We start from the raw sequence: 88,362 nt of genomic DNA on the forward strand, positions 1-88,362 counted from the left end.
GCACCAGATGCAGACCCTCATCGTCGGCAAGTCCATCACCGGCCACAGCGCCTTCGTGGGGTGATGACGATGACCACCGAATCCGTCTTCACGGGACTGAAGGTCCTCGACGCGTCGACCTACATCGCGGGACCGGCCGCGGCCACCATGCTCTCCGACTTCGGCGCGGACGTCATCAAGGTCGAGCCGCCGGGGATGGGCGACCCCCAGCGGCGGCTGAGCTTCGTGCCGCCGAGCCCCCGGGCAGAGGCCAACTACGGCTGGCACCTCGCCAATCGCAACAAGCGCGGCATGGTGATCGACCTGAAGTCCCCGGCTACCACCGAGATCCTCAAGCGCCTCGTAGAGTGGGCCGATGTGGTGATCACCAACTTCCCGCACGGCACCCGTGAGAAGCTGCACCTGGACTACGAGCAGGTCTCGAGCTGGAACCCGCGGGTCGTCTACGCCGACATCACGGGCTTCGGGGACGCCGGTCCCGACGCCGGGCAGCCGGGCTTCGACCTGACCGCCTACTGGTCGCGCAGCGGACTGCTGGCCTCCACCCGCGACGCGGGAGCTCCGCCGACGGTGCCGGTCTGGGGCAGCGGCGACTACACGTCGGCGATCGCGATCTACGCCGCGATCGTGACGGCCCTGTGCCGCCGTGCTCGGACGGGACAAGGGGCCAGTGTCGGGACGTCGTTGCTCGCCACGGGCGTCTGGGCCACGGGCACTCTCGTGGCCGGTGCGCTCGCCGACGGCACGCCGTTCGAGCTGCACGACCGCAGCGCGCCCGTGAACGCGCTGACGAACCCCTACCGGACCTCGGACGGCCGGTGGTTCATGCTGGCAACCTCATCGGTGCACTGGCCCAGACTGACACGGGCCATCGGACACCCCGAGCTGCTCGAGGATCCCCGCTTCGCGGACATCGAGGCCCTGGTCAAGAACGCCGCCGCGGTGAGCGAGCTGCTCGACACCGAGTTCCGCTCACGGCCCTTCGCCCACTGGAAGGACGTCCTGGACCGGGAACGCATCACCTACAGCCTCATTCAGACACCGGAGGAGTCCGCCCAGGACCCGCAGCTCCGCGCGAACGACATCGTCGTACCCCTGGAAGGGGTCCCCGGGCTGACGGAGACCGTCAACAGCCCCGTCAATCTGAGAGGCGTACCGAAGGTGCCCGCGAAGCGAGCGCCCGAACTGGGCGAGCACACCGACGAGATCCTCGCCGAGATGGGATTCGGCCCCGCCCAGATCGCCCATCTGCGCGCCCAGGGAGCGATCCCGGGCGCGCCGGAAGAGGAGGCGGCGTAATGCGCACGGCGTCCAGAGCGCCGGGCCCGCTGAGATCCACAGCCTGCCGACCTATGTCCTGAACGGCCTACCCGCCCCGGGGGCGCACGCTTCGGGTCTGGCCCCCGCACCAGTCCACTGCCCCAACCAGCCATACCCGCACACCACACACCCCTTCCAGGAGCTCACATGCCTACCCTTGACCGCGAGAACAACGTCTTCGTGCTCGATCTCGGAGACGGCGAGAACCGCTTCCACCCTGACTGGATCGCGTCCGTCAACGCCGCCTTGGACGAGGTGGAGAACGCGGAAGGGCCGCGGGCCCTGGTAACCGCCGCGACGGGCAAGTTCTACTCCAACGGCCTGGATCTGGAGTGGCTGTCCGCCCATGCCGACCAGCACCAGGACTACACCCTCTCGGTCCAGGAGCTCTTCGCCCGCGTACTGTCCCTACCGATGATCACCGTGGCCGCCCTCCAGGGACACACCTTCGCCGCCGGCGCGATGTTCTCCCTGGCGCACGACTTCCGCGTCATGCGCGCCGACCGTGGCTTCTGGTGCCTGCCCGAGGCCGATATCAACATCCCCTTCACACCCGGCATGTCCGCCCTGATCCAGTCCCGGCTGGCGCCGCAGACCGCGCACGAGGCCATGGTCACCGCCCGCCGCTACGGCGGGACGGATGCCGCGGCCGTCGGCATCGTCGACCGGGCGGTCGACGAGAGCGCCGTGCGCTCCACGGCCGTGGAGATCGCCCAGGCACTGCTGAGCAAGGCCGGCGACACCCTCGGCACCATCAAGGCGCGCATGTACGGCTCGGTCCTGGCGACCCTGCGCGACACGGCCCACCCCCGAGGCTGACGCGGCCGACGAACACCGGAGGGCGCCGGGCCCCCTCCTACGGGTGCCCGGCCCACCGGCCGGGCCGTCTGGGCGCGCAGAGCGTCGCCTCGCACGCGGCCGCGGGTGGATTACCGCTGGAGTTGCACTGGGCGCGGACCGGTAGGGTAGCGCTCTTCGGGCGGCTCGGCTCCCGGAGTCCCAGAGGACATGTGCTGTCGGCGCGCGGCTGCCGGGGCGTTCCAACGCAGACACGCCGACGAGATCGACTGGCTGCCGAGCACCGGCTGGAACATGCTCGTGGCCGAGACCGGCGGCGCCGACGGGGACGTCGCCGACCGCATGGGCGCGTTCATCGCGTCCACCATGGAGCTGCACCAGCTGTACCTGGACCGGCTCTCCAGCGTGAAGGACGAGGGCCTCGTCCTGGACGCGATCACGGGTGTGTTCGACACCCCGCTCATGGACTTCCGCGACGCCGTCGCCCCGGTCGCCGCGCTGCTGCCCGGGCTGGACCGACCCGTCGACCGGTCGCACGAGTTCGGCAAACGGCGGGCGGACGCAGCTTCGCCGGCCTGCCCCTCGACGCGATCGCCGCCCTCTACCTCTACACCTGCGAGTCCGCGTTCTACCGGGAGATCAACGCCACCCTGCGCTCCCCGGACCGGACCAGGCTCCTCCCCTACCTGCCGTATCTGCGACTGCTTTTCTCAGCGGTGTCGCAACTGCCGGCCCGGACCCAGCCGTTGTGGCGCGGTGTGGCACTGGACCTGCGTGCGCAGTACCCGCTCGGACGGACCGTGACCTGGTGGGGCGTGTCCTCGTGCACGTCCGAGCGCGGTGTGGCCAAGGCGTTCCTCGGCAGCCGCGGCAAACGCACACTGTTCGAGGTCGTCCCCGCCCGGGCCGTCAGCATCCGCGACTTCTCCGCGTTCACCTGGGAGGAGGAGTTCATCCTCCCGCCGGGCACCCAACTGAAGGTCACAGACGTCAAGGCCCAACGCAGCGGCCTTCACACCGTGAAACTGACGGAACTGCGGGAACAGCCCCTGGCCGCCTGACCGGGCACCGGCACCGGCCGTCGCCCCTGCGGGGTGGTGGCTCTGCCCCGCCTCCGCACGGGCCGGCACCTTGGGCTGAGACATGGGCGGCGCGATGCCGAATCGACAGGGCACAGTCGCGCGCGGGGGGTCCGAAACCCGCTGCGGTCCGTCGGCGTCAGCCGGTCGGTACCGCGCCGTTGCGTTCTCGCTCGTTCCCCGGAGAGGATGGCGGAGATCATCCCGGGCAACGGAGGAGCTTGCTGTGGCGAGCGCTGGGGCGGCCGAGCTACTGCTGGGCGGCATAGTCGCGTTAGGCGCATCGGTGCAGTGGCTGACCGGAATGGGCTTCGCGCTGATCGCGGTGCCCGCGCTCGTTCTGGTACTCGGGCCCGCCCAAGGTGTGGTTCTGGCGAATTGCGCAGCCGGAGTCATCAGCATCGCCGGGCTCGCGACGGGTTGGAGACGGGTGCGGATCGGCGCCATGATCCCCTTGGTCATGGCCTCCGCGTGCACGGTGCCCGCGGGCTCATGGGTAGCCGCCCGAGTTCCCGAGCCCGTACTGCTGGCCGGCGTCGGGATTCTGGTGACGGTGGCCGTGGCTTTCGTGATGGGCGGCCTGCGCATATCCGCTCTGACCGGGACCAGGGGCGCCGTGACCGCGGGTGCCGTGGGTGGATTCATGAATTCCGCCGCAGGTGTCGGCGGGCCACCGTATTCGCTGTACGCGGTGAATGCGGGATGGCAGGTCAGCGAATTCGTACCAAATGCGCAATTTTACGGAATCATTGTGAACGTTTTCTCGGTGGCCTCCAACGGTGCGCCGCAGCTGAGTGGGACAGCCTGGTCGGTGGCTGGGGCCGCGATGGTGGCGGGCGCCCTCGTCGGTAGGGTGCTCGCACCGAGGGTTCCGGAGCAGTGGGTGCGGCGGCTCATCTTCGCGCTGGCCCTGACCGGTGGCGTCTCCGTCCTGGTCAAGGGACTGCAGGGGATGCGATGACGTCCGCTCGATGTCCTGCGTGCCGACAAGCCCTCCATGTCACACATTGAGCCGGACCGTCAGGTCCGGTGGGGCCGGTTGCGCAAGCGGTAGCGCCAGTGGTCGGCCACGCGATGATCACCGTCGAACCCGGGGCCGAGCGGGCCGACACGTTCGTAGGCCCAATCGGTGCGCGGGTTGTCGCGGCGGGCGAGGGCGCTGGCGGCCTCCGGACGCAGAAGCTGGTCCTCCTCGTCCAGCAGGGCGACGAAAGCCTCCGTGACGGCGGCCGTCCGGTCGTGGGAGGATGGCGCTGTGGCCTGCCCGGACGGTGAGCCCGTCGAGGGAAACCTCCTCGACCTCCGTGTACGAGTCGTCCTTGATCAGACGCCGGGTGGCCGGGCCGGAGGCCCCCGTGCGGCGGCGCAGTTCCTCGTCCGCTCCCGTTTCGTACCAGTGCCGGGCGAGGTCGAGCAGCCGCTTCTGATCGGTCTCGGCGAGCCGTAGCCGCGGGTCCTTGCCGAGCAGGGCCTCGACCAGCGCCGGGGAGCCGAGATCGACAGCCCGCAAGAGCGGTGTCGTGCCATCCGGCAGCTCGAAGACGGAGTCGGCGCCGCCCTCGGTCAGGGCCTCGGCGGTCTCGTGGTCGAATCCGGCCACGGCGGCGCAGAGCAGCGGGAGGCCTTCGAGGCCCGGAGTGTCCGGATCGGCGCCGTCCCCCACAGACTCCCGTACCGCGTCGAGGTCCTTGGCGGTTACGGCTACCACGAGCTGGTCGTTCAGGTCGTGCTGCGGTTCTGCCATCTCTCTCCCCCCGAGTGTGCCGACATGCCGGCACCGGCTTCGGCGCACTGTCTACCAGGGAAACGCAACCGGCCGCCGGGATGGCAGACCACTGGTCCCTGACCTGGTCGTGACCAGTGTGCAGGGCCGGCTGCATCGAGCAGCTGTGCAGCAACTCGAGGACGCCGATCTCGTCAGCGTCTCTCGCGTCCTCCCTGACCCTGTTCACGGAAGGGCTATGAGGGGGCGAACATACGGGTCCGAGCCCTGCGGGCCTGTACGGGGTTTCCACGGCGCGCGTCCTGCTGGGCGCGAAGGGAATGCCCGAACGCATGGAATGACCGGGCGCATGGAATGACCGGGCGCATGGAATGACCGCAGCTCGCCCCCTCATCCGTAGGGCCTCGTCCTAGTCGATGAAGAGGCTCCACGCGGTGGCGTTGAGGTTGTCGGCGAGGAAGATGTCGGTGCCCCCCAGCCGCTTCTCCCAGGAGGGCATGAGCTCCGCCGCGCGGGCGACGACCGCGTCCATCCAGACCTTGAGTTCCGCCTGCTTGTTGTTCTCCGGCACCTTGGCGGCGGCCGCGGCTTCCTTCAGGTCGACCGTCCGCAGCGCCTCGCCGGCAGCGGTGCGCAGGTCGCTGATGAATTCGCGGTTCGTCGCGACGTCCTCGGGCGTGCCGGGCAGAGCCATGTGGCCGGTCACGACGGTGTCGAAGTCGTACTCCAGCATCTGGTCCATGGCGTGGAAGTACGCGGGCACGTGCGCGGAGAAGTACAGGCGGAAGAACGGCGCGTTCTTCGGCGAGAAGCTGTCCATCGCTCCCATGAGCTTCTGCTCCGGCAGGTGGATGAACAGGTTGCCGGCCTGGTGCCAGTCTCCTGCGTAGTCGAGGACGAACCTGACGCCGTCGATGTCCATCTCCGTGCGCCGGCCGCTGAAGGTCTCGGTGGGCAGGGGACGCCGGTTGTCGTTCTTGGCCTCCTTGATGAACTCGCCGGTGATCTCGTGAGAGATGATCTTCAGGCCGTCCCGGTTCAGCAGGTGAGCCGCTCCGATGTGGTCCGCGTGCGCGTGGCTGTAGATGAGGTGGGTGAGCGGCTTCGGGGTTACCTCCTCGATCGCCGCCAGCAGCTTGTCCCCCAGGAACGGCGAGGCGTCCACCAGCACGACACCCTTCTTCGTCTCCACGAACATCGTGTTGATCATTCCCTGAGTGACGAAGTAGGCACCACCGCCCAGCTCCTTGACGACAAACCCGGACTCCGGAATGTCCGGCCCCAGAGCGAAGTCAGGCATAGGGGCGAACTCAGTCATGGTGATCTCCTTTGTGCGGCCCGTCCGGCGGACGGGCGAGCGGTGTGGCTGTGAGTGGAAGGTGGCCAAGGGACGGCCGGCACGAGCCTGACCTGTGGCTGCCGTAGCCTTCGCGACATTGCAGGCCGGCGCGGGTCGGCCGCTCTTGTCTCCGGCCCCGGCAGGGGAAGGTCTTCCGATCTCGTCGCCGGCGAGGCAGCTGCCCTACCACGCAGCATTGCGCCGTTTGCGGGGGTGCGGAGCCCGTACGTACGCCTTGCTGAACCTAGGTCTGGCTGGTCCACCTTCACCGGCCCGTCACGGCCCTGCGGGCGACACACTGGCGACATGAAGCAGAACGGCGAACTGGGTGACTTCCTGCGCTCGCGGCGGGCCCGCCTGCGCCCCGAGGACGCGGGGGGCGCCTTCAGCGGCGGCGCGCGCCGGGTGCCGGGGCTGCGCCGCGAGGAGGTCGCACGCCTGGCCGGGGTGAGCACGGACTACTACGCCCGCCTCGAACAGGGCCGCCACCCCCACGTCTCGGAAGCGGTGCTGGAGGCCGTCGCCCACGCTCTGCGTCTGGACGACACCGAACGCGGCTACCTCTTCGAACTCGCCCGGCCCAGAACACCCGGCCCACACCGACGCCGCCCGGCCCGCGCACCGCGCCTGCGGCCGGCGGTCCACCGCATGCTGGACGTCCTCAACGACGTCTCACCCGCCCTCGTCATCAACCACCGCACTGACGTCCTGGCCGCCAACCACCTCGCCAAGGCACTGATCACCGACTTCGACGCACTACCGCACCGCGACCGCAACCTCGCCCGCTTCGTCCTGCTCCAGCCGGCCGCCCGGGACTTGTACCGGGACTGGGAGCAGGTCGCCGCCACCTTCGTCGCCGGCCTGCGCCTGGCAGCCGGACGCCACCCCGACGACCCCCAGCTGAACGAACTGGTCGGCGAACTGTCCATCAAGGTGCCCGAGTTCCACACCTGGTGGGCCAGCCACCGCGTGGACCAGTGCGCCCACAACACCCAACATCTTGACCACCCCGTGGCCGGCGAACTCACCCTCTCCTACGAAACGCTGGCCCTCCCCGCCGACCCCGACCAGAGCATCTGCCTCTACACCACCGAACCCGGCTCCCCGTCCACAGAGGCACTCCGACTGCTCGCCAGCTGGACCACGCCGACGGGCACACATACATCCACCGCGACCGAGCGTGCCACACACCAGAACTGACGACGGGCCGGGCGTGTCAGTGCCCTTGTGCAAGTCCTTGGGATTCACTTGAGGTCGAGCCTGTCCTCGAAGAACCCCGTACCGCGGGCGCCACTCTCGGAGTGGGCGCTCTGCCCCGAGGCCATGGGCTGACCGTCCCACTCGGGGTTCGGTGGCAACTGACGAATTGAGGTGTTCGGTCATGGAGATCAAGGGATCGGTCGCGTTGGTGACGGGTGCGAACAGGGGCATCGGGCTGGCCTTCACCCGCGCCCTGCTCGCCCGGGGCGCGGCCAAGGTGTACGCGGGCGTACGCGACCCCGAAAGCCTCCGGGAGCCGGGGGTCGAGACACTGCGTCTCGATGTCACCGACCAGGACCAGATCGCGGACGCCGCTGCCGCGGCGTCCGACGCGACCATCGTCATCAACAATGCCGGCATCCAGGCCGGGCCGGCCCTGCTGGAGGGGTCCCTGGAAGGCGCGCGGCGCGAGATGGAGGTGAACTATCTGGGTACCTGGGCGGTCTCGCGTGCCTTCGCGCCGGTGCTCGCGGCCAACGGCGGCGGAGCGCTGGTGAACATGCTGTCGGTCGCGTCGTGGCGGGTGAACAAGATCTGGCCCAGTTACGCGGCGTCGAAGGCAGCGGAATGGTCACTGACCAACGCCCTGCGTTTCGGTCTGCGTCAGCAGGGGACCCTCGTCGTCGGGGTGCACGTAGGCCCCGTGGACACCGATGGCGCCGCCGCGCTCGATGTTCCGAAGTTGCCGGCCACGGAGGTGGCGACACAGACCCTGGACGCGATCAGCCGCGACGAGTCCGAGGTGCTGGTCGATGAGCTGTCCCGCCGGGTGCGTGCGGCGTTGTCCGGCCCGGTGGAGCTCCTGGAGCCGACCCAGTGACGGCCGATTCGAGGGCCATGGTGCGCACCTGACCGACACCGAGCAGTGCTGCCGCGCCGCCTTGACGACGCCGACGTGATCGCTTCTTTCATGGTGTTCTCACTCCGCCCGCGTCAGCACACGGACGCGGGCGGACTGCCCCTGATCGCCGATGTCTCGCCGTCCGCACTCACACAAGCGAAGCGCCCACCCCACCGCACAGGGACGTATCCGCTGTGCCGTCGCACACCGCTCGGCGTGCGGTTCACCGGCGCTCAGGATTCCTCCGGGAGGGCGGAGGAGGCGGCGTTGTAGCGGGCGAGCAGGCTGCGCAGGGTCCGGACCTCGTCCGGGGACCAGCCTTCGGTGCGCGTGTCGACCTCGCGGTGCATGAGGGCGTCGGCACGGGCGAGGAGTTCCCGACCGCGGTCGCTGGGGTGCAGCAGTTGGACGCGACGGTTGTCCGGGGCGGCGGCGCGTACCACCAGGCCGGCGCGGTGCAGAGCGGCGACCTGGCGACTGATCGTGGACTTGTTGATGCCGTAGAGGCCGACCAGGTCCGCCGCGCGGGCTCCGTTGCGTTCGGCCATCTCGGAGAGCAGAGAGTAGTCGACGAAGCTCAGGTCCGGGTGGAGCCGCTCGGCGTTGGCGCGGAAGCGCCGGGAGAGGGTCACCATCTCGCGGACGAGTCCCAGGATCTCCGGGTCGCCATCGGCCACGTGCATGTCCTTCCCCTTGATCCATGCGCCTGCGGCCGCCGCAGCGCCGCCCGGCGACGTCAGGCCCGGGCCCGGCGGGTCCACGCTCCCGTTGGTGATCATACGCGCCGCACACCATGGTGAGTTGCATTTTGCATCGACGGTGAGCGAGGACTGCATTCGACATGTTGCAGAACGCAACTCCATATCTCCATGGACACCGGTCCTAGGTGATCCGCCGAGAGGTGTGTCCACCTGGGTGGCGGTGAGGGCGGCCTGGCCCACTTCATGAGCCACCTCGGCGTCGGCATGGAGAGCCGCTGGGCCGCCATGGAGTGCGAGAAGGTCACCTTCGACGAACCGACCAAGCGGCTGCTGACCGAACAGGCCAAGGACTTCGGCGGCATCGTCGACGAACTCGCCGCCGAACGCGACCGCAAGCAGATCACCGTCACGCGCTCCCTGGCTGAGACCTTCGACGCCTGAGCAGCCGTCCCGGGGACGCCCCCATGACGACTGCCCCTCACCTCGGCGCGAAGCCGCACCCCCCTTCGCCCCACACCTCGACGCAAAGGCTGCCGTACCCATGAGTGCCGACGAACTCACCGAGCGCATCGAAAGGGCCATCGCCAATCCGCTGACCCGCGACGACGGCTTAGACATCCGTCAGGCTCTGGGTGAAGTCCTCGCCCCGGCCGGCCTGCGCCCCGAGGACAGCGGCGGAAAGATCACCTTCATAGGCAGCGACCCCATCGTCCCGAGCGTCATGCTCCTGGGTGCCGTCCCCGCGCTCGGCCTGACCGCCAAGTCCGTGCCCTGGCCGCACTCTGGCGCCACCGCGGCGGCGAAGGCCAGGACATCACGATGGACCTGCGCAAGGCCCCGCACCGGCTCTGCCCCTTCTACGACAAGAAGTGGGAGCTACTCAACGGCTACCGGGCGGCAACCCCTCGGATCCGACCAGCCCTCTGGGCTTCGGCTTCTACCGGACCCGCGACGGTCGCTGGGTCATGCCGCTCAACCCCTACCCGAAGATCAAGAACGCCGTCTACAAGCAGTTGCAGGGATGACCCGCGCCGGACGTCGATGTGCGCCGGCAGGCGTTCCTCGGTCGATCGATCCACCGCCGCAGCGCGTGTCGGTGAGTCGGAGAAGCGCTCAGGCCTCCCGCGGGATCAAGAGACGGCCGGCAGCGGCCGAACCGACCGCCAGCAGCGCCGCGGTGGCGAGCGCCACGGTCACCGAGTGGGTGGTTAGCACACCGCCCAGCGCGGTCCCGATCGGAAAGCCGATCAGGTTGACGCTGATGGAGACGGTCATGATGCGTCCGAGCCAGTCTGGCTCGGTCCGGCGCTGCCGCAGCGACAGCAGGCTGACGTTCACCGCGCCCTCGGCCAGGCCCACCAGCATGAGACCGATGCCCAGCGTCACCAGCGAACCGAGCGCGCTCACCGGGAACATCGCCACAGCGCACGCCAGCGTCGCAGCGACCATGCAGCGGCGTTCTACACCCGCCCGCAGCACCTTGCCCGCGACCAGGCCGCCGACCGCGCCGGCCAGACCGGTGATCGCCCACATCAGGCCGACGTAGCGGTCGGCCGACCTGCCCCTGTCGAGCCAATCGGTCACGGCGACGGGCACGATCACGAGCAGCATGCCGGCGGCGGCCTGGTACAGCGCGTACGAGACCGCGAGCCCGCGCAGAGTGGGGTTTCGGAAGAGGTAGGTGATGCCCTCCCAGGCCGAGCGCAGCAGGTACCGGCGGGGAGCGGACGGCGCCCCGGCACCGCCCCCACGCAGGAGCGTCAGGCTGAGTCCGGCCAGCACGTACATGCCCGCGATGGTGAGCAGTGTGGGATTCGGACCGATCGCTGCGAACATCGCACCGGCCAGCAGCGGACCGACCACGTCGATCGCGGAGAAGGTGCTCAGATCCAGGGCGTTGGCCTTGTCGTAGGCGTCCGCCGGCACGAGTCTCGGAAGCAGGGCCCGAATCCCGCCCGCGGTGAGTGGGCTGGTCAGCGAGTACAGGGCGAGCAGGACGAAGAGCACGGGCTCGGTCAACGCCCCGCAAGAGGCGAGCAGTGCGATGCCACCGATGAAGGCGGCGCTGGACATGGTGTCCAGCGCCACGGCCCGAACCGCACCGAGCCGGTCCAGGACGGCGCCCGCGATCGGGCTCACCAGAAAGCCCGGCAACGTCAGAAAGAACCCGCTCAAGCCTGCCATCGATACGGAACGGAACTCCGCGATGACGTAGAGAACGACGACGAAGAGCAACATGCTGCCCGCGAGTCGTGATAGGCAGGCGGCCAGCAGGAGTTGGGGGACGTTACGACTACGGAGAACCTGTCGGTAGGTCAGCGGAGCCGTCCCGGCGGAATCCTCAACGGTCTCGGGTGCCTTCATACCGGGATTACACCCTGCCCGACTAATGACCTCACGCTGATACGGCTCCTGTCGGTCATGAGGGTTCTAGGGCCGGTGCGATGCCGATGCTGCCACACGCCGACGATCTGTTGAAGGGGCCTCTGTCAGGTCTACGTCGTCACGCCAGGGCTCCGGCCAGAACACCGGCCCTGCGCACCACGCCCCTGCTCTCACCAGCTGCATCTCCGGGAGAGGTTGACCGTAGACCTTCGGAAGCACCGCCCAGGCGTGGCCGGTCCAGGTAGTCACCGGCTCAGCGATCGTGCCGTGTTCGTAGCACCGCTCGGGACGCCACATGTTCGCTGTTCCGGCGCGCGGCACATCGACCCGCCTACGCTCACGCGCCCGGCCGAAGCCCTGTGACGGTGCGGCCTGCCCGCACTACGGCGACCCGTCTCAGCAGTGGCCCACGCCGGATGCGGCAGGTCCGTCGAAGTCGCCGCTGCGAGCCGCCGCCGGTAAGGCCTGGACCACCTCTCGCTGCTCCAGTCCGACGAACGTCGGCCGCACCTTCCTGCGGGCACGGCCGGCGAGCATCTTGGTGGCGGCGGACGATGATGACGTTGGTGGTGAGGACGTGCCGTTGTCGTCAGTCCGTTGGTCGTGTCCTCAGCGCCCCGCGTGGTCGAGGGCCGCGACCTCGCGCACGGCCTCGGCGATGGCCGGGGAGTCTTTCTTCAGAATCGCACTGTGGTTGCTGGCGACCTTCGCGCTGATGTGGATGTTCGCGTTGCGGGCGGTCACCGTATCCAGGCTGGTGCGTATCCGCTCCTGCTCATCACCGCGGCTTCCCAGGGACGACCCCGAAGCGACCACATACCGCGCCGGGACGGTGATGTCGTCCAGTACGGGGCCGAGTTCGCGCTCGCGGGAGAGCCTGCCGAGCTCGATGTTGCTGTTCGCCTGCTGTTCGGCGGTCATCCGCGGGGTCAGGCCCGTCGGGCGCAGCAGCGGCGTGACCCAGCCCATCCGCCGAAACAGCTTCCGGATGCGCTGCTCCATGGCCTCGTCGAGCCAGTCGTACGGGTACGCGCCGTCGACCAGGACCGCGCCCACGGTACGCTCCGGATTCCTGCTGGCCCAGTGCGCCGCGACGAACGCTCCGTAGGACCAGCCCACCAGCAACGCTCGGTCGACACCCCTGGCCGCGAGAACGGCGTCGACATCCCGGACGGCGGCCTCGAAGGAATAGTCCGCCGACCGCTTCGATTTCCTGCCGCGAGCCCGCTCGTCGTAGGTGATGTGCCGCCACTCCGCCCCCAGTTCGGCGACGACCCGCCGCCAGTACCCCTGGGTGGCGAACTGGCCATTGAGGTAGACCACGGGGATACCGGGACCGCCGGTGTCGGTGACAGCCAGGGCCGTGTCGTCGACCGGCACCATGCCGGTCCACTTCGAAGCGGTCGAGGAAGTGCTGTTCTTCGTCATGTGTTCCACCTGGTCGTGTGAGAGCGTCTTGTACGGCTCCCCCAGGCCCCCTGTATGTGGATCGCAGGGGCCTGGGGAGGGACGGCCGCGTCGTCGGCGGCGCCCGGCGGGATCTCGATCGCGGTGGGCCCGGCCGGACAGTGCTGTTCCGCCTTTACAGGCTGCGGGCGGTGATGTCGCCGTTCGAGGTGGTGGCGCGGATGTCGAGCTCGGCGGCGCCATCGCTCTTGAGGGCGTTGCTGATACGGCCGTAGCTGGTGCCGGCGTCCAGGGCGGCCGAGACGCCTGCGGCGGCGGTGACCGAGATGTCGCCGGACTGGGTGCGGAGCACGACCGTGCCGCGCATGGCCTCGGCGATCCGGATGTCGCCCCTTGCGGTGCTGATCTCCGCGGGGCCACCCAGCCGGCCGACCTCGACGTCGCCATCGGTCGCAGTGAGGCGGACGCTCGCGGCCTCGTCGATCTTGATCTGGCGGTACGCACCATCGAAGACGACGTCGCCGAGGCGGCCGACGCCGCGGAGCTCGGAGCCGGCGGTCTTGGCCTCGATGCGGGAGCCGGCGGGCAGTTGGACGGTGACCTCCAGGGATCCGGAGGGGCCGAAGAGCTGGTTCTTGGGCTCGGACGTGTGGATCCGCAGGACGCCGTCGGCGTAGGTGACGGTGGTCTGCTCGGCGGTCTGGACGTCGCGCCTCTTGGAGGGATTGGCGGGCAGGACCTCGACGGTGGTGTCGGCGCGGTCGGCGGCGATGAACTGGATGCGTCCGGCGGGGATGTCCAGGACGGCGGAGATCGGGGCGGAGGTCTCGAACTTCTGCATCGTGCTCTCCCAAGCTCGATCGTGTTTCTGATATCGGAAACGCTACGTAGCTTTCCAGGTTCCCGCAACAGGCTCGTTGCATAAATATGGGACCTTCCCACGTCAGAGTGCCGAAACTGTTGCAACGGGCTCGTTAGCAACGCAACGGCGAGCATTGCGATCATTGCAATGGATGAGAAGTGAACGCCAGAGCGGCGCAGCGGTAAACCCCTGGTCAAGGCGTCACCCCAGGGTCCCGCGTCGTCCCAGGAGAGGATGCCCTGTAGTCCTCCGGGTGCACTTCAGGTCCGCCGCTGAGAGGACGTCAGCTGCAGTGCCCGCGTTCCAGCGTCGCCGCCATGACCAGACTCCGTCGCACTGCCGCTGCTGGCGTCCTCACACTCGTCCTGCCGCTGCCCGCGGTCGCAGCGGATACGGCATTAGCCGCACCCGCATCCGAACACCCCGCCGCCGCGGCCTCCGCCCGGCGGTCGGTGCAGATCACCCGCACCTACGTCGGGGCGTTCTTCGACCTGCATCTGCGCGGCGTCCCGGGGCCGGTCCTCGACGGGCCCTCCGCGGCAAACCCTGAGGTCGGCTTCCACCCCTGACGGACCCGCAGACAACGACGCGGCTGACGCTCCGTGGGGGTCAGAGCCGGCGCACATTCCCGGTCGGCGGGGGCGTCCGATCACCGCGGTTGAGGCGCCAGACCACGTCGATGCCAGTGCCTGAGGGAGCCGCGGGTGGTGGTGCCTGCTCACGCCGGACTTGGGTGAACCCCAACCGGCGGGGAACCGCGCCGCTGGGGGCATTGGCCAGGTCGTGCGTGATTTCCAGGTACTCCACGTCCGGCAGGGCGAACATCTCGGCAACCATGGCTGCCGTCGCTCTCGTGGCGATGCCCTGACCGGTGGCGGCAGGATGCAGCCAGTACCCCATCCTCCACCCTTGGGGTTCGACCCAGCGGTAGGTCTGACACATGCCGATGACCGTGCCGTCTTTGGTGACGGCATAGTTGTAGGCGTCGCCGTTTGCCCACTTCGCCTCGGACTTCGCGAGAAAGTCCCGGGTGCTCTTCTCGCTGTGAAAGGCGACCCATGGCATCCACGGGCGCAGGTGGTCCAGGGACTCCTCGATCAACTTGAACGCCGGAACGAAATCGCTCTGTCCCCGCCAGCGCCGCAGTACGAAGTCTCCGCATTCGATGAACTGACTCGGCCGCTCCATGACAGCCATGATTGTTTTGCAGTACGGGTCACTGCAACGGGGTGGCTCGAATTGACGGTCCGTCAATATCTGCTGGGCTGCAGGCGGATGAGGCGCTTCAGCCGGACAGGCCGGCGCACCCGACACGGGCCCGGGCCCAGTACCTGTGACGGACTGGGCCCGTACCTGTCCTGCCCGTGGCCGCCCAGGTCACCCGCCGCTGACCGGCCCCAGGCTGAACGTCGACAACCGCAGCCCCTTGCTCAGCACCAGGTACACGTTCCGTACCCCCTTCGCCGCGCCCGTCAGCGGAGCCGTCACCATGTCGTACGTGTACGGCGACGACGTCCCGTCGAAGTGCGCCGTGCCGAGCAGCCCGCCCTTCGGTGAGCCGAGTCGTACCTGCAGCGTTCCCGCCGCGCCCGCCAACCGGGCCGTCACCGTCGACGCGCCCGCACCCAGCCGCGCGTCCGTGAACTTCAGCCACGCCCCGTCCGCCGTGGCCGACACCGCCGTCCCGCTCGCCTTCGACTCGTCCACCAGGCTGATCGCGCTGTAGTCGTCGAAGTTCTCGGCGCGGGTCACGGCAGACAGATCGCGAGGCGGGATCGTCTCGCCCCGTACCTTCAGTGACGTCCGCGCGCGGATGTCCGACGACGACGCGCCGACCATCACGTCGTACGTCCCCGTCTCCACCACCCACTTCGCCCGCGTGACGTCCCAGTGCGCCAGGTCCGCATCCGTGAGGTGAAGCCGCACCGTCCTCGTCTCGCCCGGCTTCAGCGACACCCGCGCGTACGCCTTCAGCTGCTTCAACGGCTGCTTGTCGCGGGACGCCCGCTGATGGACGTACAACTGGACAACCTCGTCACCGGCCCGTCGGCCCGTGTTGGTCACCGCCACCTGGTAGCCGTCAGCCGTCCGCCGCAGGCCGCCGTAGCGGAACGTCGTGTACGACAGGCCATAGCCGAAGGGGTACAGCGGCCGGCCCTGGTAGTACAGGTACGTCCGGTCCGACTTGATGATGTCGTAGTCCAGGATCGACGACAGGTCGGACTCCGAGCGGTACCACGTCTGCGTCAGGCGGCCCGCCGGGTTCGCGTCGCCGTACAGCACATCCGCGAGCGCGTCGCCCGTCTCCTGGCCCGCGTGTGTCGTCCACAACAGGGCAGGGACGTCCTTCTGCAGGGCGCCGAGCGTGGTGGGGTAGCTGTTCTCGACCACGACCACCGTCCTCGGGTTGGCCTTGCGCACCGCACTGACCAGCGCCGCCTGCGACGGGGCCAGCCCCATGTCCGTGCGGTCGTGGGCCTCGCGTCCGTTGATCGCCGGCATCGAACCGACGACCACCACGGCCGAGTCCCTGCCCTGCACCGCCGCCACCGCCTCGTCGACTCCGCTGCGGACCACATCCCTCGTGTAGTGCGCGGCCTTGTCCTCGGTCACCAGGCCGAGCGTGCCGTCGGCGTCCACCGGGCCCAGGTACACCGGGTTCGACCACCAGGACTCCCCGGTCTCGTAACCCGCGTAGCGAAGCAGGTACGTACCGTCTTCCTGACGCTCCAGCTTGAACTGCTGCTGCACGTACCAGCCGTTGGGCTGCGTCTGGTCGTTGACGAAGTTCGACCAGTTGTAGCCGACGTATCTACGGTTCGCGGCCGAGCGCAGGGTCACAATGCCAGAGCCCCAGTCGAACACGTCGAACTGCGAGCCGGCACCGCCTTCCGTCGTCTCCTTCAGCGGCGCGCCCGCCTCCCCCGCTCCCGCTGTCACATACTTCCCGGTCGCCGTGTCCTTCAGCGCGATCCGGTCCACGCCCTCGCTGCTCGCCACCGAGGTGCCGATCTTCGCCTCGATGCCGGCCTTCGGCGTGACCGCGTACGGCAGACTTCCCGAGTACCAGTCCGTGTAGAGGGTGTCCGCGAGCGGGCCGACCACCGCGGCGTTCCCGGACTTCCTCAGCGGCAGCGCACCGTCGTTCTTCAGCAGCACCGCCGCCTCGGTGGCCGCCTTCCGCGCCAGCTTCCGGTGCGCGGGGCTGTCGATGACGGACGCGTCGATCGAGCCGTACTTCCCGCCACCGGGGTCGAACTCGCCGAGACGGACCCGGATGCTCAGTACGTTCCTTGCCGCCGTGTCGATGTCGGACGGCTTCAACAGGCCTGTCGACAGCGCCGACTTGACGGCCGCGGTCGTCGGCCCGGAGTCCGTGTCGTTGTCGGTGAAGCTGTCGATGCCCGCCTTGAGCGCCGCCGCGTCCGCCTCGGCCTGGCTGCCGTAGTACTTCTGGCTGCCGACCAGGTTGCCGGGCGCGAAGGCGTCCGTGACGTTCAGCAGGTTCTGGGAGGTCCAGGTGCGCACGGTGTCGTTCAGGGCAGGGTTCACCGTGTTGGGGCGGCCGTTGACGAGGTTGTACGACGACATCACACCTGTCGCCGCGTCCGCCTCGATCGCGGGCCTGAACGCCTGCTCGTCGTACTCCTTGAGCACGCGCGGGCGCAGTTCGGAGGATGTGGTGTCGCGCCGGACCTCGTTGTTGTTGGCGAGGAAGTGCTTGATCGTGGGCGCCGTCTTAAGGTGGTTCGGGTCGCCGCCGGTCAGGCCGGTGCCGTAGGCGGTGGAGATCGAACCGGTCAGGTACGGGTCCTCGGAGTAACCCTCCTCGTTGCGGCCCCAGCGTGGGTCGCGCAGCAGATTGGCCACGGGCGCCCACAGATCGAGGCCCCAGCCGGGCGGGCGCTGCTGCTGAAAGCCGCGCGCCTCGTCGCCGACCGCCGAGCCGACCTGCTGGATCAGCGCGGGGTCCCAGGTGGACGCGAGCCCGATCGCCTGGGGGAACACCGTCGCCTTGCCGAGCCAGGCCACGCCGTGCAGGGCCTCGGTGCCGGTGCGGAAGGACTGGATGCCGAGGCGGGGGATGGCGGGCTCGTACTGGTGGAGGAGCGAGATCTCCTCGTCCAGGGTCAGACGGGAGAGGAGGTCGTCGACGCGCTTCTCGACGGGGAGGTTCGGGTTGCGGAATGGGTAGGCGGGGTCGTCGGCGTGGACGGGGACGGTGGCGCCGAAGCTCGCTGTCAGGGCGAGCGCCAGGGCCAGGGTGGTTCTGCGTCTTCCTTGCGTGCCTTTCATGCCACGGCTCCTTCGGTCAGGACCTTGCAAGGGGACGATCTTCAGGACTACGGAGGTTCAGGGCTTGGGGCCACGGGACTTGAGGGCTGCGGGAGTTCATGGCTTCGGGGGTGCGGGACTTCGCGGCGTCAGGACGCAGTGCGCGGTGCGGTGCTCGCCCGGGGTGTGAGGTGCGGGGCGAGCAGGGTGGCCTCCGGAACCGCCACCCCGCCCAGCTTCTTCATCAGCAGCTCCACCGCCCGCTCCCCCACCTCCGCGGAGGGGATGGCGACAGAGGTGACCGGGATCCGCGCACCCGCGGCCTGCTCGGCCGGGCAGATCGCGGTGACGGACAGATCGCCGGGTACGTTCAGGCCGAACGACTCGAAGGTGTCGATCAGCGGTTCCAGCACCGCTTCGTTGTGCACGACCACCCCGGTCAGCGCGGGCTGCTCCCGCAGCAGCCGCTCGGCGACGCCGCGGGCGGCGGCCGGCGCGGCCTCGCAGGGGTGCACCGACGACACCAGCCGGTGCCGGTCGGCGGCCGTCGTGAACCCCTGCGCCACCCGCTGCGCGAACCCGGTGCCCCGCACATACACCTCCGGCGGCGACCCGACCAGCGCCACCACCCGGTGCCCGAGTCCCGCCAGATGCTCCACGCACAGCTCGCCCGCCGCCATGAAGTCGAGGTCGATACAGGTCAGTCCCTGCGCGGAGGCAGGGAACCCGATCAGGACGGACGGCCGGTCCAGGATCCGCAGCAGCGGCAGCCGCGGATCGTGCATCTGGACGTCCATCACGATCAGCGCGTCCACCAACGCCGTGTCCGCCACGCGCCGTAGCCCCTCCTCGCCCTCCTCCTGGGTGAGCAGCAGCACGTCGTGGTCGTGTCGGCGGGCGGCCGTCACCACCGAAACCGCGAACTGCATCACCACGGGGACGTTGATCCCGGAGCGCAGCGGCATCACCAGCGCCAGCACGTTGGACCGGCTGCTGGCCAGGGCCCGGGCGCCGGCGTGCGGGCGATAGCCCAGCTCGCGGATGGCCGCCTCGATACGCCGACGGGTCTCCTCGGAGATGGGGCGCTTGCCGCTGAGGGCGTACGAGACGGTGCTGGGCGAGACACCCGCGTGCCGGGCCACGTCCGTGATCTTCACCATGTCAGTCCAGCTCCTGTCAGGGGTGGAACCCTCACTCGGACTCCCGCTCCAGCTCCAACGACAGAAATCCGGTGCCCGCCGCCGCACGGGCGGTCCGCTCCCCGCTCGCCAGCGCCCAGGGTGCCCGAGGATCACCGCACGAGGCCCGCAGCGTCTGCCCCTCATGTACGACGGTGAAGGTCACGTCGCCGACCGGTACCGTCACCCGGGCGCCCTGCTCCAGCCCGAACGCGCGCAGGGTGACCCCGTCGGCGTACGGATAGTCGGGGCGGTCGTCCACCACGCCCACCGGGATCACCGCACCGGGCCTGACCAGCAGCGGAACGCTGGAGAATCCGTGCCGCTCATGCACCCAGCGCGGCCCGGTCACCGTTCGTCCGGTCACGAAGTGGGTCCACTGGCCCTCGGGCACGTAGTAGGACACGTCGCCCTCGTCGCTGAACACCGGCGCGACCAGCAGGTCCGGGCCGAGCATGTACTGCCGTTCCAGATGCGCGCACGCGGGGTCGTCCGGGAACTCCAGCACCATCGCCCGCATGATCGGCACACCCTCGGTGTGGGCGCTGCGGGCGGCCCCGTACAGATACGGCATCAGGCGCAGCTTCAGCCGGGTGAAGTGCCGCAGCACGTCGACGGACTCCTCGTCGAACAGCCAGGGCACCCGGTAGGAGGAGCTGCCGTGCAGCCGACTGTGCGAGGACAGCAGGCCGAAGGCGAGCCACCGCTTGAACAGCGCGGGAGTGGGGGTTCCTTCGAAGCCGCCGATGTCATGGCTCCAGTACCCGAAGCCCGACAGGCCGAGGCTGAGCCCGCCGCGCAGCGACTCGGCCATCGACGCGTAGGTGGCCTCGCAGTCGCCGCCCCAGTGCACCGGGAACTTCTGGCTGCCCACGGTCGCCGAGCGGGCGAAGACCACGGCCTCCTGCTCGCCGCGGTGTTTGCGCAGCACGTCGAAGACGGTGCGGTTGTACAGGTACGTGTAGTGGTTGTGCATGCGTTCCGGGTCCGAGCCGTCCGCGTAGGCCACGTCGAGTGGGATGCGCTCCCCGAAGTCGGTCTTGAAGCAGTCGACGCCCTGGGCGAGCAGCGCCTCCAGCTTGGCGGCGTACCAGTCGCGGGCGTCCGGACTGGTGAAGTCGACCAGTGCCATGCCCGGCTGCCACAGGTCCCACTGCCACACGCTGCCGTCCGGCCTCTTCAGCAGATGGCCCAGCGCCTTGCCCTCGGCGAACAGCGGCGAGCGCTGGGCGATGTAGGGGTTGATCCAGACGCAGATGTGCAGGCCCTTGTCCTTGAGCCGGGCCAGCATCCCCTCCGGGTCGGGGAAGACCCGCGGGTCCCACTGGAAGTCGCACCAGTTGAACTCGCGCATCCAGAAGCAGTCGAAGTGGAAGACGGACAGCGGCAGTTCGCGTTCCTTCATGCCGTCGATGAAGGAGGTGACGGTGGCCTCGTCGTAGGAGGTGGTGAAGGAGGTCGACAGCCACAGTCCGAACGACCAGGCGGGCGGCAGTGCCGGGCGGCCGGTGAGGGCGGTGTACCGGCGCAGGATGTCCTTGGGGGTGGGTCCGTAGATGACGTAGTACGTCAACTGCTGGCTCTCCACGCTGAACTGGACCCGCGACACGGCCTCCGAGCCGACCTCGAAGGACACCTTGCCCGGGTGGTCGACGAAGACGCCGTAGCCCGCGTCCGTCAGATAGAACGGGACATTCTTGTACGCCTGTTCGCTGGCGGTGCCGCCGTCGGCGTTCCAGATGTCGACGACCTGGCCGTTCTTCACCAGCGGTCCGAAGCGTTCACCGAGGCCGTATACCGATGTGCCGACCCCGAGGCCCAGCTGTTCGCGCAGGTAGTGGGCGCCGGTGGCGTCGCGCATGATGCCCATGCTCTTGGGGCCGCTCGTGGTCAGGGTACGGCCGTGGGCGAGGAAGTCGACGTGCCAGGGGCCGGTGCGGGCGACGCGTACGGACAGGGCGCCCGAGGTGAGGGTGGCGCGCTCCTCGTCGTACTCCACCTGCGGCGAGAAGTCGTCGTCCCGCTGGATCTCGAAACGGGGGCCCCGGGGCTGCTCGCCCTCGAAGTGCGTGAAGGTGAGACCGATGACGTCCGGCATCGGCGCGTACGCACTGATCGTCACGACCGGTCCCTTCAGCAGGTCGCCGCGGTGGCGGATGGGCTGGGTCGGCGCATGGATCTCCAGGGCTCCCGGGGGTGTGGTCACGTCCAGGACCTGCACCGGGTGGGCCGCGGTGACGCCTTCGCGCAGCAGCCAGTAGCCGTCGGTGAACTTCAAGCCGTACCCCCTACTTGACGGCACCCACGGCGATGCCGCGGGTAAGAGTCCGCTGGAAGACGAGGAAGAAGACAAGTGCGGGCAGGACGCCCAGCAGGGCCGCCGCGTTGGTCATCGTGGCGTCCATCAGGCGCTGGCCCTGCAGGACTCCGAGGGCCACGGACACCGTCTGGTTGTCGTTGGAGATCAGCATGACCAGCGGGAGCAGGAACTCGTTCCACGTCCAGATGAAGAAGAAGACGAGCAGCACCCCGATGGTGGGGCGGCTGACCGGCACCACGATCCGCCACAGCACCTGCCATGAGTTCGCCCCGTCGATCCGGGCGGCCTCGATGATCTCGCGCGGGAACTGCCCGAGGACCGAGGCGAGCAGATATGTGCCGAAGGCGGTCTGGATCACCGTGAAGACGATGATCACGCTCAACCGGGTGTCGTAGAGGCCGGCCTGCTTGCTCAGGTAGTACAGCGGGTAGACCAGCGCCTCCTGCGGCAGCACGTTGGCGAGCACGAAGAAGGCGAGCACCCAGGTGCGCCCCTTGATGCGGCCGATGCCGATCGCGTACGCGTTCAGCACGGACAGTACGGCCGCGAGGACGGCCACCGAGCCGCTGATGAGCACGGAGTTGAGGAGCTTCTGCCCGTAGTCGACGCGTTGCCAGAAGTCCTTCAGCCCCTCCGTGTAGAGGCCCTTGGGGAGGCTGAGCGGTCCGTGCTGGGAGTACTCGGCGGGGGACTTCACGGCGTTGACGGCGACGATCAGGAAGGGCAGCACCATGAACAGGGCCGCGATGCACAGGGCGACGAGCACGGGACAGCGGCCGACGGGCGTACGGGGCCGGGCACGGAGCTCGGTGCGTACGGTGGTCATGCGCGGGCCCCTTCCTCGGCGTCCTCGGCGCGGGTCTGGAGTTTCAGTCCCACCACCGCCAGGACGAGGATGATCGCGGTGAGGACGGTGGAGATCGCGGCGCCGTACCCGACCTGGGTCTTCTCGAAGAACGTGGTGAAGGAGAAGTAGGAGGGGACGTCGGTGGCGCCGCCAGGGCCGCCCTTCGTGAGCACGTACACCGCGCCGAACACCTTCAGCGCCGCGACCGTGCACCAGGTCAGCACCACACGGATCTCCGGCCTGATCTGCGGCAGGGTGACGTGCCAGAAGCGGCGCCACCAGCCGGCGCCGTCCAGTTCGGCCGCCTCGTACAGCTGGGGGTCGACGCGCTGGAGCCCGGCCATGAAGACGACGAGCGGGAAGCCGAGTTGTACCCACACCATCACCCCCATGACGCTGTAGAGGGCGACATCCGGGTCGCCGAGCCAGTCCTGCTGCCAGGAACCGAGGCCGACCGCCTTCAGCAGCGCGTTCAGGGCGCCGTTGTCGGGGGCGAGGATCCAGCTCCACACGATGCCGGCGACCGCGATCGGCAGCACCTGCGGCAGGTAGAAGCAGGCACGCAGTACGGCGGCCGTCCTGCTGCCGAAGTGCTTGCCGATGAAGTCGAACAGCGCGGCGGCGAGGACGAGTCCGATCGCCGTCGGTACGACCGCCATGGCGACGACCATGAACAGGCTGTGCCGGAACGACGTCCAGAACTCGCTGTCGTCCAGCAGCTGGCGGTAGTTGGCGAGCCCGGTCCACTTCGGTGAGCCGATACCGCTCCACTGCGTGAAGCTCACCCCTGTGTTCATCAGGAACGGAACGATGATCACGGCAAGGAACGCGAGCACGCCGGGGAGCAGGAAGAGTGCGTACGACGTCTGGGGGCGGGGGTGGCGCGGGCCGGTGTGCGGGCGCTTGCCGACGCTCCGCACGCCCCGTTCGACGGTGATCGTCATTGCTTCGGCGCGCCCTGGTCGTACGCCTTCTGCAGCGCGCTGAGGTAGGCGTCCGGCTTCTCACTGCCTGTGATCAGCTTCTGCGTCTCGGAGACGAGGGTGTCGTAGAAGCCGGGGACGGGCCAGTCCGGGTAGAAGGCCAGGCCGTCGCGCTGGGAGAGCGTGTTGAAGTCGGCGATCAGGGTCTTGGCCTGTGGGTCGGTGATGGCGTTCGAGTCGGCCGCGACCGGGACGCCGCCCTTGTTGCCCAGCAGATTCTGGATCTTCGGCGACATGGTGATGTCGATGAAGTCGTAGGCGAGGTCCTTGTTCTTGGCGCCCTTCGGGACGACCCAGAGATTGCCGCCGGAGCCGAGGGTAAGGGGGGAGCCGGGCCACAGCATGGTGCCCCAGTCGAACTTGTTCTCCGCCTTGAAGCGGCCGTACCACCAGCTTCCGGAGAACAGGATCGGGTTCTTGCCCTGGATGAAGGCGACGCCCGCGTCCTCTGCCTTGGTGCCGCTGGACGTCTTGCTGATGTAGCCCTTCTCGACCCAGTCGGCGAAGGTGGTCGCGCCGTAGGTCCAGGCCGCGTCGTGGAAGTCGGTCTTGCCCTTGTACAGCTCGTACTTGTCGACCCAGGAGCGGTCGGCCTTCGACAGCGCGAGCTGGTACAGGTACTGCTGGGCCAGGTACTCGGCGCCGGCGTCGGCGAGCGGTGTGACGCCCTTGACGACGAACTTGTCCATCGCGGCGGTGAGGTCGTCGAAGGACCTCGGCTCGGCGATCCCGTACTTCTTGAAGAGGTCCTTGTTGTAGAACACCATGGTGTATTCGGCGTAGTTGGGTATTCCGTACCACTTACCGGATCCCATGACGCCGTCGGCGTCGTACTGACTCGTGGTCTTCACACCCGCGCTGAGCTTCTTGTCCCAGCCGCGCTTGGTGACCTCCGGGGTCAGATCGGTGAGAAGTCCCTGTTTGGACAGCAGGCCTGCCGTCGCGTTGCCCTTGTTGTACTCCATGATGTCGGGCGCGTCGGAGGAGTTGAGCACCATGGGCGCGGTCTTCTGGATCTGCTCGAAGCCCTTCTCCTCGAACTTCACCTTCACGCCCGGGTGCTTGGCCTCGAACTCCTTAATGGCCTCGTTCCAGGCGGCGCCCATCGCGCTGTCCGGGCTCTCGTAGTGCCACAGTTTGAGCGTACTGCCGTCGGAAGAACCGCTGTCCGAGCTGCCGCAGGAGGCCAGGAGCAGGGATCCGGAAAGGATCACCGCAGCCGTCGCCGCCGCCCGCCGTCGTGCCGTCAACATCCAGTGCCTCCAAGGGAGTCGGATGGGTATCGGAGCGATCACTCAGCGTTCATCGAATCGATTCGATACGTGATGTCGAAGCGCTTCGACGGAGGAAGGTAGGTGGGGGTTCCGACGGCGTCAATGGGTGTGCGTGAATCGGCGAACCAGGTGCGCGCCTACGACCCACCGCGGCTCGACGCGTGCTCAAGGGTCCGACCGTCGCTCTCCCCCGCCGCACCTGAGTACGCCGGCAACCGACTCCGACGACAGTGCAGCTCCCGGCCGATGAGCTGCTCACGCCCCGAACCGGAGCTCATCTCGCCGCCCTTGCTCAACCCTCCGGCATGTCAGCAGTCAATCGTGGAGTAAAGGCTTCGACATCGTCCGTTCAACGGTCTTGTTCTGTCCATGACTCGTTCGATGAGATGCGCGGGGACCACCTCGAGATCTCTTCATGAGGCCGAGGCCACTTCATCGACTCCGAATCACAGGGGGATTCATGCGCATAGCCCGTACCGGGCAGGGCCTCGCGGCGGCCACCTCCGTCGCCGCCCTCGCGGTCACCGCACTGGCGACCGCCGCGCCTGCCGCCGTACCGCACACCATGGCGGTACCGGCCATCGTCGGGCACACCCTGGTCCACGGTGTGAGCAGTCCGCTCTCCAGCGAGCAGTGCCAGGCCAAGTGGCACATCAACTGCTACAACCCGCTCCAGTACCGCACCGCGTACGACCTGAACGCCCTCTACCGCAAGGGCGTCACGGGCAAGGGCCGCACCATCGTCATCGTCGACTCGTACGGTTCCCCGACCGTGCAGCACGACCTCGACGTCTACAGCAAGCAGTTCGGGCTGCCCAGCACCAAGGTGAAGGTGGTCAAGTGGGGGCACGTCCCCGTCTTCGACCCCAAGAACTCCGACATGACCGGCTGGGCCGGCGAGACCACCCTGGACGTCGAGATGGCGCACGCGGTGGCACCCGACGCCAAGATCGTCGTGGTGGAGACGGCGGTCTCCGAGACCGAGGGCACCACCGGTCTGCCGGAGATGATGTCCGCCGAGAAGTACATGATCGACCACGGCGTCGGCGACGTCATCAGCCAGAGCTTCGGCGCCACGGAGAACACCTTTCCCGGGTTCGAGAAGGGTGACTTCTCCAGCATCAAGAACCTGCGGTACGCCTTCCAGGACGCCGACCGCAAGCACGTGACCGTGCTGGCCGCCTCCGGTGACGGCGGCGCGACCGACATGCAGGCGGACGGCAAGACGTACTACAAGAAGCGCGTCAACTCCTGGCCCTCCTCGGACCCGCTGGTCACCTCGATCGGCGGCACCCAGCTCCACCTGAACGACAAGGGCAACCGCGTCAAGCCGGACAGCGTCTACAACGACAACGGCTCCGGTGGCGGCGGCCAGTCCCACGTCTTCACGCGCCCGGCCTTCCAGAACAGTGTGAGGAACGTCGTCGGCAACCGCCGCGGCACCCCGGACATCTCCATGTCCGCGGCGGTCAACGGCGGCGCCTGGATCTACTCCAGCTACGACCCGACCGCCGTCGGCTGGGACGTCAGCGGCGGCACCAGCGAGGCCACCCCGCTCTTCTCGGGCATCGTCGCCCTCGCCGACCAGGTGGCGGGCCACCGGGTGGGCAACATCCAGAAGGCGCTGTACGACCTCAACGCCCACCACCCCAAGAGCAACGGCATCGTCGACGTCAACGACGGCACCGACAACAGCTACCAGGGCGTGACCGGCTACAAGGCGGTCAACGGCTACGACCTCGCCACCGGCGTCGGCACCGTGGACGCCCTGCGCTTCGTCCCGGCCCTGGCCAGGGCGAGCCGTCACGGCGGCTGACGCCTCCTGACACCACGCGGACGGCCCTGGTTCCGCACCCGGGCCGTCCGCCTCGGCCGCATGTGCACGGCCGTAGGCCGCGCGAAGGACGGCAGCCCCATCCTCCGTTTCAGCAGGTCAGATACACCACGAGCGCCGTCCCACCAGCAGACGAAGGACCTGCCGCCCGTTGTCCTGATCTCGCGGCACCGCCCGTCGGTCCGGCCTGGCTTGTGCCGCAGGTCGAGTTGGGCGGCGTGTTCTTGACGAGTGGGTGGTTGCGCTGTGCCGAGGCTCACTCGGGAAGGCCGTGCTGCTGTACTGGGTGACGGCCAGGTGGGTAACCCTCTGCACCAGTTGAGACGCTCACCCGTCCATGGACACCGCCGTCTCACAGTGCAGCCGGCGGTCGGGGCCCAGCTCCCGGATCGGGCCGGTGAGCGTGAGGCGGGCCGTGTGGCGCACGTCCGCGCTCGACGCTGCCAACCGCAGTTCCAGGGTGCCCGGTTCGACGACGCGGGCGCCTGCGCGACCGGTGAAGGCCGACAGGTCCGCATGGAAGCGGAAGGTCACCCGGCGGGACTCCCCCGGGTCCAGTTCCAGCCGCCGGTACCCGATCAGACGGACGTCCGGGCGGGTCACCGAGGCCACCGGGTCGTGCAGATACAGCTGGACGACCTCCGCGCCCCGTCGGCCGCCCGTGTTGCGGACCGTCAGGGACAGGTCGTAGCTGCCGTCGGTGCCGATGACGGGCTCCGTGCCCGTGAATCCGTCCCAGGTGAACTGTGTGTACGACAGCCCGTGCCCGAAGGGGTACAGCGGGGTCGGGTCCAGGCTGCTGACGTCACCGGCCAGGCCCAGCGGTGGCTGAAGATAGGTCCACGGCTGGCCGCCGGGCATCCGCGGCACGCTCACCGGAAGGCGGCCCGAGGGGTTCACGCGCCCGGTCAGGACCCCCGCCACCGCGGGACCGCCCTCCTCGCCCGGGAAGAACGCCTGGACCACCGCGGCCGGGCGGCCGTGCGGACGGACAGGCGTGTAGGGGCGTCCGGTCAGCAGCACCAGCACCACCGGCACGCCGGTCGCCAGCAGCGCGTCGAGTAGTTCCCCCTGCACACCGGGCAGCGCGAGGTCCGGCACGTCGCAGCCCTCGCCCGACGTGCCGCGGCCGAACAGGCCCGAGCGGTCGCCGAGGACCGCCACACACACGTCCGCCTCGGACGCCCGCGCCACCGCCTCGGTGAAACCGGAGGTGTCCGGGTCCGACACCCCGCAGCCCTCGGTGAACACGACCTTGGCGTGCGGGAGTTCGTCGCGCAGCGCCTCCAGCAGGGTCGGGATGGCGATGCCCGTGGGGACGTTCGGGTGCTGCGCGCCCACGTGCGCGGGGAAGGAGTAGCAGCCCAGCATCGCGAGGGCGTCCGCGGCGCGCGGTCCGACCACCGCGATCCGCGCGTCGGGGGACAGCGGGAGCACGCCGTCGGGGTTGTCGAGCAGGACCACCGACTCCTCGGCGAGGCGGCGGGCCAGAGCGCGGTTCTCCGCCGGATCGAGGTCGACCGACGGCGGCGCCGGGGAGCGCCAGTCCTCGTCCAGAAGGCCCAGTTCGCACTTCTGCAGCAGGACGCGGCGGGCCGCGCGGTCCACCTGGGACTCGGCGACTCGGCCTTCCCGCACCGCCTGGACCAGGTCGTCGCCGTAGCAGTTCAGCGTCGGCAGTTCCACGTCGACGCCGGCGGCCAGCGCCAGCTGTGCCGACTCGGCGGGGGTCTCGGCGACACGGTGCAGGGTGCGCAGGAAGTCGATGCCGAAGTAGTCGGCGACGACCGTGCCGGTGAAGCCCCACTCCTCGCGGAGCAGTCCGGTCAGCAGGCGCGGGTCCGCCGAGGCGGGCACGCCGTCCGTCTCGGTGTAGGCCGCCATCACCGAGCGCGCCCCGCCCGCGCGCAGCGCCATCTCGAAGGGCGGCAGCGTGACGTCCGCGAACTCGCGCCTGCCCGCCCGCACCGGGGCCAGGTTCCGGGCGCCGGTGGAGGAGGAGTAGCCGGCGAAGTGCTTCAGCGTGGCGACGATCCCGGCCGACTCGAGTCCCCGGACGTACGCGGTCCCGATGGTGCCGACGAGGTAGGGGTCCTCCCCGATCGTCTCCTCCACGCGTCCCCAGCGCGGGTCGCGGACCACGTCCAGGACGGGGGCCAGGCCCTGGTGGACGCCGACCGCGCGCAGGTCCCGGCCGATGTGCCGGGCCATTTCCTCCACCAGCGCCGGGTCGAAGGTGGCGCCCCACGCCAGCGGCACCGGGTAGGCCGTGGCGCCCCAGGCCGTGAAGCCCGCCAGACACTCCTCGTGGGCGATCGCCGGGATGCCGAACCGGCCCGCCTCGACGATCCGTCGCTGAGCGCGGGCCAGCGCCCGCGCACCGACCGCCGCATCCACGGGGGCGGTGCCGAAGGAGCGGGTGAGCTGGCCCAGGCCCCGGGTGATCAGCTCGTCCCAGTCGTAGTCGGTGTTCATGGCCTGCTGGTTCGGCGCGACGCCGTCGCCGTCGGTGGCGGCGCCCACCCACACGCCGTACAGCTGGGCGATCTTCTCCTCCAGGGTCATCCGGGACAGCAGGTCGTCGACGCGTGCGGCCGCGGGCAGGGCGGTGTCACGCCAGGGAGCGGGGGTCATGGAACTCCTGTCGGGAAGGCGGGGCGAGCACCCCGCGCGGCGCCTCACTTGCCGCCCACGCCCATCAGCCCGCCCACGAGGGCGCGGCGGGCCACCAGATAGACCGCGAAGACGGGGACGCCGGAGAGGACGACCGAGGCGAGCAGAGCGGGGATGTCGACGCCGAACTGGCTGACGTAGTTGAACAGTCCCAGGGTGAGCACCCGGGGGCCGTCGGACTGGGTGAAGATCAGCGGGAAGAGAAAGCCGTTCCAGGCCTGCAGCGCCGAGTAGATGACGACGGTGCTGATGCCGCCCCTGGCCAGCGGGATCACCAGCTGGAACAGCATCCGCGTGGCCGAGGCGCCGTCCAGCGCCATCGCCTCGTACAGGTCCTCGGAGATGTCCCGCAGGGTGCCGGTCAGGATCAGCACGGACACCGGCATCGCGAAGGCCGCCGTGGGCAGGACGATGGCGAGCAGGCTGTCGTAGAGGTTCAGCTTGGCGATCATCAGGTACAGCGGGACCACCACCGCCTGCGCGGGGATCGCCACCCCCAGCAGGAACAGCCGGAAAGCGGCGCCGGAGAAGAAGCCACGGGTGCGCACGGCCACGTAGGCGAGGGGCACGCACAGGACCAGCACCACACCGACGACGGCGGCCGCCACGACCGCGGTGTTGGCCAGAAAGTGGAAGAAGCCGCTGTGCAGGACGGTGTTGTAGTTGGCCAGGGTCGGCCGGCTCGGCGGCTTCAGCGCGTTGTTGCCCAGCGCGTCGTCCTGCCGGGTCAGGGACGCCGAGATCATCGCGTAGATCGGGACGATCACGACGACCAGCCAGAGGACCGAGCCGAGGCCCGCGAGCGGGTTGGCGCGCCGTGTCCAGTGCCGACGGCGGCGCCGCGACGGCGCGGACGCATGCGGCGCGGATGTCCCCACCGGACGCGGGAGCGTGCCGTGTGTCACGGTGTCACATCCCTTCCCGTACGCTGCGCATCGCACCGAAGCCGGTCAGCCGCACCAGCAGCAGCGACAGCGCGGTGGCGGCCACGACCAGGAAGGACGCGATGGCGCTGGCGTAGCCGAAGTCGTAGCTCTTGAAGCCCGCCTCGTACATCAGGTACGGCAGGATCGCGGTGTCCGAGCCGGGACCGCCCTGGGTGAGGATCAGCACCGTCTCGAAATAGGTCAGTGAGCCGACGACCATGAGGACACCGGACGTCGTGGCCGTGTGGCGCAGCTGCGGAAGCGTGATCGAGAAGAACTGGCGCAGGCGTCCGGCGCCGTCGATGGCGGCCGCCTGGTAGAGGACCTCCGGTATCTGCCGCGCCCCGCCCTGGTAGATCAGGGTGTGGAAGGGGATGAACTGCCAGCCGCCGACGAACACGATGGCAAGGAAGGCGCCGCTGGTGGAGCCGAGGGTGTCCGCACGGACGATGCCGAAGTTTGGGTCGAGCAGGGCGTAGAACAGCAGCGAGATCGCCGTCGAGGACAGCAGGAACGGTACGAAGAAGACGGCCGACAGCACGGCGCGGTTGCGCTGGCGGCCCGCCGCCCACACGCCGAGCAGCAGGGAGACCACCGTCTGGAACGCCCAACTGACCACGGTGAGCAGGACGGTGACGGTCAGGGACTGAGTGAGGCGGTCGTCGGACAGCAGCTTGCGCCAGTTGGCGAGACCGACGAGCTGCGGGTCGCCCAGGCCGTTCCACCGGGTGAAGGACAGATAGAACGCGAGGACCATCGGGACGACCGCGAAGAAGGCGAAGAACAGCACGCCCGGCAGGACCCAGACGACGTGCGGGCGGCCGGCCCGTGTTCCCTTCCGGCTGCCACGGGTGCCCGGGCCGCCCGTCCCGGGCCGGGCGGCCCGTCCGGGACGCGCGCTCCGTGTGGTGAACGCGCCGCTCACTTCAGCTCCTTGACGGCGGACACGAACTGGGCGGGTGTCGACTTGCCCACGAACAGCTTGTTGACCTCGGTCAGCATCGGCGTCGAGACGTTCGGGTCGACCGCCTGGTCCCAGCTGAGCGTGAACGCGGGTGCCTGCTGCACCATGTGGTACTGGAACGTGGCGAACTCGGGGTTGGGTGACGAGCCCAGCAGCTTCTCCGCGTTGGAAGTGGTCGGGATGTCGCCGTTGGCCACCAGGTCCTTGGCGTACGCCTCGGAGGCGCAGTCCCGCAGGAAGGCGAGCGCTGCGTCCTTGTTGGCCGTACGGGCGTTCACGGACCAGTAGTTGGTCGGGTTGCCGACGACGTTGCGGATGTCACCGGCCCCGCCGTCGACCTTCGGGAAGGCGCACCAGCCCAGGTCCTTCCTGGCGAAGTGCGGGAACTTGCCGAGCTGTGTGGAGTACTCCCACGACCCCATCAGGTGCATCGCCGCCTTGCCCTTGGCGAAGACCGCGGGGGCGCCGCCGTTGACGTACGACACCGAGTTGAAGCCCTTGCCGAAGGCCCCGTCGTCGATGAGCTGCCGGACGGTCTCGGCGGCCTTGAGGACCGCCGGGTCGCCCCACCCGGCGGAGTCGCCGTTCTTGATCCTGTCGAAGACCCCGGGGCCGCCGATGCGGTCGACCAGGTACTCCAGCCACATCAGCTCGGGCCAAATGTCCGCGCCGCCGAGCGCGAACGGGGTGATGCCCGCTTTCTTCAGCTTGGCGTTGACGTCGAGCAACTGGTCCCAGGTGGTGGGCGCTTGGAGTCCGTGCTCGGCGAACAGGGTCTTGTTGTAGAAGAGGATCACGGGCTGCATGCCGCGCATCGGGATGCCGTAGTTGTGGCCGTTGAGCGCGCCCGCGGCAAGCACGGAAGGCAGGAAGCCGGACTTGAGGACCGGGTCGGAGGCGATCGCCTCGGTGAGGTCGACCAGTTGTCCGGCGTCCTTGTAGGCCTTGATCGAGCCGCCGCCCCAGTTGAAGAACACGTCCGGCGCGTTGGGCGAGCCCATCGCTGTGCGCAGCTTGGCCGGGTACTCCGAGCCGGGCACCTTCTGCAGCTCGACCTTGCCCTTGACCTTCTTGGCCGCCGTCGAGGCGTTGAACCGGTCCACGGCCTTCACCTGCACCTTGACCGCGTCGTCGCCATAGACGAGTGCCGTGAGCGCGCCGCCTCCGCTGCCGGAACTCCCACCGGAGCCGCAGGCGGTGAGTCCGGCGGCCGAGAACAGGGTGGTGGCGCCGGCGCCGAGGAACCAGCGCCTGCTGTAGGACTCCATGTGACAGGAACCTCTCCCGAATATTTCGAATAGCGCTCCGAATGTTCGGGGAACGTAGGGCCGGGAAGGGGGTTCGTCAAGGGGGTGCGCAGGGATACGATCTCGGGCATGAACCCTGCGAAGCCCGTGGAAACACAGACCGCCACCCTCGCCGAGATCGCCCGCGCGGCCGGTGTGTCGGCTCCGACTGTTTCGAAGGTCCTCAACGGGCGGGCGGATGTCGCCCCGGCGACCCGCAGCCGCGTCGAGGAGTTGCTGCGCACGCACGGCTATCGGCGCCGGCGCACCGAGGCGACCCGCTCGCCGCTGATCGACGTGGTCTTCCACGAGTTGGAGAGCGCCTGGGCGATGGAGGTCATCCGGGGAGTGGAGATCGTGGCGCGGGAGGCCGGTCTGAGCGTGGTGCTCTCCGAGAGCGCGGGCCGGCTCACCCCCGGGCGGACCTGGGCCGACCAGGTCGCCGCCCGCCGTCCGCACGGTGTCGTCCTGGTGCTGTCCGACCTCGACGAGCCGCAGCGCGCGCTGCTGACCAGCAGGTCCATCCCGTTCGTGGTGATGGATCCGGCCGGCGACCCGGGCGCGGACGTGCCGTCGATCGGGGCCACCAACTGGCAGGGCGGTCTGGCCGCCACCCGGCACCTGGTCGAACTGGGCCACACCCGCATCGGCGCGCTGAGCGGTCCCTCACGGATGATGTGCAGCCGGGCCCGGGTGGACGGCTACCGGGCAGCGTTGGAGACGGCGGGCCTGCCGGCCGACCCCTCACTCGTCCTGACCGGCGACTTCCACCACGAGGCCGGCTACCGGCTCGGCCTGGAGCTGCTGCGTCGGCCCGACCGGCCCACGGCGGTCTTCGCGGGCAACGATCTGCAGGCGCTCGGCCTGTACGAGGCGGCCCGTGAGCTGAGCCTGCGCATCCCGGAGGACCTGAGCGTGGTCGGCTTCGACGATCTGCCGGTGGCCCGCTGGGTGGGGCCGCCACTGACCACCGTGCGCCAGCCGCTGACGGAGATGGCGGAGGCGGCGGCCAAACTGGTGCTCGATCTCGGCCGGGAGGAGCCGTCGCCGATGGCGACCCGGGTGGAGCTGGCCACCAGCCTGGTCGTCCGCAGCAGCACCGCCGCGCCCTCGACGGGGATCGACACTGCGTCGGCGGTATCGAAAGTTTCGAAGGAGGTACCCGGACACGGTTCCGAGGCGGGCGCAGGAGCGTGAGCCCCGCGGGGCGGGCGACCGGCACCAGCAGCAGTCGGGGGTGGACCGCCAGGACTCCGGACTCTTCTACGAAGGTCGTCGGCGCAGACGGCGAGCAATGCGACGCCATCGGACGGCTTCGTACATCGACCGGATGAGGCGGAACACCGGGTAGCCGAGAAACCCCACGCCGACAAGCATGATCACGTACGGGATCGTCCACCGCAGGGGGTACTGCTCGTCGACGTGCGAGCCGATCCGCAGCCGCAGCAGCCGGCCGTGCCACATCTCCACGGTGCCGACGGTCCCGGGCTCGGCCAGCAGGTAGAAATCGTGCTCGACCTCGAACTTGCGGCGCCGCCCGTCTGCCGTGCGCACGGTGATCTCGTAGTGCGTGGTCGTCGATGCTGTGGAGAACCGGAGGCCGACCGCGGCAACTTGGTCACGGAGTACACCGACGTACGGTCCGACACCATATATCGGGGGACCGGCCGGCGCGGGCGGCGCCGGCGGCGGGTTCGGTGGATCCGGCGGATCCCAGTCCTGGGTGGTGTAGGTGGACCGCGCGACGACGGTCATCGAGAGCCGCAGTCTGCAACGACTTGTGTCCGTCGGCGGAGGAGTCGCGCAGTACGGTGCGCGCTCGAACGTCCGCTGTTCGACACGGGGGCCGGCGCTGAGCACCACGCCCACGGCGATGAGTGCGAGCCCCGCAAGCCCGACAGCCAGCGGCGCCAACCACCGCCTCTCCCGCCACGAACCCCGCCTGGCCGGCCTCCTCGTATGCCGCATCATGGACCGAACGTAATGCGCCAACGGGCGCGGGTCTCCGCGTATTTCCGGCCAGAAACCCCCGCCGCACCCACCCCGGCCGCCGCCCTCCCGCACCCGCGGCCCTGAGCGTCGCCCCTCGCCTGCTCCACCTCCCCCCCTGCATCCGTCAGGCCGTGACAGGCACTCGGCTCAGTCCACTCTCGCAAGGCCCTCGGCGATCGCGGCGAGCAGAGTGTCCACTCGGGCCTCGGAGGTGTCCGCAGCCCAGCAGACGTAACCGTCGGGGCGGATGAGCACGGCGGCGGCGCCCACATCGTCGGTACGTGCGGCGCGGACTAGGTCGACTCGTGGCGGGAGCCGTAGGCCGGCCGGGACGATCTCGGCGAGGTCGAGCAGGACGGCGTGTCCCGAGCCGAAGAGCGCCGACAGGCGGGTGGGACCGGCTTCGGTGACCAGGTCCGTGTCCGGCATGCGGTGTCCGGTCAGCGGATGCTCCCCCGGCAGCTCGTAGCGCAGCGAGAGGCCGGACATCAGTCCCGCGAGATGACGGTTGGTGTCGGGCAGCCGCAACAGATCGGTGAAAATGTCGCGCAGGGCGGCCACGTCCTCGCTCGGGTTCGGATGGGCCAACACCCGCTGCGCCGACGTGTGATGCAGCACCCGGGCCCCGGCCGGATGCCGTTCGGCGTGGTAGCTGTCCAGCAGGCCGCTCGGCGCCCGGTCCTGGACGACCGCGGCCAGTTTCCAGCCGAGGTTGAACGCGTCCTGTACGCCGAGGTTCAGCCCCTGGCCGCCCAGCGGTGGGTGGATGTGTGCGGCATCGCCCCCGAACAGCACACGGCCCACGCGGTACTGCTCCAGCTGCCGGGTGGCGTCGGTGAACCGCGACGAGTTGTCCACGGCGCTGAGAGTGGTCTCCCGGCCGTACACGGCGTGCAGGGCAGCAGTGATCTCCTCGGGGCTGACGGGGGTGTCGCGGACGGTCTCCGACTGATCCCCGCTTCCGAAGGTGATGCGGTAGCGGTCGCCACCGAGAGGGACCAGCATGGCCCAGTAGCCGCCCGCATGGCGGGTCAGGCTGCTCATATGCCCCATCTGCTGCGGCACCAGCGACGACACGGCGGACAGGCGAATGTCGGCCAGCACCGCCTCATGCGTTCCGGGCCTGCCGGGAAACGGCAGCCCGAGCAGCTTCCGCACCGTACTGTGGCCGCCGTCGCACGCCGCCAGGTAGTGCGCCCGCACCCGCAGACCGTCCGCCGTCACGACCACGCCGTCGTCGTCCGCCTCGACCCCCGAGACAGCGGTGTCGCGCAGCACCCGCACACCTGCGGCGATCGCCCGCTCCTCGAGCACCTCCTCGATCTCCCACTGAGGGATCGAGAGCGGGTAAGGGTGCCTGGTCCGCCAGGGTGTGCAGTCCAGGGGCACGGGCAGGGCCGCGAAGTGCCCGCCCACCGGTTCACGCGACAGGGCCCGCTTGAGCAACGGCTCCAGCAACCCTCGCGACTCCAGCAGCTCGGCGGTACGGGGCTGGACCCCGCCGCCCTTCACCTGCTCGATGCGCTCGGGCAGCTTCTCCAGCACGAGCGTCTCGACCCCGGCCAGGGCCAGTTCGCAGGCCAGCATCAGTCCGGTCGGCCCTGCGCCCGCGACGACGACCTCGGCTGTGTTCTCCGTCAACATCATCACTTCCCCCTCATTTCTCCACTGAGGGTAAATGTATACCAGATGCAGAAACCCTCTCGGTGCAGCTCTCTGCTACGGTGGACGCCGTGGACGGCAAGCCAGGACTACGGGAACGCAAGAAGCAGCGGACGCACGCAGCGATCTCCGACGCGGCGATCGCGCTGTTCCTCGAACACGGCTTCAACCAGGTCTCGGTGGCTCAGGTGGCCGAGGCGGCCGAGGTGTCCAAGCGCACGCTCTTCGCCTACTTCCCGGCGAAGGAAGACCTCGTGGTGCACCGCCTCGCCGACCACGAGACCGAAGCCGCACGGGTCGTGCGGGCCCGCCCGCCCGGCACCGCCCCGCTGACCGCGCTGCGCGAGCACTTCCTCCAGGGGCTGCGCGAGCGGGACCCGATCACCGGGCTGAACGACCATCCCCACATTCGCAGCCTCACCCGGATGATCCTCGACACGCCCTCGCTGGTGGCCCGGATGGCCGGGTTCAAGGCCGGCGCCGAACACGCACTTGCCGAGGCACTGCAAGAGACGGCGGACACCCCGGAACTCACGGCGCGGCTCGCCGCAGTCCAGATCGTCGCAGTCCAGTGGGCGCTGGCCCAGGACAACGCCGGACGCCTGGCGTACGGGGAGCCCGCCGACGAGCGCTACGCGGGTGCGGTGGCTGACGCGGAACACGCGTTCGCGCTGCTGGAGAACGGGTTGCGCAGCACTCGGCGTGACGGCGGCTGACCGGCCACCGGCCTCAGGAAGGGATGACTCCCGGCCGGAACGGTTCGACGCCGACGATATGGCGCACCCGCACCGGCTGGACCAGTACGTGGACCCGCTGCTCGCCTTCGATCAGCCAGGGGTACCCGTTCAGGCCCAGGTACTTGCGGGCCAGCCGGTCCATGCCACGCTCGGCCTCCTCGCCCTCCACGAAGCGCACCGCGCGGCCGGAGATCTGCACCCGGTCGTACGGGTTCTCGGCGTCGGCGTGCGAGAGGTGGATCCGGGCGTCGTTGCGCAGGTTCTCCTCCTTGATCCGGCCGACCGAGGTGTTGAAGACGATCAGCCCGTCCTCCAGCCCCACCCACATCGGCGTGACATGCGGCGCCCCGTCCGGCGTCACCGTGGCCAGGTACCAGAAGTTCGGCTCCTCCAGCCGCTGACGCACACGCTCGTTCAACTCCGCCGCCAAAGCCGCGCCTCCCCTTGGTCATCTCCTCCCGGCAGTATTTCCACGCGATGACTCCAAGAATCCCCCCCACGGTCGGGCCGTCGACATGCACGGACCGGATCGGCCGACATCAGCGGCTCGATCCGGTCCCGCATCCCATCAGTGATCACTGACCGGACGCACACATCCGATCAACCGGCCGTCCGTCCAGCAGACACGTCCTACTCGCACGTCAGCGTCGGCATGCCCCAGTCGCCGTGGTCGTTTCCGTTGCCGTCGCCCGCGTCACCGACCTTGAGGTCGACGACCTGCGCCCCGCTGACGTCGACATCGAGCGGCACCGCGGCCTGTCTGCCCCGGATCGTCGGCGTGGTGACCAGGGTCCTGCCGTCGGCGATCACGGAGAACGTCACCGTTCCCGCGCCACCGGTCTCGTCGTCGACGCCCACGTTCGCCGTCATCCGCGAGCACTTTCCGGCCAGGTAGAGCTCGACGTCGCTGACCGAGTTGGTGCCCAGCCCCTTCGGGTAGCTGACACCTGCGACACTGATCGGACGGCCGTCCCCGGCCGCCTGTTCGCCGACGCTGCTGTCACGCTCCACCGGGCCCCACCCGTTGCTGGACGACAGGAACGGCAGGTCGCTCACCGCGGTCTGCCCGGTCGGCGGAGCAGGGGGGATCCCCGCGACGATGCGCTCGTCACGACCGGCGGCCTGCCGTCCGTGCTGCCGGTAGTGCACCGTGGCGGTGAGGGCCGTGGCGGAGGGCAGTTCCCCGGTCGGCGGCTGAACCTTCCAGGTGAAGACGGCGGATCCGCCCTGGTGCAGGCGCTGGACGGACATGGGGCTCGTGGCGCTCACGCTCCAGCCGTCGGGCGCGGAGAACGAGGCAGTCAGCCGGGACGCGGACGGTCCGTCCTTCGGCAACCGCACCGTCGCCCGGCCCGTGAAGGCCTGTCCCGACTGAGCGGTGTTCGGTACGTCCAGGGTGACATCGGCCCCCGGACGCTTCGGCATCGCGTTCGTCCGGGGGTCGTAGCGAGGGCTGTCGTTCTGGGCGACGCTCAGGGACGAGGCGTAGGTGCCGTAGTTGGTGAGCGAGACCTTGCCGAGCCCGCCGGTGCCGCCGTCCAGGTTCCACACTGCGATGGCGATGCTGTTCCGGCCGTTCGGGTTCAGGATCCCGTTGGGCACCGGGAAGGTGGTCTGCGGGCCGAGGTAGTTGACGTAGTTGCCGACCTGCCAGCCGTTCACGAAGATCGTGGCACGGTACTTGCGCGACGGGTCGTCGGTGAACGTCAGCCCGAGTGAGGTGTCCTGACCGTGCGGCAGGTTCAGGGTGACGTCGTCGCGGTACCACGAGACCCCGGGTCGGGTGTCGGTCGTCGGCAGGGACACCTGGTTCCAGTTGCCGTCCGGGTAGCCCGGCAGGGACCAGCCGGCCCGCTCGCCGTACAGGCCGCCCGTCGAGAGCGGGCCGCGCACCGTGTCCTGCAGGTCCTCGCCGCCCCGTACGCCCTGCAGCCGCCAGGTGACGGAAGTCAGCGGCGCCCCCACGAGGGAGGCACCGGTCAGGCCGCGCGCGGTCTTGTTGCCGTTGGTCGAGTTGTAGTCCTCCTCGTGCCCCATGTTCACGGTGAGTACGGAGATGACGTTGTCGCCCTTCGACTCGACCGAACCGGCCGGGAAGGTGAAGTCGGCGCTGCCGGTCGTGGAACTGCCCAGGAAGGTGCCGTTGAGCCAGGCGGAGAACGCCTGCGCCTTGCCGCCGGAGTCCGAGACCAGGTGGATGCCCGTCTCCTTGCCGGTGGCGCGGAACCGGCCGCGGTACCAGGTGTCACCGGTGTGGAAGCCGTAGTCGTCCGCGTAGAGCACCGGCAGCGAGTTGACGCCGGAGACGCTGTTGGTGGTCGTCTTGTCGGCCACCTGCCAACTGGAGTCGTCGAAATCGGGGGCCGCCTCGGGGGACTCCTCGGCATGCTTCCAGTTCGTCAGCGCCGGCAGATGGACCGGTGCCGCGACCGGGATCGTCCCTGTGAGGCTTCCGGTGTCGCCGGCCCGGGTGTCCAACGCGCTGCCGTTCCAGGTGACATGGTCGGCGGAGGTGAACACCTCGATGTTCTTGTCGTCGGCGTTGTCGCCGGTGAGGGCCAGGGCGTGGCCGTCGTTCCGGCTGGTCGCCGTGCGCAGCAGATGGGTGCCGCGCACGAGCACCGGGCCGGCCGCCGTGTCCTGACGCCAGAAGGTCTCCGCCGTGGCCTTGTCGCCGATGAGCAGCAGCAGCGGGCGCTTTCCGCCGCCACTGATACTGACGCGGATCAGGCCCTTGTGCGTGTAGTTCAGTCGCAGGTCACCGGTGGCCGCGTCCCAGGTGGTCGTGGCCGTGCCGCCACTGGTGGTCACGGCGGGCTCGGAGGAGTAGCGCAGCACGGTCTCGCCGTCGCTCCCGGAGTCGCCGTAGAGCACGGCGACGTCCCGGTCGCCGATGGCCGCGTCGGTCATGATCTCCGACGTCGAGTACTGCAACTGCGTGTCCCCGAGCCGGTAGTTCGCCACGATCACATGCGAGTCGCGTCCGTCGAGCGTGATCGCGGTGCCGGGCTGCTGGGGGACGACCGGGTAGGTCGGCGTCGCGGTGGCGGCCGTCGGCACGTCGATGGCGTCGATGGCCACGTAGTTGTCCGAGGAGCCCGAACTGTGGTTGCCGTTGACGACGATCTTCAGCGTGTGTGCCCCAGGCGTCAGGCCGGTCTTCTGGAAGACCACGGCCTGGTTCTCGCTGCCGGAGTCGTCGACCGTCGCCGCCTTGGTGCCGTCGAGGTAGACGTCGGCGTAGCCGTGGTTGTCGGTCTTCGACCCTATCCAGCGGATCGCCGTGCCGTTGAAGGGGACGGTGACCGAGTCACCGGCCTTGTTGGAGAACGACTCGGTGTTCTTGTAGTCGCCGCCGGTGTAGCTCTGGTCGGCCACGTGCGACCACGAGCCGGTGTACTGCAGCGCAGAGTCGGGGTCGTCCCAGGTGTAGCTGGTGTCCGAGGACGGCTGGGCGTTGAGGTCCAGGGAGATGTGAGTCCTGTCGACCGTCGTGGACGTGGAGTTCCCGTGCCGCAGGACGTGGAACTGCGTCTTGCTGTCGGGGTTCATCCGTGCGGTGTCGACGACCGCCGAGTCGTCGGGCGGTGTGGCCTTGATCGCTTCGGTCTTCGTCAGCGGGGCCACCGACTGGGTGAAGTACCCGATCAGCTTGTCCTCGTAGTACTTCGGGTCCAGTTGGCGGTTCTCGCGGATCGCGGCGCCGTAGTCGTAGGACGTGTAGTTCTCCGGCATGCCCAGCCAGCCCCAGTTGGTGCCGCCGTAGGTCATGTAGAAGCTCTGCGCGGTCGCGCCGACGGCTATGTTCTGCTTGTAGAACACGTTGGCGAACTGATCGTTGATCAGCTGAGCGCACTTGTCGTAGCCCGGACCGCCCCAGGGGTCGAAGGCGCCGCCCTGGAACTCGGGCGAGTACAGCGGCTTGCCGGCGGGGTGGTCGTAGCTGATGTCGGGGACGCCGTTCCACTTCGAGGGGTTCGAGCAGTTGAAGCCCTGCGGGTAGGAGTCCGGGCCGTCGACGTCCAGGGCACCCGTACCGGAGTTGAAGGTGCCGTTGTTGTTGCCGGTCAGCGGTACCGTGATGCCGTCGGCGCGGGCCTTGTCCTCCAGGTGCCGCATGTAGGAGCGGCCGCCGGCCGAGCCGTTGTAGTACTCGTTCTCGACCTGGTAGGCGATGACCGACCCGGTGCCGTTGGTCATCTGGTGGCGGGCGATGATCCGGTCGATCTGCGTCAGCCACTCGTCCGCGTACTTCAGGAACTGCGGGTCGTCACTGCGGTTGTGTCCGGCTCTGGTGGTCATCCAGCCGGGCAGTCCGCCGCTGTCGACCTCCGCGTTGATGTACGGCGCCGGGCGCGCGATGACGTAGAGCCCGGCCTCCTGGGCCATGTCGAGCAGCTTGTCGACGTCACGCACCCCGCTGAAGTCGTACACACCCGGCTTCGGCGAGTGGTATCCCCAGTCGAAGTACAGCGAGGTGGAGTTGAAGCCGGCGGCCTTCATCTTCTGGAAGATGTCGCGCCACAGGTCCGGACTCGGGAGCCGGAAGTAGTGGAACTCGCCGGACCACAGGTAGGTGCGCTTGCCGTCGACGAGGAAGGAGTAGCCGTCGAGACTCACCGTGTGCGCCCGCGGGCTGGTGGCGGGCGCGGCGGCGGATGGCTGACCGCCGGCGTCTCCCGCCGTGGCGGGCGCCGTCATGCCCGCGGACAGGGCGATGGTCGCGGCCATGGCGAGGACCGTACTCCACCACCGAGGGCGGCCGGGTCTCTCACCCTCTGAACCGATCCGATGACTCTGCACTGAGGCCTCCATACCGACTGAGCAATCAGCATCAAACAAACTCAGGCAAAGTCGAACAGTAAGGGGGCGCGAGGCACGGCACAATGGGGCGGGGGCAATGCGGTCCGAGTGACACGGGGGGCCCGGAAGCCGTAAGACATGAAACGGCGTTGGCGATTGACGACTCGTCACTTGCGCCCACGCTGCCGCCCCCACGCCTCGGACAACGCTCACCGGAAGAGGCGAAGGCCGGTCAGCACATGCCGCGGTCCCGCATCGACTGGTCGTCGAGGCGGGGGCCTGTTCGTCGACGATCTCGCGGAACCTGCGCAGGACTTCGAGGGCGTCGGCGAGCTGGTCGGGGCTGAAAGCCGCACCCAGGTCGTTGGCCCAGCGGGCCTGCAGCGGTTCCATCGTGGCCGGCAGACGTTCGGCCCGCGGGGTGAGGTTGATCAGCGGGGCGCGGCGGCCGCCGGGGTTGGGCCGGACGTCGACCGGTCCGTCCGCGCGAAGGCGCGTCACGATCTGCTGGACACCCTGTCGCCGCAGACCCCGCTGCGGCGCGATCCGTGAGGCCGTCGCAGCTTCCGGGCCGATGGCGCCGGGGGCCTGCCAGCGGGCGCCGGTGAGGTCGGCCTCGGCGCCGCGGAGGCGGTCAACTACGTGCACCGTGCGGAACCCGCCGCGCAGATGGTGGCCGACATCCGGGCGGACGGATCCCCGGCGGTCGCCGTGCAGGGCGACGCCGCCTCAGCCGAACGTCTTGTCCACGAGGCCGGGAAACTGGGCGTGATCGACATCCTGGTGTGCAACGCCTTGGGCCCCACCACCGGCATCCGCCGACGGGCGACCCTCGGCTCCCGGGCGAGCGGCTGTGCATGGCGTCAACGTGCGAACTTCTCGATGGCCGCCGGAGTGACGGGGGTGAAGAAGTTGACGAGGTTGCCGTCAGGGTCGCGGAACAGCAGCGACCGGTTGCCCCAGGGCATGGTGGTGGGCTCGGTGACGAAGTCGGTGACGAAGCCGGTCAGGCTCTGGTGGACGCGGTCCACGTCGTCGACGAGGAACTCGGTGATCACGCTGTGGTTGTCCGCCGGTCGGGCAGAGTCCGGGGCGAACAGCGGGACGGTGCGGGTGCCGGCGATCGCGAGGGTGGCATTGGGGGTCTTGAGTTCGGCGAAGTCCTCGGTGGCCCATATCGCCCGCACCCCCGTGGCTCGCTCGTAGAACTCGACGAGGCGCGCGACGTCACTGGTGATGATCCGGATCGAGACGAAGTCCATGGGAATCTCCTGGGGTGTGCTGGAGTCGTGTACCTCGCAGGCTAGGAGAAATAGTGGACAGAATCGGTCCTGTATTTGCGTAGACTGGGCATATGCCTCGACCCACCGGCCGCGTTCTGACACTCCTGGAGCTGCTGCAGTCGGGCGGCACCCGGACTGTGGCCGAACTCGCCGACCGGCTCGGCGTCGAAGGGCGCACCGTGCGGCGGTATGTGGACCAGCTGATCGACCTGGACGTGCCAGTGGAGTCGGTGCGCGGCCGCTACGGCGGGTACCGGCTCGCCCCCGGGTACCGCTTGCCTCCGCTCATGCTCAGCGACGACGAGGCGCTGGCCGTGCTGCTCGGCCTGGCCGCCGGCCGTCGAGCAGGGTTGACGACGACGGAGCACACGGCGAGCGAGACGGCGGCGGCGAAGATCCGGCGGGTGCTGCCGAAGCACATCGCCCGTCGGCTCGACGCACTCCTGGAAGCCCTTGCTTTCACGGATCAGCCCGGTGAGTTCGACAACCCGAACGCTGGGGTCCTGCTCACCATCGCCGATGCGGTGCGCCACCGCCGACCGGTCTCGATCCGCTACACCGACCGCGACGGACGGGGGAGCGAACGCACGCTGCACGCGTACGGGATCGTCGCTCATTCGGGCCGGTGGTACGTCACGGGCAAGGACGCCCGGATCGCCGAGGACCGAACCTTCCGGCTCGATCGCATCGCGGACGCGAGAACCCTGCCCGGCACATTCGAGGTGCCCGTCGGTCCCGCTCCGGCACAGCGGGTGTTGTCAGGGTTCGCCACGGCCGAGTACCGGCATGAGGTGACCTTGCGGATCCACGGGACCGTTGAACAGATCCGAGCTCGCCTCCCCGCCGGCGTCGCGAGCCTGGAGGAGCACGAGCTCGTGCCAGGCGAAGACCAGGCGACCGAGCGCTGGCTGCGCGTCCAGATACGGGCGGAGCGGCTCGACTGGTTGCCTCCGGCACTCGCCTCACTCGACCGGCCGTTCGTCATCGAGCGCCCCGCCGAATTGCGTGACCTCGTCATCGCGCTGGCCGATCGCCTCGCCTCCTACGCCCGCCAAGCCTGAGAGCGTGCAACCCATGTCATGAGATGGCACGCCTGGGTATCCGTCCGAGGTGGCGATCGACGTGCCGTCGGGCGGACGGCAAGCTTCTCTCCTCCGCCGGTTGACGCCCTGCCAGTTCCGACATCGCGTTTGACGCCCTGGCTAGGGGGTGTCCGGTGGAACAGGCCTTCCGGGGCCGCGGTCAGTTCTTCAGGGCGATCAGTACGGCGGCCCCGGCGAAGGCCACTCCGCTCAGCAGCAGGTACACCGCCGGCCCCATCATGTGCTTCCACATGAGCACCCGTGCCGTCCGGGGCTTCCCGCCCTCGTACACCCACCTGAACCTCAAGCCCGGTCGCCAGGCCCATCCTGGTCCCGCGCATCCGGGGCGAGAACTCCACGCGGTGTCCCTGCTGGTCGACGAAGGCGACGACCGGCACCCAGTTGTGGCCGTCGGAATAGTCGTCCCGCGTGTTGTCGACCACGACACCCCGGGTGCGAATACCGACCCGCTGCAACCGCCGCACCACGGCCGCCTCCCGCACCGCGAAGCCGAGCAGCAGCAGGGCAACCGCACCGCACATAGCCACACCCGACGAATTACTCACCATCGACTGCCCCTTCCGCTTCGTCCGGCAATCCGAGTGCTCGCACACGGGGCGGACGCGGCACCCCCGAGACCGGTTGCGGAACCGGACGCCCCGACTCCCGGAGCGCCGGATCATCTGCCGGTCCTCACCAGGCCCACGACCCGTCGGACAGCCCCCAGGACTCGATGTCGGCGGCCCGCTGTGTGGTCCGAGGGCATACACGCGACCTGGTGCACCTGCATCCGGGGCGCGCCCGGTCACCGGCCACGGCGTCGCCCGTGCGCCCCGTCGACCAACATCGGCGGGGCGGCGGCGGCCGAGCTTCCCACGTTCTTCCGTGCCCTTCTGTTTTCTTCCCGTCTTCTTCCGTGCGAAGGGTCACTCCCGAGGAACCAAGGACCCCATTGGCCCCCAATAGAGATGTGGTCTACTTTGGAAACCACCGGGGATCGTCCGGCACCCGACCGCGGACCCCGCGCCCATGCCGTGAAGAACGACTAGGAGCACGAGCGATGCCTCTGCATGGTGAGTACGAGCCGAGCACCACCGACTGGGTGAGGGACCAGGTCGCGCAGTACGAGGCCACCGACGGCAAGGAGGGCGGGACCCTTCTGACGCCCCTGCCGGTCATCATCCTGACCACCAAGGGCGTGAAGTCCGGAAAGATCCGCAAGACGCCCCTGATGCGGGTGGAGCACAACGGCTCCTATGCAGTGGTCGCTTCCAACGGCGGCGCCCACGCGCACCCGTCCTGGTACCGCAATGTCGTCGCACACCCTCTCGTCGAGGTGCAGGACCGCACGGTCAAGCAGGACATGATCGCCCGTGAGGTCCACGGCCAGGAGAAGACAGAGTGGTGGAAGCGCGCGGACGCCGCCTACCCGCTTTTCCCCGAGTACCGCGCCAAGGCCGGACGCGACATCCCCCTCTTCGTCCTGGAGCCGATCGCAGACCAGGGCTGAGCGCCCCGCACCCCAGCGGGCCGCTCTCCTACCGCCACTCCTGCCCACCCCGCACCACACCAGGGAGTACTCACCATGACACAGGTAGCCTCACGTCCCGCCGACGCCTCCGGAGTCTTCCGGCTCGGCGGCGGCCTGCCCGTCAACCGGCTCGGATACGGCGCGATGCAGCTGACGGGCCCCGGCGTGTGGGGGCCACCGAAGGACCCCGAGGAGGCGGTGCGCGTGCTGCGCCGCGCCGTCGAGCTGGGCGTGAACTTCATCGACACCGCGGACTCCTACGGCCCGTTCGTCAGCGAGCAGCTCATCCGTAAGGCACTGCACCCTTACCCGGCGGACCTGGTGATCGCCACCAAGGGCGGACTGTCCCGCCCGGGCCCGGGCGACTGGCGCCCCCTGGGCCGGCCCGAGTACCTGCGGCAGCAGACCGAACTGAGCCTCACCCACCTGGGCGTGGAGCGCATCGACCTCTACCAGTTGCACCGCATCGACCCCCAGGTTCCGCTGGCCGACCAGATCGGCGAGCTACGCCTCATGCAGCAGGAGGGCAAGATCCGCCACATCGGTCTCTCAGAAGTGACGGTGTCGCAGATCCGCGAGGCCCAGAAGATCGCAGACATCACCTCCGTGCAGAACCTGTACAACCTCGCCAACCGCCAGGCCGAGGACGTCCTGGACTACGCCGAGCGGGCGAACCTGGGCTTCATCCCCTGGTTCCCGATGGCCACCGGTCAGTTGGCGCGTCCGGGCGGCCCGCTGGACACCATCGCCAAGTCCTACGACGCAAGCCCTTCCCAGCTGGCCCTGGCCTGGCTGCTCCACCGCTCCCCCGTCATGCTGCCCATTCCTGGCACCTCCAGCGTGTCCCACGTCGAGGAGAACACCCGGGCCGCGCAGATCACCCTGAGCGACGCCGAGTTCCAGACGCTCAGCGAGGCCGTATAAGCGACGTCCGTCCGGGGAGCGGGTTGCCGGCCCTGCCCCTGCGCCGCTCCTGGGAAGGCGGGCACAGAACAACAACCGGTTTGCCCGATTCCCTACGCGCGGCGCGCAACGGTCCACCCCGGACCGGGAAAGGAAGAGCCGCGCTCAGAAATCCGCAGCACGAGCAGGCCGGCCCTCCCAGCAAGGAGCAGACGATGCACAGCCCACACCCCACGGCACCGAAACCCGCCGTAGGCCGTTTCGGTGTCTTCAGCCATGAACTGCGCTCCGAAGACCCGGAGCTGCACAGCCAGGTGCGTGACGCGGCGGCCGAACTGGAGGAACTCGGCTTCGGCACCATCTGGCTCGGTGGCAACAGCAGCGTGCACCACGCGGCACATCTGGCCGGGTCCACCGAGCGCATTCCGCTGGCCACCGGAATCCTCAACATCTGGTACGAGGCCGCCGAGACGGTAGCCCACGAGCGGGCCGAGCTGGAACGCGCCCACCCGGACCGGTTCCTCCTGGGTCTGGGCGCCAGTCACGCAGAGCTGGCGCAGAACTACCAGCGGCCCTACTCCACGATGGTCGAATACCTCGACGCCCTCGACGCCGCCGCCACACCCGTGCCGGCGAAGCGCCGGATCCTGGCGGCGCTCGGACCGAGGATGCTGCGTCTGGCCCGCGACCGGGCCGCCGGCGCCCATCCCTACCTGGTCACTCCTGAGTACATCGAAGACGCCCGGGGTGTCCTGGGTGACGGTCCGCTCCTGGCCCCCGAGGTCACCGTGGTCCTGGAAAGCGAGGCCGCCAGGGCACGCGAGACGGCACGCGGATTCCTCGCGTACTACCTCCGACTGCCCAACTACGCCGCCAACCTCAAGCGCCTGGGCTTCACCGACGAGGATCTCAGCGACGGCGGCAGCGAGCGCCTGGTCGACGCCCTCGTCGCCTGGGGCACGGACGACGCCATCAGCGCCCGCCTGGCCGAGTTCCACACCGCCGGCGCCGACCACCTGGCCCTGCAGATCATCACCTCAGAAGCACGCGAGCCCCTGCCCCGGGCCCACTGGCGCCGTCTCGCCGACATCACCGGCGTGACCGCACGGAACACACCACCGCACACCTGAGGACGCCGACAGCGGTTGAGGCGATCCGTTCCAGGATCGGCGAGCAGATCGAGCCGCACACTCAAACCTCTAATGGAGGCCAAACCAAACCTCTAATGGAGGCCAAACCTCAAATGGAGACATAGCTCCGTTTCGTGGCATGGTATAGGATATTGTCATGGCTGCAGAAGAGCGCTCAGCGAGCACTGACCCGAACCCGCCGCCCATGAACATTCTTGACGCGCTCTGCCCGAGCCGTGACGTGTTCGTGGACCTGGCCGACAAGTGGGTTCTGCTCATGCTGGTGAGCCTTCGCGAGCTCGGCGTCCAGCGCTACTCCGAACTGCAGCGATCCCTGGGCGGCATCAGCCGCAAGATGCTGTCCCAGACCCTGCGGACACTGGAACGGGACGGCCTGGTCCTGCGCAGCGTCGACCCCAAGGTGGCTCCACCTCTGGTGCTGTACGGACTGACCGAACTCGGCCGTGAGGTCGCCGAGGAGACGCGGACCCTGTGCACGTGGACCGAGAAGCGGGCCGCCACGGTGCACGAGGCCCGCGCCGCCTACGACCGCCGCCAGGCCGCCCCCCAGGAAGGCTGAGCCCGCACCGCGTACATGCCCTGCACAGCCAGGAGCCGACCCCGGACTCCGCAGCCGCGGGAGGGTTCAGCTGGTCAAAGTCGCCTGGTGGAAGTACATGCGCCAGCCAGTCTCCGTCAGCCGCCACAGGGAACTCCGCCAGGCGCGACGCCCCTGATTGTCGGCGAGATACGTCAGATGAACGACGCCCGGAGCAAGAACGACCCCGGACATCGCACTGACCTTCACCGGAGACTCCGATGACACCGTTCCGGCGCTCGTGGCAGCGAGGATCGACTCCACGTCCCACCGCCGCCCCGACGCCCCGAACTCGGTGAACTCCGGATCCAGAAGCTCCAGCACAAGGGCCGTAGAAGCACGCACCTCGGGATCAAGCAGACGCATCTCTCCATGGATGGCTGCTTGCACCGCTCGCTCGCTGTCGCCGGTCATGCCTGCACCCTACGGACCCTTCTCGCCTGTGCCCAGCGAACAGATCACCCGGCGCGAGCTTCGTCGCCGACGCCGCCACCGCTGTGAAACAGCCCTCGGGCGTGGAGGTGAGTACGGATACTCAGGATCGGGCAAGGGGTGACGCCTATCGTGAGCTTGACCTTGAAATGGGGGACGCGGAGATGCGGGAGGGTTTCATGGGAAAGGGTGGGTTCGGAGCGGCCGGACGGAGCGGGTCCCGGCAGCGCGGCAGGGGCGCCGCAACAGCGGCTCTGATCCTGCTCGCGACGTTGCCGCTCGGCGCCTGTGGTACGGAGCACGCGACCGCGGGGGCGGCCGGCGGGACCATGACCAAGGGGACCGGAACCACCCGGAGCCCGTCCATGAGGTCGTCTCCCTACGTGGAGCCGGGGGCCGGCGACGGCGCCCCTCACTACCGCGAGAACAACGGCTTCCGGATCTCGGGGAACATGTCCGCCGCGAGCGCCAAGGACGCCCAGCGGGAGGCCGACCGCATCGAGCCGGTGCTCAAGCGGCTGTGGCAGCGAAGGACGTGGGACCCGAAGACGGTCCGCGCTGCGATGCTCAAACTCGGCTACCAGGAGGAGAGTTTCGACGCCAAGGGGAACCTGCTCCGCGGGACACTGCAGGTCAAACCGATGGACTCGCGTTTCGAGAACGGCCGGGAGGTCAGGCCCGAGGGCGCCCTGGTGGGCCTGCGCGTCCATGCCGATGCCTGCGTCACCGCGTTCGTGCAGAAGACCAATTACCAGGTGTCAACCAATGGCCCCTACCCGGAGGCGGGTTGCTTCGAGCCACCTGCCGGTCACTGAGAGCCGAGGGCGGTTTCCGAACAGCTCCACCGCCGGCGCCGACAACCCGGAATCCGTCAGCCCCGGCGGGCGGCACCGTCGGCGGCGGACCTGCCGGAGGGCCATCGGCCTCCACACGCAGTGCGGCCGCGAGGGTTACGAGGCCCGCCATCGCAGACCGACCAGCGCGACCCTCGCTTCATGCACCCGCCCCCCTTCGAACCGGCTCGCCTCGGGCCTGTCGTCAAACTCCCGCCTCCCCCACGACACCATGCACGCTCCCCCACGCTCGGCTTCGCTCGCGCGGGCGGTGCCCCCACCGCCGCACCGGGAGAAACCCCACGTACATCCAACCCTTCAGGTCAATACACCTAGCGCGTGGGCCGGGCCCATCGGGGATCCCTGCCGGTCAGGGCCAGGGCACGGTCGAAGAGAGGCGCGTGAGCATCTTGCGGCACCTCCTCGCCCAGAAGGCCCGAGGCGCGCATGCGGGGTGCCTCTCGCGTGTAGGTGTCGAACGCGGCCTTGGCCAACGACGCGGGGACGTCGAGACGCTGACCGGTGGCCACCGCAACGTCCCAGGCATGGATGGCGAATTCGGCAATGAGGATCTCCCCCAGCGCAGTGGCGGGCATAGGCGGCCCGCCCAGCGCGGCCTCCCCCTCCCACGCCGCCGACGCCGACCACGCGGTTGCCGCCGGCTCTGCCTTGCCGGCCAGCAGATCAGCCCAATCGGAATCCGGCCGTTCGGCAAGGAAAGGCACCGGGTTGGCGGTCAGCAGGCTGGGGTCCCATGCCGTCCGGGCCCCCACGTCCCGTGTCAGCAGGAGCATCATGGCGATGTGATTGACGAGATCCTTCACCGTGAACTCCGCGCAGGGGGTCGGATCGCCGTACCGGTCCACCGGTACGCCGTCGACGGCGGCCACGACCAGATCGATACTCTGCGCCAGTTGCTCCGTCCTCGTCGAAGACATCATGCGGCATCCCTTCTTCTGGCGCCCCAGACCGGGGCGAACGGTCCTTATTGATGGTCTGTTGGCCGGAGCCCTCTGCTGCGGCGGCTCGCTGGCGTGTACAGGGAGCGCAGATCGCGGCACCGCCGCACGGCTACCGATGCCACACCACCACGTCACTGACTCGGCGGGAGCAGATGCGCTCCGCGAAGCGGCGGAGCCCACAACTGCAACCGCCTCCGGCCGACGGCCGAATCACCGAAGACGGGTGACCGAGCCGGCCTGCGGCGGCAGACCCTGCACCACACCCCGCGTGTTGCGGAAACGGGAGCCCAGGGACGGCAGCCCGGGGCACGCACACGCCATACGGGCTGGAACCGTCAGAGGACGGCGCCGGCCCGCTCCGGCTCAGGAGTGGGCGGGAGCACTACGTCTTCCGGTGCGGCAGCCTGGTGGCGCCGGGTGAGGCGGCGGTCCAGCAGGGTGGTGCCCATGGCGGCCACCGCGAACGCGGCGCCGATCCACGCCGTACCCGCCAGACCCAGCCCGGTGCCGATGACGAGACCCGACACCATGGGCGCGGCCGCGATGCCGACGTTGAAGGCCGCGATGTTCACCGCGCCCCCCAGCGTCCGGGTCTCGCCCAGGATCGAGAACACCCTGGCGTTGACGGCGGGCGTGACGGAGAACTCGGCCGCGCCCAGCAGCACCACGAGCGGGATTGCGGCCCACACACTGCCCGCGGTGACCGCGAGGACGGCCGCGACCACGGCGAAGGAACCCATGCCGCAGAGCAGGAGGGCGAAGGGGGTCCGGTCGGCGGCACGTCCTCCCACGGTCAGACCGGCCAGCGCACCCACGCCGTAGATCCCGAGCACCACGGGGACGAGGCCCTCGCTGAGCCCCGTGACGTCCTGAAGGAGGGCACCCAGGTAAGCGAAGATCGCGAAGTTGGCGGCCACGGACAGCGCGGTGGTGCCGTAGGCGACCCACAGCCGCGGCACCCGCAGCGAACGCAGCTCCGCACTCAGGACAGGCTGCTCCGCCGCGGTCCCACGGCCGCCGGGCAGGACGATCATCAGGGCGACCGCGGAGAGCGCGGTGAGCGCGGCCACGGCCCAGAAAGCCGCCTGCCACCCGGCATGCTGCGCCAGCACCGTACCGGCCGGAACACCGACGATCGTCGCCACACTCAGCCCGGAGACGACCACCGACACCGCCCGGCCGCGCTGGGAGGCGTCCACCAGCGACACGGCCGCGACCGAGGCCAAAGCCCAGAACCCGGCGTAAGCCATCGCCGACACCACCCGCATCGCCAGCAGGAACCCGAAACTCGGCACCAGTGCGGCAGCCACATGAGCGGCGATGAAGACGAGCTGGAAACCGATGAGCGCGACACGGCGGGGCATCCTCAGCGTGACCAGACCGAGCAGAGGCGCTCCGACGAGCATACCGACGGCGAAGGCGGACACCAGCAGCCCGGCGGAGGCGAGAGGCACACCTAGATCATGGGAAATGGAGGGCAGCACCCCGGAGAGCATGAACTCCGACGTGCCCTGAGCGAAGATTCCCAGGCTCAGGACATAGATGACAAAGGGCATGATTCAGCTACTCCGAAGAAGGGGGTCGAGAGAAGGAAGGCCAGCCGCGCCCGCTCCACCGCCGATGTCACCCCACACGTGGGACACACACCAACGCGGACCCGCACACACGGGGCTCACACACGTGGATTCACACGCGGAGGAGTCACACGCAGGTGGGCGCTCACCACACACTGGTGAGGGCTCCGCTTCAGCCGTAGAGCACCGATCAGGCGACGCTGCCATCCCGGTCCGCAATCCAGGGTCGCGTCCCGCACGCCCCCGCGGGCGCCCCGCGCACGCCTAACCGAACCTAGGACTGGCTGGTCCACCCTCACCCGCCGCAGAGGCCCTGCCGGAGTGACACTGGACGCATGGACCACAACGGCGAACTGGGCGACTTCCTGCGCTCACGACGAGCCCGCCTGCGTCCCGAGGACGCAGGAGCCCCCTTCAGCAGCGGCGCACGCCGCGTGCCGGGACTACGCCGCGAAGAGGTCGCACACCTGGCCGGCGTGAGCACGGACTACTACGCCCGCCTCGAACAAGGCCGCCACCCCCACGTCTCAGAGGCGGTGCTGGACGCCGTTGCCCGGGCCCTGCGCCTGGACGACACCGAGCGCGGCTACCTCTTCGAACTCGCCCGCCCCAAGACACCCGGTACGGGTCGGCCCCGCGCCGCCCAGCTACCGCGGGTACGGCCCGCCGTCCACCGCATGCTCGACGTCCTCAACGACGTCACCCCCGCTCTCGTCATCAACCACCGCATCGACGTACTCGCCGCCAACCACCTCGCCCAGGCCGTCATCACCGACTTCACCGCTCTCCCCCACCGCGAACGCAACCTCGCCCGCTTCGTCCTCCTCAGTCCCGCCGCCCGCGACCTCTACACCGAATGGGAGAAGGTCGGCGAGACCTTCACCGCCGGCCTCCGCCTAGCCGCGGCCCGCTACCCCGACGACCGCCGGCTCAACGAACTCCTCGGCGAACTCTCCGTCAAGGTTCCCGAATTCCAGACCTGGTGGGCAGCCCACCGCGTCGACCAATGCGCCCACGGCACCCAACATCTCCACCATCCCCTGGTCGGCGACCTCACCCTCGACTACGAGACCCTCACGCTCCCCACCGACCCCGGCCAAACCCTCTGCCTCTACACCACCGAACCCCACACCCCCTCCGCCGAAGCCCTCCAACTCCTCGCCAGCTGGAGCACCCCCACTCCCCAGCGAACCGCCCCCGAACACCAGACACCCACCAACCACCAAACCCCGCACCGCCACTAGGGAGTGTCTGCAGCCCTGATCGGTTGCTTCGCGTCATTGCGAGCAGACGCTCCTCCAGATGATCGCGTCGTTGATGCCCGGGCCCGGGCGGCGCGGGTCCCCTGCTCCAGCGGGACGAACGAGCACGGCTCTACCGCATCGACGACACGCTCGTCGCCGGACTCGTGAGGGCGTTCGCCATGGTCGATGCCCGCCCCGACCTGCTGTGCGGCGAACCGGCCGGACCGGCCACCTGATCCGAGACCGGGCCGACAGGCCCGTTCTGCTGCTCGGTTGGCACGGGCGATCGCATCGAGCCGCCCGTCCAGGTGCCAGGCCGGGATGGTCCAGGAGTTCCTTGAGGACGCACTGCCGCAACTCGTGGATGCAGGCGTCGACCAGCTCATGTTGACAGACTTGGTTAATCAGATTAGCTTTTAGCTAACACGGTTAGCCGAATGGGGATGTCATGACCGAGTACCTTGCCGTCGACGGCGGCACGCTCGCTTACGAGGTGGCGGGGTCCGGGCCGCTGATCGTTCTCGCGCACGGCATGGGCGACAGCCGCGCCGCGTACCGTGCCGTGATCCCGCCGCTGGTGGCGGCGGGCTATCGGGTCGCTGCGGTCGATCTGCGCGGCTGCGGCGAGTCCAGCGTCGGCTGGCCGGCCTGGAGCCGCACCGCCATCGCCGGCGACCTGCTCGCTGTGATCCGCCATCTGGGCGGTCCGGCCGTGCTCGTCGGCCACTCGATCTCCGGCGGCGCCGCCACCATCGCCGCGGCGCAGGAGCCCTCGCTGATCGCAGCGGTCGTCGAGTTGGCGCCGTTCACCCGCAAGCAGTCGATCCGCCTCGGCGATCTCCGGGTGAAGCGCTTCAGGCAGGGCATGCTGCGGCTGCTCGGCGCGGGCACGTTCGGCAGCGTGCCGCTCTGGCGCTCGTACCTCGACGTGGCCTACCCCGGCGTGAAGCCCGCCGACTGGGCCGAGCGGCTGGGCCGTGTCGACGCCCTGTTGCGCGAACCGGGCCGGATGAAGGCCATGCAGGGCATGGGCCGCAGCGCGCCGACCGACGCCGGCGCGCAGCTCGAAGGCGTCCGCTGCCCGGTCCTGGTCGTGATGGGCACGCTCGACCCCGACTGGGCCGACCCGCACGCCGAGGGTTCGGCGATCGTCGAGGCCCTGCCGTCCGGCCTCGGCCGCCTTGAGATGATCGAGGGCGCCGGGCACTACCCGCACGACCAGTTCCCCGACCAGGTGGTTGCACTCATGCTCACCTTCCTCCGATCGGCCGCCGCTCATGCCTAGGGCCGGCCTGGACCCGGCGGCCGTGGTCGCGGCCGGTGCCGCCCTCGCTGACGAGGTGGGCCTCGCCGGCCTGACGATGGGTTTGCTCGCCGAGCGGGTGGGCGTGCGTACCCCGTCCCTGTACAAGCACGTGGGCGGCCAGGAAGACCTCAACCGGCGCATCGCGGCCCTGGCGTTGCACGAGGCCGCCGACGCCGTCGGCAGCGCGGTCCAGGGGTACGCGGGCCGCGACGCTCTGGCGGCCGCGGCACGCGCCTTCCGCGCCTTCGTCCTGGAGCACCCCGGCCGGTACGCAGCGACCATCGGCATGGAACCGTCCGGCCCGGACGATCCGCTGGCCACCGCGGGGCAGCGGCTGCTCGACGCGTTCACGGCGGTCCTGCGCGGCTACGAGATCGCAGAGTCCGACGTGGACCACGCCCTGCGCATGCTCCGCAGCCTCTGCCATGGCTTCGCCACGTTGCAGGCGGCCAACGGCTTCCAGTGGAGCGCCGACATCGACGAGAGCTTCGAGTGGCTGATCGCCTTCACCGACCGGGGCCTGCGCGCCATGTGAGGCCGCCGCCGTCTACCGCTTCGACATCGTCGGAGAGGTTGAGGTGGGCGAAGACGCTGTAAGGGCGAGGTCGCGGCGACTGTCCGCGGGCTGTGGCCTCTGGATGTGAAGAGGCTCATTGCCTTCGTCGAGAAGCCCTCCTACGCGGCGTACGAGGCGTTGATCCAGCATTACGGGCAGCCCCGGCCGCGCGCACGCCATCGACCCTTGAAGGCGCTGCCCAGCGTGTTCAAGTGTCCACCCCGGCCTCCAACTTGCGACGCCGCAGCACATGGTCGCTGAAGAGGTGCCGGCTCCGGTCGAGCAGTTCCCCCACCTCCGCATCGCCGCGCCGCACATGCGCCGACGGATGCCAGCGCTGCACGGACTGCCCTGCCCAGGCGCGCAGCTTCACATCCGGGTCCTCCAGCAGCCCTACCGCCGCCCGCAGCGCCACAACTCCGCCGCGCGCATCGAGCAGCCGGAATGCGGCGAGCCGGACGTACCGCGGCCACTCTGAGCCGGTGCGTTCCAGCAGCCAGTCGGCGGGCAGTTCCTTTGCCGATGGCAGGAGCGCGACGGCCGTCTCGCGCACGACACCGGCGGCAGGGTCGTCGAGGAGCGGCCGCAACTGCTCCGCATCCGCGCAGTCCAATGCCCGCAGCCCGGCCACCGCCTGTGCACGCACCCCGGCCGCCGGGTGCGCGACCAGCGGCCACAGCAGCCCGGCGTCCGCGCGGACCCCGCACTCGGCCAGTCCGATGACCGCACCGGGCGACAGCTCCGGGTCGTCCGGTGCCGTGCACCGCTCCCGGTACCAGGCCGTCGGATCACCTCCATGTTGTCGTACGACATACCGGGCACAAGCACGCACCAGCGCTGACCGGTCGCTCAGGAACTGCTTCGCCTGCTCTGACCGCCCCGCCCGCCGCAGCGCGGTGACGCCCGCCGAACGGGTGCGCGGGTTGCGCGCGGTCAGCAGTGGCGGCAGCACGTCCTCGTACGCCTCCTCGTCACGCAGGGCCGTGAGCGCTGCTGTGGCGCACAGGTCCTGGACCACGGTGTCCGGGTCTTGAGCGGCCGCGCGGGCCAGCTCGGAGGGACGGAGCAGCCGGCCTTCGACGGCCAGCCGGTACGCGAACCGCCGGACGATGCGGTCGGGGTCAGCGAAGAGAACAGCGAGCCGCCCGTGGGATGCCCGGCGCAGAACCTCCCCGAGCACCTCGACGCCGAAGGCGCCTCTGTCGCGGCGGCCGACGCGCAGGATCAGCGGCGTGAGGTCGAGGGCAGAGCCCACATCCAGGACCTCGCGCAGTAGCTGCCGGGCGCGCTCACGCACTGGGCCGACCCAATCAGCGCAGCGGATCACGATCAACGGCAGCAGAGCGGGGTAAGGGGCCGACCGACCTACCGCCTCCTGACGGATCCGCCCGTCGCGGTGGCAGAGGGCAAGGGCGAGCCGAGACTCGCCAAGCTGGGTCAGGTCGACGGGCAGCGGGGCCGAGTGCTCCCACTCCGGCAGGAGCCGCGAGCGGTACCAGGCCACCTCACGCACTCCTGCGTCCAGTGCGAGCCAGTCGCCGGGGTCGGCGACATCGAGCGTGCTCCGAAGCGGCGCATCTCCCGCGAGCCGCATCGCTGCCGCAGTCCCGTCCTTGATGTCCCTACGCATCCCCGCCCCCTTTTCCAGCAGCCGTACCGGTGATCGTAGGGTGCGGGGTGCACGCAGGGCGCGCGAAATTCGGCCCGGGCGGTTCCTCGTGGGCCCGGCCGTCGGCTCCGAGGATCCGCCGCGGAGTCGGGGAGGTCGCCGGGTGGATGCCGAACACTCCTCGGGCCCGCAGCTCGTCCAGGTCGCGGAGGTGGATTCCGGGGAGGGCGTCGAGTAGGTCGGCCTGGGCGGCGCGGATGTGCGCGGGCGCCGGGGGGCCGGCGCCAAGGGTGCGGCGGGTTGTCACGCGGTCCTCGTACGAGCGGCGGCGCTGCGAATGTGAATCGCTACCGGTTGGCCCACTGCTCGTCGTGCCGCGCGCCTCGGCCACTGACTCTCGGGCACTTCAGTCCAGCGTCCTCGGCCGGAGGGGCGACGTGGGTCGGAGGGCGCCGGCGTCGTCCAGGTCGTCGAGCACGGCCGGCAAGGCCTCGGTCAGCATCTTCGTCCTGACCGAGCGCAGCACCTTCGACATGACGAACCCGCCGAATCCTGTGAAGCCGGTGTGTTCCCAGGTGAACCTGGTGCCGGTGGGGGTCACTTCGAGGCGGTAGGCGACGAAGGTGGCCGCACCGTTCTCGTCGCCGACCCAGGTGAAGCGGAGCAGTCGTGGGGCGTCGACCTCGAGAACCTCGCAGTCGACGATCCCGCGCCAGCCCGGCGTCGGCTTCCCGATGAACCGGAACCTCGTGCCGACCGTGGGTGAGAAGCCTTCCGGACGGCCGCCTTGGCCGGTGGACGTCCACAGCGGGACGAGTGCCGGGTCGGTCAGCGCCCGCCAGACCTTCGCCACCGGATGGGGGTAGTCGCAGACGATGCGGAACTCACTCATGGGGACTCCTTGGCACACCCGGGCTTCTCTACAGTCGCTATAAATTTATAGTGATTGAGTTATTTTGGCTACTGTACTAACATGCGGGCATGAGTGGCACGGGCATGCGTCGGGCGACCGAAGGGCTGCGGGAGCGCAAGAAGCGGCTGATGCGCCGGCAACTGTCGGACACGGCCGCGCGCATGTTCATGGCGCGGGGGTTCGACGCGGTCCGGGTGGCGGAGGTCGCCGAGGCCTGCGGGGTGTCGGAGAAGACTGTCTTCAACTACTTCCCCACCAAAGAGGCGCTGGTCATGGACCGGCTGGAGACGACCATGGCCGCCCTGCGCACCGGGTTGGCCGAGCACGAGGTTCCGCCGGTCGCGGCGGCGCTGCGCATCCTGGACTCCGAGCTGACAGGCGTGATGTCCTCCCTGACCGAGAGCAGCGATCCGTCGGCAGCGATCGCCGCCCACCAGCGCTTCGGTGACCTGATCAGAACCACGCCCGCACTGCGGGCCTACCAGAGCGACATGATGGACCGGTTCGTCGCGGTGGCCGCCGAAGTCCTCGCCGAGCGGGCCGGAATGAAGCCCGAAGACCCGGAGCCTCAGGTCGCGGCGGCCGCACTGCTCGGCCTGTGGAGGGTCCAATTCCACAGCCTGCGCCGCCACATGGACGCGGAACGTACGCCCTCGGAGATCCACCAGCGGGTCGCAGGCGACGTGCGCCGTGCGGCTCGGCTCATCGACACCGGTCTCGCCACCTTCGCCGCCGACGGCGAGTGATCACGGACAGCAGGCGAGGTGCCGCCGCACCGATGCCATGAGCCGGCCCCGCACACCCGCACGGGGCCGGCTCGCCGTCCGGCACCCGCTTCCACGTACGGGAACGGCAGCACCCGCACAAGCGGTGCGTCAGGTCGCCGAGGTACCCGGACGGGGAGCTCGCAGATGTTGACGCCGGGCCAGTTCCTCGTCGTCGACCAGGGTGAGCATGGGCCGGCCCGGCACACACACCATGGTGACGAGGAAGCGGCTCCTGGAGTCCGTCCGGTTGTTCCCGTCCTGGTAGTGGATGACATCGCCGCCCGGCTCCCAGAACGTCTCCCCGGCCTTGATCACCCGCTCAGGCTCGCCTTCCAGTTCGAAGAGCATCTCCCCCTCCAGCATGTAGCCGAAGGCAGGTCCCGAGTGCCGGTGGGGAGGAGTTCCCGGATCGCCGGGAGGGAACTCGACCATGACCGTCATCACCTCCGGGCCCTCCGGAACGAACGGCGGTGTCACTGACTGCAGCACAGTGAGCGCCGTCTTCCATGCCTCCGAGCGCGGTGGGCTCATAGCGCCGTCCGACGCCGACTCTTCGTCCGCCATGGCGGGACCTCCAGGGTTGGACCGGGCGCTTCAGGAGAGCCAGTCGCTGTAGTGCGTGGGGGCGATGCGGACGTCGCCCTTGGGGATGAGGGCATCGCCGGGGACCGCGGCGAACATGCCGGCGGTGTCGTCGGTGACGACTCGGCGGCCGTCGGGGCGGGCGTTCAGGGTGATCCGGCCGAGTTCGTCCAACGGGAAGACATCGGGACCGGCGACGTTGAGGGCACCGTTCAACGGGGCGCCGACAGCGACTTCGGCGACGGTGTCCGACACGTCCTGGGCGGCGATCAACTGGAGCGGAGTGGCCGGCAGACGGACGACGTCGCCCTCGGTGGTCCAGGACAGGACCGCGTCCATGAACTCCATGAACTGGGTGGCACGGACGATCGAGTAGGGAATCGGCCCCGACTTGAGGAGGTCCTCCTGGAGGACCTTGGCCCGGTAGTAGACGAGCTTGGGCACTCGGTCCGCGCCGACGATCGAGAGGATGACGACGTGCCCGACCCCTCCCCGGTGGCCGGCGGCCAGAAGGTTGTCCATCGAGGTGCGGAAGAACTCCGGGGAGGCGTCGTCGAAGGTCGGGGAATTCGTCAGATTGACAACAACATCGGCTCCGGCCACCGCCTCCTCCACACCCTGGCCCGTGATCACATCGACACCCGTGGACTTGGAGTGCGGTACAGCTTCGTGTCCGGCCTCGCCCAGCTTCCTCACCACCCGCGACCCGATCAATCCGGTGCCGCCGAGCACAGCGATTTTCATGGGGAACCTCCCGTCTCGTACCGATCGGTGATGGGGCCTACGTCCAGACTGCGACGGTGCGGTGTCGGGCGCACGCGACGCGTGCACGCTTGCGCCAGGGCCGGAGCACACCAGGGGACGGGCGATGTACGCCGGCCCAGGGCACATCGCGGGCGAGCACCACCCTCGCCCGGCGCACCCGTACCCCCTTCGGACTACTCCTTCAGGGCGCGGCCGGGTCCACCGGGGACCCCGACAGCGACCGGAGCCAAAGAGGCCGAAACACGGCTCTCCGCGCCGCGGAGCCGCACGATAGGCCTTCGGCATGCGAATACCGAAGCTGTCACGGCAGCGCCTCCTCGCCCTGAGCGCCACCCTCGCCTGTACCGTCCTCGCGGTGAGCCCACAGCCTGCCGCCGCCGCGGACACCTGGACGCCGGTCGGCTCCGACAGAGCCCGGCCCCTGACGGAAAGTCAGGGGCTGACCAGCATCTACACCCCTGCCGGAAGTCCCAACCGGTACACCGGCCTGGGCACCATCCCCCTCGGCACCAGCAGCCGCGGCTGGAACCACGTCGGCGACCCGGACGCCTCCCCGGAGGGCTACTACATCGAGCCCTACCAGTCGGACTCCGGGACCGCCAAGATGTTCCGGGTGCAGCGGCCCGACGGCACCTGGGCGGAGTACACCCATCAACTCGCCAACGGCGAGGCCTCCAACAACTCCTTCGACGCGATCGCCCCCGGCGGCCGGTGGATGGTCTCCGGGGAATGGGGCACGATGACCCGCCTCCTGGTCTTCCCCACTCCCGGGCAGAACCCCGACACCTCCCCCTCCCAGAACCTCCCACTGGCCGCGACGATCAATCTCGACCACGCGGTGGCGGACATCCAGGGCTGTGACTTCTCCAGCTCGACGACCCTCTTGTGCGCCTCGGACGACTCCGCGGGCGTCCTGTCCGGGATGACCAAACCCCTGGTACAGATCGATCTCGCGGGGCCGCTGACCGGAACCGACGTCTCCGGCCATGTCACGGCCCTGCGTCAGCTACCGCTGGAGAGCTGGTGTACGGGAAACTATGAGGTGGAGGGCATCGACTACGACACCCGCACCGGCATCCTGCGCACCATCGTGCTGTCCCCGAGCGTATGCGTCGCCCTCGACAGCAAGACCTGGCGGTTCGTCAGGGGCTAGCGTGGTCCGTAGGTGTTGAGAAAGAGAACCGGGGCCGGGCCCAGACGGCCGTCGTCCGCCATCGCGAGCAGTGCCGCCAGCGCCTTGGCGGTGTACACCGGTTCGAGCTCCAGCGACGCGGTGGCCGTGGCCAGGGCCCGCGCCCGCTCGGCCTCGAGGGTGGCGTGACCGTAGCCAGGGCCCAGCCAGTCCCTGACCATGGTCACGTCATCCACGGTGAGGCGGACGGGCGGAAAGTCGGCACCACGCTCCCGCAGCAGACGTTCCGTCCGGCCGGCCAACGCGACGACGGCCGGGGCATCGAGGCGAAGGGTGTCGTTGACGACCACACCCACCACCCGGGTGTGCACCCCCGCCAGCCGCAGGCCAAGCGCCAGCCCGGCCGCCGTACCCCCGGAGCCGACCGCTGTGACCACATGAGAGGGCTCGGGCAGCTCACCCGAGGCGATCTGGTCCGCAAGTTCGAAGGCCGCTTCGACATAGCCGAGCGTGCCGACGGGGGTCGATCCGCCCGGGGGCACGAAGTACGGGAGCCTGCGGCCGGTGGCATGCCGTAGGAACAGCCAAGGGGCGGATGCGATGGTCCGCCGCTTGGTGTGGGTACGGTACAACGCTGCGCCCGAGCGGCGCAGCCGGACCAGTTGCGCCCGTACGTGCTCGTCGAGCGGCTGGTCGATCAGGGCGATCGCGGTGGAGAGCCCCTGCTCCTTGCCGTAGAGGGCGGCGGCCAGTCCCCAGTTGGTACCGAGACCGCCCACGGTGAGGAGAGTGCGCGCCCCCTGTCGGCGGGCATCCGGCAGGATCCACTCCAGCTTGCGGATCTTGTTGCCGCCCCAGCCGCCCGCTCCGTATCCGCTCTCGTCCTTGCACCACATCGGGACCGTGGAGGTCAGGCCGGTCAACTCCCGGACAGACGTGGGCGGTTGGCCGAGCCGAAGGTAGGGCAGCGTGTCGGTCAACGGCGTGAAGCGTCTGTGCAGCAACGGACGGCTCATACTGACGCCCTTTCAACTCACTTGCTGTGTCCGCGATCGCGTGGACAACGCGTGAATGTCCCTTCGAGTCCAGGCCGGGTGCCGGTCCGCCACACGCCTTCAACGAACGGAGCCGTTCCAGCCGTTCAGATCTCACGGTGAGGGGCGGGTTGGCCGGTCAGGTGGTGATCACGGGCTCGTCGCGGCAGGTGGAGGGGGGAAGACCGACTCGGGTCTCCAGGCTCTCGGGGCGGTAGGGGGTCGGCCCGTGCCACTCCAGCAGCACGATCGTGGCGTCGTCGTTGAGCTGTCCGTGGTGGTAGTCGAGGTGGTGGTGGATCAGACGGCGCAGGGTTTCCGGGACGGGCAGGTCGTCCGTGTGGTGGCGGACGAGGAAGTCGATCAGACGTTGAAGGCCGAATTCCTGGCCGGTCGGATTGCGGGCTTCGGTGATGCCGTCGGTGTAGAGCAGCAGCCGGTCACCGGGTTCCAGCTGGTCTCGGCAGACGGTCGCGGGCAGATCCAGGCCGGTGCCCAAGGGGGGTGAGGGCGGGCAGGCCGGGTGCACGACCGTGCGGCGGCCGCGGACGATGACCGGCGGGTAGTGGCCGTGGCTGATCCAGGTGAACAGGCCGGTGGCCAGTTGCAGATGCGCCAGGATGCCGGTGGCGTAGCGTGCGCCGCGGAACTGCTCTGTGAGCACCTCCTCGATGCCGACCCCGGTCTGGACCAGGTCGGCGCCCTGGCGCCGGTAGTTACGGCACGTGGCCACCGCCAGATTCGCGGTCAGTCCGGCGGCCGTGTCATGACCCATCGCGTCGAAGAGCGCCATGTGCACGGTCTCATCGGCCAGAGCGTAGTCGAACGCGTCGCCGCTGACCTCGTAAGCCGGTTCCATCACCGCGCTGATCAGGACCCGGTCGGTGGCGAAGGTTCGCGGCGGCATCAGACACCACTCCATCTCGGCCACCACCTTCATCCGGCGGCGCCGGACCAGCCGGGCGTAGGAGTCACTCGTTCCGCGCTTGCTGGCCAGCAGCAGTGCGACCAGTGCCGCCAGCTTGCCCACGTCCTCGTCCGGCTCCTGCGCATCCGGCAGGGTGACCCGCAGCACTCCCATGCGCTCGGTTCCGTCCAGCAGGGGAACCCACCACCGCCCACTGGAGGACGCCGACGCCGGGAAGACCCCGCCCAGCTGGAAGGCCCGGCCCGCCACCGTGCCCTCGACCGACATCTCGGCCGGTGGGTCGGTGCCGCCCCGTCCGGCGTCCCCACCCTCCCCGGTGAGCAGGTGCAGCCGGTCCTGTTGCAGATCTACCAGGTAGATCAACGTTTCGTACCAGCCCGCCCGCGCGGCGTGCGCCGCCACCGCCGCGGGCACCTGTTCGAAGGTCATCAGATGGCTGGCCGCGACCAAGTCTCCGAGCGCCCGCGCACGTGCAGCCGCCATGTCGCTCATCGGGGGCACACCTTCCTCGCCGGCCGGGACAGGCGCACTCGACCCAGGTCGTCGTGCTCCTCCCACGCTAACCGTTGCCGAGACCGTAGTCAGGTCTCAGCATCCCGGGCATTCCGGCCCGGGAGGTCCGTCTCGTCACCAAAGCGTGAGGGCTTCAGCTTGAGTACGGTCTCTCGCTTCCTTCTGCCGCTGGTGCGGCAGCGTTGCGCCACCTGCCTGCCCCGCCGTGGCCTTTCGGCTGCGGCGGGTGGTGCGGGTCTTCTGGTCGGCTCCACGAGGCTTCGACACCTGTGTGGTGTCCCGGTCTCCGGCCACTCCGGTACCGGTCGTGCTCGCCGCTGCGAGGGCGACGAGGTTGCGGGCAGCGTTGTCGTCCCGGTCGATGACCAGGCCGCAGGCGTCGCAGTGGTAGGTCCGGACGTGCAGCGGCAGCTTGGCTTTCACCGCGCCGCACCCGGAACAGGTCTTGGAGGACGGGTACCAGCGGTCTGCGGTGATGGTGCGGGTGCCGTGCCGCTGGCTGGTCTTGTAGGTGAGCTGGTGTCGGATCTCGCCGAACCCGGCGTCGGCGATGCGGCGGGCCAGACGCCGGTTGCGGAGCATGCCGGCGACGTTGAGGTCTTCGACCACGACCGTGCCGTATTCGGCGGCCACGGCGGTGGTGAGCTTGTGCAGGGCGTCCGCGCGGAGGTTCGCCACCCGGTGATGCAGCTTGTTGCGGGCAGCGTTGGCCTTCTCCCACCGCTTGGACGGCTTGTGCCCGGTGCGGCGGTCGGGTCCACGACGGCGGGAGACGGTACGCGAGGCCCGGCGCAGCTGCTTCAGCGCGGCGTCGTAGTGTCCGGGGTTGGGGACGGTGCGGATCTCTTTGGTGCTGTCGGCCATCACCGCGAGCGTCTTCACGCCGATGTCGATCCCCACCGCCACGTCGGGGCGGGCGACGCGTTCGATGTCCCGCGCGGCTTCGGCCTGGAAGGAGACGAACCAGCGTCCGCGCTCATGCCGGACGGTGGCGGAAAGGATGCGCGCGGTCCCGGCCTGCACGCGGGCAAGGAGCTTGACGGTGGGCTCGTGGGTGCGGATGGTGCCGAGCCTTGGCAGCGTGACGTGCCGGCCGTCGGCTTCGACGCGGATCGTGCCGGTGGTGAACCGGCAGGCGAGGCGGGCCTTTCGCTTCGGCTTGAACCGAGGTGCGCCCACCCGCTTGCCGCGCCGCTTGCCCTGCTTCGACTTGGCATAGTTGTCGAACGCGGCGGCCGCGTTGGCCAAGCCGGTGTTGTACGCCTCCTTGGAGTTCTCCTCCCACCAGTCGGCGAACCTGGCTTCGACGCGCTTTGCGGCGTTGAACTCCTTCCGCAGCGCGGGAAGCGACCACGGCCGCCACTTGGTCAGCTCCGCCTCGGACACGCCGTACGAAGTCTCCGCCGCGCGCTGCCGCCACGAGGCGGTCACCCAGCCCACAGCCCAGTTGTACGCCGCCCTCGCCGCACCGCAGTGCGAACGCAGCGCGGTCTCCTGAGCGGAGTTCGGATCCAGCGCGAACCGGAACGCCTGCACCACGAAACCAGGCTGGGGCTGGAACTTCTTCACTGGTCGGCCTCGCCGGTCGCCACGGCCACTGCGCGGGCAGCGCAGTTCTTCGCCGCCCTCCGCCCGTGCAGACGCATGCACATCGAGGTCAGCACCTCGGTTATGTCCCGCACCACGTCATCAGCACTCTCGGCGGAATCCAGGACGACCAGGCGCCGCCCGGCCGCCGACAGCACCGCCTCCAGATGCTCGACACCGAACCGGGCCAGCCGGTCGCGGTGCTCGACCACGATAACGGCCGCGCCCGGGTCTGACAGGAGCTGGTGCAGCTTGTGGCGCCGCCCGTTCAGCCCGGACCCGACCTCGGCGACGGCCAGCCCCTGCCGGTTCGCACCGGCCACGACGCGGACCGCCTGCCGGTCCAGGTCATCCTTCGGCTCGGCGGACGAAACACGGCAGTACGCCACCACCCGCCCGGCCGACTCCTTGGCGGGCTCATCGACCAGCCACGTCCCGGAGGGCGCTTGGCGGACCGGAACGGGCATCTTCCCGTCCTTTACCCACCGCCAAGCGGTCTGGTAGCTCACGCCCTGCTGACCTGTCCACTCCGAAAGCTTCACACGATCAAGATATACAACTACAGACGACCATAGATGACTACGAAAACATCGAAGGTTGCCGTCCATCCAGATCAACCCGGCCGCCGCTCTCGCTCCCGGGCGTGGCCGACGGCGGCGCGGCAGCCGGATCGCTCTGCGGCTGTGAAGGGGTGTCGCGCCTTCAAGGCGCGTAGCGTGTAGCAGGCCGACGGCGTCAGTCCCGGCAGCCGGACTCCGATGCGGTCTTGGCCTCGGTCACGGTGAGGGCGGGGTCGGCGGAAGTCTCGGCGGGGGTACAGCAGGCGTTGACGCCGCAGCACACGTCGCTCAGCTCCGCTGCCCGGTGGGCACTTCCGGCGGTCGGCGGCTTGGTGGCGCGCACGATCGCGGAGTGCATGCCGTCGGCGACCGGGTGGGTCGGAGTGATCTCGACGTCGGTGAAACCGGCGGCTTCCAGGCCCGCGCGGTATTCGGCGAAGGAGAGCGCGCCCGCGATGCATCCGACGTAGTCACCGCGCTCGGCGCGTTGTTCGGGGGTGAGCGCGTCGTCGGCGACGACGTCGGACACGCCGATCCGGCCGCCGGGCTTGAGCACGCGGAAGGCCTCGGTGAATACGGCCGGCTTGTCCGTGGACATGTTGATCACGCAGTTGGAGATCACCACGTCGATCGTGTGCGCGGGCAGTGGGATCGCCTCGATCGTGCCCTTGAGGAACTCCACGTTCGTCGCCCCCGCCTTCGCCGCGTTGGCCAGCGCGAGGGCGAGCATCTCCTCGGTCATGTCCAGCCCGTACGCCTTGCCCGTCGGGCCGACGCGGCGGGCGGAGAGCAGGACGTCGATGCCGCCGCCGGAGCCGAGGTCCAGAACACGCTCACCCTCGCGCAGCTCGGCGACGGCGGTGGGGTTGCCGCAGCCGAGCGAGGCGGCGACGGCCTCGACGGGCAGTGTGTCGCGCTCCTCGGCGGCGTACAGGGCCGAGCCGAAGTTCTCGTCGACCTCGACCGGCTCGGGTCCGCAACAGGCGGTGCTGCACTCGGAGACCTTCATGGCCGCCGCCGCGTACCGCTGACGGACGGTCTCGCGCAGGTCGGTGGACTGCTCGTTCATGACTCACTCCCAGGGGGCGGGGCACAGGAGGGCCCCGGAACGGCCTGTATCGACGTGCATCGATGCAACCTTGCGCCCTGATTCGAAAAACGTCAACATAGAGGCATGTCGAAACAAGAGCTTGAGGTGATCGGCCAGGACGGCGCCTGCTGCCCGGGCCTGTCCGCCGCGCCGCTGGACGAGGACCACGCGGCCGAGCTGGCCAAGGTGTTCAAGGCCCTGGGTGACCCGGTCCGGCTGCGCCTGATGTCGATGATCGCCTCGCGCGGGGAGGGCGGCGAGGTCTGTGTGTGCGAGCTGACCCCGGCCTTCGACCTGTCCCAGCCGACGATCTCCCACCACCTCAAGCTCCTGCGGCAGGCCGGTCTCATCGACTGCGAGCGACGCGGGACCTGGGTCTACTACTGGGTACTGCCGGGTGTCCTGGACCGGGTCGCCACATTTCTGACCACCCCGCAGACCGCCGGAGCCCGCGCGTGAAGGCGCCTCTCGGCCGCCGCGTCACCGCCGAGGCGATCGGAACCGGGCTGCTGGTTGCGGTGGTGGTCGGCTCCGGCATCCAGGCCACCGCGCTGTCGAGGGACGCCGGCGTGCAACTGCTCGCCAACTCCCTCGCCACCGTTTTCGGTCTGGGTGTGCTGATCACCCTGCTCGGGCCGGTCTCCGGCGCGCACTTCAACCCGGCCGTCACCCTGGCCGCCTGGTTCACCGGCCGCCGCGCCCCGGACGGCCTCACCCTGCGGGACGTCGCCGCGTACGTGCCGGCCCAGATCGCCGGCGCGATCGGTGGGGCGATCCTGGCGGACGCGATGTTCGCCAAGCGGCTGGTGGCGTTCTCCACCCACGACCGCTCCGCAGGCCATGTGTGGATGGGCGAGGTCGTCGCCACGGCCGGGCTGATCCTGTTGATCTTCGGACTCGACCGGATCGGCCGAGCCTCGCTCGCTCCGGCCGCGGTGGCCTCCTACATCGGGGCGGCCTACTGGTTCACGTCGTCGACGTCCTTCGCGAACCCGGCAGTGACCATCGGTCGGGCCTTCACCGACACCTTCGCCGGGATCGCGCCCGCCTCAGTCACCCCGTTCATCACCGCCCAGTTGCTCGGCGCCGCGCTGGGGCTCGGCATCGTGGCCGCGGTCTACGGCACGACAGCCACCCCGGCCCGCCCCGAGGCCGGCGTCCCGCACAGCGCACCCGAACCCGCCTCCTTCTGACCGCACCACGAGAAAGACACCTGCCATGAGCGCTTCCGTCCCGCGTCCGTCCGTGCTGTTCGTCTGTGTGCACAACGCCGGCCGTTCCCAGATGGGCGCCGCCTTCCTCGCCCGTCTCGCCGGCGACCGGGTCGAGGTCCGCTCGGCCGGCTCCGCGCCTGCCGACTCCGTCAACCCGGCTGTCGTGGAGGCGATGAAGGAGGTCGGCGTCGACATCTCCGCCCAGACGCCGAAGGTTCTCACCACACAGGCCGTGCAGTCGTCGGACGTGGTGATCACCATGGGCTGCGGGGACGCCTGCCCGGTCTTCCCCGGCAAGCGGTACCTGGACTGGCAACTGGACGACCCGGCGGGCCAGGGCGTCGAGGCCGTCCGGCCGATCCGCGACGCCGTCGAACAGCGAGTGCGCGGGCTCCTCGCCGAGCTTGGGATCCCGGCCTCCGCATGACCGCCAGGCGGGGCGGGGTCGCTCGGCCCAGACCGTGGTTGGGATCGACCCCGGCAACTCCCGCTCCGGCGGAACACGCCGCCGGCCCCCACGGCAAACGGGTAGGCGCCGGCAGCCGATGCCTGTTACGGCTGCTCAGAGGGAGCAGACAAGGAGGCGATGCAGATGCTCGGCGAAGAGCTCAGTTCCGAGAGAAGCGCGGCCCGAGACGCCCCGACGACGCCCTGCCACGGCTCCGAAGAATCCGGCTCGCTCGCCCGCCCGTCGACCACCGCGCTCACCTCCTCCGCCCGCCGTTACGGCCAGTCATGAGTGCTGACCAATTCGTCACCGTGTGCGCCTGCGCGAGCTCGTGCTCACCCAACGGCTCAGCCCGCCCTCTTGCCCGGCAAGGCCCCTCGTCCTCGCCCAGCTCGACGTCTGGGGCATCCCGCACGGCATCGGCACCGCCGACGCCGTAGCCGCGATCGTCACCGAGCTGGCCGCCCATGCTGTCGCTCATGAGCGTGTACCGAGGCGGTACTTCGAGCTGCGGGTGTCTCTTCGGATCAAAAGCGTGCGGATCGAGGTGACCGACATCCTTGGCCATCGGCGCCCGCCCGGCACCTGGAACGTACGCGAGGCCGCGCCTCTCGCCAGGAGGCCGTCATGACGGGCTACGTCATCGATCCCCCTCGTGCTGCCCCGAGTTGCCGGGCTCCGTCCTCGACGGCTCCGCCGACCCGGCTTTGTGGGCAGGGAGTCTGAGGTCGCCGATATCGGCGGTCTGCTGGGAAGAGGGAGGCTCCTGACGCTCACTGGCGGGTCAGGGGACAAGGTCGCGAGAGTAGCGCTTCAAGAGGGTGGCGAACCTTGATCCCGGCGCTGCGGCTGCCACCGCGGCGGCGTCGGGCGCCGTGTCCACGTCGCGCAGCAGCAGCAGTTCGCGCACCCGAAGGCCTGCCCCGGTGAGGCGGGCGCGCTGGGCGGCGCCGGTGTATGCGGTGGACATCGGGATGCCTCGCAGCAGCGTCGGGTCGGGTGCGGCCAGGCCGAGCGCCCAGAACCCGCCGTCCTCCGCCGGGCCGAACCACGCGTCGCACTCCCGCCACGCGCCGGGATGCAGCACGGGGGCGAGGAGCTTCGGGGTGAGCTGTGGGGTGTCCATACCGACCAGTAGGGCGGGGCCGTCCGCTACGGCGGCGAAGGCTGCGGCCAGCCGCTCGTCCAGGCCGCCGGACGCCTGCGGGAGCACCTCGATGCCGGGCGGCAGCCAGTGTCCGGGCGCGCCGTCCAGGAAGAGCATCCGGCGGCGGGCCGGGCAGCGCAGCACGGTCTCCAGGGTGTCGGCGAGCGCCGCTTCCGCGAGGGCAGCGGCTTGGGCAGGGCTGAACGGCGGGGTAAGCCGGGTCTTGACGTGTCCAGGCCGCGGCTCCTTGGCTATCACCAGCAGCGCGGTCGGCCCGACCGGCCCGCTCACCGGGAGGCTCCCGCCGGACGCCGGGGCGGCTCGTTGAGGACCGCGCGCATGTCGCGCACCGCGTTCCAGGTGCCACGCCAGGTGCCCGTGACCTTGGAACGGCCGGCACGCGGGTAGTAAGGCACGTCGACCTCGCGCACCCTCCATCCGGCGTCGGCGGCACGGATGACCATCTGCAACGGGTAGCCCGACCTACGGTCGGTCAGATTCAGGTCGAGCAGTGCCTCCCGGCGCGCCGCCCTCATCGGGCCGAGGTCGTGCAGGCGCAGGCCGGTGCGGCGGCGGATCAGCCGGGCCAGCTCGCGGTTCGCGAGCCGGGCGTGCACCGGCCAGGCGTGGCGTGCCGTCGGCCTGCGCCGCCCGAGTACCAGGTCCGCCTCGCCGGCCAGGACGGCGTGGGCCAGTGACGGCAGCAGCCCCGGGTCGAGGGAGGCGTCGCAGTCGCAGAGACAAACCAGGGGTGCCGTGGCGGCGCGCAGCCCGGCCGCGCAGGCGGCGCCGAAGCCGCGCACCGGTTCACCCACGACGTGCGCCCCCAGCGACGCGGCGAGCTCGGCGGAGCCGTCTGTGGAGCCGTTGTCGACGACCACGGCGCGCCAACCGGGCGGTATCCGCTCCAGTACCCAGGGAAGGGCGGCTGCTTCGTCAAGGCATGGCAGCACGACGTCCACCAGGGGCCGATGTCTCTCGGTCACGCTTTTCAGCGTACGGATTTAGACATATGGAAGGAAACCGGGCGGTACTCCTCGAGGACCCGGGGCGGCTCGCCGCGGGCGAGCGCGGAGCGGAAGCGCGAGGCCACCGCACAGCAGGGGGTGTCGCGCGGCATTCCTGGTCCGTGGACGTTGTGGTGGCGCACGGCGACCGCCCGGCCGCCTGTGGCCCGGGCCCGGGTGGCGGTGGCCCGGGCCCGGGTGGCGGCCAGATGCTCCTGGCCGACTCGCTGCGTAGGCGTTGCGCGGGCGGGTGGCGCGTCCTCGGGCACCAGACCGGGGTGAGCGGATCGCCGCAGCGTGGGCAGACGGGCTCGAACCGCCCGGCGTCCAGGTCGGCGACCCGACGCGGGCCGGGCCGGACGGTCCCGTGGCGGGCGCATTCGTAGCGGCCCTCGCCGTGGTCTCGACCAGCGCACCGTCGGCCCCTCCTGTGACAAGGACCAGCATGCCTTCGTGGCTACGGCCGGATCCGACACGCGGCGCCGCGGGGCCGTCCGGAGTGTTCGGGGCTGCCACTGTGGCGGGTGTGGGAGTACGCACGCTCTGCGCCACGGCACTGCTCGCCGTTCTCGTCGCCGTCGTCGCCGCGACGGTCCGCATAGGCGGTGATCTCGGCCATCCGGCCGCGCTGCTGTACTGGTATGCCGCCGCGTGGGTGCTGTTCGCCGGAGCGGCGTGGACCGTGCGCCGCGTGCCGGTGGGCACCGCCGTGGCGCTGATTCTGGCCGGTGGGATCGCCCTGTGCGCGGCGGCGCTCTCGGCTCCGCCGCGCACCAGCGACGACATGTACCGCTACGCGTGGGACGGTCGCGTGCAGGCTGCGGAAGTCTCCCCGTACGCCTACCCGCCGGACGCGCCGCAGCTTGCCCGGTTGCGTGATCCGTGGCTCTTCCCCACCGGGACCGCGTGCCGCAGGTGGGACCTCCACCCGGTGGCGGGTGTGTGCACGCACATCAACAGGCCGTCCGAACGCACGATTTATCCGCCCGTGGCCGAGGGGTGGTTCCTGCTGGTGCACGCCGTCTCCCCGGCAGACGGGCGGCACAAGCCACTGCAACTCGCCGGTGCTGCGCTCGCCGTCGTCACGACGGTGGCGCTGCTGCTGGTGCAGCGGCGTACGCGTGGTGACGCGCGGCGGGTGGCGCTGTGGGCATGGTGTCCGGCGGTGCCGTTCGCCGCGGTCAACGACGCCCATGTAGACACTCTCGGCGTGCTGTTCACGGTGGCCGCGCTCGGCACGGCCGCGGGAGCACGCCGGGGAGCGCTGCTCGGGGCGGCGATCGCCGTCAAGCTGCTGCCCGTGCTCGCCCTCCCCGGTGCGCTGTCGGGGGTGCTGGCCCCCGGACATGGCCCGCGCGCCCGGTGGCGAGAGACGGCGAGCGTGCTGCTCGCCGCCGTTGGTGTCGTGGCGCTCGTCTATCTCCCGTATCTGCTGGCGTCCCGCTCTGCGGTCCTGGGTTATCTGCCCGGCTATCTGAGGGAGGAGGGGTACCAGCCAGGCGCTGTCGGCCGGTTCGCGCTGCTGCGGCTGGTGCTGCCGGACGCGTCGGCCGGTCCGGTCGCTGTCGCACTGGTGGCGCTGAGCGCCTGGTACGTCCTGCGGCGCGGCGATCCAGAGCGGCCGTGGCATGGATCGCTGCTGGTCACGGGCACTGCGCTGCTGCTCATCTCGCCTGCGTACTACTGGTATGCGCTTCTCGTCGTGGCCCTCGTGGCAATGGGCGGCCCATGGGAGTGGCTCGCCGTCGCTGCCGCGGCCACCGGGCTGTATGTCGCGGACGCACTGCAGTGGCATGGCGTTGACGCTGCTGCGTACGGGGCGGCCGCCGTGACGGTGCTCGCTGGCGTACTCGTCCGGGCACGGGCGCGTGGCGGCGGAGACCGGCGGCGGGACGGTGCGTGAGGGCAGACGTCTCGGGCACATCGGGTGCGAGGGGGTCATCGGCAGCGTCTGAAGACGACCAGCCGCAAGACGGTGAAGCGCACCACGGTCACCAGGGCGAAGCTCGGTGCGAGCACCAGGGTCTCCGCCGCTGGTGAGGCGGTGGGCCGGTAGTCACGGAAGAGCAGCACAGCGCCTGAGGTGACCAGATACGCCAGGACGAACAGGCCACCCGCGGCCAGATGCGCCTGGAGGACTCGGACCGCGGACCCGCGAAAGGTCAGCCGACGGTTGGCCTCCGTGTTGAGGACGGTGACGACAAGAAGGGAGGCGAAATTGGCCAGGACGGGCGGCGACCAGTGGCGCAGAACCCAGTACAGCAGGGCCTGGGCCAGCGTGGAGGCGACGCCGATCACGACGAACCAGAACAACTCCCTGGTCAGCGCGGTGCGGCCGGGCCGGGTGGAGGCGCTGCGCCGTGCGCTGAGGCGTCGCACCTCACCATCATGAGACCGCCGTGCGACCCGAAGAGCCGTACGAAATGCCGATTCACCCGTTCGACTGGCGACGGACACCCGTATGCACGCCAGACACGCAAAGCCGACCCGATCTGTGCCAGTTTGTAGCTGACGACTTGACAGGCGACGACGACGCGGTGGGGTTCGATCCACCCCTTTGAGAGTCGGCCTGGGACGGAGGAGGCGGCCGATGGGCAGTGGCGGACGGCCGCCGGCCCCGGGTTCCGGCGGTCCGCGACGCCCGAGACCGGACGAGGACCATGCGCCGGGGCGCCTCGAACGCTTTCGCGCTGCCGCGGCGGCGCGAGGGACCAAGGGTGCCGCTCGTACCCGGGCCCTCGTGCGGCGGGTCGAGCAGACTCCTCCACCCCCGGGGCCGTTCCGTCCCGGCTTCTGGCGCAGCCCCATCCGCGGACCCTGGCTGACGTCCGTGTTCGGCCTGGTGCTGCTGATCGGCATCCCGCTGCTCTTCGTCACCGGAATGCTCTCCTACGCCTCCTACAACCCGGGACTCGGCCGCATCAACGACCAGACCCCGGACAAGGGCCTGCTGGGCTTCTACCTCTTCGACTGGCCCACACATCCGTACTGGCTGTACCGGCTGACCCAGGGCCTGCACGTGACGCTCGGCGTGGTCCTGGTACCCGTGCTGCTGGCCAAGTTGTGGTCAGTGATCCCGAAGCTGTTCGAGTGGCTGCCGGTCCGCTCCGTCGCCCACGCACTGGAGCGGTTGTCCCTGCTCATGCTGGTCGGCGGGGTGATCTTCGAATTCGTCACCGGCATCATCAACATCCAGCTTTTCTACGTCTTCCCCGGCTCCTTCTACACCCTGCACTTCTACGGCGCCTGGGTGTTCATCGCCGCGTTCATCGTCCATGTGAGCCTCAGACTCGGCCGGATGGCCCGCGCCCTGCGCTCCCGCAGCCTGGCCACGGAACTGCGCACCGACCTCGCTCTCACCCGGCCCGAGCCCCCCGACCCCGACGGCCTGGTCCCGGTCGCTCCCGCACCGCCGACGATGAGCCGGCGCGGGGCACTCGCCCTGGTGGGGGGCGGATCGCTGCTCCTCCTGGTGGTCACCGCGGGACAGAGCATCGGCGGCCGGCTGCGCAAGACCGCTCTTCTCGCGCCGCACAACCGTACTCCGGGCAGCGGCCCGAACGGCTTCCAGATCAACAAGACGGCCGCATCCGTCGGCGTCACCCCCGCGCACGTCGGCCCCGGCTGGCGGCTGGAGATCCACGGCCTCGGTCCGACGCGCGTCTTCACCCGCGCACAGCTCCTCGCGATGCCCCAGCATTCCGCCGCACTGCCGATCGCCTGCGTGGAGGGATGGTCCACCCCCGACCAGCACTGGAGCGGTCTTCGGCTGACCGACCTCGCCGCCATGGCAGGCATCCCAGGTGCGGGAAGCGTCCTGGTGGAGTCCGTCCAACCACCCGGCCCCTACAGCTCGGTGCTCCTGCGGGGCAACCAGATCCACGACCCCAGATCGCTGCTCGCGCTGCACGTCAACGGCGCGGACCTCTCGCTCGACCACGGCTACCCGGCCCGCGTCATCGTCCCGGCCAACCCCGGCGTGAACAACACCAAGTGGGTGCACCGGCTCACCTTCAGGACCTGATCATGGCGCGCTTCGTCCGCTGGTACGGCTCCGGCCCCCTCCACCTTCTCGTCCTGATCGCCTCGTTCGCCGTCACCGGCTATGCCCTGGTGCGGCTGTTCGCCGTCCGCCCGCTCGAGGTCGCGATCTGGTTCGTCGGCGCGGCGATCCTCCACGACCTGATCCTGCTGCCCCTGTACTCGCTCGCCGACCTGTCGGCGCACGCTGTCCTGCGGCATCGCGCCACCCGCATGCCACAACCACCGTGGATCAACTACCTGCGCGTGCCCACCTTTCTCTCCGGTGTTCTCCTGCTCGTCTGGTTCCCCCTCATCTTCGCCTTGTCGACCCCCTACCCGGGTGCCACCCGGTTGTCGATAGACGTCTACCTCGGCCGGTGGCTGGTCATCACCGCCGTGCTCTTCGCCGCCTCCGCCGTGGCCTTCGCGCTCAAGCTCCGCCGCGTCCGGCGGGCCGCCCGCGCCGACGAGGAACGACCTGCACCAGGTCACGACGCCGCACCATGACGACCGACGAGGACGGGGCGTCCTGCGCCGAGGGAGACCCCTATGCGCTCGCCCTGCGCAACGGCCACGGACCGGTGTACCTACGCCTGACCGGCGGGCGCCGGATCCGGATGCCGCTGCATCGCTGGTACGCACAGCCCACCGTGGCCGACGAATCCGTACTCGATCGCTGCGGCGGCCCCGTTCTCGACGTCGGCTGCGGACCGGGCCGGCTGTGCAGGGCGCTCCTGAGCCGCGGAGTCTTCGCGCTCGGCGTCGATGTGGCTCCCCGGGCGGTGGCCCACACCATCGCTCTCGGCGGAATCGCACTGCGCCGATCGGTGTTCGACCGGCTACCGGCCGAGGGCGGCTGGCAGACCATCCTGCTCATCGACGGCAACATCGGCATCGGCGGTGACCCGCACGCCCTGCTGTACCGCTGTGTCCAGCTCACCGCCCCGACGGGTTCCCTCCTCGTGGAGGTCGACCCCGGCGACGTCGAGGAGCGCCGCACCGCCCGGTTCGAAGACATCCATGGTCACGAAGGTCCGCCGTTTCCCTGGGCACGTCTGGGAGCACCGGCGCTCCACAGGATCGCCGAGGACTTGGTTCTCAGCGTCACCGACCAGTGGAGATGCGGCCACCGATGCTTCCTCGCCCTCGGCCGCCAGGACTCAGCCTCGGGACGTAGTCGCTGACGCGGGGCTGACCACGCGGGGGCGAGGAGACACGACGTACGACGGCCGGACGCCGAGCGCGGCACCAGGTCGTGCCACCCGGTCGGGGCAACCACCGGCGGCCCGAACGTGCGATGTACCGATCATGCTGATTGGGTGGGGGTGAATCGACTGTGCAGGGAGGCTGGGATCAGTGACACTCGTCAGGCACCGGCAGAGACCTGCGGCGCAGGCGACTGCTCACGTCGTCCCGGCCGGGCCGCGTCAGGCCCGAGGTGAACGGGCTGCGACGCATGAGTGCGCGACCGATCAGTGACCACGCTCTGCTGTCCGACTGCCGCTCGGCCGCGCTGGTCACCTCCGACGGCTCGGTGGACTGGCTGTGCCTGCCGCGTTTCGACAGCCCGGCAATCTTCGCCCGACTCCTCGACGAGGACGCCGGCCACTGGTCCATCCGCCCTACCGACCCGGGCGACATCAGCCGCCACTACGTCGACGACACGCTGGTTCTGGAGACGACCTTCCGTACGACCGCGGGTACGGCGGTCCTGCACGATGCCCTTGCCCTGGGGCGGCGCGAACGCGGGCACGCGCTCGGCACAGCGTCCCCCGGAACCCTCCTGCGGCAGATCACCTGCACCGAGGGGCGGGTGGACATCGAGATCGCCTACGCGCCGCGCCCGGAGTACGGACTCATCCAGCCACTCCTCTCAACTGTGCGAGGCGGGCTCGCGGCGTACGGGGGCGCCCATGTTCTGCTGCTGTCGAGCCCCGTCGACCTGCGGGTGAGCGGCTCCACAGCGCACGGCCGTGTCCAGCTCTCGGCGGGGCACCGCCTCGGATTCGCCCTGCACGTCGGGTCGGCGTGGGAAAGGGAGTCGGTGGGCTGGCGAGCGGGGCGGATCCGGCGCCGGATGTCCGACACCATCGAAGGCTGGCACTCGTGGTCGAAGCTCCACCGCGGCTACGTCGGCCCCTGGCAGGACGAGGTGGGCCACAGCGGACGCGTGCTGCGAGCCCTGACCTTCGCTCCCACCGGGGCCATCGTCGCCGCGGCCACCACATCCCTGCCCGAGAGAACGGGCGGGACGCGCAACTGGGACTACCGCTACACCTGGGTCCGCGACGCGAGCTTCACCCTGCAAGCGCTCGCCACGGCCGCCTGTGAGAAGGAGAAGAACCGGTTCTTCGGGTTCCTCGCCCGGGCTGCGGCAACCCAACTTGACGGCGGCGTCGACCTGCAGGTCATGTACGGCATCGGCGGCGAACGCGACCTGAGCGAGCGGTTCCTGCCTCACCTGACAGGCTGGCGCAACAGCAGCCCCGTTCGGATCGGCAACGACGCCTGGCGCCAACGCCAACTCGACGTCTACGGCGAACTCCTCGACGCCGCTCACCAGACTCTTCCGCCCGGTCAGCAGCTCGACCCGGCCACCCGCACCTTCCTGCTCCAGGCAGCCGAGACAGCCGCCCAGCGGTGGACTCGACCGGATCAGGGCATCTGGGAAAGGCGCGGACCCAGCAGACACTTCCTCCACTCGAAACTGATGTGCTGGGTCGCCCTGGACCGCGCCATCGCCATGGCCCCCGCCCTGCAGGCCGGCGAACGCCTCCCCCACTGGCAGCACGAGCGCGACCAGATCCGCCAAGCCATCGAACAACGCGGTTGGAACCCAGGCCTCGGCGCCTTCACCCAGGCATTCGACAGTGACGACCTCGACGCCTCCGCGCTGATGCTGCCCATCGTCGGCTTCCTGCCGCCGCACGACCCCCGCGTCCAGTCCACCGTGTCGGCCATCGCCACCCAACTGACCGACCGCAACGGCCTGGTCCGCCGCTACCTCACCGACGAGTTCCGGGAAGAAGAAGGCGCCTTCTTGCTTTGTACCTTCTGGCTCGCCCAAGCTCTTGCCCTCACCGGCCACACCACCCGGGCACGACGCGTCTTCCAAGCCGCCCTCGCACACGCCAACGACCTCGGTCTGCTGGCCGAGGAGACCGACACCTCCACAGCAGAGGCCCTCGGCAACTTCCCCCAAGCCTTCAGCCATATCGGGCTCATCAACGCCGCCCGCGCCATCCGCGATGCCGAGCGATAAAAAGCACGCCCCGTAGGCGAACATCCCGTGTACGCCAACTGCCCCACCGATCCACGCGCTCACACAGGCGCACAGTGAACGGTCGCCGTCCCTGGGGGAAGTCGGTCAGCGCGACGGCCGGAACCCCTTAGTTCCTCGGTCGGGTGTCGCGATACAGACGGTCCGTCACGCATGTCCCCCCTGCGCTCGTCCGGCGTGGTGCCCGACCCCGCTACGCCGGCATCCCGTCAACGGATCGCGAGACAGGGGCGTAACGGCCGTATTGACCCCTACCGTCATGTGACCGCCACCCAGACGATCGACCGGCGCTCGACCGAGCGCGCCCGGGCTGCTCCCCACGCCGACTCCGCTGCGGTCAGTGCCGCGTGTAGGGGGCTACCAGCACCGCGGTGGCGGCGGCCTGACTCCGGAGTCCTTTGAGGGTCTGGCTCGGTGACGTGTTCTGGCCGAAGGACGCCGGCAGAGGGTCGCGGAGCGCGTACAGCGTCAGTTGATATTTGTGCGTGTGGCCGGCGGGCGGGCAGGGGCCGTCGTACGTCGCCTCGCCGAAGTCGTTCAGGAGTTCCCGGGCACCGGGCGTCAGGGTGTGCTCCTGCGTTCCCGTCGCCGTCGCGGGAAGACCGACCTGCAGCCAGTGGATCCTCTGGTTGTCCAGGTCGACCATGGACAGGGCGAGTTCGGCGGTCCCGGCGGGGACGTTCGCGAACCTGAGCGCGGGTGAGTAGTCGTGGGGGCTGTCACAAGTCATCACGGGGAGGAACGCGCCCGACGCGTCGAAACCCTGGCCTCGGCCGAGGGCGAAGGCCCCTCTGGGTACCGCAGTCGTCCGGGAGACCGCAGTGGACGGGGCCGACGTCGCCTGGGGGTGGCTGGAGGACGACGAGCACGCGGCGGTCGTCATCAGGCCGACTGCGGCCATCGCGCCTGAGACGAGGAATCGACGCTTCATGATGGCACCGTATGCCAGGCGGACGCCGACCGCCCGTACCGGCTTGCGGGTTCCTGACCGTCGGTCCTGGGCCCCGGCCGGGCCACGCCGGAAAGGCCCGGTCCGGTCGAACAGCAGCCGGACCCGCTTGAAGGCGTCCCTGTCGTGCTTGGGCTTCCTCCACGCCAGAACGCCGCCGCGGTGCCGTCCACGACGAGGAAGTCCCCCACGTGTGCCGGTGCTGTCACAGGGACCACCGAACCCAGCGAGGGCAGGTCAGCCTCACGGCACTGGCCTGGTCACCCTCCACCGGGTCGTCGAGCGCACCATCTCCTGGCTGCACGGCTTCCGCCGTCAGCGCATTCGCCGGGAACGACGCGACGACAGCCACGAAGCCTTTCTTGGTCTCGCCGTCCGCCTGATCACACACCGCAGCGTTCAGCGCCTTTGCCAGGGCCTCATGGGTCGGACGCAGGCGGCAGCGGGCGGCTCCACGCGACCGTGGCGGGGCCGCGCCAGGCCCCCTCCCCCCGGGGGGCGCGGGTCAGGTCGCGGGCGCAGGGCCCGGCGGCAGGTGGACCGTCATGATCAGGTGGCAGATCTCGGTGCCCGCACCGCGGTAGGTGTGGGGGGCGTCGCCGGCGAAGGTGGCTGTCTGACCTGCTTCGACGCAATGCTCGGTGCCCTCGACGACCAGGGTCATCCGGCCGGACGTGACACTGACGGTCTCCACGACACCGGCCTGGTGGGGGTGGCTGGGGTACTCCTCGCCCGGCGCCAGTTTCCAGCGCCAGATTTCGACCGGAGCCGGTCCCGAGGTCGTCAGCATGAGCCGGGCCTCACTGCCCTGCGCGCTCGTCCACAGCGGGGCCAGGGCGTCGGCGGACACGACCCGGACGCGCCCTTCGGCCCTTCCCTCCATCAGGGCGGAGACCGAGACACCGAGAGTGTCGGCCAGCCGTACCAGGGTGGCGAAGTTCGGGTTGCCCTGAGCCTTCTCCAGCCCCACCAGGGCGCCCTTGCTGACCTGGGCGCGCCGGCCGAGTTCGTCGAGGGACAGGCCCGCGCGGGTGCGGGCCGCCCGGACGTTGTGCGCGAGCGTCCGCAGGGCTGCCTCGGTCTCGGCCATCCGGTCACCATCCTCGTCAATGGATCAATGGAATGTACCGCACGGTCGTTTGGTTGACACGACTCGGTCGGTCCGTTGTACGGTTCAGTCGTTCCATTGATAGTAAGGGATGTACCGTGATCGCTCTGCTGCTGGCCCTGGGCAGCTCTCTCGCCTACGGCTGCGCCGACTTCCTCGGCGGCCTCGGCGCCCGTAAAGCCCACGTCCTGCGCACCGTGATGATCGCCGCCCCGGCCTCTCTCACGGTCGAGCTCCTGCTGTGGCCGTTCCTCGGCGCCTCGTTCAGCACGGGCGCTCTGGCCTGGGGAGCCGCCTCCGGAGTGGCCTCGGCCGCCGCGTTCGCGCTGCTCTACCGCACCCTGGCGATCGGCCCGATGAACGTGCTCTCCCCCGTGACCGCCCTGGTGTCCGCCATGCTGCCCGTCGGCGTGGGGCTCCTGCAGGGCGAGCACCTGGGCACGGCCGGGCTGGTGGGGCTGCCGCTCGCGCTGGTCGCGGTGGTGCTGGTGAGCGCCGGGCACGGCGCCGGGTCCGTACGCCCGTCGCGTACCGCGCTGCTGCTGGCCCTCGGCGCGGGCGCCGCCATCGCCCTCCAGCTCGTCTTCCTGCACCAGACGCCCCCCGACAGCGGCGTGGCCCCGCTGATCATCGGCCGGGCGGTCTCCTCCGCCGTCATCCTCACCGCAGCCGCACTGCTGCGCCGCCGACTCGGCTCCGAGCGACCTGCCTACGCCGTGTCGGCCACGGCCGGCGTGCTGGACTCCCTGGCGAACCTGCTGTTCCTGCTCGCCGCCCGCAGCGGAGACCTCGCCGTCGTCGCTGTGATCACCGCCCTCTACCCGGCCGGTACCGTTCTGCTCGCCCGCAGTGTGCTCGCCGAACGCATCCACCGCGGCCAGCTCATCGGGCTCGGCACCGCTGCCGTCGCGGTCAGTCTCCTTGCACTGACCTGAACACCCGCCACCCCGTACCCCGCCGAATGCGCAAGGAGCGCCCATGTTCATCCAGCCCTGGGACGCCGCCCTGGACGAAGCCGAATGGACGACCTGGATCGCCGACGGCCACGACTTCGGCCTCCTGAGCGTCAACGGTCTGCCCGGCCAGGCGCCCGTCGCCGTTCCCACGCACTTCACCCGCGACGCCGACCACCTCCTGGTCCACCTCGCCCGCCCCAATCCGGTCTGGAAGGCGATCGAGAACGACCCCGACGTCCTGTTCACCGTCTTCGGCGACCACGCCTTCGTCCCCGGCCCCTGGCGCGCCACGGCCGGCACCCCGCCCAACGACGGCGTGCCCACCAGCTATTACGCAGCCGTCCAGTTCACCTGCCGCGCCCACATCGTCGACGGCCCGGAGGCCAAGGCCGAACTGCTGCGCCGCCAGCTCGCCCACTTCCAGCCCGACGGCGACCACGCCCCCGTCGATGTCGACCAGCCGCCCTACGGCCGGATGCTGCCGGGCATCCGCGGTCTCCGCCTGGAAGTGACCGATGTGAGAGCCAAGTTCAAGTACGACGACCACAAGCCCGTCGAGCACCGCACCGCCGTCGCCGACCAACTCACCGAGCGGCGCCAGGGACTCGACGTGCCCACCGCGCGCCAGCAGCGCCGCCGACTGGACCGCATCGGTCCCTGGAAGCCCTGATCACCGCACACGCACGCAGGAACGGAACCCGCCCGATGACCGTCTTCCGCATCAGCCCCGCCGTCGCAGACACCTTCCCCGACACCCTCATCGCCCTGGTCACCGCCGCCGGTCTGCGCGGCCACGAGCCCTGGCCCGACACCACCACCGCCGTGGCGGAGCTTGAGCAGCAGCTCGCCTTCGGCACCTGGCAGCCCGCCGACGAGACCGACCCCCGCATCGAGGCCTGGCACACCGCGTATCGCTCCTTCGGCACCAACCCCCGCCGCATCCGCCCCAGCGTTGACGCCCTCGGCCGCCGCCTCGCCAAGAAGGGGGCCCTGCCGCGCATCAATCCGGCTGTCGACTCCTACAACGCCGTCTCCGTCCGCCACGGCCTGCCCGCCGGCGCCTTCGACCTCGACCACGTCAGCGGCGACGTCGACATCCGCCACGCCGACGGTACCGAGACCTTCACGCCACTCGGCGAAGCCGACACCGTCGAGAATCCAAAGCCCGGCGAGATCATCTACGCCGACACCACCGGCGTCCTGACCCGCCACTGGAACCACCGCGACGCCCACCGCACCCGCGTCACCGAGGACTCCACCCACGTCGCCTTCGTCCTCGAAACCCTCCACGCGGCCCGGGACGGCGCCCTCCTCAAGATCGCGGCGGATGAACTGCAGAGCCTGCTGATCCCCCACGCCGCACGGACCGCCGTGCACTACCTGAGCCCGGCGCAGCCCCTGGCGACCGTCTGAGCTGCCACCCCGGCGGCTCGGCTCAGCTGTGGTGACCGGCAAAGCGCATGGTGGAACCGAGAGGGGGCTGCCTGACGGGAACGGAGGGCGTCTGTGACCACGTCGCCGATCGACTTCCAGGCGTTGTTCGCCGCCACGGTCGGTCCGCATCTGGTGCTGCGCCCCGATCCGGTGATCCTCGACGTCAACGACGCGTCCGTGCCGTCCACCGCCCCCGGAAAGGTCTGACCGGGCGGTATCTCTTCGACGCGTTCCCGAAGGACCTCTCCTTGCGCCACTTCTTGGCCGGCCGCTCCACGCCATGCCTTGCCGCCCGGACGCGCGGCGAGTACCCCGTCGCCGCGTAGAATCGCGCGCCCCGGGCGGTGCACCCGTTCGGATGCCGACCGGCCGGGCCCGCCTGGCGTCCCGTCCTCAGGGGAAGAGTGCGATGCCGAGGACGACCAGCACGATGACCACGACGACGATCGCCACCGTGAACATGGCGCCGCGGTGCTGCGCCGGTGCCTTGCGCCTCCCCCCGCGGGGCCGGTCCTCCTCCATCGTCGGGTGTGCCGGGCGGTCGCGCTGGTAGAACTCCTCGTCGCGTCGATGATCGACCATGACGACTCCTCCGGGTCTGCTTCCCTGCCTGTCCCGGCGCGGGTTCCCACATCTGGACCCCGGGAACCGGCTTGGCGGACGCGGACGACTGGCGGCGTACGGCCGCACGCGCACGCAAGATCGGGGTGCACCGGAGTCGACGCCGTGCGCCGCCGCTCCGGTCGCGGTGGAGGTCCGGTCGTCGAGACAGGCTCCGTCGGGACGGCGTACGACAGCGAGGACCGGGCCGAGGGCGAGCAGGGTGTGACGGCGCCGACCATGGCGGGCTACGCGGGGCGCACAGGCCCGCGTAGGTCAAGGGAAGGTGAAGGTGCTCTGCCCGTCCGCCCGTACGGCGGCGTGTGGGAGCATCCTGGTGGTCGTCCGAGTGGGCGGGGAGGTGTCGGCATGCGCGGGTGGGGCGCGGGGTGGGCGGTCGCCGGGATGGTAGTCCTGGCGGCCTGCAGTGCGTCTACCGGGACCGGATCGAGCGCAGGGCCGTCGGCGGCCCGCTCGGCACAGCCGTCGAGCGGCGCACCGACACACAGTTCTACGACACCGGTCCCGGCTCCGTCCTCGACTGCACCCCCGGGCGCCGGTGCGCCGACTGGGTCCCCGCCGGCCTCTTCGTCCACCGCGTCTGCCGGGAGCTGTGTCGCCGGGCATGCGCAGGTCACCGTCTCCCCCGGTGACGCGCCCGTGCGGCGGTTGTGCGTGCGCCCCGGGACGGTGGTGTCGCTCGTTCTGAGGCCCCGGGTCGACGACCGGCGGTGGACGGCCGTGCAGAGCGCCGCCCCGGCCTTCGTCGTGGCATCGGGTTGGCGCGTGGACGCGGACGGCACCGTGCGTGCCTCGCTACGGTCTGCGGGCACCCGGGGTGGCACGGCCAGGGTCATCGCGCTGGCGAAGGCACCGGATGTGGCGGGGGCGGCGCGCGCCGCCTTCACGCTCGACGTGAGCGTGGTGCCGTATCCGACGGAGGGGTGACCCCCGAAGCCGGGAATCACCCCTCGTCCATCGGCGGTGCGTCAGTCGCAGTCGCGCACCCTGATCGTATAGATGCCGCGGCCGTGCGTGGCCGCATACAGGGTGCTGCCGTCAGGGCTCAGCTTCAGCTGGAGCACGGCGACGGCCGGGAGGGACCCTACGCGCTGCCACATCGTGTGGCCCGGCGCCCGGTAGACGACACCGAGGTCGGTGGCGACGGCGAGGCCGCCGTTCGGCATGACGACGGCGGAGTCGGTCGGCACGTCGGGCAGGTTCGCCGAGATGTCCTTCCAGGTGGTGCCGCCGTCGGTGGACTCGAAGACATGGCCTGCACCCGCGCCGGGGCCCTCGGTCCAGTGCCGGGAGAAGCCGTTGACCGCGAGAAACACGTGGTCGGCGTTCTTCGGGTCGACGGCGAAGCCGCTGAGGTACCGGTTGGGCACCGTGCCGTCCGCCCCGGTGGCCGGGAGGGTGATGTCGTGCCAGCCGGTGCCGTCCGCGTTGCCGGTGGCGATGCCGCGAGCGAAGCCCCGCTCGTTGCACGGGCCGCACCAGGCCGCGTAGACCTTGCCGCCGGAGGCCGCGACGGCGGTCGCGGTGCGGCCGGCGCCGAGGTCGTACACGCTCTTCCACTCCGAGCCGCTGCGGATGGCGTAGCCGTGGGTCTGCACCCAGATGTGGCGGCCGCCCGCGACCCAAGTGGAGCTGTTCTTCATGTCCGCCGCCAGCGGTGCGATGAAGCGGGCCTCGCTGGTGGCGTTGTCGGCCGGGGCGACGTTGTACGAGGTCGCCTTGCTGGAATCGGTGACCCAGGAACCGTCGTTCACGGCGCAGTTCTGGGTGACCTGGACCGCGAGGTACACGTATTCCTGGGCGAGGTTGCAGCCGTTGGCGGGGTCGGTGAGGGTGTCGCCGCCGTCACCGCCGAAGTTGGAGCCCATGACCTTGTCGTTGCCGCGCAGGATGGACTGGCCGTTGTCCTGCAGGCCGCCGGTGACGGAGACCCCGCCGTGGTCGGGGTCCTTGCCGATGCCCACCGAGTAGTACTGGAGGGTGTCGATGGTGCCGTCGTTGAGCGAGGTCCAGTCCGTGGCGTGGCCGGAGGCGTCCTGGGAGCCGTCGACCGGGCGCCGGTACGCGCCGCCGTCGTTGCCGACGTACACATAGCTCTTGCCGTGGTAGCGGCCGATCGCCACGCCGTGCTGGTCGGAGTGCGTGGTCGGGCTGCAGTTCCCGGTCTGCTTGGCGGGGTCGATGCTCCAGCAGGGGAAGGTGAAGTTCCAGTACGGGCCGACGGTGGACCAGGTGGCGCCGCCGTCCTTGGTCTCGTAGACCTCCTCCAGACCCGCGTACACATGCCGGGGGTTGGCCGGGTCGACGGTCAGGAACTGGTTGTACCAAGCCTGCACCCCGGGCATGTACCCGGCGGTGGTCAGCGCGGAGCCGTCGGTGGCGAGCTGCTTGTAGTCGGCGATCTTCGTCCAGGGCCCGAACGGCGAGGATGCGCTGTAGATGCCCTCCAGCCCGCTGTCCGGGTTGGTCGCCATCTGCTCGGGCGACTGGTCGATGGCGTAGTAGTGCGAGCCGTCGGCGGAGTGGGCGAAGGTGACCGTGCCGACGTTGTCCGCGTCGGTCGGCAGGTCACCGAAGCCGCTGGAGATCCGCTTCCAGGCGCCACCGGTCCTGGTGTAGAAGCCGTTGTAGTCGTCGCCGCTGCGCCAGCCGACCGCGAGGATCACCTTCGAGGGATCATTGGGGTCGAGGGCGATGTCGTTGGTGATGTTCTTGTACGCGGCGTCGTTCTCGGTCGCCTTCGAACCGCCGGGCAGGTAGTCGGGGTTGGGCGCGAACTCCAGCTTCCAGGGGCCGCGCAGGTTCTTCGTGGAGTGGCTCCACACGCCTTCGCTGGTCGCCGCCCACACCTTGCCCCCGCCGAACCGCAGTTGGCGGATGGTGGTGCTCTCCAGCTCGTCGCCGCCGACCCGGCTGCGCGTGGAGAAGCTGCCGTGATGGGGGTGGGAGAGGACATAGACGCCGCTGCCGAGGTAGGCGTCCGCGTTGGTGTTCGCCTCGCCGGTACCCAGCCACAGCCGTCCGCCGCCGTCGACTGCGAGCGTGCCCGTCGACTGCGAGGGCAGCCGGTCGCTGATGGGCTGCCAGTGCCCACCGCCGGTCCGCGAGCGCCATACGCCGCCGCCGGCGCTGCCCGCGTAGACGTAGCCGTCGTCGTCCGCGGCCATCGCAGCCATACGGCCGGTGACGTTGCCCGATCCGCCGCTGGAGTTGGAGTCGATGTCGCGGTAGCGCGGGTCGTCGGAGTTGTACGGCAGGTCGGTGACGCTGCGCCAACTGCCGCCGGTACCGGGCAGGTTCCTCAGACTCTGCCAGGCGGCGCCGTACGCGCCCGGCGCGACGATGCCCGGCGAGGTGCGGGCCTCGGCGTACTGGTCCGCGCCCTCGGCGATCTCGTCGGCCTCGTTGCCGTTGTCGCCGTCGGCCGCCTTCGCTTTGGGGCTGATGGCGCCCACCGAGTGCGCGCGCTGAGCGGCGAGTTGAGCGAGCGTACGAGCCCCGAAGGGGCTGCTGTGCCCACCTGACGAGGCGCTCGCGGGTATCGCGGCGAGCCCGGCGGTGGCGGTGATGGCACAGATCGTGAACCATCGTCTTCTGCGGGGTTGCGCTGGCACCAGATCCTCCCGAACGGGTGTGGTTACAGCCGTCGCGGAAGACCCGATCACAAGCGGGCGCAAACGTCCGACACTTGGCCAATTCTTTGTCCTGAACCTGCCACCACCGGCCGCAGCCGGGTGGTCGACCGAGAGGGGCCGTTGACCCATCCGACGGGAGCGACGAGTTGAGCACCGCGTGACGCGAAGTGGCCGAACGGTGAGGTCGGCCACTCCAGAAGTGCGTGGCTGCGTCCTTCGGGTTTGGTTTCCGAGCCGGAACCTCAGCCGTTGGTCAGGGTGCGGTCGAGGAGGGGCAGCAGGCGATCCCAGTGGCGCTGCCGTGCGGAGGGTTGAAGGCGTCTGTGCCGGACATGGTGAAGCCGTGGACGGTGTCGGCGTGAGACTCGCAGGTGTAGCCGACGCCTGCGGCATCCAAGGCCTGGTGGCACTCGCCGATGCCCTCGGGCGTCATGTCGTTCTCGGCGTGGCCGAGGTGGACTTGGGCGGTGAGCCTCGCGACGAGGCGGTGCGGCTGTCGGGCGCGTCGGTGACCAAGTTGCCGGGATGGAATCCGGCGAGGGCGGTCACCTGGTCGGGGTGGGCAGTCGCGCTTGTCGTACCGGCGTGCCACTGTCCGGTCCCGCTCCCGCTTGTTGACGCACCGTTCGACGGCACTACGGCGGCGCACGCATCGGCTCCGCCTCCTGCCGAACAGAAACGCCCTAACCCTCGATGTCGAGCGCTGTTCCGTACAGTCGCTTCACCTTCAGTCGGATGACCACTCGGCGCTCGGCGACCAGTTGGCTCAGGAACGCGGCTTCATCCTCCGGCTTCGCGGCCTGCGGGATCATCTCGAGCAGTTCCCGACCCACCGTGTCGCCCGGCACCGTCGTGATCTCGGAGACCTCGGCCTCGCCTTCGGCGACGGCGAACGACCACACGTCGCCGCCCTGCACATGGAGTGCCGCACGCGGATCGCGCCGCAGGTGCCCGACCTTGATGCGATCGGCCGTCGTCGAGAACCGCGCGATACGAGCCTCGGAGTCCCAGCTGTAGAGCATGGTGGTCAGGTGGGGGTGGCCACTGCGCCTGACGGTGGCGAGCGTGCCGAACTGCTGCTTGCCGAGGAGGTCGGAGAGGGCTTCGTCGGACAGCGGGCGAGGCGATGGTCCTTGAGTCATGATCGGATCAACGTCGCTGGCTACCCGTAAATTTCGCGGGCGCGGGCCAGGCTGCAGCTGGTCGATGACATACGATTCCGGGGTCCGCACCGGCGCCCCATGAAACATCACCGCAGGCTGCGGCATGTAACCGCTATCGGCCGATGCTCCGGCTCCATCGGATCTCGCCTTCGTGCCATTCATCGGTCGGCGTGAGCCCGGCGGCGGTGGCGACGGCGGCCGACGCCTGATGCTCAGGGTGGATGTGGGCGATCACGACCTGTACCCGCTGCCGTTTGAGCCATTCGACCAGCCCTCGGGCCGCTTCCGTGGCGATGCCCCTTCCCTGCCACGCAGTACCCACCACCCAGGCGATCTCAGCGACGGCGCCATGGCTGGAGGAAGTGATCGTCGCCTGGACGGTGCCCGTCAGGCAGGCTTCGTCCCGGAGACGGATCACCCAGTTCAGCCAAAAGACGGCCGGGTCGGGGGAGCCTGCGGTCATGCGCTGGTAGCGCGAGCGCAGGGCTTCCAGCGTGTCCGGAGTGCCGCCGATGAAGGTGTGCAGAGCCGGATCGGACAGCACCGTGGCCATCTCCTCGGCGTGCTCGACGAGAAGCGGTCGTAGGTCCAGCCGCGCAGTGCTGATGGCCTGGGCCGCGAATGCGCTCATGCCGCGACCACCGCTGGGCGTTCGATGAGGTGGTCTCGTTCGAAGCGTGCGCCGGCGCGGGCCAGGGCGACGAGGGGGGGTGCGGTCACGGCGCGCAATCCCCACGTCGCATCAGAGATCAGCGCGATCACGACACAGAACAGGCCCAGCAGCAACTGCGCCTGTGGGCTTCCCGCGTATTCGATCACGGGGCCACGTTACCGACGCACAGCGGCATTGCCTCTGGCTACGTCACGGGGCAGGCGATCTTCGTCGACGGCGGGTTCTCGGGCCTTCCCCCGTGATGGTGGACACGGTGCGTTGATCACGCGGCGAGCGTGAGCTTAGCCGCGTGGTGTCGGCGTTCGTATTCGTTGGGGCTCA

At 69.7% G+C, this 88,362-nt stretch carries 82 protein-coding genes and 4 pseudogenes (1 of these 86 cut by a window edge); 38 read left to right on the forward strand and 48 right to left on the reverse strand.

What is annotated here, in order from left to right; all coding sequences use genetic code 11:
* The 5 genes from ACFY2Z_RS29175 to ACFY2Z_RS29195 form a co-directional block, all read left to right on the forward strand.
* Positions 1–64, forward strand: partial view of an acyl-CoA dehydrogenase family protein gene (locus ACFY2Z_RS29175; RefSeq protein ID WP_390747062.1) — the end only. Its footprint begins 1,160 nt before the window's first position; 64 of the gene's 1,224 nt are visible here — the last part of the coding sequence; its start codon lies beyond the left edge, outside the window; its stop codon occupies positions 62–64.
* A gap of 5 nt (positions 65–69) precedes the next feature.
* Positions 70–1,299: a CaiB/BaiF CoA transferase family protein gene (locus tag ACFY2Z_RS29180; protein WP_390747063.1), complete on the forward strand. Its 1,230-nt coding sequence runs from the start codon at positions 70–72 to the stop codon at positions 1,297–1,299.
* Between the two features lie 168 nt (positions 1,300–1,467).
* Positions 1,468–2,139, forward strand: a complete 672-nt coding sequence (locus ACFY2Z_RS29185; protein WP_390747064.1) for an enoyl-CoA hydratase-related protein — start codon at positions 1,468–1,470, stop codon at positions 2,137–2,139.
* Between the two features lie 191 nt (positions 2,140–2,330).
* Complete coding sequence (locus ACFY2Z_RS29190; RefSeq protein ID WP_390747065.1) at positions 2,331–3,179, forward strand: ADP-ribosyltransferase domain-containing protein; 849 nt, start codon at positions 2,331–2,333, stop codon at positions 3,177–3,179.
* A gap of 244 nt (positions 3,180–3,423) precedes the next feature.
* On the forward strand, positions 3,424–4,158 hold the full coding sequence (locus ACFY2Z_RS29195) for a TSUP family transporter (protein WP_390747066.1): 735 nt from the start codon (positions 3,424–3,426) through the stop codon (positions 4,156–4,158).
* A gap of 117 nt (positions 4,159–4,275) precedes the next feature.
* Here the strand turns inward: ACFY2Z_RS29195 and ACFY2Z_RS29200 are convergent, their stop codons facing one another.
* Positions 4,276–4,941 carry a hypothetical protein gene (locus ACFY2Z_RS29200; RefSeq protein ID WP_390747067.1) on the reverse strand — a complete coding sequence of 222 codons (666 nt, stop codon included), beginning with the start codon at positions 4,939–4,941 and terminating at the stop codon, positions 4,276–4,278.
* Positions 4,942–5,329: 388 nt separating this feature from the next.
* Positions 5,330–6,238, reverse strand: a complete 909-nt coding sequence (locus ACFY2Z_RS29205) for an MBL fold metallo-hydrolase (RefSeq protein WP_390747068.1) — start codon at positions 6,236–6,238, stop codon at positions 5,330–5,332.
* Between the two features lie 327 nt (positions 6,239–6,565).
* Between ACFY2Z_RS29205 and ACFY2Z_RS29210 the strand changes: the two genes are divergently transcribed.
* Positions 6,566–7,459: a helix-turn-helix transcriptional regulator gene (locus ACFY2Z_RS29210; protein ID WP_390747069.1), complete on the forward strand. Its 894-nt coding sequence runs from the start codon at positions 6,566–6,568 to the stop codon at positions 7,457–7,459.
* Positions 7,460–7,640: 181 nt separating this feature from the next.
* Entirely contained in the window at positions 7,641–8,339 is a 699-nt protein-coding gene (locus tag ACFY2Z_RS29215; RefSeq protein WP_390747070.1) for an SDR family oxidoreductase, read from the forward strand.
* A gap of 254 nt (positions 8,340–8,593) precedes the next feature.
* Here ACFY2Z_RS29215 and ACFY2Z_RS29220 read toward each other — a convergent pair whose 3' ends face one another.
* Positions 8,594–9,139 carry a MarR family winged helix-turn-helix transcriptional regulator gene (locus ACFY2Z_RS29220; RefSeq protein WP_390747071.1) on the reverse strand — a complete coding sequence of 182 codons (546 nt, stop codon included), beginning with the start codon at positions 9,137–9,139 and terminating at the stop codon, positions 8,594–8,596.
* Between the two features lie 165 nt (positions 9,140–9,304).
* Here ACFY2Z_RS29220 and ACFY2Z_RS29225 point away from each other — a divergent pair, with 165 nt between their 5' ends.
* Positions 9,305–9,502: a hypothetical protein gene (locus tag ACFY2Z_RS29225; protein ID WP_390747072.1), complete on the forward strand. Its 198-nt coding sequence runs from the start codon at positions 9,305–9,307 to the stop codon at positions 9,500–9,502.
* A 428-nt stretch (positions 9,503–9,930) separates the two neighbouring features.
* Positions 9,931–10,086, forward strand: a complete 156-nt coding sequence (locus ACFY2Z_RS29230; protein WP_390747073.1) for a hypothetical protein — start codon at positions 9,931–9,933, stop codon at positions 10,084–10,086.
* Positions 10,087–10,174: 88 nt separating this feature from the next.
* Here ACFY2Z_RS29230 and ACFY2Z_RS29235 read toward each other — a convergent pair whose 3' ends face one another.
* The 10 genes from ACFY2Z_RS29235 to ACFY2Z_RS29280 form a co-directional block, all read right to left on the reverse strand.
* Complete coding sequence (locus tag ACFY2Z_RS29235) at positions 10,175–11,425, reverse strand: MFS transporter (protein ID WP_390747074.1); 1,251 nt, start codon at positions 11,423–11,425, stop codon at positions 10,175–10,177.
* A gap of 630 nt (positions 11,426–12,055) precedes the next feature.
* Positions 12,056–12,874 (reverse strand): alpha/beta fold hydrolase, encoded by an 819-nt coding sequence (locus tag ACFY2Z_RS29240; protein ID WP_390747075.1) that lies wholly within the window; start codon positions 12,872–12,874, stop codon positions 12,056–12,058.
* Positions 12,875–13,028: 154 nt separating this feature from the next.
* Entirely contained in the window at positions 13,029–13,694 is a 666-nt protein-coding gene (locus ACFY2Z_RS29245; RefSeq protein ID WP_390747076.1) for a DUF4097 family beta strand repeat-containing protein, read from the reverse strand.
* A 630-nt stretch (positions 13,695–14,324) separates the two neighbouring features.
* Positions 14,325–14,912 carry a GNAT family N-acetyltransferase gene (locus ACFY2Z_RS29250; RefSeq protein ID WP_390747077.1) on the reverse strand — a complete coding sequence of 196 codons (588 nt, stop codon included), beginning with the start codon at positions 14,910–14,912 and terminating at the stop codon, positions 14,325–14,327.
* A gap of 180 nt (positions 14,913–15,092) precedes the next feature.
* On the reverse strand, positions 15,093–18,011 hold the full coding sequence (locus ACFY2Z_RS29255; protein ID WP_390747078.1) for a glycoside hydrolase family 3 C-terminal domain-containing protein: 2,919 nt from the start codon (positions 18,009–18,011) through the stop codon (positions 15,093–15,095).
* A gap of 128 nt (positions 18,012–18,139) precedes the next feature.
* Positions 18,140–19,150, reverse strand: a complete 1,011-nt coding sequence (locus ACFY2Z_RS29260) for a LacI family DNA-binding transcriptional regulator (protein WP_390747079.1) — start codon at positions 19,148–19,150, stop codon at positions 18,140–18,142.
* A gap of 31 nt (positions 19,151–19,181) precedes the next feature.
* Positions 19,182–21,446, reverse strand: a complete 2,265-nt coding sequence (gene yicI / locus ACFY2Z_RS29265; protein WP_390747080.1) for an alpha-xylosidase — start codon at positions 21,444–21,446, stop codon at positions 19,182–19,184.
* A 10-nt stretch (positions 21,447–21,456) separates the two neighbouring features.
* Entirely contained in the window at positions 21,457–22,314 is an 858-nt protein-coding gene (locus tag ACFY2Z_RS29270; protein ID WP_390747081.1) for a carbohydrate ABC transporter permease, read from the reverse strand.
* Positions 22,311–23,279, reverse strand: coding sequence for a carbohydrate ABC transporter permease (locus tag ACFY2Z_RS29275; RefSeq protein WP_390747082.1), 969 nt, complete (start codon positions 23,277–23,279; stop codon positions 22,311–22,313). The genes ACFY2Z_RS29270 and ACFY2Z_RS29275 overlap by 4 nt, the downstream gene beginning before the upstream one ends.
* Positions 23,276–24,571 (reverse strand): ABC transporter substrate-binding protein, encoded by a 1,296-nt coding sequence (locus ACFY2Z_RS29280; protein WP_390747083.1) that lies wholly within the window; start codon positions 24,569–24,571, stop codon positions 23,276–23,278. Before ACFY2Z_RS29280 ends, ACFY2Z_RS29275 begins: the two co-directional genes overlap by 4 nt.
* Positions 24,572–25,052: 481 nt before the next feature.
* On the opposite strand from ACFY2Z_RS29280, the gene ACFY2Z_RS29285 reads away from it, so the two are divergent.
* Positions 25,053–26,408: a S8 family serine peptidase gene (locus tag ACFY2Z_RS29285; RefSeq protein ID WP_390747084.1), complete on the forward strand. Its 1,356-nt coding sequence runs from the start codon at positions 25,053–25,055 to the stop codon at positions 26,406–26,408.
* Between the two features lie 345 nt (positions 26,409–26,753).
* Here the strand turns inward: ACFY2Z_RS29285 and ACFY2Z_RS29290 are convergent, their stop codons facing one another.
* The 4 genes from ACFY2Z_RS29290 to ACFY2Z_RS29305 are packed head-to-tail and all read right to left on the reverse strand — an operon-like array spanning position 26,754 to position 32,257.
* Positions 26,754–29,060, reverse strand: a complete 2,307-nt coding sequence (locus ACFY2Z_RS29290; protein ID WP_390747085.1) for a glycoside hydrolase family 3 N-terminal domain-containing protein — start codon at positions 29,058–29,060, stop codon at positions 26,754–26,756.
* Between the two features lie 44 nt (positions 29,061–29,104).
* Positions 29,105–29,977, reverse strand: coding sequence for a carbohydrate ABC transporter permease (locus ACFY2Z_RS29295; protein ID WP_390747142.1), 873 nt, complete (start codon positions 29,975–29,977; stop codon positions 29,105–29,107).
* A gap of 31 nt (positions 29,978–30,008) precedes the next feature.
* Positions 30,009–30,950, reverse strand: coding sequence for a carbohydrate ABC transporter permease (locus ACFY2Z_RS29300; RefSeq protein ID WP_390747086.1), 942 nt, complete (start codon positions 30,948–30,950; stop codon positions 30,009–30,011).
* Entirely contained in the window at positions 30,947–32,257 is a 1,311-nt protein-coding gene (locus ACFY2Z_RS29305; RefSeq protein WP_390747087.1) for an ABC transporter substrate-binding protein, read from the reverse strand. Before ACFY2Z_RS29305 ends, ACFY2Z_RS29300 begins: the two co-directional genes overlap by 4 nt.
* A gap of 108 nt (positions 32,258–32,365) precedes the next feature.
* Here ACFY2Z_RS29305 and ACFY2Z_RS29310 point away from each other — a divergent pair, with 108 nt between their 5' ends.
* Positions 32,366–33,472, forward strand: coding sequence for a LacI family DNA-binding transcriptional regulator (locus ACFY2Z_RS29310; RefSeq protein WP_390747088.1), 1,107 nt, complete (start codon positions 32,366–32,368; stop codon positions 33,470–33,472).
* A 66-nt stretch (positions 33,473–33,538) separates the two neighbouring features.
* Here the strand turns inward: ACFY2Z_RS29310 and ACFY2Z_RS29315 are convergent, their stop codons facing one another.
* Together ACFY2Z_RS29315 and ACFY2Z_RS29320 are read right to left on the reverse strand one after the other, a co-directional pair.
* Positions 33,539–34,030, reverse strand: a complete 492-nt coding sequence (locus ACFY2Z_RS29315) for a hypothetical protein (protein ID WP_390747089.1) — start codon at positions 34,028–34,030, stop codon at positions 33,539–33,541.
* A gap of 384 nt (positions 34,031–34,414) precedes the next feature.
* Entirely contained in the window at positions 34,415–35,911 is a 1,497-nt protein-coding gene (locus ACFY2Z_RS29320; protein WP_390747143.1) for an FAD-dependent monooxygenase, read from the reverse strand.
* 80 nt (positions 35,912–35,991) lie between these two features.
* Between ACFY2Z_RS29320 and ACFY2Z_RS29325 the strand changes: the two genes are divergently transcribed.
* The gene (locus ACFY2Z_RS29325; protein ID WP_390747144.1) at positions 35,992–36,645 is read left to right on the forward strand and encodes a TetR/AcrR family transcriptional regulator; all 654 of its coding nucleotides are present in this window, start codon (positions 35,992–35,994) and stop codon (positions 36,643–36,645) included.
* A gap of 13 nt (positions 36,646–36,658) precedes the next feature.
* On the opposite strand, the gene ACFY2Z_RS29330 is transcribed toward ACFY2Z_RS29325, so the two are convergent.
* The 3 genes from ACFY2Z_RS29330 to ACFY2Z_RS29340 form a co-directional block, all read right to left on the reverse strand.
* Complete coding sequence (locus ACFY2Z_RS29330; RefSeq protein WP_390747090.1) at positions 36,659–37,096, reverse strand: TIGR03618 family F420-dependent PPOX class oxidoreductase; 438 nt, start codon at positions 37,094–37,096, stop codon at positions 36,659–36,661.
* A 200-nt stretch (positions 37,097–37,296) separates the two neighbouring features.
* A complete protein-coding gene (locus tag ACFY2Z_RS29335) occupies positions 37,297–41,397 on the reverse strand; it encodes a beta-galactosidase (protein WP_390747091.1) in 4,101 nt (1,366 codons plus the stop codon).
* A 935-nt stretch (positions 41,398–42,332) separates the two neighbouring features.
* A complete protein-coding gene (locus ACFY2Z_RS29340) occupies positions 42,333–42,731 on the reverse strand; it encodes a VOC family protein (RefSeq protein WP_390747092.1) in 399 nt (132 codons plus the stop codon).
* A gap of 92 nt (positions 42,732–42,823) precedes the next feature.
* Here ACFY2Z_RS29340 and ACFY2Z_RS29345 point away from each other — a divergent pair, with 92 nt between their 5' ends.
* Positions 42,824–43,813 carry a helix-turn-helix transcriptional regulator gene (locus tag ACFY2Z_RS29345; protein WP_390747093.1) on the forward strand — a complete coding sequence of 330 codons (990 nt, stop codon included), beginning with the start codon at positions 42,824–42,826 and terminating at the stop codon, positions 43,811–43,813.
* 181 nt (positions 43,814–43,994) lie between these two features.
* Here the strand turns inward: ACFY2Z_RS29345 and ACFY2Z_RS29350 are convergent, their stop codons facing one another.
* Together ACFY2Z_RS29350 and ACFY2Z_RS29355 are read right to left on the reverse strand one after the other, a co-directional pair.
* Positions 43,995–44,126: a hypothetical protein gene (locus tag ACFY2Z_RS29350; protein ID WP_390747149.1), complete on the reverse strand. Its 132-nt coding sequence runs from the start codon at positions 44,124–44,126 to the stop codon at positions 43,995–43,997.
* Positions 44,127–44,175: 49 nt separating this feature from the next.
* Positions 44,176–44,517 (reverse strand): annotated as a pseudogene (locus ACFY2Z_RS29355) (hypothetical protein); the annotation flags it as partial.
* Between the two features lie 377 nt (positions 44,518–44,894).
* Between ACFY2Z_RS29355 and ACFY2Z_RS29360 the strand changes: the two are divergent.
* The 4 genes from ACFY2Z_RS29360 to ACFY2Z_RS29375 all read left to right on the forward strand — a co-directional run bounded on the left by ACFY2Z_RS29360 (position 44,895) and on the right by ACFY2Z_RS29375 (position 47,978).
* A complete protein-coding gene (locus ACFY2Z_RS29360; protein WP_390747094.1) occupies positions 44,895–45,344 on the forward strand; it encodes a nitroreductase family deazaflavin-dependent oxidoreductase in 450 nt (149 codons plus the stop codon).
* 75 nt (positions 45,345–45,419) lie between these two features.
* Positions 45,420–46,289 (forward strand): aldo/keto reductase, encoded by an 870-nt coding sequence (locus ACFY2Z_RS29365; RefSeq protein ID WP_390747095.1) that lies wholly within the window; start codon positions 45,420–45,422, stop codon positions 46,287–46,289.
* Positions 46,290–46,483: 194 nt separating this feature from the next.
* Positions 46,484–47,398: an LLM class F420-dependent oxidoreductase gene (locus ACFY2Z_RS29370; RefSeq protein ID WP_390747096.1), complete on the forward strand. Its 915-nt coding sequence runs from the start codon at positions 46,484–46,486 to the stop codon at positions 47,396–47,398.
* Positions 47,399–47,555: 157 nt separating this feature from the next.
* Positions 47,556–47,978, forward strand: coding sequence for a winged helix-turn-helix transcriptional regulator (locus ACFY2Z_RS29375; RefSeq protein ID WP_390747097.1), 423 nt, complete (start codon positions 47,556–47,558; stop codon positions 47,976–47,978).
* A gap of 66 nt (positions 47,979–48,044) precedes the next feature.
* Here ACFY2Z_RS29375 and ACFY2Z_RS29380 read toward each other — a convergent pair whose 3' ends face one another.
* Positions 48,045–48,410, reverse strand: coding sequence for a DUF4440 domain-containing protein (locus ACFY2Z_RS29380; RefSeq protein ID WP_390747098.1), 366 nt, complete (start codon positions 48,408–48,410; stop codon positions 48,045–48,047).
* Positions 48,411–48,793: 383 nt separating this feature from the next.
* Here ACFY2Z_RS29380 and ACFY2Z_RS29385 point away from each other — a divergent pair, with 383 nt between their 5' ends.
* On the forward strand, positions 48,794–49,243 hold the full coding sequence (locus tag ACFY2Z_RS29385; RefSeq protein ID WP_390747099.1) for a hypothetical protein: 450 nt from the start codon (positions 48,794–48,796) through the stop codon (positions 49,241–49,243).
* Positions 49,244–49,593: 350 nt separating this feature from the next.
* On the opposite strand, the gene ACFY2Z_RS29390 is transcribed toward ACFY2Z_RS29385, so the two are convergent.
* Complete coding sequence (locus ACFY2Z_RS29390) at positions 49,594–50,202, reverse strand: TIGR03086 family metal-binding protein (RefSeq protein ID WP_390747100.1); 609 nt, start codon at positions 50,200–50,202, stop codon at positions 49,594–49,596.
* 356 nt (positions 50,203–50,558) lie between these two features.
* Complete coding sequence (locus tag ACFY2Z_RS29395; protein WP_390747101.1) at positions 50,559–51,779, reverse strand: Cmx/CmrA family chloramphenicol efflux MFS transporter; 1,221 nt, start codon at positions 51,777–51,779, stop codon at positions 50,559–50,561.
* A gap of 353 nt (positions 51,780–52,132) precedes the next feature.
* On the opposite strand from ACFY2Z_RS29395, the gene ACFY2Z_RS29400 reads away from it, so the two are divergent.
* The 3 genes from ACFY2Z_RS29400 to ACFY2Z_RS29410 all read left to right on the forward strand — a co-directional run bounded on the left by ACFY2Z_RS29400 (position 52,133) and on the right by ACFY2Z_RS29410 (position 54,882).
* Positions 52,133–53,041 carry a helix-turn-helix transcriptional regulator gene (locus tag ACFY2Z_RS29400; protein ID WP_390747102.1) on the forward strand — a complete coding sequence of 303 codons (909 nt, stop codon included), beginning with the start codon at positions 52,133–52,135 and terminating at the stop codon, positions 53,039–53,041.
* 448 nt (positions 53,042–53,489) lie between these two features.
* Positions 53,490–54,326 carry an alpha/beta fold hydrolase gene (locus tag ACFY2Z_RS29405; protein ID WP_390747103.1) on the forward strand — a complete coding sequence of 279 codons (837 nt, stop codon included), beginning with the start codon at positions 53,490–53,492 and terminating at the stop codon, positions 54,324–54,326.
* Between the two features lie 22 nt (positions 54,327–54,348).
* The gene (locus ACFY2Z_RS29410; protein ID WP_390747145.1) at positions 54,349–54,882 is read left to right on the forward strand and encodes a TetR/AcrR family transcriptional regulator; all 534 of its coding nucleotides are present in this window, start codon (positions 54,349–54,351) and stop codon (positions 54,880–54,882) included.
* Between the two features lie 229 nt (positions 54,883–55,111).
* On the opposite strand, the gene ACFY2Z_RS29415 is transcribed toward ACFY2Z_RS29410, so the two are convergent.
* Both ACFY2Z_RS29415 and ACFY2Z_RS29420 read right to left on the reverse strand, forming a co-directional pair.
* Positions 55,112–56,533 (reverse strand): hypothetical protein, encoded by a 1,422-nt coding sequence (locus tag ACFY2Z_RS29415; RefSeq protein WP_390747104.1) that lies wholly within the window; start codon positions 56,531–56,533, stop codon positions 55,112–55,114.
* A 385-nt stretch (positions 56,534–56,918) separates the two neighbouring features.
* Positions 56,919–57,404, reverse strand: coding sequence for an SRPBCC domain-containing protein (locus ACFY2Z_RS29420; RefSeq protein WP_390747105.1), 486 nt, complete (start codon positions 57,402–57,404; stop codon positions 56,919–56,921).
* A gap of 89 nt (positions 57,405–57,493) precedes the next feature.
* Between ACFY2Z_RS29420 and ACFY2Z_RS29425 the strand changes: the two genes are divergently transcribed.
* Positions 57,494–58,171 (forward strand): TetR family transcriptional regulator, encoded by a 678-nt coding sequence (locus ACFY2Z_RS29425; RefSeq protein ID WP_390747106.1) that lies wholly within the window; start codon positions 57,494–57,496, stop codon positions 58,169–58,171.
* Between the two features lie 129 nt (positions 58,172–58,300).
* Here ACFY2Z_RS29425 and ACFY2Z_RS29430 read toward each other — a convergent pair whose 3' ends face one another.
* Both ACFY2Z_RS29430 and ACFY2Z_RS29435 read right to left on the reverse strand, forming a co-directional pair.
* Complete coding sequence (locus tag ACFY2Z_RS29430; RefSeq protein WP_390747107.1) at positions 58,301–58,756, reverse strand: cupin domain-containing protein; 456 nt, start codon at positions 58,754–58,756, stop codon at positions 58,301–58,303.
* Between the two features lie 30 nt (positions 58,757–58,786).
* Entirely contained in the window at positions 58,787–59,518 is a 732-nt protein-coding gene (locus ACFY2Z_RS29435; RefSeq protein ID WP_390747108.1) for an SDR family oxidoreductase, read from the reverse strand.
* Positions 59,519–59,828: 310 nt separating this feature from the next.
* Here ACFY2Z_RS29435 and ACFY2Z_RS29440 point away from each other — a divergent pair, with 310 nt between their 5' ends.
* A complete protein-coding gene (locus ACFY2Z_RS29440) occupies positions 59,829–60,692 on the forward strand; it encodes a hypothetical protein (RefSeq protein ID WP_390747146.1) in 864 nt (287 codons plus the stop codon).
* Here ACFY2Z_RS29440 and ACFY2Z_RS29445 read toward each other — a convergent pair.
* From ACFY2Z_RS29445 to arsM, 5 genes are all read right to left on the reverse strand, one after another.
* A complete protein-coding gene (locus tag ACFY2Z_RS29445) occupies positions 60,689–61,651 on the reverse strand; it encodes a pyridoxal-phosphate dependent enzyme (RefSeq protein ID WP_390747109.1) in 963 nt (320 codons plus the stop codon). The genes ACFY2Z_RS29440 and ACFY2Z_RS29445 overlap by 4 nt on opposite strands.
* 193 nt (positions 61,652–61,844) lie before the next feature.
* Positions 61,845–63,125: a PP2C family protein-serine/threonine phosphatase gene (locus tag ACFY2Z_RS29450; protein WP_390747110.1), complete on the reverse strand. Its 1,281-nt coding sequence runs from the start codon at positions 63,123–63,125 to the stop codon at positions 61,845–61,847.
* A gap of 135 nt (positions 63,126–63,260) precedes the next feature.
* Positions 63,261–64,685: an IS607 family element RNA-guided endonuclease TnpB gene (gene tnpB, locus ACFY2Z_RS29455; protein ID WP_390747111.1), complete on the reverse strand. Its 1,425-nt coding sequence runs from the start codon at positions 64,683–64,685 to the stop codon at positions 63,261–63,263.
* Positions 64,686–64,711: 26 nt separating this feature from the next.
* Entirely contained in the window at positions 64,712–65,275 is a 564-nt protein-coding gene (locus ACFY2Z_RS29460; protein WP_390747112.1) for an IS607 family transposase, read from the reverse strand.
* A gap of 193 nt (positions 65,276–65,468) precedes the next feature.
* On the reverse strand, positions 65,469–66,362 hold the full coding sequence (gene arsM, locus ACFY2Z_RS29465) for an arsenite methyltransferase (RefSeq protein WP_390747113.1): 894 nt from the start codon (positions 66,360–66,362) through the stop codon (positions 65,469–65,471).
* A gap of 105 nt (positions 66,363–66,467) precedes the next feature.
* Here arsM and ACFY2Z_RS29470 point away from each other — a divergent pair, with 105 nt between their 5' ends.
* The 4 genes from ACFY2Z_RS29470 (at position 66,468) to ACFY2Z_RS29485 (ending at position 68,676) form a co-directional block, all read left to right on the forward strand.
* The gene (locus tag ACFY2Z_RS29470; protein WP_390747114.1) at positions 66,468–66,842 is read left to right on the forward strand and encodes an ArsR/SmtB family transcription factor; all 375 of its coding nucleotides are present in this window, start codon (positions 66,468–66,470) and stop codon (positions 66,840–66,842) included.
* Complete coding sequence (locus ACFY2Z_RS29475) at positions 66,839–67,576, forward strand: aquaporin (protein WP_390747115.1); 738 nt, start codon at positions 66,839–66,841, stop codon at positions 67,574–67,576. The genes ACFY2Z_RS29470 and ACFY2Z_RS29475 overlap by 4 nt, the downstream gene beginning before the upstream one ends.
* 25 nt (positions 67,577–67,601) lie before the next feature.
* Positions 67,602–68,024, forward strand: a complete 423-nt coding sequence (locus ACFY2Z_RS29480; RefSeq protein ID WP_390747116.1) for an arsenate reductase ArsC — start codon at positions 67,602–67,604, stop codon at positions 68,022–68,024.
* Positions 68,025–68,358: 334 nt separating this feature from the next.
* On the forward strand, positions 68,359–68,676 hold the full coding sequence (locus tag ACFY2Z_RS29485) for a hypothetical protein (RefSeq protein ID WP_390747117.1): 318 nt from the start codon (positions 68,359–68,361) through the stop codon (positions 68,674–68,676).
* Between the two features lie 153 nt (positions 68,677–68,829).
* Here the strand turns inward: ACFY2Z_RS29485 and ACFY2Z_RS29490 are convergent, their stop codons facing one another.
* From ACFY2Z_RS29490 to ACFY2Z_RS29500, 3 genes and pseudogenes are all read right to left on the reverse strand, one after another.
* Positions 68,830–69,483, reverse strand: coding sequence for a DUF2064 domain-containing protein (locus ACFY2Z_RS29490; RefSeq protein WP_390747118.1), 654 nt, complete (start codon positions 69,481–69,483; stop codon positions 68,830–68,832).
* On the reverse strand, positions 69,480–70,178 hold the full coding sequence (locus tag ACFY2Z_RS29495) for a glycosyltransferase family 2 protein (protein WP_390747119.1): 699 nt from the start codon (positions 70,176–70,178) through the stop codon (positions 69,480–69,482). Before ACFY2Z_RS29495 ends, ACFY2Z_RS29490 begins: the two co-directional genes overlap by 4 nt.
* Positions 70,179–70,225: 47 nt before the next feature.
* Positions 70,226–70,599, reverse strand: a pseudogene (locus ACFY2Z_RS29500) (NAD-dependent dehydratase); the annotation flags it as partial.
* Positions 70,600–70,725: 126 nt separating this feature from the next.
* Between ACFY2Z_RS29500 and ACFY2Z_RS29505 the strand changes: the two are divergent.
* Positions 70,726–72,102, forward strand: a complete 1,377-nt coding sequence (locus ACFY2Z_RS29505; RefSeq protein ID WP_390747120.1) for a glycosyltransferase 87 family protein — start codon at positions 70,726–70,728, stop codon at positions 72,100–72,102.
* Positions 72,103–72,137: 35 nt separating this feature from the next.
* On the opposite strand, the gene ACFY2Z_RS29510 is transcribed toward ACFY2Z_RS29505, so the two are convergent.
* On the reverse strand, positions 72,138–72,578 hold the full coding sequence (locus ACFY2Z_RS29510) for a GtrA family protein (protein WP_390747121.1): 441 nt from the start codon (positions 72,576–72,578) through the stop codon (positions 72,138–72,140).
* A gap of 211 nt (positions 72,579–72,789) precedes the next feature.
* Here ACFY2Z_RS29510 and ACFY2Z_RS29515 point away from each other — a divergent pair, with 211 nt between their 5' ends.
* The 4 genes from ACFY2Z_RS29515 to ACFY2Z_RS29530 all read left to right on the forward strand — a co-directional run bounded on the left by ACFY2Z_RS29515 (position 72,790) and on the right by ACFY2Z_RS29530 (position 77,484).
* Positions 72,790–74,223, forward strand: coding sequence for a molybdopterin-dependent oxidoreductase (locus tag ACFY2Z_RS29515; RefSeq protein ID WP_390747122.1), 1,434 nt, complete (start codon positions 72,790–72,792; stop codon positions 74,221–74,223).
* Positions 74,224–74,225: 2 nt separating this feature from the next.
* Entirely contained in the window at positions 74,226–74,729 is a 504-nt protein-coding gene (locus ACFY2Z_RS29520; protein ID WP_390747123.1) for a hypothetical protein, read from the forward strand.
* Positions 74,726–75,406 (forward strand): class I SAM-dependent methyltransferase, encoded by a 681-nt coding sequence (locus tag ACFY2Z_RS29525; RefSeq protein WP_390747124.1) that lies wholly within the window; start codon positions 74,726–74,728, stop codon positions 75,404–75,406. The genes ACFY2Z_RS29520 and ACFY2Z_RS29525 overlap by 4 nt, the downstream gene beginning before the upstream one ends.
* A gap of 272 nt (positions 75,407–75,678) precedes the next feature.
* Positions 75,679–77,484: a glycoside hydrolase family 15 protein gene (locus ACFY2Z_RS29530; protein ID WP_390747125.1), complete on the forward strand. Its 1,806-nt coding sequence runs from the start codon at positions 75,679–75,681 to the stop codon at positions 77,482–77,484.
* 355 nt (positions 77,485–77,839) lie between these two features.
* Here the strand turns inward: ACFY2Z_RS29530 and ACFY2Z_RS29535 are convergent, their stop codons facing one another.
* Positions 77,840–78,433 carry a YbhB/YbcL family Raf kinase inhibitor-like protein gene (locus ACFY2Z_RS29535; protein WP_390747126.1) on the reverse strand — a complete coding sequence of 198 codons (594 nt, stop codon included), beginning with the start codon at positions 78,431–78,433 and terminating at the stop codon, positions 77,840–77,842.
* A gap of 286 nt (positions 78,434–78,719) precedes the next feature.
* On the opposite strand from ACFY2Z_RS29535, the pseudogene ACFY2Z_RS29540 reads away from it, so the two are divergent.
* Positions 78,720–78,863: pseudogene (locus ACFY2Z_RS29540) on the forward strand (IS5/IS1182 family transposase); the annotation flags it as partial.
* Between the two features lie 93 nt (positions 78,864–78,956).
* Here the strand turns inward: ACFY2Z_RS29540 and ACFY2Z_RS29545 are convergent.
* Complete coding sequence (locus ACFY2Z_RS29545; RefSeq protein ID WP_390747127.1) at positions 78,957–79,541, reverse strand: helix-turn-helix domain-containing protein; 585 nt, start codon at positions 79,539–79,541, stop codon at positions 78,957–78,959.
* 116 nt (positions 79,542–79,657) lie between these two features.
* On the opposite strand from ACFY2Z_RS29545, the gene ACFY2Z_RS29550 reads away from it, so the two are divergent.
* The 4 genes from ACFY2Z_RS29550 (at position 79,658) to ACFY2Z_RS29565 (ending at position 82,156) form a co-directional block, all read left to right on the forward strand.
* Entirely contained in the window at positions 79,658–80,494 is an 837-nt protein-coding gene (locus ACFY2Z_RS29550; RefSeq protein ID WP_390747128.1) for an EamA family transporter, read from the forward strand.
* 43 nt (positions 80,495–80,537) lie between these two features.
* A complete protein-coding gene (locus ACFY2Z_RS29555; protein ID WP_390747129.1) occupies positions 80,538–81,185 on the forward strand; it encodes an FMN-binding negative transcriptional regulator in 648 nt (215 codons plus the stop codon).
* Positions 81,186–81,220: 35 nt separating this feature from the next.
* Positions 81,221–81,928, forward strand: a complete 708-nt coding sequence (locus tag ACFY2Z_RS29560) for a B3/4 domain-containing protein (RefSeq protein ID WP_390747130.1) — start codon at positions 81,221–81,223, stop codon at positions 81,926–81,928.
* A gap of 93 nt (positions 81,929–82,021) precedes the next feature.
* On the forward strand, positions 82,022–82,156 hold the full coding sequence (locus tag ACFY2Z_RS29565; RefSeq protein ID WP_390747131.1) for a hypothetical protein: 135 nt from the start codon (positions 82,022–82,024) through the stop codon (positions 82,154–82,156).
* A gap of 186 nt (positions 82,157–82,342) precedes the next feature.
* Here ACFY2Z_RS29565 and ACFY2Z_RS29570 read toward each other — a convergent pair whose 3' ends face one another.
* Positions 82,343–82,531: a hypothetical protein gene (locus ACFY2Z_RS29570; RefSeq protein WP_390747132.1), complete on the reverse strand. Its 189-nt coding sequence runs from the start codon at positions 82,529–82,531 to the stop codon at positions 82,343–82,345.
* 711 nt (positions 82,532–83,242) lie between these two features.
* On the opposite strand from ACFY2Z_RS29570, the gene ACFY2Z_RS29575 reads away from it, so the two are divergent.
* Positions 83,243–83,497: an acetyl-CoA synthetase gene (locus ACFY2Z_RS29575; protein ID WP_390747133.1), complete on the forward strand. Its 255-nt coding sequence runs from the start codon at positions 83,243–83,245 to the stop codon at positions 83,495–83,497.
* Between the two features lie 41 nt (positions 83,498–83,538).
* Here ACFY2Z_RS29575 and ACFY2Z_RS29580 read toward each other — a convergent pair whose 3' ends face one another.
* The 5 genes and pseudogenes from ACFY2Z_RS29580 to ACFY2Z_RS29600 all read right to left on the reverse strand — a co-directional run bounded on the left by ACFY2Z_RS29580 (position 83,539) and on the right by ACFY2Z_RS29600 (position 88,187).
* Positions 83,539–86,184, reverse strand: a complete 2,646-nt coding sequence (locus ACFY2Z_RS29580; protein ID WP_390747134.1) for a glycosyl hydrolase — start codon at positions 86,182–86,184, stop codon at positions 83,539–83,541.
* A gap of 263 nt (positions 86,185–86,447) precedes the next feature.
* Positions 86,448–86,778, reverse strand: a pseudogene (locus ACFY2Z_RS29585) (dienelactone hydrolase family protein); the annotation flags it as partial.
* A gap of 110 nt (positions 86,779–86,888) precedes the next feature.
* Positions 86,889–87,347: a PPOX class F420-dependent oxidoreductase gene (locus ACFY2Z_RS29590; RefSeq protein WP_390747147.1), complete on the reverse strand. Its 459-nt coding sequence runs from the start codon at positions 87,345–87,347 to the stop codon at positions 86,889–86,891.
* 133 nt (positions 87,348–87,480) lie between these two features.
* A complete protein-coding gene (locus ACFY2Z_RS29595; RefSeq protein ID WP_390747135.1) occupies positions 87,481–87,999 on the reverse strand; it encodes a GNAT family N-acetyltransferase in 519 nt (172 codons plus the stop codon).
* Positions 87,996–88,187 carry a hypothetical protein gene (locus tag ACFY2Z_RS29600; RefSeq protein ID WP_390747136.1) on the reverse strand — a complete coding sequence of 64 codons (192 nt, stop codon included), beginning with the start codon at positions 88,185–88,187 and terminating at the stop codon, positions 87,996–87,998. The genes ACFY2Z_RS29595 and ACFY2Z_RS29600 overlap by 4 nt, the downstream gene beginning before the upstream one ends.
* Between the last annotated feature and the right edge of the window lie 175 nt (positions 88,188–88,362).

The organism is Streptomyces sp. NPDC001222, from assembly GCF_042896945.1.
Taxonomy (GTDB): domain Bacteria; phylum Actinomycetota; class Actinomycetes; order Streptomycetales; family Streptomycetaceae; genus Streptomyces; species Streptomyces gibsoniae.

What these genes read in the sequence shown, in the direction of transcription:
- ACFY2Z_RS29180 (WP_390747063.1), top strand. Translation starts at nt 70, where the DNA reads ATGACCACCGAATCCGTCTTCACGGGACTGAAGGTCCTCGACGCGTCG.
- ACFY2Z_RS29185 (WP_390747064.1), top strand. Translation starts at nt 1,468, where the DNA reads ATGCCTACCCTTGACCGCGAGAACAACGTCTTCGTGCTCGATCTCGGA.
- ACFY2Z_RS29200 (WP_390747067.1), bottom strand. Translation starts at nt 4,941, where the DNA reads ATGGCAGAACCGCAGCACGACCTGAACGACCAGCTCGTGGTAGCCGTA.
- ACFY2Z_RS29205 (WP_390747068.1), bottom strand. Translation starts at nt 6,238, where the DNA reads ATGACTGAGTTCGCCCCTATGCCTGACTTCGCTCTGGGGCCGGACATT.
- ACFY2Z_RS29210 (WP_390747069.1), top strand. Translation starts at nt 6,566, where the DNA reads ATGAAGCAGAACGGCGAACTGGGTGACTTCCTGCGCTCGCGGCGGGCC.
- ACFY2Z_RS29215 (WP_390747070.1), top strand. Translation starts at nt 7,641, where the DNA reads ATGGAGATCAAGGGATCGGTCGCGTTGGTGACGGGTGCGAACAGGGGC.
- ACFY2Z_RS29220 (WP_390747071.1), bottom strand. Translation starts at nt 9,139, where the DNA reads ATGATCACCAACGGGAGCGTGGACCCGCCGGGCCCGGGCCTGACGTCG.
- ACFY2Z_RS29225 (WP_390747072.1), top strand. Translation starts at nt 9,305, where the DNA reads ATGAGCCACCTCGGCGTCGGCATGGAGAGCCGCTGGGCCGCCATGGAG.
- ACFY2Z_RS29235 (WP_390747074.1), bottom strand. Translation starts at nt 11,425, where the DNA reads ATGAAGGCACCCGAGACCGTTGAGGATTCCGCCGGGACGGCTCCGCTG.
- ACFY2Z_RS29240 (WP_390747075.1), bottom strand. Translation starts at nt 12,874, where the DNA reads ATGACGAAGAACAGCACTTCCTCGACCGCTTCGAAGTGGACCGGCATG.
- ACFY2Z_RS29245 (WP_390747076.1), bottom strand. Translation starts at nt 13,694, where the DNA reads ATGCAGAAGTTCGAGACCTCCGCCCCGATCTCCGCCGTCCTGGACATC.
- ACFY2Z_RS29250 (WP_390747077.1), bottom strand. Translation starts at nt 14,912, where the DNA reads ATGGCTGTCATGGAGCGGCCGAGTCAGTTCATCGAATGCGGAGACTTC.
- ACFY2Z_RS29255 (WP_390747078.1), bottom strand. Translation starts at nt 18,011, where the DNA reads ATGAAAGGCACGCAAGGAAGACGCAGAACCACCCTGGCCCTGGCGCTC.
- ACFY2Z_RS29260 (WP_390747079.1), bottom strand. Translation starts at nt 19,150, where the DNA reads ATGGTGAAGATCACGGACGTGGCCCGGCACGCGGGTGTCTCGCCCAGC.
- ACFY2Z_RS29270 (WP_390747081.1), bottom strand. Translation starts at nt 22,314, where the DNA reads ATGACCACCGTACGCACCGAGCTCCGTGCCCGGCCCCGTACGCCCGTC.
- ACFY2Z_RS29275 (WP_390747082.1), bottom strand. Translation starts at nt 23,279, where the DNA reads ATGACGATCACCGTCGAACGGGGCGTGCGGAGCGTCGGCAAGCGCCCG.
- ACFY2Z_RS29280 (WP_390747083.1), bottom strand. Translation starts at nt 24,571, where the DNA reads ATGTTGACGGCACGACGGCGGGCGGCGGCGACGGCTGCGGTGATCCTT.
- ACFY2Z_RS29285 (WP_390747084.1), top strand. Translation starts at nt 25,053, where the DNA reads ATGCGCATAGCCCGTACCGGGCAGGGCCTCGCGGCGGCCACCTCCGTC.
- ACFY2Z_RS29290 (WP_390747085.1), bottom strand. Translation starts at nt 29,060, where the DNA reads ATGACCCCCGCTCCCTGGCGTGACACCGCCCTGCCCGCGGCCGCACGC.
- ACFY2Z_RS29305 (WP_390747087.1), bottom strand. Translation starts at nt 32,257, where the DNA reads ATGGAGTCCTACAGCAGGCGCTGGTTCCTCGGCGCCGGCGCCACCACC.
- ACFY2Z_RS29310 (WP_390747088.1), top strand. Translation starts at nt 32,366, where the DNA reads ATGAACCCTGCGAAGCCCGTGGAAACACAGACCGCCACCCTCGCCGAG.
- ACFY2Z_RS29315 (WP_390747089.1), bottom strand. Translation starts at nt 34,030, where the DNA reads ATGACCGTCGTCGCGCGGTCCACCTACACCACCCAGGACTGGGATCCG.
- ACFY2Z_RS29320 (WP_390747143.1), bottom strand. Translation starts at nt 35,911, where the DNA reads ATGTTGACGGAGAACACAGCCGAGGTCGTCGTCGCGGGCGCAGGGCCG.
- ACFY2Z_RS29335 (WP_390747091.1), bottom strand. Translation starts at nt 41,397, where the DNA reads ATGGCCGCGACCATCGCCCTGTCCGCGGGCATGACGGCGCCCGCCACG.
- ACFY2Z_RS29340 (WP_390747092.1), bottom strand. Translation starts at nt 42,731, where the DNA reads ATGGACTTCGTCTCGATCCGGATCATCACCAGTGACGTCGCGCGCCTC.
- ACFY2Z_RS29345 (WP_390747093.1), top strand. Translation starts at nt 42,824, where the DNA reads ATGCCTCGACCCACCGGCCGCGTTCTGACACTCCTGGAGCTGCTGCAG.
- ACFY2Z_RS29360 (WP_390747094.1), top strand. Translation starts at nt 44,895, where the DNA reads ATGCCTCTGCATGGTGAGTACGAGCCGAGCACCACCGACTGGGTGAGG.
- ACFY2Z_RS29365 (WP_390747095.1), top strand. Translation starts at nt 45,420, where the DNA reads ATGACACAGGTAGCCTCACGTCCCGCCGACGCCTCCGGAGTCTTCCGG.
- ACFY2Z_RS29370 (WP_390747096.1), top strand. Translation starts at nt 46,484, where the DNA reads ATGCACAGCCCACACCCCACGGCACCGAAACCCGCCGTAGGCCGTTTC.
- ACFY2Z_RS29375 (WP_390747097.1), top strand. Translation starts at nt 47,556, where the DNA reads ATGGCTGCAGAAGAGCGCTCAGCGAGCACTGACCCGAACCCGCCGCCC.
- ACFY2Z_RS29380 (WP_390747098.1), bottom strand. Translation starts at nt 48,410, where the DNA reads ATGACCGGCGACAGCGAGCGAGCGGTGCAAGCAGCCATCCATGGAGAG.
- ACFY2Z_RS29385 (WP_390747099.1), top strand. Translation starts at nt 48,794, where the DNA reads ATGAGGTCGTCTCCCTACGTGGAGCCGGGGGCCGGCGACGGCGCCCCT.
- ACFY2Z_RS29390 (WP_390747100.1), bottom strand. Translation starts at nt 50,202, where the DNA reads ATGATGTCTTCGACGAGGACGGAGCAACTGGCGCAGAGTATCGATCTG.
- ACFY2Z_RS29395 (WP_390747101.1), bottom strand. Translation starts at nt 51,779, where the DNA reads ATGCCCTTTGTCATCTATGTCCTGAGCCTGGGAATCTTCGCTCAGGGC.
- ACFY2Z_RS29400 (WP_390747102.1), top strand. Translation starts at nt 52,133, where the DNA reads ATGGACCACAACGGCGAACTGGGCGACTTCCTGCGCTCACGACGAGCC.
- ACFY2Z_RS29405 (WP_390747103.1), top strand. Translation starts at nt 53,490, where the DNA reads ATGACCGAGTACCTTGCCGTCGACGGCGGCACGCTCGCTTACGAGGTG.
- ACFY2Z_RS29415 (WP_390747104.1), bottom strand. Translation starts at nt 56,533, where the DNA reads ATGCGTAGGGACATCAAGGACGGGACTGCGGCAGCGATGCGGCTCGCG.
- ACFY2Z_RS29420 (WP_390747105.1), bottom strand. Translation starts at nt 57,404, where the DNA reads ATGAGTGAGTTCCGCATCGTCTGCGACTACCCCCATCCGGTGGCGAAG.
- ACFY2Z_RS29425 (WP_390747106.1), top strand. Translation starts at nt 57,494, where the DNA reads ATGAGTGGCACGGGCATGCGTCGGGCGACCGAAGGGCTGCGGGAGCGC.
- ACFY2Z_RS29430 (WP_390747107.1), bottom strand. Translation starts at nt 58,756, where the DNA reads ATGGCGGACGAAGAGTCGGCGTCGGACGGCGCTATGAGCCCACCGCGC.
- ACFY2Z_RS29435 (WP_390747108.1), bottom strand. Translation starts at nt 59,518, where the DNA reads ATGAAAATCGCTGTGCTCGGCGGCACCGGATTGATCGGGTCGCGGGTG.
- ACFY2Z_RS29450 (WP_390747110.1), bottom strand. Translation starts at nt 63,125, where the DNA reads ATGAGCGACATGGCGGCTGCACGTGCGCGGGCGCTCGGAGACTTGGTC.
- arsM (WP_390747113.1), bottom strand. Translation starts at nt 66,362, where the DNA reads ATGAACGAGCAGTCCACCGACCTGCGCGAGACCGTCCGTCAGCGGTAC.
- ACFY2Z_RS29470 (WP_390747114.1), top strand. Translation starts at nt 66,468, where the DNA reads ATGTCGAAACAAGAGCTTGAGGTGATCGGCCAGGACGGCGCCTGCTGC.
- ACFY2Z_RS29480 (WP_390747116.1), top strand. Translation starts at nt 67,602, where the DNA reads ATGAGCGCTTCCGTCCCGCGTCCGTCCGTGCTGTTCGTCTGTGTGCAC.
- ACFY2Z_RS29515 (WP_390747122.1), top strand. Translation starts at nt 72,790, where the DNA reads ATGGGCAGTGGCGGACGGCCGCCGGCCCCGGGTTCCGGCGGTCCGCGA.
- ACFY2Z_RS29520 (WP_390747123.1), top strand. Translation starts at nt 74,226, where the DNA reads ATGGCGCGCTTCGTCCGCTGGTACGGCTCCGGCCCCCTCCACCTTCTC.
- ACFY2Z_RS29525 (WP_390747124.1), top strand. Translation starts at nt 74,726, where the DNA reads ATGACGACCGACGAGGACGGGGCGTCCTGCGCCGAGGGAGACCCCTAT.
- ACFY2Z_RS29530 (WP_390747125.1), top strand. Translation starts at nt 75,679, where the DNA reads ATGAGTGCGCGACCGATCAGTGACCACGCTCTGCTGTCCGACTGCCGC.
- ACFY2Z_RS29535 (WP_390747126.1), bottom strand. Translation starts at nt 78,433, where the DNA reads ATGAAGCGTCGATTCCTCGTCTCAGGCGCGATGGCCGCAGTCGGCCTG.
- ACFY2Z_RS29545 (WP_390747127.1), bottom strand. Translation starts at nt 79,541, where the DNA reads ATGGCCGAGACCGAGGCAGCCCTGCGGACGCTCGCGCACAACGTCCGG.
- ACFY2Z_RS29555 (WP_390747129.1), top strand. Translation starts at nt 80,538, where the DNA reads ATGTTCATCCAGCCCTGGGACGCCGCCCTGGACGAAGCCGAATGGACG.
- ACFY2Z_RS29560 (WP_390747130.1), top strand. Translation starts at nt 81,221, where the DNA reads ATGACCGTCTTCCGCATCAGCCCCGCCGTCGCAGACACCTTCCCCGAC.
- ACFY2Z_RS29570 (WP_390747132.1), bottom strand. Translation starts at nt 82,531, where the DNA reads ATGGTCGATCATCGACGCGACGAGGAGTTCTACCAGCGCGACCGCCCG.
- ACFY2Z_RS29590 (WP_390747147.1), bottom strand. Translation starts at nt 87,347, where the DNA reads ATGACTCAAGGACCATCGCCTCGCCCGCTGTCCGACGAAGCCCTCTCC.
- ACFY2Z_RS29595 (WP_390747135.1), bottom strand. Translation starts at nt 87,999, where the DNA reads ATGAGCGCATTCGCGGCCCAGGCCATCAGCACTGCGCGGCTGGACCTA.